General features: G+C 39.3%; 105 protein-coding genes (2 of these 105 running past the window's edge). 42 read left to right on the forward strand and 63 right to left on the reverse strand.

The window, feature by feature from the left end; all coding sequences use genetic code 11:
• Together ppk1 and ACHFIZ_RS05645 are read right to left on the reverse strand one after the other, a co-directional pair.
• Window positions 1–1353, reverse strand: the 5' portion of a protein-coding gene (gene ppk1 / locus ACHFIZ_RS05640) for a polyphosphate kinase 1 (RefSeq protein ID WP_410883719.1). It extends 705 nt beyond the left edge of the window; the window shows 1353 of its 2058 coding nt (coding positions 1–1353); the start codon lies at window positions 1351–1353; its stop codon lies off the left edge, out of view.
• Window positions 1354–1466: 113 nt separating this feature from the next.
• Window positions 1467–2021 carry a hypothetical protein gene (locus ACHFIZ_RS05645; RefSeq protein ID WP_410883721.1) on the reverse strand — a complete coding sequence of 185 codons (555 nt, stop codon included), beginning with the start codon at window positions 2019–2021 and terminating at the stop codon, window positions 1467–1469.
• Between the two features lie 92 nt (window positions 2022–2113).
• On the opposite strand from ACHFIZ_RS05645, the gene ACHFIZ_RS05650 reads away from it, so the two are divergent.
• The gene (locus ACHFIZ_RS05650; RefSeq protein ID WP_410883722.1) at window positions 2114–2605 is read left to right on the forward strand and encodes a YajQ family cyclic di-GMP-binding protein; all 492 of its coding nucleotides are present in this window, start codon (window positions 2114–2116) and stop codon (window positions 2603–2605) included.
• Entirely contained in the window at window positions 2605–2895 is a 291-nt protein-coding gene (locus ACHFIZ_RS05655) for a hypothetical protein (protein WP_410883724.1), read from the forward strand. Before ACHFIZ_RS05650 ends, ACHFIZ_RS05655 begins: the two co-directional genes overlap by 1 nt.
• Here ACHFIZ_RS05655 and ACHFIZ_RS05660 read toward each other — a convergent pair.
• A complete protein-coding gene (locus tag ACHFIZ_RS05660) occupies window positions 2892–4205 on the reverse strand; it encodes a nicotinamide mononucleotide adenylyltransferase (protein WP_410883726.1) in 1314 nt (437 codons plus the stop codon). The genes ACHFIZ_RS05655 and ACHFIZ_RS05660 overlap by 4 nt on opposite strands.
• A 59-nt stretch (window positions 4206–4264) precedes the next feature.
• Between ACHFIZ_RS05660 and ACHFIZ_RS05665 the strand changes: the two genes are divergently transcribed.
• A complete protein-coding gene (locus ACHFIZ_RS05665) occupies window positions 4265–5977 on the forward strand; it encodes an ABC transporter ATP-binding protein (protein WP_410883728.1) in 1713 nt (570 codons plus the stop codon).
• On the opposite strand, the gene ACHFIZ_RS05670 is transcribed toward ACHFIZ_RS05665, so the two are convergent.
• A complete protein-coding gene (locus ACHFIZ_RS05670; protein WP_410883730.1) occupies window positions 5978–6922 on the reverse strand; it encodes a mechanosensitive ion channel family protein in 945 nt (314 codons plus the stop codon).
• Window positions 6923–7033: 111 nt separating this feature from the next.
• Here ACHFIZ_RS05670 and rnr point away from each other — a divergent pair, with 111 nt between their 5' ends.
• Both rnr and ACHFIZ_RS05680 read left to right on the forward strand, forming a co-directional pair.
• Window positions 7034–9166 carry a ribonuclease R gene (gene rnr, locus ACHFIZ_RS05675; RefSeq protein ID WP_410883732.1) on the forward strand — a complete coding sequence of 711 codons (2133 nt, stop codon included), beginning with the start codon at window positions 7034–7036 and terminating at the stop codon, window positions 9164–9166.
• A gap of 11 nt (window positions 9167–9177) precedes the next feature.
• Window positions 9178–10146, forward strand: a complete 969-nt coding sequence (locus ACHFIZ_RS05680; protein WP_410883734.1) for a polyprenyl synthetase family protein — start codon at window positions 9178–9180, stop codon at window positions 10144–10146.
• An 82-nt stretch (window positions 10147–10228) separates the two neighbouring features.
• Here ACHFIZ_RS05680 and rpmA read toward each other — a convergent pair whose 3' ends face one another.
• The 4 genes from rpmA to ACHFIZ_RS05700 all read right to left on the reverse strand — a co-directional run bounded on the left by rpmA (window position 10229) and on the right by ACHFIZ_RS05700 (window position 12993).
• On the reverse strand, window positions 10229–10636 hold the full coding sequence (rpmA, locus tag ACHFIZ_RS05685) for a 50S ribosomal protein L27 (protein WP_410883735.1): 408 nt from the start codon (window positions 10634–10636) through the stop codon (window positions 10229–10231).
• Between the two features lie 52 nt (window positions 10637–10688).
• Window positions 10689–11000 (reverse strand): 50S ribosomal protein L21, encoded by a 312-nt coding sequence (rplU, locus tag ACHFIZ_RS05690; RefSeq protein WP_410883736.1) that lies wholly within the window; start codon window positions 10998–11000, stop codon window positions 10689–10691.
• Between the two features lie 86 nt (window positions 11001–11086).
• Entirely contained in the window at window positions 11087–11593 is a 507-nt protein-coding gene (locus ACHFIZ_RS05695) for a hypothetical protein (RefSeq protein WP_410883737.1), read from the reverse strand.
• Between the two features lie 14 nt (window positions 11594–11607).
• Window positions 11608–12993 (reverse strand): dicarboxylate/amino acid:cation symporter, encoded by a 1386-nt coding sequence (locus ACHFIZ_RS05700; RefSeq protein ID WP_410883738.1) that lies wholly within the window; start codon window positions 12991–12993, stop codon window positions 11608–11610.
• Window positions 12994–13134: 141 nt separating this feature from the next.
• On the opposite strand from ACHFIZ_RS05700, the gene ACHFIZ_RS05705 reads away from it, so the two are divergent.
• Both ACHFIZ_RS05705 and ACHFIZ_RS05710 read left to right on the forward strand, forming a co-directional pair.
• Entirely contained in the window at window positions 13135–13632 is a 498-nt protein-coding gene (locus ACHFIZ_RS05705; protein WP_410883739.1) for an RNA polymerase sigma factor, read from the forward strand.
• Window positions 13619–14218: a hypothetical protein gene (locus ACHFIZ_RS05710; protein WP_410883741.1), complete on the forward strand. Its 600-nt coding sequence runs from the start codon at window positions 13619–13621 to the stop codon at window positions 14216–14218. Before ACHFIZ_RS05705 ends, ACHFIZ_RS05710 begins: the two co-directional genes overlap by 14 nt.
• A 1-nt stretch (window position 14219) precedes the next feature.
• Here the strand turns inward: ACHFIZ_RS05710 and ACHFIZ_RS05715 are convergent, their stop codons facing one another.
• The 6 genes from ACHFIZ_RS05715 to ACHFIZ_RS05740 all read right to left on the reverse strand — a co-directional run bounded on the left by ACHFIZ_RS05715 (window position 14220) and on the right by ACHFIZ_RS05740 (window position 22839).
• Window positions 14220–14831 (reverse strand): hypothetical protein, encoded by a 612-nt coding sequence (locus ACHFIZ_RS05715; RefSeq protein WP_410883743.1) that lies wholly within the window; start codon window positions 14829–14831, stop codon window positions 14220–14222.
• Window positions 14832–14838: 7 nt separating this feature from the next.
• A complete protein-coding gene (locus tag ACHFIZ_RS05720; protein ID WP_410883745.1) occupies window positions 14839–16749 on the reverse strand; it encodes a beta-N-acetylhexosaminidase in 1911 nt (636 codons plus the stop codon).
• A gap of 1 nt (window position 16750) precedes the next feature.
• Window positions 16751–17719, reverse strand: coding sequence for a thioredoxin-disulfide reductase (trxB, locus tag ACHFIZ_RS05725; protein ID WP_410883747.1), 969 nt, complete (start codon window positions 17717–17719; stop codon window positions 16751–16753).
• A 101-nt stretch (window positions 17720–17820) separates the two neighbouring features.
• Window positions 17821–19449, reverse strand: coding sequence for an acyl-CoA carboxylase subunit beta (locus tag ACHFIZ_RS05730; RefSeq protein ID WP_410883749.1), 1629 nt, complete (start codon window positions 19447–19449; stop codon window positions 17821–17823).
• 55 nt (window positions 19450–19504) lie between these two features.
• Entirely contained in the window at window positions 19505–20755 is a 1251-nt protein-coding gene (gene fabF, locus ACHFIZ_RS05735) for a beta-ketoacyl-ACP synthase II (RefSeq protein ID WP_410883751.1), read from the reverse strand.
• A 116-nt stretch (window positions 20756–20871) separates the two neighbouring features.
• The gene (locus tag ACHFIZ_RS05740; protein WP_410883753.1) at window positions 20872–22839 is read right to left on the reverse strand and encodes a family 43 glycosylhydrolase; all 1968 of its coding nucleotides are present in this window, start codon (window positions 22837–22839) and stop codon (window positions 20872–20874) included.
• Window positions 22840–23037: 198 nt separating this feature from the next.
• On the opposite strand from ACHFIZ_RS05740, the gene ACHFIZ_RS05745 reads away from it, so the two are divergent.
• From ACHFIZ_RS05745 to ACHFIZ_RS05785, 9 genes are all read left to right on the forward strand, one after another.
• Window positions 23038–24024 carry a glycoside hydrolase family 43 protein gene (locus tag ACHFIZ_RS05745; RefSeq protein WP_410883755.1) on the forward strand — a complete coding sequence of 329 codons (987 nt, stop codon included), beginning with the start codon at window positions 23038–23040 and terminating at the stop codon, window positions 24022–24024.
• Window positions 24025–24114: 90 nt separating this feature from the next.
• Window positions 24115–26511, forward strand: a complete 2397-nt coding sequence (locus ACHFIZ_RS05750) for a heavy metal translocating P-type ATPase (RefSeq protein WP_410883757.1) — start codon at window positions 24115–24117, stop codon at window positions 26509–26511.
• Entirely contained in the window at window positions 26508–26669 is a 162-nt protein-coding gene (ccoS, locus tag ACHFIZ_RS05755) for a cbb3-type cytochrome oxidase assembly protein CcoS (protein ID WP_410883759.1), read from the forward strand. Before ACHFIZ_RS05750 ends, ccoS begins: the two co-directional genes overlap by 4 nt.
• Window positions 26662–28773, forward strand: coding sequence for a cytochrome-c oxidase, cbb3-type subunit I (ccoN, locus tag ACHFIZ_RS05760; RefSeq protein WP_410883761.1), 2112 nt, complete (start codon window positions 26662–26664; stop codon window positions 28771–28773). The genes ccoS and ccoN overlap by 8 nt, the downstream gene beginning before the upstream one ends.
• Before the next feature lie 17 nt (window positions 28774–28790).
• Complete coding sequence (locus ACHFIZ_RS05765; RefSeq protein WP_410883763.1) at window positions 28791–28967, forward strand: hypothetical protein; 177 nt, start codon at window positions 28791–28793, stop codon at window positions 28965–28967.
• Window positions 28960–29751 (forward strand): cbb3-type cytochrome c oxidase N-terminal domain-containing protein, encoded by a 792-nt coding sequence (locus tag ACHFIZ_RS05770; protein WP_410883764.1) that lies wholly within the window; start codon window positions 28960–28962, stop codon window positions 29749–29751. The genes ACHFIZ_RS05765 and ACHFIZ_RS05770 overlap by 8 nt, the downstream gene beginning before the upstream one ends.
• Before the next feature lie 8 nt (window positions 29752–29759).
• Entirely contained in the window at window positions 29760–31109 is a 1350-nt protein-coding gene (gene ccoG, locus ACHFIZ_RS05775) for a cytochrome c oxidase accessory protein CcoG (protein WP_410883766.1), read from the forward strand.
• A gap of 2 nt (window positions 31110–31111) precedes the next feature.
• The gene (locus ACHFIZ_RS05780) at window positions 31112–31537 is read left to right on the forward strand and encodes a FixH family protein (RefSeq protein WP_410883767.1); all 426 of its coding nucleotides are present in this window, start codon (window positions 31112–31114) and stop codon (window positions 31535–31537) included.
• Complete coding sequence (locus ACHFIZ_RS05785; RefSeq protein WP_410883769.1) at window positions 31534–32220, forward strand: sulfite exporter TauE/SafE family protein; 687 nt, start codon at window positions 31534–31536, stop codon at window positions 32218–32220. The genes ACHFIZ_RS05780 and ACHFIZ_RS05785 overlap by 4 nt, the downstream gene beginning before the upstream one ends.
• Before the next feature lies 1 nt (window position 32221).
• Here the strand turns inward: ACHFIZ_RS05785 and hemN are convergent, their stop codons facing one another.
• From hemN to ACHFIZ_RS05805, 4 genes are all read right to left on the reverse strand, one after another.
• Window positions 32222–33577: an oxygen-independent coproporphyrinogen III oxidase gene (gene hemN / locus ACHFIZ_RS05790; protein ID WP_410883771.1), complete on the reverse strand. Its 1356-nt coding sequence runs from the start codon at window positions 33575–33577 to the stop codon at window positions 32222–32224.
• On the reverse strand, window positions 33567–34025 hold the full coding sequence (locus tag ACHFIZ_RS05795; protein ID WP_410883773.1) for a lactate dehydrogenase: 459 nt from the start codon (window positions 34023–34025) through the stop codon (window positions 33567–33569). The genes hemN and ACHFIZ_RS05795 overlap by 11 nt, the downstream gene beginning before the upstream one ends.
• A gap of 80 nt (window positions 34026–34105) precedes the next feature.
• Window positions 34106–35158: a response regulator gene (locus ACHFIZ_RS05800; RefSeq protein WP_410883775.1), complete on the reverse strand. Its 1053-nt coding sequence runs from the start codon at window positions 35156–35158 to the stop codon at window positions 34106–34108.
• 14 nt (window positions 35159–35172) lie between these two features.
• Complete coding sequence (locus ACHFIZ_RS05805) at window positions 35173–36360, reverse strand: PAS domain S-box protein (RefSeq protein WP_410883777.1); 1188 nt, start codon at window positions 36358–36360, stop codon at window positions 35173–35175.
• 166 nt (window positions 36361–36526) lie between these two features.
• Here ACHFIZ_RS05805 and ACHFIZ_RS05810 point away from each other — a divergent pair, with 166 nt between their 5' ends.
• On the forward strand, window positions 36527–38326 hold the full coding sequence (locus ACHFIZ_RS05810; RefSeq protein ID WP_410883779.1) for a hypothetical protein: 1800 nt from the start codon (window positions 36527–36529) through the stop codon (window positions 38324–38326).
• Here the strand turns inward: ACHFIZ_RS05810 and ACHFIZ_RS05815 are convergent.
• Together ACHFIZ_RS05815 and ACHFIZ_RS05820 are read right to left on the reverse strand one after the other, a co-directional pair.
• Window positions 38323–39582 (reverse strand): NAD(P)-binding domain-containing protein, encoded by a 1260-nt coding sequence (locus ACHFIZ_RS05815; protein ID WP_410883781.1) that lies wholly within the window; start codon window positions 39580–39582, stop codon window positions 38323–38325. The genes ACHFIZ_RS05810 and ACHFIZ_RS05815 overlap by 4 nt on opposite strands.
• Window positions 39583–39677: 95 nt before the next feature.
• A complete protein-coding gene (locus ACHFIZ_RS05820) occupies window positions 39678–40526 on the reverse strand; it encodes a flagellar motor protein MotB (RefSeq protein ID WP_410883783.1) in 849 nt (282 codons plus the stop codon).
• A gap of 284 nt (window positions 40527–40810) precedes the next feature.
• Between ACHFIZ_RS05820 and ACHFIZ_RS05825 the strand changes: the two genes are divergently transcribed.
• Together ACHFIZ_RS05825 and ACHFIZ_RS05830 are read left to right on the forward strand one after the other, a co-directional pair.
• A complete protein-coding gene (locus ACHFIZ_RS05825; protein ID WP_410883785.1) occupies window positions 40811–41125 on the forward strand; it encodes a hypothetical protein in 315 nt (104 codons plus the stop codon).
• Window positions 41126–41364: 239 nt separating this feature from the next.
• Window positions 41365–42072, forward strand: a complete 708-nt coding sequence (locus ACHFIZ_RS05830) for a hypothetical protein (protein ID WP_410883787.1) — start codon at window positions 41365–41367, stop codon at window positions 42070–42072.
• Window positions 42073–42095: 23 nt separating this feature from the next.
• On the opposite strand, the gene ACHFIZ_RS05835 is transcribed toward ACHFIZ_RS05830, so the two are convergent.
• The 4 genes from ACHFIZ_RS05835 to ACHFIZ_RS05850 form a co-directional block, all read right to left on the reverse strand.
• Window positions 42096–42680, reverse strand: coding sequence for a TIGR00730 family Rossman fold protein (locus tag ACHFIZ_RS05835; RefSeq protein ID WP_410883789.1), 585 nt, complete (start codon window positions 42678–42680; stop codon window positions 42096–42098).
• 12 nt (window positions 42681–42692) lie between these two features.
• Window positions 42693–44162, reverse strand: a complete 1470-nt coding sequence (gene guaB, locus ACHFIZ_RS05840) for an IMP dehydrogenase (protein WP_410883791.1) — start codon at window positions 44160–44162, stop codon at window positions 42693–42695.
• Window positions 44163–44303: 141 nt separating this feature from the next.
• A complete protein-coding gene (locus ACHFIZ_RS05845) occupies window positions 44304–45581 on the reverse strand; it encodes a M16 family metallopeptidase (RefSeq protein WP_410883793.1) in 1278 nt (425 codons plus the stop codon).
• Window positions 45574–46818: a M16 family metallopeptidase gene (locus tag ACHFIZ_RS05850; protein WP_410883795.1), complete on the reverse strand. Its 1245-nt coding sequence runs from the start codon at window positions 46816–46818 to the stop codon at window positions 45574–45576. The genes ACHFIZ_RS05845 and ACHFIZ_RS05850 overlap by 8 nt, the downstream gene beginning before the upstream one ends.
• 97 nt (window positions 46819–46915) lie before the next feature.
• Between ACHFIZ_RS05850 and mqnC the strand changes: the two genes are divergently transcribed.
• Window positions 46916–48040 carry a cyclic dehypoxanthinyl futalosine synthase gene (gene mqnC, locus ACHFIZ_RS05855; RefSeq protein ID WP_410883797.1) on the forward strand — a complete coding sequence of 375 codons (1125 nt, stop codon included), beginning with the start codon at window positions 46916–46918 and terminating at the stop codon, window positions 48038–48040.
• A gap of 73 nt (window positions 48041–48113) precedes the next feature.
• Here the strand turns inward: mqnC and ACHFIZ_RS05860 are convergent, their stop codons facing one another.
• Complete coding sequence (locus ACHFIZ_RS05860) at window positions 48114–48968, reverse strand: ferritin-like domain-containing protein (protein ID WP_410883799.1); 855 nt, start codon at window positions 48966–48968, stop codon at window positions 48114–48116.
• A gap of 17 nt (window positions 48969–48985) precedes the next feature.
• Window positions 48986–49705, reverse strand: coding sequence for a ferritin-like domain-containing protein (locus ACHFIZ_RS05865; RefSeq protein WP_410883801.1), 720 nt, complete (start codon window positions 49703–49705; stop codon window positions 48986–48988).
• Window positions 49706–49884: 179 nt separating this feature from the next.
• Between ACHFIZ_RS05865 and ACHFIZ_RS05870 the strand changes: the two genes are divergently transcribed.
• From ACHFIZ_RS05870 to ACHFIZ_RS05885, 4 genes are all read left to right on the forward strand, one after another.
• The gene (locus ACHFIZ_RS05870) at window positions 49885–50667 is read left to right on the forward strand and encodes a LytR/AlgR family response regulator transcription factor (RefSeq protein WP_410883803.1); all 783 of its coding nucleotides are present in this window, start codon (window positions 49885–49887) and stop codon (window positions 50665–50667) included.
• Window positions 50657–53599, forward strand: coding sequence for a two-component regulator propeller domain-containing protein (locus tag ACHFIZ_RS05875; protein ID WP_410883805.1), 2943 nt, complete (start codon window positions 50657–50659; stop codon window positions 53597–53599). The genes ACHFIZ_RS05870 and ACHFIZ_RS05875 overlap by 11 nt, the downstream gene beginning before the upstream one ends.
• 402 nt (window positions 53600–54001) lie before the next feature.
• Window positions 54002–54190, forward strand: a complete 189-nt coding sequence (locus ACHFIZ_RS05880) for a hypothetical protein (protein ID WP_410883807.1) — start codon at window positions 54002–54004, stop codon at window positions 54188–54190.
• A gap of 6 nt (window positions 54191–54196) precedes the next feature.
• Window positions 54197–55315, forward strand: a complete 1119-nt coding sequence (locus ACHFIZ_RS05885; RefSeq protein ID WP_410883809.1) for a GNAT family N-acetyltransferase — start codon at window positions 54197–54199, stop codon at window positions 55313–55315.
• Here the strand turns inward: ACHFIZ_RS05885 and ACHFIZ_RS05890 are convergent.
• The 7 genes from ACHFIZ_RS05890 to mce all read right to left on the reverse strand — a co-directional run bounded on the left by ACHFIZ_RS05890 (window position 55312) and on the right by mce (window position 60928).
• Window positions 55312–55647, reverse strand: a complete 336-nt coding sequence (locus ACHFIZ_RS05890; protein WP_410883811.1) for a helix-turn-helix domain-containing protein — start codon at window positions 55645–55647, stop codon at window positions 55312–55314. The genes ACHFIZ_RS05885 and ACHFIZ_RS05890 overlap by 4 nt on opposite strands.
• Window positions 55648–55680: 33 nt before the next feature.
• On the reverse strand, window positions 55681–57039 hold the full coding sequence (locus ACHFIZ_RS05895; RefSeq protein ID WP_410883813.1) for a UDP-N-acetylmuramate--L-alanine ligase: 1359 nt from the start codon (window positions 57037–57039) through the stop codon (window positions 55681–55683).
• A 3-nt stretch (window positions 57040–57042) separates the two neighbouring features.
• Window positions 57043–57882 (reverse strand): 50S ribosomal protein L11 methyltransferase, encoded by an 840-nt coding sequence (gene prmA / locus ACHFIZ_RS05900; protein WP_410883815.1) that lies wholly within the window; start codon window positions 57880–57882, stop codon window positions 57043–57045.
• A complete protein-coding gene (tpiA, locus tag ACHFIZ_RS05905; protein WP_410883817.1) occupies window positions 57882–58643 on the reverse strand; it encodes a triose-phosphate isomerase in 762 nt (253 codons plus the stop codon). Before tpiA ends, prmA begins: the two co-directional genes overlap by 1 nt.
• 39 nt (window positions 58644–58682) lie before the next feature.
• The gene (locus tag ACHFIZ_RS05910) at window positions 58683–59858 is read right to left on the reverse strand and encodes a GlmU family protein (RefSeq protein WP_410883819.1); all 1176 of its coding nucleotides are present in this window, start codon (window positions 59856–59858) and stop codon (window positions 58683–58685) included.
• A gap of 72 nt (window positions 59859–59930) precedes the next feature.
• A complete protein-coding gene (locus tag ACHFIZ_RS05915) occupies window positions 59931–60179 on the reverse strand; it encodes a type B 50S ribosomal protein L31 (protein ID WP_410883821.1) in 249 nt (82 codons plus the stop codon).
• Between the two features lie 341 nt (window positions 60180–60520).
• Window positions 60521–60928 carry a methylmalonyl-CoA epimerase gene (gene mce / locus ACHFIZ_RS05920; protein ID WP_410883823.1) on the reverse strand — a complete coding sequence of 136 codons (408 nt, stop codon included), beginning with the start codon at window positions 60926–60928 and terminating at the stop codon, window positions 60521–60523.
• Window positions 60929–61051: 123 nt separating this feature from the next.
• Here mce and ACHFIZ_RS05925 point away from each other — a divergent pair, with 123 nt between their 5' ends.
• The 6 genes from ACHFIZ_RS05925 (at window position 61052) to ACHFIZ_RS05950 (ending at window position 67120) form a co-directional block, all read left to right on the forward strand.
• Window positions 61052–62263, forward strand: coding sequence for an IscS subfamily cysteine desulfurase (locus tag ACHFIZ_RS05925; RefSeq protein ID WP_410883825.1), 1212 nt, complete (start codon window positions 61052–61054; stop codon window positions 62261–62263).
• 15 nt (window positions 62264–62278) lie between these two features.
• Window positions 62279–62692, forward strand: a complete 414-nt coding sequence (gene iscU, locus ACHFIZ_RS05930) for a Fe-S cluster assembly scaffold IscU (protein ID WP_410883827.1) — start codon at window positions 62279–62281, stop codon at window positions 62690–62692.
• Between the two features lie 14 nt (window positions 62693–62706).
• Entirely contained in the window at window positions 62707–63033 is a 327-nt protein-coding gene (locus ACHFIZ_RS05935; RefSeq protein ID WP_410883828.1) for a HesB/IscA family protein, read from the forward strand.
• 96 nt (window positions 63034–63129) lie between these two features.
• Complete coding sequence (locus tag ACHFIZ_RS05940) at window positions 63130–65043, forward strand: AMP-dependent synthetase/ligase (RefSeq protein ID WP_410883830.1); 1914 nt, start codon at window positions 63130–63132, stop codon at window positions 65041–65043.
• A gap of 53 nt (window positions 65044–65096) precedes the next feature.
• Window positions 65097–66818, forward strand: coding sequence for a lysine--tRNA ligase (lysS, locus tag ACHFIZ_RS05945; protein WP_410883832.1), 1722 nt, complete (start codon window positions 65097–65099; stop codon window positions 66816–66818).
• Window positions 66819–66904: 86 nt separating this feature from the next.
• Window positions 66905–67120 (forward strand): hypothetical protein, encoded by a 216-nt coding sequence (locus ACHFIZ_RS05950; RefSeq protein WP_410883834.1) that lies wholly within the window; start codon window positions 66905–66907, stop codon window positions 67118–67120.
• 32 nt (window positions 67121–67152) lie between these two features.
• On the opposite strand, the gene ACHFIZ_RS05955 is transcribed toward ACHFIZ_RS05950, so the two are convergent.
• Window positions 67153–67689 (reverse strand): DUF2892 domain-containing protein, encoded by a 537-nt coding sequence (locus ACHFIZ_RS05955; RefSeq protein ID WP_410883836.1) that lies wholly within the window; start codon window positions 67687–67689, stop codon window positions 67153–67155.
• Between the two features lie 385 nt (window positions 67690–68074).
• Between ACHFIZ_RS05955 and ung the strand changes: the two genes are divergently transcribed.
• The gene (gene ung, locus ACHFIZ_RS05960; RefSeq protein WP_410883838.1) at window positions 68075–68752 is read left to right on the forward strand and encodes a uracil-DNA glycosylase; all 678 of its coding nucleotides are present in this window, start codon (window positions 68075–68077) and stop codon (window positions 68750–68752) included.
• On the opposite strand, the gene ACHFIZ_RS05965 is transcribed toward ung, so the two are convergent.
• Window positions 68749–69219 (reverse strand): Lrp/AsnC family transcriptional regulator, encoded by a 471-nt coding sequence (locus ACHFIZ_RS05965; protein WP_108205971.1) that lies wholly within the window; start codon window positions 69217–69219, stop codon window positions 68749–68751. The two genes, ung and ACHFIZ_RS05965, sit on opposite strands and share 4 nt — an antisense overlap.
• A 138-nt stretch (window positions 69220–69357) precedes the next feature.
• On the opposite strand from ACHFIZ_RS05965, the gene ACHFIZ_RS05970 reads away from it, so the two are divergent.
• From ACHFIZ_RS05970 to smpB, 3 genes are read left to right on the forward strand one after another with little or no spacing between them, the layout of a single operon-like run.
• Window positions 69358–70011, forward strand: coding sequence for a metal-dependent transcriptional regulator (locus tag ACHFIZ_RS05970; RefSeq protein WP_410883840.1), 654 nt, complete (start codon window positions 69358–69360; stop codon window positions 70009–70011).
• Window positions 70011–71882: an Nramp family divalent metal transporter gene (locus tag ACHFIZ_RS05975; RefSeq protein WP_410883842.1), complete on the forward strand. Its 1872-nt coding sequence runs from the start codon at window positions 70011–70013 to the stop codon at window positions 71880–71882. Before ACHFIZ_RS05970 ends, ACHFIZ_RS05975 begins: the two co-directional genes overlap by 1 nt.
• Window positions 71883–71906: 24 nt before the next feature.
• The gene (smpB, locus tag ACHFIZ_RS05980; protein WP_410883844.1) at window positions 71907–72356 is read left to right on the forward strand and encodes an SsrA-binding protein SmpB; all 450 of its coding nucleotides are present in this window, start codon (window positions 71907–71909) and stop codon (window positions 72354–72356) included.
• Window position 72357: 1 nt separating this feature from the next.
• On the opposite strand, the gene ACHFIZ_RS05985 is transcribed toward smpB, so the two are convergent.
• The 3 genes from ACHFIZ_RS05985 to ACHFIZ_RS05995 form a co-directional block, all read right to left on the reverse strand.
• Complete coding sequence (locus ACHFIZ_RS05985; protein WP_410883846.1) at window positions 72358–73014, reverse strand: protein-L-isoaspartate(D-aspartate) O-methyltransferase; 657 nt, start codon at window positions 73012–73014, stop codon at window positions 72358–72360.
• A gap of 97 nt (window positions 73015–73111) precedes the next feature.
• On the reverse strand, window positions 73112–75592 hold the full coding sequence (gene priA / locus ACHFIZ_RS05990) for a primosomal protein N' (RefSeq protein ID WP_410883848.1): 2481 nt from the start codon (window positions 75590–75592) through the stop codon (window positions 73112–73114).
• Window positions 75592–75972, reverse strand: coding sequence for a DUF423 domain-containing protein (locus tag ACHFIZ_RS05995; protein ID WP_410883850.1), 381 nt, complete (start codon window positions 75970–75972; stop codon window positions 75592–75594). The genes priA and ACHFIZ_RS05995 overlap by 1 nt, the downstream gene beginning before the upstream one ends.
• Window positions 75973–76065: 93 nt before the next feature.
• On the opposite strand from ACHFIZ_RS05995, the gene ACHFIZ_RS06000 reads away from it, so the two are divergent.
• Window positions 76066–77640: a hypothetical protein gene (locus ACHFIZ_RS06000; protein WP_410883852.1), complete on the forward strand. Its 1575-nt coding sequence runs from the start codon at window positions 76066–76068 to the stop codon at window positions 77638–77640.
• A gap of 41 nt (window positions 77641–77681) precedes the next feature.
• Complete coding sequence (locus ACHFIZ_RS06005; protein WP_410883853.1) at window positions 77682–79100, forward strand: DUF5723 family protein; 1419 nt, start codon at window positions 77682–77684, stop codon at window positions 79098–79100.
• Window positions 79101–79103: 3 nt separating this feature from the next.
• Here ACHFIZ_RS06005 and tsaB read toward each other — a convergent pair whose 3' ends face one another.
• The 5 genes from tsaB to ACHFIZ_RS06030 all read right to left on the reverse strand — a co-directional run bounded on the left by tsaB (window position 79104) and on the right by ACHFIZ_RS06030 (window position 81076).
• A complete protein-coding gene (gene tsaB / locus ACHFIZ_RS06010; protein WP_410883855.1) occupies window positions 79104–79787 on the reverse strand; it encodes a tRNA (adenosine(37)-N6)-threonylcarbamoyltransferase complex dimerization subunit type 1 TsaB in 684 nt (227 codons plus the stop codon).
• Window positions 79788–79809: 22 nt separating this feature from the next.
• Entirely contained in the window at window positions 79810–80061 is a 252-nt protein-coding gene (yidD, locus tag ACHFIZ_RS06015; RefSeq protein ID WP_410883857.1) for a membrane protein insertion efficiency factor YidD, read from the reverse strand.
• Window positions 80036–80443 carry a ribonuclease P protein component gene (locus tag ACHFIZ_RS06020; RefSeq protein WP_410883859.1) on the reverse strand — a complete coding sequence of 136 codons (408 nt, stop codon included), beginning with the start codon at window positions 80441–80443 and terminating at the stop codon, window positions 80036–80038. The genes yidD and ACHFIZ_RS06020 overlap by 26 nt, the downstream gene beginning before the upstream one ends.
• 60 nt (window positions 80444–80503) lie before the next feature.
• Window positions 80504–80662, reverse strand: coding sequence for a 50S ribosomal protein L34 (gene rpmH, locus ACHFIZ_RS06025; RefSeq protein ID WP_015807371.1), 159 nt, complete (start codon window positions 80660–80662; stop codon window positions 80504–80506).
• An 87-nt stretch (window positions 80663–80749) separates the two neighbouring features.
• Window positions 80750–81076 (reverse strand): LytTR family DNA-binding domain-containing protein, encoded by a 327-nt coding sequence (locus ACHFIZ_RS06030; protein ID WP_410883861.1) that lies wholly within the window; start codon window positions 81074–81076, stop codon window positions 80750–80752.
• Window positions 81077–81276: 200 nt separating this feature from the next.
• Here ACHFIZ_RS06030 and ACHFIZ_RS06035 point away from each other — a divergent pair, with 200 nt between their 5' ends.
• Window positions 81277–82140: a ChaN family lipoprotein gene (locus tag ACHFIZ_RS06035; RefSeq protein ID WP_410883863.1), complete on the forward strand. Its 864-nt coding sequence runs from the start codon at window positions 81277–81279 to the stop codon at window positions 82138–82140.
• 1 nt (window position 82141) lies between these two features.
• On the opposite strand, the gene mscL is transcribed toward ACHFIZ_RS06035, so the two are convergent.
• The gene (mscL, locus tag ACHFIZ_RS06040; RefSeq protein ID WP_410883864.1) at window positions 82142–82576 is read right to left on the reverse strand and encodes a large conductance mechanosensitive channel protein MscL; all 435 of its coding nucleotides are present in this window, start codon (window positions 82574–82576) and stop codon (window positions 82142–82144) included.
• Between the two features lie 186 nt (window positions 82577–82762).
• On the opposite strand from mscL, the gene ACHFIZ_RS06045 reads away from it, so the two are divergent.
• From ACHFIZ_RS06045 to ACHFIZ_RS06055, 3 genes are read left to right on the forward strand one after another with little or no spacing between them, the layout of a single operon-like run.
• On the forward strand, window positions 82763–83959 hold the full coding sequence (locus ACHFIZ_RS06045; protein WP_410883866.1) for a metallophosphoesterase: 1197 nt from the start codon (window positions 82763–82765) through the stop codon (window positions 83957–83959).
• Between the two features lie 49 nt (window positions 83960–84008).
• Window positions 84009–84743 carry a CDP-alcohol phosphatidyltransferase family protein gene (locus tag ACHFIZ_RS06050; RefSeq protein WP_410883867.1) on the forward strand — a complete coding sequence of 245 codons (735 nt, stop codon included), beginning with the start codon at window positions 84009–84011 and terminating at the stop codon, window positions 84741–84743.
• Entirely contained in the window at window positions 84743–85153 is a 411-nt protein-coding gene (locus ACHFIZ_RS06055; protein ID WP_410883869.1) for a GtrA family protein, read from the forward strand. Before ACHFIZ_RS06050 ends, ACHFIZ_RS06055 begins: the two co-directional genes overlap by 1 nt.
• A gap of 6 nt (window positions 85154–85159) precedes the next feature.
• Here ACHFIZ_RS06055 and ACHFIZ_RS06060 read toward each other — a convergent pair whose 3' ends face one another.
• From ACHFIZ_RS06060 to ACHFIZ_RS06125, 14 genes are all read right to left on the reverse strand, one after another.
• The gene (locus ACHFIZ_RS06060; protein ID WP_410883871.1) at window positions 85160–87160 is read right to left on the reverse strand and encodes a sialate O-acetylesterase; all 2001 of its coding nucleotides are present in this window, start codon (window positions 87158–87160) and stop codon (window positions 85160–85162) included.
• 29 nt (window positions 87161–87189) lie between these two features.
• On the reverse strand, window positions 87190–89394 hold the full coding sequence (locus tag ACHFIZ_RS06065; RefSeq protein ID WP_410883873.1) for an alpha-galactosidase: 2205 nt from the start codon (window positions 89392–89394) through the stop codon (window positions 87190–87192).
• A 123-nt stretch (window positions 89395–89517) separates the two neighbouring features.
• Complete coding sequence (locus ACHFIZ_RS06070; RefSeq protein ID WP_410883875.1) at window positions 89518–91602, reverse strand: hypothetical protein; 2085 nt, start codon at window positions 91600–91602, stop codon at window positions 89518–89520.
• Window positions 91603–91672: 70 nt separating this feature from the next.
• Window positions 91673–92662 carry a transglutaminase family protein gene (locus tag ACHFIZ_RS06075; protein WP_410883877.1) on the reverse strand — a complete coding sequence of 330 codons (990 nt, stop codon included), beginning with the start codon at window positions 92660–92662 and terminating at the stop codon, window positions 91673–91675.
• Between the two features lie 10 nt (window positions 92663–92672).
• On the reverse strand, window positions 92673–93608 hold the full coding sequence (locus ACHFIZ_RS06080; RefSeq protein ID WP_410883879.1) for an alpha-E domain-containing protein: 936 nt from the start codon (window positions 93606–93608) through the stop codon (window positions 92673–92675).
• 9 nt (window positions 93609–93617) lie between these two features.
• Window positions 93618–95066 (reverse strand): circularly permuted type 2 ATP-grasp protein, encoded by a 1449-nt coding sequence (locus ACHFIZ_RS06085; protein WP_410883881.1) that lies wholly within the window; start codon window positions 95064–95066, stop codon window positions 93618–93620.
• A gap of 145 nt (window positions 95067–95211) precedes the next feature.
• Window positions 95212–95691 carry an FKBP-type peptidyl-prolyl cis-trans isomerase gene (locus ACHFIZ_RS06090; protein WP_410883883.1) on the reverse strand — a complete coding sequence of 160 codons (480 nt, stop codon included), beginning with the start codon at window positions 95689–95691 and terminating at the stop codon, window positions 95212–95214.
• A gap of 40 nt (window positions 95692–95731) precedes the next feature.
• Window positions 95732–96562 (reverse strand): SGNH/GDSL hydrolase family protein, encoded by an 831-nt coding sequence (locus tag ACHFIZ_RS06095; RefSeq protein WP_410883885.1) that lies wholly within the window; start codon window positions 96560–96562, stop codon window positions 95732–95734.
• Window positions 96543–98279 carry an amidohydrolase gene (locus ACHFIZ_RS06100; RefSeq protein ID WP_410883887.1) on the reverse strand — a complete coding sequence of 579 codons (1737 nt, stop codon included), beginning with the start codon at window positions 98277–98279 and terminating at the stop codon, window positions 96543–96545. Before ACHFIZ_RS06100 ends, ACHFIZ_RS06095 begins: the two co-directional genes overlap by 20 nt.
• A gap of 17 nt (window positions 98280–98296) precedes the next feature.
• Window positions 98297–99586, reverse strand: a complete 1290-nt coding sequence (locus tag ACHFIZ_RS06105) for a gluconate:H+ symporter (protein ID WP_410883889.1) — start codon at window positions 99584–99586, stop codon at window positions 98297–98299.
• Between the two features lie 3 nt (window positions 99587–99589).
• Window positions 99590–101071 (reverse strand): gluconokinase, encoded by a 1482-nt coding sequence (locus ACHFIZ_RS06110; RefSeq protein ID WP_410883891.1) that lies wholly within the window; start codon window positions 101069–101071, stop codon window positions 99590–99592.
• Window positions 101072–101112: 41 nt separating this feature from the next.
• Window positions 101113–102411, reverse strand: coding sequence for an alpha-L-fucosidase (locus ACHFIZ_RS06115; protein ID WP_410883893.1), 1299 nt, complete (start codon window positions 102409–102411; stop codon window positions 101113–101115).
• A gap of 234 nt (window positions 102412–102645) precedes the next feature.
• The gene (locus tag ACHFIZ_RS06120; RefSeq protein WP_410883894.1) at window positions 102646–103209 is read right to left on the reverse strand and encodes a hypothetical protein; all 564 of its coding nucleotides are present in this window, start codon (window positions 103207–103209) and stop codon (window positions 102646–102648) included.
• Window positions 103210–103289: 80 nt separating this feature from the next.
• The gene (locus ACHFIZ_RS06125; protein ID WP_410883895.1) at window positions 103290–103832 is read right to left on the reverse strand and encodes a hypothetical protein; all 543 of its coding nucleotides are present in this window, start codon (window positions 103830–103832) and stop codon (window positions 103290–103292) included.
• Window positions 103833–104054: 222 nt separating this feature from the next.
• Between ACHFIZ_RS06125 and ACHFIZ_RS06130 the strand changes: the two genes are divergently transcribed.
• Window positions 104055–104828: a zinc-dependent peptidase gene (locus ACHFIZ_RS06130; RefSeq protein ID WP_410883897.1), complete on the forward strand. Its 774-nt coding sequence runs from the start codon at window positions 104055–104057 to the stop codon at window positions 104826–104828.
• Between the two features lie 147 nt (window positions 104829–104975).
• Window positions 104976–107768: a TonB-dependent receptor gene (locus ACHFIZ_RS06135; protein ID WP_410883899.1), complete on the forward strand. Its 2793-nt coding sequence runs from the start codon at window positions 104976–104978 to the stop codon at window positions 107766–107768.
• On the opposite strand, the gene ACHFIZ_RS06140 is transcribed toward ACHFIZ_RS06135, so the two are convergent.
• From ACHFIZ_RS06140 to ACHFIZ_RS06160, 5 genes are all read right to left on the reverse strand, one after another.
• Window positions 107765–109081, reverse strand: coding sequence for a sensor histidine kinase (locus ACHFIZ_RS06140; protein ID WP_410883901.1), 1317 nt, complete (start codon window positions 109079–109081; stop codon window positions 107765–107767). The two genes, ACHFIZ_RS06135 and ACHFIZ_RS06140, sit on opposite strands and share 4 nt — an antisense overlap.
• A gap of 89 nt (window positions 109082–109170) precedes the next feature.
• Window positions 109171–110763, reverse strand: coding sequence for a glycoside hydrolase (locus ACHFIZ_RS06145; RefSeq protein WP_410883903.1), 1593 nt, complete (start codon window positions 110761–110763; stop codon window positions 109171–109173).
• Window positions 110764–111135: 372 nt separating this feature from the next.
• Window positions 111136–111561 (reverse strand): ubiquinol-cytochrome c reductase iron-sulfur subunit, encoded by a 426-nt coding sequence (locus tag ACHFIZ_RS06150; RefSeq protein WP_410883905.1) that lies wholly within the window; start codon window positions 111559–111561, stop codon window positions 111136–111138.
• A gap of 1204 nt (window positions 111562–112765) precedes the next feature.
• Window positions 112766–113362, reverse strand: coding sequence for an RbsD/FucU domain-containing protein (locus tag ACHFIZ_RS06155; protein ID WP_410883907.1), 597 nt, complete (start codon window positions 113360–113362; stop codon window positions 112766–112768).
• 13 nt (window positions 113363–113375) lie between these two features.
• Window positions 113376–115343: the 3' portion of a GH116 family glycosyl-hydrolase gene (locus tag ACHFIZ_RS06160; RefSeq protein WP_410883909.1), read on the reverse strand. Its footprint extends 753 nt past the window's final position; only the last 1968 of its 2721 coding nucleotides appear in the window; its start codon lies beyond the right edge, outside the window; the stop codon is at window positions 113376–113378.

Below are 115343 nucleotides of genomic sequence, written 5' to 3' on the forward strand. Positions count from 1 at the left end.
ATAATACTTTGGCCTTCCTTTTTCGATTCTTTTTACCAGGCAAATTTTTGAATGTACCTTATAGTCAGTCAGTCCGTAATTTACATGCACCCCTTCCTCCTGAAGTCTACTGGTCCAGAAGATGTTCGCCTGTTCATCAAAACGAGCTTTCAATTCTACCAGGCATTGTACTTTTTTGCCGTTTTTGGCAGCATTAATTAGTGCATTAATTACCCGAGAGTTTTCCGCGAGTCTATATAGGGTGATGTGTATTTCCGTCACCTTGGGATCAATTGCAGCCTCACGAAGAAAGAGTATGATATAATCATAAGATTGGTAGGGTAAATTGATCAGGTAATCACGTTCCTGTAGCTTATTAAAAATGCTCTCGGTACGGTGTAACCCAGAGACTTTTATTGGAATGTTCGCTGCGTATTCGAGTTCCTTTGCACCAACATTGGGAAAGGAGATGAAGTCACCGAACTTATGATATCTATTACCAGGGATCAAGCTTTCTGATTCAATCTTCATTTTTGTGACAAGAACGGTGAGCATTTCAAAGGGCATTTCGGTATCATAAAGCAGCCGCATGGGCTTACCTTTTTTGCGCTTATCCAGACTTGCTTTCAACTCATCGATAAACTTGTCGCTAATATTTTTATCTATATCTAATTCTGCATCTCTGGTAAGTTGAATAGAATACGCATTAATAAGATCATAGTTAAAGACATAAAAGATGTCATCGAGACAATATTTTATAATGTCTTCTGCAAGAATTATAAATTTCAATCCATTCGTTTCTGGTAACACCAAAAAACGTGGGAGATCTGGAGGTAGTTCGATCAGCGCATACTTTTCACTCTTTCTAGCGGTCCTATTAGATAGGCGCACAAAAAAGTACAGATACCGATCCTTTAAATCTGGGAACGGCTTATCGAGGTCGAGCATAATTGGTACAAGATTGGAAAGAATCCGATCTCTAAAATGATTGCGTACGAATTCTCCTCTTGATACATTGAGTTGAGTTTCATTGAGAATAAAGATTCTGTTTTGAGCCAGCTCGTTCATAAGCGTTGCCTGGAACAGTTGCTCAAACTTTCGTTCCTGCTTAACAACTATATTTTTGATTTCATTCAGAACTTTCTTTGGATTGAAACCCAAAAGTTCTTTGGCTTTATCATTAAGATTAGAAAGCCTGCTCATGGTGGCTACCCTTACCCTGTAAAACTCTTCAAGATTGGATGAAAAAATAGACAAAAACTTAATGCGTTCAATTAGCGGGACTGTTTCGTCTGAAGCTTCCTGTAAAACCCTATCGTTGAAGTATAGCCAACTAATTTCACGGTTTAAGAAGGGTCCCTTTTTTTTCGTCATATACTTAATGCAAAAAATCCCTGGTCAAACAGGGATGCACAAAACTGCGGATTCTATTGTTAAATAATTGTTAATTAAACCAGAATAGGTAACATTAGTGCCTTTGATAGAAACTATTTTTTGGCTTCTTCATTTTTGGTTTTCGAAGCAGGCCTGAGTTTTGCTATTGGTTTTGTGGCAGCAGGTTTAACTGATGTATTCAATGCTTTTTCGACTGCCGGCTTCAATATTTCAGCACCGGTTTTAACAGCTTCTTTTAATGGCTTTGCAATCGCTTTAGCTGCCCTTTTCTCTGTTGCAATAGTTGCAACCCTAACACTCTGAGTTACAGGTTTAGCTTTTTTTACTGCTTTTTCTACCGCTTTCTTCACAGTTTTGGAAACTTTTACAGCGTCTTTTTTGACGGCAGTGCTTTTAGTTTCCACAACAGGCTTTGCGGTAGCTTCTTCTATTTTCGCAGCTACAACTGACTTCACATCTTTAAACTTTTTCGACACTTTTTTGACTATAAACTTACTCACCAATTCAATATCCTTACCTACTTTCTCTGCATCTTGCCCGAAGTGTTTCAGGACCTCAAAAATCTTTGAACTTAAGTTATTCTCTAGTTCTTTTTTCGCTGCTTTTTTAGCGTCTTTTTTTTGGGCTTTAGGTTTATTGACTTTCATATTTGTATATTTAAATGTTTATAATAATGGATTAGATATTATATTAATCTATACTATAAATCTAATATAATTTTTACCATAAAGCTATAATCATGCCCACTTTTGATATTGTAAGTAAAGTTGATGCACAAACCTTTGACAATGCGATGAATAACGCGAAGAAAGAGATCTTGAACAGATATGATTTCAACACTTCCAAAAGCACCATAGATCACGACAAAAAAACTAATTTGATCACAGTGGTAACAGAGGATGATATGCGCTTAAGGGCAATTGAAGACGCTATCATATCAAGAATGATCAAACAAGGACTCGATGCTAAAAGTCTTGACTTTGGAAAAGAGCAATATGCTTCTGGAAATATGATCAGAAAAGAAATATCCATTAAAGAAGGAATTGATAAAGAAACGGCTAAAAAAATTGTTGCTAAAATTAAGGCAAGCGGCCTGAAGGTACAGGCATCAATGATGGATGATCAGGTAAGAGTACAGAGTAAAAATATTGATGATCTGCAAGGTGTGATTTTAATGTGTAAAAAGGAAGATTTCGGACAACCTCTGCAATACATAAACATGCGAAACTAATGGAAATTGAGGACCATGGAATAATCTTTTCAGATGACCCACAAAAGCTTGATCCCATAAGTGTTCATCACTACCTGAGCACGCAATCTTACTGGGCACAAAACGTTCCTATGGAGGTTGTAAAAAGCGCTATGAAAAATTCACTCTGCTTTGGCGTGTATAAGGACACGGCCCAAATTGGATTCGCAAGATGGATCACAGATAAAGCAACGTTTGCCTATCTGGGTATATGCTTGCCACGCAGGACGCCTATGGCTATTGTGATTAAGGATTCTTATAAAGACCTTTAAACTGTTTTCACATCCTCTTCGCTGTAATCCTGAATATCAGTGATGTAGCCATTTATTTTGAGAAAATCAAATAACGAACGCGCATCAGGTGTTACGGGCATATTTGCAGTGGTTATAACTTCGTTGGTTTTCTTATCTAAAAATGGATAAGCAAAAAGCTTGACGTTTTTACTGAACATGTCGCTCACATAACTTAGCAACTGACTGGTATAATTGTCACCGAAATTTGAAGAATTAAACACGAACTTCAGGTTGTTAATGTTGGTTGAAATGCCAACACTTTTTGGACGGCAACGATCGAGGTATCTGGCTAATTTATTATGTCTTGCAAAATTGGAAACAATAACCTTATTTCCTGTCTTGCACATTTCTTCTGCACGCTTCGCTACAGCTTCTAAATCAACTTCGGTAGGCACAGCATCTTCACTCGAGAGCAAGTTAGACATCAGTACTTCTATAAGCACGCTTAAGTTTTCTTCTATAACATTTTCCGTTCTTACGAACTGATCTACAGCTTTGTTAAGCATGCTAAAATTAGGGTTAGATTTTTGCAGGTATTTTGTACGCAAAATCATGATGTCTTTCTTGTACAACAAGTCTTTAGCTAGTCTTGGTTTACCTGTTGCATCGAAGATTGCTGCATCAGAAAAATCTTTAGCAATCAGGTACAGGTTTAGCAGAATATTATTGATGTTAGCAAAAGCAGGTCCATTAACAGAGATTAAGTCGATCTCGACTGATCCTATAGTCAGGTTATCTGCTAAAGACTCAATCATAGTTTTCGGATCCTGATAGTGATAGAAAGCTGCATAAACAAGGTTTACCCCTATTATTCCAAGGATATTCTGTTGAAGCGCAGCATCAGTATCTAATAACCTCACATGGAAAACGATGTCATTTGGTTCTCCTTGTGGGTCTACCTGAAAGCGGAGCCCTATCCATCCATGTGGATCATTTGACTTATTATAATTCAAAGTGGTCACTGTATCAGCGAAAGCAAAAAACGTGCGATCACCATATTTTTCGCTACTTAAACGCTCATTTAAAAGACTGTATTCATGCTTAAGCATTTTAAATACCCTAGACTGGGTAACATACCTCCCAGACTCTTCCACACCGTAAATGGCGTCACTAAAGGTCATATCATAGGCCGACATTGTTTTGGCGACGGTACCGGAAGCAGCTCCTGCTGTGAAGAAATTACGTGCTACCTCCTGTCCTGCTCCAATCTCTGCAAAGGTACCGTAAATTTTATGATTCAAATTAATCTTCAGGGCTTTTCGCTTGGTATCAAGGATTTCTCTTTCCATGTTGCAAAAATAGCAAAACTGATGGATAATAGTGTCTGAGATCGTATCTTAGTATCCTAATGCTAAACGTTGAGAACCTCAAAATACAATTTCTAAATAAGGAAGAAAGATCGTGGTCGGCTGCGGTGACCAACATCAGCTTCTGTGTTGAGAAAGGAACAGTGCTAGGAATTGTTGGAGAATCTGGCTCTGGCAAATCAGTCACCTCTCTCTCCATTATGAGGCTTCTCGACCCACATGCAACTAAAATTGATGGCATTATAAATTTTAAGGACGTGGATTTACAATCCTTATCTTCAGAAGAGATCCGAACCTACCGCGGGAATAAGATAGCGATGATTTTTCAGGAGCCTATGACTTCTTTAAACCCTGTATTTACATGCGGCGAGCAAGTCAAGGAAGCGATTACCTTGCATCAAAAATTAAATGCTAAACAGGCAGAAGAGAAGACAATCAGTTTGTTTAGAGAGGTTCAACTTCCAAGACCCGAACATATCTTTGACAGTTATCCTTATCAACTTTCCGGCGGACAAAAACAGCGTGTCATGATCGCTATGGCACTAAGCTGTAATCCTGAACTGTTGATTGCAGATGAGCCCACTACGGCGTTGGATGTCACGGTTCAAAAGACAATACTGGATTTATTGCTTAGATTGAAAAATGAGCGACAAATGGCGATGATCTTCATATCTCATGACCTGGGAGTTATTGCTGAAATTGCTGACAAGGTTGCGGTTATGTATAGAGGAAATATTGTAGAACAAGGGGCAGCCATAGAAGTCTTTAACGATCCAAAACATCCATATACTAAGGGATTACTTGCTTGTCGCCCAGTTCCCGAAAGACGTCTAAAAAAATTACCTGTAGTAGCTGATTTTTTAAATGAAGATAGTGATAAGTCTGTCGCTCATCTTCTTGCAGAAAACACCTATACTGTGTCAGAAATAACCGAAAGAAGAGCTACACTCTATGCCCTAAAGCCTATTTTGACTGTGTCGAACCTTTGCACATGGTATCCTATTAAAAAAGGTCTTTTCGGCAAGACTACAGATTATGTGAAAGCTGTGGACGACGTCAGTTTTGCTGTTTACCCCGGGGAGACTTTGGGTTTAGTAGGAGAATCAGGCTGTGGGAAAACAACTTTAGGAAGAAGTATCATCAGATTAGTAGAACCAACATCTGGCGAGTTACTTTTCGAGAATACAGATCTTTCATCACTCAATAAAACAGGCTTGAAAGCGATGAGAAAAGATGTACAGATCATATTTCAAGATCCCTATTCCTCTCTTAACCCACGTTTAAGTGTTGGTAACACTTTGACCGAACCTTTACAGGTTCATGGTATGTTTAGCAATGATGCGACAAGAAAAAATGTCATTCTGGAATTACTTGAGCGTGTAGGTTTGAGTGCTGAGCACTATGACCGATATCCGCATGAATTTTCGGGAGGTCAAAGACAGCGGATAGTGATTGCTCGGGCTCTTGCGTTACACCCTAAGTTTATTATCTGTGATGAATCTGTCTCCGCGCTAGATGTATCTGTTCAAGCTCAGGTACTCAATTTGCTAAGAGAGTTGCAGCGAGAGATGGGCCTAACCTATATCTTTATTTCTCATGATCTAGCGGTTGTTAAACATATTTCTGATCGAATGATGGTGATGAACAAAGGAAAAATTGAAGAGATTGGCTTCCCTGAAGAGATTTATAATAATCCAAAAGCGGATTATACCAAAAAACTAATAGCGGCAATTCCTGGCTCGCGTATCAATTAGCTATAGTAGTTCTTTTTCCTGCGATGTAGTTTTAGACTTAGAAACATTATCCTCACCATTTGGGCTGGTTGTCTTTTTTAGCGTTGCGGATAATCTGATTAATGCAGTATTGATTGCTCTTCTAATCTCTCTTTCTTTCAGTTTATCATAGAACTTAAGCAAGACCATTGCCTTGAAGATGACTACATCCTTATTTATCTCGAGCGTTTTAACCGTTAAACCTCCAGGTACTACGTTAGCCGAATAATTATCAATAACTTTATTCAGGTAGTTTTCCAAATATTCAGGTGTATATCCGTTCTCCAATGCCATATCAAAATCAATAGAAAGCTTCTTGGTATTTTGCTTGGATTGGTTGATGATCACAGAACTAAAAGCAATAGAGTTCGGTACAATGACCATGTCGCTATCTTCATTTTGAAGGATCATATTGATTAAAGTGATGTCTAAAATTTTTCCTTCATTGTTCCCTATCCTAATGTGATCTCCTAGTGATAATCGATCGGAAAACATGATGATCAGGCCATTGATCATGTTGGTGATGTATTCTTTAAAAGTGACGGCAATTGCGGCAGCAACGATGGAAACACTAAAAATGAAGTCCTTAGGATCAACTTTAAATAATGTAATAAAGGCGATTACGATAAAGACAGTGTTCAATATAGAAACGATCCGGTTAATCCCCAGGATGAAATTATCTTTTATGTTACTTTTAAAGTTGTGTTTACGGATGTACCAATAGATTATCGTTAGCCGAAGCGTAGAAACCACCAAACTTGCCCCAAGAAAAACCAGAACAGCCTTAGCCACGCTTTCTACGCTTGTATTTTCGTTATAGAATTTAGGTTTATTAAAATAAAAATACACCAGCACACTCCAAACTATTGCCCGGAATACAATAATTAATAGTTCTTTTCCAGCTTTTCTTTCTCGGTCTTCAATCATTTTTTATTATCAGAATATAGTAAACTAAACACAGCAAAGTCCATGCTAAGGTACGAAATACAACAATCTATCACTTCAATTTGTTATCTTCACAAGATTCATATTTAACCTATGGCAAAAAAGAAATCAGCTCACTTAGAAGTCGTTTTAACACAATTAATTAGCGACGTTCTGGAAAAAAGCAATAATGAAGCCTTAAATTACAAGCAGGTTTCTGCTAAATTAAACCTAACTGACCCTGAATCCAGGGAAACCATATTAGAAGTGCTTAAAGAGCAAGCGAAGAAAGGAGTTTTCGTTGAACCTGAGAAAGGAAAGTTCAAGTTTAAAGACCTTAAAACATTTGTTACCGGCAAAGTTGACATGACCGCAGATGGTTCTGCGTTTGTGATTCCCGATGAAGAGTTTGAAAAAGACATCTTCGTCTCTTCCCGTAAACTTCACAATGCATTAAACGGGGATAAGGTTAAGGTTTATATTTTCGCTAAAAAAAGTGGAAGGAAAAACGAAGGAGAAGTTATCGAGATTATACAACGTGCGAAAACGGACTTTATTGGCGTGATAAAGATTTCTGATCGATTCGCATTCGTAAACATTGATGATCGTAAGATGCTCCATGATATTTTTGTGCCGCTAACAGACCTTAATGGTGCTAAAAACGGGCAAAAAGTTCAGGTTAGCATTACTGACTGGCCTGATGGTGTTAAAAATCCAATAGGAAAAATCACAACTATCCTTGGTGAACAGGGTGAGAATAATACGGAAATGAATGCTATTCTGGCTCAATACGGGTTCCCTTTAGAATTCCCTAAAGAGGTTGAAAAAGAAGCAAAGGCAATCCAGGAAGGTATTTCTGATGCCGATATGATTGGCAGAAAGGATTTCAGAGACACGATCACTTTTACGATAGATCCGGTTGACGCAAAGGATTTTGACGATGCCATTTCGTTCAAAAAGCTAGATAACGGAAACTATGAGGTTGGCGTTCACATTGCCGATGTATCCCACTATGTTACACCGCACAGTAATTTAGATAAAGAAGCTTATTCTAGAGCTACTTCGGTTTATTTAGTGGACAGGGTTATTCCAATGCTTCCTGAACGACTGAGTAACGGGGTTTGTTCGCTGCGTCCAAATGAAGATAAGCTTTGTTTTGCTGCTGTATTCGAACTGGATGAGCAGGCAAATATTCTGAATGAATGGTTCGGAAGAACAGCAATTCATTCTGACACGCGTTTTAGCTATGAGGATGCCCAGGAAGTTATCGAAAACAAAGCAGGTAAACACGTTGACGAGCTTCTTAAACTGAATGAACTAGCCTACATCTTAAGAGATCGAAAGTTTAAAAATGGTGCAATCAGCTTTGAAAGTACCGAAGTTAAATTTAAACTTGATGACACCGGCAAACCTTTAGGTGTCTACGTTAAAGAGCGTAAGGACGCCCACAAATTAATTGAGGACTTCATGTTACTGGCCAATAGAAGGGTGGCGGAATTTGTCGCTAAAAAGGTAACAGGAAAAAAGAAATTGACATTTGTATACCGCTCTCATGATTCTCCTAACCTGGAAAACCTAGGTAACTTTGCCCTATTTGCAGCTCGCTTCGGTTATAAGATCAACATGAAAACCGACAAGGAGATTGCAAAATCCCTAAACTTCTTAATGGAGGATGTAGAAGGCAAGAAGGAACAAAATGTTCTAACACAGTTGGCCATAAGATCAATGGCCAAAGCGATATATACCACTAAGAAGACAAGCCACTATGGGTTGGCATTCGACTACTATACCCATTTTACCTCCCCTATTCGTCGCTATCCTGACGTTATGGTACACAGGCTTTTAGCTGCTTATTTAAATCATGAGAAATCAGCAGATGAGGACGATTATGAAAATGCAGCTTCGCATTCTTCCGCTATGGAAAAACGCGCAGCAGATGCAGAACGAGCTTCTATAAAATACAAACAAGCAGAGTACCTGGAGGAGAATATTGGAAACGAATTCTTAGGGATAATTTCTGGTGTTACAGAATGGGGTATGTATGTAGAAATCATCGAAAATAAATGTGAAGGAATGATTAGACTTAGGGATATTTCCGATGATTTCTACGTGCTAGATGAAAAGAATTATTGCATAGTCGGTCAGCGCAAAAAGAAAAAATATCAATTAGGTGATGAGGTTAAAGTCAAAGTCAAAAAAGTAGACCTTTCCAAGCGTCAAATAGATTTCACCTTAATCCAAGATTAGTAACAGTAGAAATGCATTCTCCTTCAGAGCTTTTAAAGCGCATAGAACAAGCAATTACAGAAATCCAGTACCCAATATATCCTGGGTCTTTATATGAGCCTATAAGCTACATAATGAGTTTAGGCGGGAAACGCATCAGACCAACGATGTTGTTGATGGCGGTAGATTTATTCGATGGAGATCTATCTGCCGGCATACCCGCAGCATTAGCCATTGAAACCTTCCACAATTTTACGCTTGTGCACGATGATATTATGGACAATGCTCCCTTGAGAAGAGGCCGTAAAACCGTTCATGAGAAATGGGGAACCAATACTGCAATTCTTAGTGGAGATGTGATGATGGTGGAAGCAAATAAGCACTTAACAAATGTCCATGTAAGCGTACTTAAGCCGGCACTGGAGACGTTTAATCTTACCGCTCAGGGTGTGTGCGAAGGCCAGCAACTGGACATGGAGTTTGAAAAGAGAGACGACGTAAGCATCGAGGAGTACATTGATATGATTCGTCTTAAAACAGCAGTACTACTAGGTGGAGCGATGAAACTGGGCGCTATTGTATCAAATGCAACTAAGGAACAGGCAGAATTGATCTATCAATTTGGTGAGAATTTAGGTATAGCTTTTCAACTTCAGGATGATATCTTGGATGTCTATGGGGACCCCGCGAAGTTTGGAAAACAAGTAGGTGGGGATATCATCTCTGATAAGAAAACCTTTTTGCGTCTAAAACTTCAGGAGCTTGCTAGCAAAAATGATCTTGCCTCACTAAAAAATCAAGCCCAGAATGCCGACAATAAAATGAAAATAAAAGCTATAACAGGTTTATATGATCTATACGAAATACGAACCGCTGCAACTGATGTCATGAAACACTACCTTGATCTTGCTTTCCTGGCCCTAACTGAGATTAGTACTCCGATAGAACGCAAAGAAGCGCTGATTAATATCGCAAATCAATTGATGAATAGAGAGAATTAGGGATCAGTTTCCTAAAAAATCGAGTGCAACAGAAAGCCCTTAGCATCAAATGCTAAGGGCTTCTGTATGAGATCGAATCTGATTATTCTGCTGGTGCAGCCTCAGCTTCTTGAACTTCAACTTTGACTGCCTTCTTAGCAGGTGCTTTTTTAACCGGTGCCTCTTCAACAACTGTTGCTTCTGCAGAAGCAGCTATAATAGTAACTGGAGCCTCAGCAACAACCCCTTTAACTACAGCAGTTGGAAGAATAGAAACATATGATTTATTGTCCTGTTTCTTTTTGAAAACGACTGTACCGTCAACCAACGCAAATAAAGTATGGTCTTTTCCAATACCTACACCTTTATCAGGATGATGTTTTGTACCGCGCTGACGTACTAAAATGTTTCCCGCGATAGCATCTTGTCCACCAAAGATTTTGATACCTAAACGTTTACTATGCGACTCGCGTCCGTTTCTGGAACTACCGGCTCCTTTTTTATGTGCCATGTTTTATATTTTATAAATTACCTATAATGGATAATTTGTGTTCAACAACTAATTATAAACTGATACCAGAAATCTGGATTTTAGTGAAATACTGACGGTGTCCGTTTTTCTTTTTGTAACCTTTTCTACGTTTCTTCTTGAAAACGATCACTTTATCACCTTTCAAATGAGACACGATCTTAGCTGAAACAGTTGCGCCGGTTAATGCAGGAGCTCCTACAGAAATTACACCACCATCTTCAACCAACAATACATTGTCAAATTCAATACTAGCGCCTTCATCTCCTTGCAAACGGTGTACAAAAAGGTGCTGGTCTTTTGCAACTTTGAATTGCTGCCCTGCTATATTTACTATTGCGTACATTGTTAATTATTTATTTTTTAAATTGTTTATTTTTAACGAGGTGCAAATATAGAATATATTTTTCTAAATATCCAAGTCAAATCTTATTATTTAGTGTAGCGCTCTTCCGCATCGTTGATACTTTGCGTGATCAGCTTTTGCATCTGGCCAGCCACATCTCTAAGCTTGGACATTTCAGTGTAGTCCGTCATATAAATCACTTTCTTAGACTTCCTCTTATAGTTGAATTGAATCTCGTAACGCAACACTTTGTTAGACTTCAGGTCCTCACCTTCATTCGCAATAACTTCAGGAAAATTCCACAATCCAAGTTCGTTAGCCTTGTTGTGAAGGTAGATGATATCATTTTGTCTTAGCTTCACATTCGTTTTTATCAATGAATCCCTAGTATCAACGTACTGATAATTCCCGGTGGACGAATCATAGGTATTTTGCAATGCAGCACCTACGCCCCACTTAAATTGCAATGATACAAACTCATTTGATCTGTACTTTGCATTCCTCAGCATAGGCGTATAATAGATTACGCAATAGATGATAAATGGAACGACGATAGTAAATGCAAGGAAGATTTTTTTACCCCTAAAAGTCATGTCTTATTTCTAATTTAATCTTGTGCTTGAGTCAGTTCACCTTCCCATTTACTCACCACGGCAGTGGCAAGGCTGTTGCCAATTACATTGGTTGCAGATCTGCCCATATCCAATAATGGATCAATACCTATAAGCAACGCCAGTCCGGCTTCTGGAATATTGAAAGTAGCAATAGTTCCAGCAATAACAACCAAAGAAGCCCTCGGCACGCCAGCAATTCCCTTACTGGTAAGCATAAGTATCAACAACATGGTAATTTGCTGATCAAATGAAAGGTGAATACCATACGCCTGTGCAATAAATAACGAGGCAAAGGTCATATAAAGCATGGAACCATCCAAATTAAAAGAGTACCCCAATGGTAATACGAAACTCACAATTTTATCTTTGCAACCAAACCGTTCCAGTTGCATCATCGTTTTAGGATAAGCAGCTTCACTACTTGCTGTACTGAAAGCGAGCATAACTGGTTGTTTCATTCTGTTCATTAGGTTGAAAACGCGCTTTTTTAGCACAAAGAAGCCAATTAGGATCAACAAAGCCCAGAGAATTAACATCGTAAAATAAAATTCACCAATAAAGAGCGCATAAGTAGAAATCACGCCCAAACCCTGTTTGGCCACAATAGCAGCCATAGCACCAAATACTGCGAATGGGGCGAAGTTCATTACATATCCAGTTACCTTCAAAATAACATGAGCAACACTGTCAAAAAAAGTAATTATTATCTGGCCCTTTTCGCCAATTGCCGCTGTGGCAACCCCAAAGAACAAAGAGAAAACTACAATCTGCAGAATTTCATTTGTTGCCATCGCCTCTACCATACTCTTGGGAAAGATATGTGAGATGAAGTCCTTTAAAGACAAAGCAACCTTCTGAATTCCTGTATCTATATTACTTGGAGGCAAAGGCAAATTCATCGCTTCACCAGGTTTGAAAACATTAACCATGATCATTCCAAGAATTAGCGACAGTAATGAGGCACTTAAAAACCACAACATCGTTTTTCCCCCAATTCTACCTACGGCATTAATGTCCCCAACTTTTGCTACACCAACAACAAGCGTAGTAAAAACTAGTGGCGCCACGATCATCTTGATTAGCCGTAAAAAGATATCGCTTAGAAGCGTCAACGGCTCCAGATTCTTCTCTCTCAATACTTCGTTGTCTTTTCTAACTTTCTCATCAGCTTTTTTCTCCGCGATAAGTGTGCTGTACGCTGTTGAATTACTATCAGTAACTTTGAGCAATTGTCCGTCAACGGCTTTTACCCTTAGTTCTGAACCCGCTATTTTTTCATTATAAACGCGAAACGTCTTTACGTTTAAATAGTATCCCAATGCCACTCCCAGCACCAGCGCGAGGAAGATAAAGAACGTTAACCTGTTATTTTTGGACATTTAAGTTAGTTTAATAATTATCTCCGCTGTAAAACTACAATAATTAAATTATTTTGTAAACTTTGTGGACAAAGCAATTATTTGCACCTTAGATGTAACAAAAAATCCTGAATAGCTTCTAAAAGAAACAAAGCGTACCCAGTGGAAAACAAAGAAAAGCTATTTAAAGAGATTTTTGATACTAATTCTAAGAAGATTTTCCATCTATGCTATGGATATACAGGAGATGAAGACTCGGCTAATGACCTTCTTCAGGAGACCTTTCTTAAAGTCTGGCAGAACCTTGATAAATTCCGAAATAAATCACTAATCTCCACTTGGATTTACAGAATAGCTGTCAATACTTGTCTGACTTACTTGAGATCGGAAAAACGGCAGGCTAAAGATGAGTTAACAGACAATATCATGGAAAACCGACCGGAAGAGCTCTCAGAAAAGAATGAGCAGGTCGCATTGCTTTACAAATCAATTGCGAAACTGGAAGAGAACGACCGCCTGATCATCACTATGGTACTGGACGAATTACCTTACCATGAAATTGCCGAAATATCGGGAATCAGCGAAGGAAACCTCAGAGTGAGAATCCACCGCATTAAATTGAAACTTACCGAATTATACAATCAGCATGCAAGAATTTGATCATATACAATCGCTTTGGCAATCACATTCTATTGAGGTAAAGATCTCATCTGATGAGATGCTGGCACAATCGAAAAAGGAAGTTGCAGGCATGAGGGCAAAATCGCGCCTTAATATTCTTGGAATGATTGTGTCCTTTGCTACTTTGGCGGCGCTATTGCTATTCGCTGAGTTTGAATCCTGGACCACTCTTGCCGGGCTAAGTATCATCGTGGTTTTAGTGGGTATATACACGTTTATCCTTTATAAAGATCATAAACTTATCGCTGAAAACGATTTTACAGAACATCCTAAGGCTTTTCTAGATCAACTTAAAGCCTATCAATTGAACAAATTCACCATTTACAATAAACTTTACTGGCTTTATATGGCCGCGCTGTCTGTGGGTGTGATATTTTACTTTTACGAGAAACTGAACCTCTTGTCGCCTTTCATGCAAATCACTTTAATTTTGTTTACAATTATCTGGATGACACTCTGCGCTACAGTATTTCGTAAAGCCTATTTGAAGGGTGAAAAAGAACGCATAAGCCTCTTGATCGAAAAATTCGAACGCATTAGTACGCAGTTTAAAGAAAGCAACTAGATTATTCTTTAACTTCTGAAGGTGAGAAATTGTTGCCAGACAGCCGGTATTTAATCAGTTTCAAATCACCGGCTTTCTCCGAAGTATCACGCGGATTCACAATCGGAAATGAACGATAAAGTTCACCCTCCTTAATAGTAAACTTATCATTTCCATCGTAAATCTTCTTCATGTTGTTACTAAGACCAGGGAAAGTGATTTTATTAAAACTACCTCCTGAATACTCAAATACATGTAGATCAGATACATTTTTCCGGCTTAATAATTCAATATAAATCTCCGGATTTCCATCATTGTCCATATCCATGTTCCAAGCATCGGTAACAACACCTTCTCTTTCATTGGATAAGGATTTATAATTGCTCTTTAATGAATCGGAAAGCAGTACCAAATAGCCCCCAACAGAATCTACCCCTTTACCCCAGCTTACCACTTCAAAATTAAGTCCCGGACGTATTTGTATCTCCTTATAAAAAGGGAATTGATCCTTTTTGACTGGCGTAACATTCTGCTGAGTAAGATTTACTGAACCCTTATCATCACCACAGGAGGTCATTAGAAACAAAGCAGCAACGAATCCACAAGCACTGAAGATATATTTGATTGATCTCATCTATTTACTATTTAGTTTTTTCATCTGGAGCACCATTGTTCATAATGGTTTCTGTTACAACGCTCGTTCTATTCCCAGGGGTAACTACAATTGTTTTCAACACACGCTTCTGCCCAGTCGGAATAGTTATTTTCAACGGCGTAGTATACAAAGTGGCATTTATTGATGGTCTTGAAAGATCAAGTGTGTAATAAATTCTCGAACCGGGAATTGGTTCCCTAAGTGCAAAATTAAAATTTTCTCCTGTCATCGCCTTTTCAGATTGCCCGATCGGCGTTGGAATCCAATAATTGGTAGTCGTCCTATCCAGTTTTAACAGATGCAAAGGCAGCCGCTCTTCAGCAAAGTTCTTAAGGTCCTTTCTAGCAACCGGACTCCAGGCTATTTCAGACAAAGCAAACATTCTCGGCAATAGCATATATTCTATCTTCTCGGGAGTCCTTATATATTCTGTCCAGACATTTCCCTGCACCCCAATAATATGAGATTGTTGTTCAGGCGTCAGCTCTTTAGGAATAGGGTCATATCCATAGATAATAGAATAAGTAGAAAACCCACCAATATTAGTAGGTTCATCCTTAGAGTTGGATTGCTTGCTGTCAAGGTATAAGCCAATTGGTCCGCTCGGACTCATGATTACATCATGGTTTTGCTTTGCGGCAGCAATACCGCCATCAATGCCTCTCCACGACATCACCGTGGCTTTAGGCGCCAAGCCACCTTCTAAGATCTCGTCCCAACCAATGATCGATCTTCCTTTACTATTAATATACTTTTCTATTCTTTGAATAAAATAGCTCTGCAACTCATGTTCATCTTTTAAATTTAGTTTCTTAATGAGGTCCTGACAAAACTTACTTTCTTTCCAAAATTCTTTGGGACTTTCATCACCTCCTATATGAATATATTTAGATGGAAACAATGCAATAACCTCATCCAATACACCCTCTAAAAAATTGAATGTATTCTCAGATGGCACAAAAACATCCTGATAAACGCCCCAGGTCTGTTGAACCTGTTTACCTTTTCTGGAACCTGCCCAAGTGGTACGATCACCAATAAAAGTATCTCTTTCAGGAAAACAGCTCAGTTCAGGATATGCAGCAATTGCCGCGGAACTATGACCCGGCAATTCAATTTCCGGGATTACGTTGATGAAGCGTTGCGAAGCGTAATCTACAATATCTTTAATTTCATCCTGTGTGTAAAAGCCTTTATAAACAATGTTATCATTGCCTGTTCCTGGATAATTACCTATAATCGTGCCGTTTCTACTAGAACCTACACCGGTTAGCTTCGGATATTTCTTGATCTCAATTCTCCATCCCTGATCCTCCGTCAAATGCCAATGAAAATTGTTTAGTTTATATTGAGACATTAGGTCTATATATTTTTTCACAAAGGCAACCGGGAACATATGTCTACCCACATCGAGATGTAGCCCGCGATACTTAAATCTTGGATAATCGTTGATTTCAACCGCATTGATGACTACACTGCTGCCTTTCTGAATTGGGTCAGGCATCATTTGCATGGCAGATTGCAGACCATAGAACAACCCTGCACCTTTACCAACTATCTTAAACTGTTTATTTGTAATTGTGATTTTGTAACCTTCAGCTGGGAGTTTATCCGCGCCAATAGAAGTGAGTAGAATCGCCTTTGAACCTGGCATTATCGTTTTACCCGCTCTTAATGCAAATCCAGCCTTCGTAACAATAAAGGCGTTTAATAAATCTGCGACCCGCGAATTTGCTGTATCTGCAGAAACCAAAACCACTGTTTTATCGAGACTAAAACTTCCCTGCTTTTTAACAACTGACACTGGAGCAGGAATAATACCCATATTCGAATCTGTCTGAGCGAAGACATTTATCGAAATTAAAGTGACAAACGTGAATAATAGGAGTTTTCTCATACTAACTAATGCTGTTTAGAGTAACCAAATCTTCTCTAGCAGCAAGATAACGTTCCGCATCCAATGCTGCCATACAACCAGAACCCGCAGCCGTTATTGCTTGTCTGTAATAATGATCTTGCACGTCTCCACTTGCAAACACACCTTCGACATTTGTTTTTGTAGAGCCTGGAATAGTCTTTAGATAGCCCGTTTCATCCATATCCAACCATCCCTTAAAGATGTCTGTATTTGGTTTATGACCTATGGCTACAAAAAATCCTTCTACAGGAATGTCAGATTCAGCACCAGTCTTATTATTTAAAACCCTGATCGCAGTTACATTCTTACCATTTCCCAAGATTTCTTTAGTTTCCGTATGATATACAACCTCAATATTAGGAGTATTTAGTACACGATGGACCATTGCTTTGGAAGCTCTAAATTCATCTCTTCTAACCAACATGTAAACTTTCTTACAAAGCTTAGCTAAATAAGTAGCTTCCTCCGCAGCCGTATCTCCCGCACCAACAATCGCTACATCCTGACCTTTAAAAAAGAATCCGTCACATACTGCACAAGCAGATACTCCAAAACCATTGTACTTCTGCTCGCTCGGTAACCCAAGCCACTTGGCCGTAGCACCAGTTGAAATAATCACGGTATCAGCAGTGATCGTCTTAATCTCATCCACCACAACTTTATGCGGAAGTGAAGAGAAATCAACGGAACTTACGTGACCAAAGCGAATATCTGTACCAAATCGTTCCGCTTGTTTCCGGAAGTCTTCCATCATCTCCGGCCCCATTATACCAGAAGGATAACCTGGAAAATTATCTACATCAGTAGTCTGAGTAAGTTGCCCACCAGGTTCCATACCAGTATACATTACTGGTTTGAGATCAGCACGTGCTGCATAGATCGCAGCGGTGTAACCAGCCGGACCGGAACCTATAATTAAACATGGAACGTGTTCTATTTCTTGCGACATATCTTTCATTGTATAAAGTACAAAATTACGTTTTCTCCCATTCCAAATCAAGCGACAAATATCTGCCTCAATGAGAATGTGATAAGCGAATTATAATTGGATCAGGTTTGGATCACTCCAACGTTAAACTTCTTTTTAATCGGCGATTGATTAGCTGCCTCGATACCCATAGAAATCACTTTTCTGGTTTCTAATGGATCAATGATACCATCTACCCATAATCGAGCGGCTGCATAGTAAGGCGTCGTTTGCGAATTGTATTTATCTATTACCTCCTTCAGCATATTTTCTTTATTTTCCGGAGTGATAAGCTCTCCTTTTGCCTTCAAAGAAGCCTCCTGTATTTGCAATAAGACCTTTGCAGCTTGCGCCCCACCCATTACCGCAATTTTAGCAGTCGGCCAGGCGTAAATCAATCTTGGATCATAAGCCTTACCGCACATTGCATAATTACCCGCACCATAAGAATTTCCGATAATAATGGTAAACTTGGGCACGACAGAATTGGAAACTGCATTAACCATTTTTGCACCGTCTTTAATAATACCGCCATGCTCTGATCTCGTACCTACCATAAAACCGGTAACGTCCTGTAAAAACACCAAAGGAATCTTCTTCTGATTACAATTCATGATGAAACGAGTTGCCTTGTCTGCGCTATCTGAATAAATGACGCCACCAAACTGCATTTCGCCTTTTTTGGACTTTACCACTTTACGCTGATTAGCAACAATACCTACCGCCCAGCCATCAATCCTACCCAGACCACAAATAATGCTTTGGCCGTAAAGCTTTTTATATTCTTCAAACTCAGAATTGTCCACCAGCCTGTGAATGACCTCCAGCATATCATAAGGCTTCTCTCTACTATCCGGCAAAAGGCCATAGATTTCTTGCTGATCTGCTTTTGGCAACGCAGCCTTTATACGGTCAAAGCCCGCTATTTCAGGCGCTCCGATCATGCTCATGATTTTTTTTATACTCTCCAGACAAGCCTGATCATTAGGATGTTTATAGTCGGTAACTCCTGATATCTCGCAATGTGTGGTCGCACCACCTAATGTTTCGTTGTCAACCTCCTCACCAATTGCTGATTTAACAAGATAAGACCCGGCTAGGAACACAGATCCTGTGCCTTCTACAATCATTGCCTCGTCGCTCATAATTGGCAAATATGCCCCTCCAGCAACACAAGATCCCATTATTGCAGAGATCTGAACAATTCCTTCGGATGACATGATCGCATTATTTCTGAACATCCGCCCAAAATGCTCTTTATCAGGAAAGATCTCGTCCTGCATTGGAAGATAAACCCCTGCACTATCCACCAGATAAATAACAGGTAATCTGTTCTCCATCGCAATTTCCTGCGCACGAAGGTTCTTTTTAGCGGTCATTGGAAACCAGGCACCCGCTTTAACCGTAGCATCATTCGCTACAATCATGCATTGTCGGCCAGAAACATATCCAATTCCGCAAACTACGCCTGCGGAAGGGCAACCGCCCTGCTCTGCATACATTCCATCTGCGGCGAAAGCACCAACTTCCAGAAAGTCTGTTTCGTCATCAATTAAATAGGCGACACGCTCGCGCGCAAGTAATTTGCCTTTCTCCCTTTGTTTAGCAGCACTTTTCTCTCCTCCCCCTTGGTATATTTTCTTGAGCTTTGTTTTGAGCTCATAAACCGACTGTTTGTTAACATCCTCGTTTTTGTTGAATTCTATATCCATATAGTTTGGCGATCAAAGGTGTTTAGAAAAGTATTTGGCCATTAAAAGCCAGTAATTAACCCTGATACTTTTTGAATATTGATGTAGCAGTATGGCCTCCAAATCCAAAAGTATTATTTAAAACGTAATTCACCTGTTGTTTAAGTGACTTACCAAGTATGATATTTAAACCTTCAGGAATCTCAGGATCAAGTGTTTGAGTATTGATCGTTCCAGGTATAGTGTCATTGACGATTGAAAGGATACTAATTACGCTTTCAATAGCACCAGCCCCGCCTAGCAGATGGCCAGTCATTGATTTTGTAGCACTGATTGCAACCTGCAACTCGCCGAATATTTTCTTGATGCCATTTAGTTCACCAACATCTCCTAAACCAGTTGATGTAGCATGTGCATTTATATAGTCAATTTTATCCGGAGAAATACCTGCATCGGCCAACGCTTTGGAGATTCCTAAAGAAGCACCTAATCCGTCTGGAGGCGTACCTGTTAGATGGTAGGCATCAGCGGCCATACCGCCACCAACCATTTCAGCATATATATGTGCACCTCTGGCAATTGCATGATCAAGATCTTCTAGGATCAATGCTCCAGCACCTTCACCAATTACAAAACCATCTCTATCCACATCGAAAGGACGTGAAGCAGTCTGTGGATCATCATTTCTTTTCGATAGTGCGTGTGCCGAATTAAATCCACCAATAGATGATTCTGTTATTGCAGCTTCAGAACCACCAGCTACCATTATAGTAGCCTTACCTAATCTGATGGTATCAAACGCACTGATAATCGCTGTATTTGAGGACGCACAAGCAGAAACCGTTGCGTAGTTCGGCCCATGTAACTTATGCCGGATGGAAATAACACCAGCAGCAATATCGACAATCATTTTAGGAATGAAATAAGGGCTAAATCTTGGAGTGCCATCACCTAAATGGTATTCCTTCAATTGTTGTTCGAAAGTCCCGATTCCGCCGTTTCCTGATGCCCAAATAACACCAACTTCATAACGATCTACTTCCGGCATCGCTTCGAAATCTAATCCTGCATCTTTAATCGCTTGGTCGCTGGCAGCAATAGCATATTGTGTGTATAAATCGTATTTCTTTAGTTCTTTTTTGTCAATATAAGCCGTAGCATCGAAGTCTTTAACCTCTGCAGCAAATTTGGTTTTAAACTTGGAAGTATCGAATTTGGTTATTGCCGAAACACCACTCTTTCCGGCAACTATGTTTTCCCAAAATTCATTTACAGTATTACCCAAGGGGGTCACGGCACCTAAACCAGTTACTACTACTCTTTTCATATCTACTATTTATCGCTTAAATCTCCCATCGGAGCTTTCCAAATATTTTATAAAATTAAGGCTTTTTAACCGTAAGTAGCAAGAGTTGATTCCAACAATCCTCACAAAGCGTTTGATCAGTTCAGTTTCAGCAATTTAAAACTTGTAGAGTCTACTTCTAAAATGTCATCCCCTTCAGCTACTTTTCTAAACTTGATTCCAATCAGACCTGTCGCCCGCGGAGAAACTTTCACATTTGTATTATGCACATGTAAAACGTACTTCAAAGCACCTTTCTTGTCAGTAAATAAGTCTCCATGTCCGCTCCCATTCAACCCCAGCTTTATCCGTGATATAATCGGATTGCCAGCATATTTTTGCCATGGCCCCATGGGTGACCAGGAAGTCGCATAACCCACGGCATAATCTTTACTTCTAAAATCATTTGCAGAATAGATTAAATAGTAAAGGTTATTGTGCTTTACAACGGTAGGGCCTTCGGTAACCGGCCACCCCGTCCGTTCTGTATTCTCCCAAAAATCGGTACCTGAAATACATTCCTTTTCCGTGCCCAAAATAACATCAGATAAGTCTGCCTTCATTTCAACAACAAAAATCCGATTGCCGGTTTGGAGCTTTACATGGTAGAGATATACTTTTCCATTCCCATCAAAGTAGAGATAAGGATCAATCTGCTTTCCTGTGCCGGATAGCGATTTCAAAACCTTTTGCTTAAATGGTCCCAGCGGACTATTGCTCGTCGCAATAGCAATCTGCTCATCTGCTGTATAGGCCATATAATACAACTCTTTATGCTTAAAGACCTGAGGTGCCCAAAAACCTCCATTGCCAAATGCCTCACCCTTTCTCAATACCATTGCACCATTTAAATCTTTAGGCGCTGACCAGTTGTTCAAATCACTAGAAACATAGGATTGAAATCCTTTGTTACTACTTGTACCATACAAATAATAGATTCCTTTATCCAGAAAAACCGTTGGATCAGCCATCAACAAAATTTTACTGTCATTTTCCTCGTCGGACACCAAACGCCCCTTAATCATCCAAATCTCGCTCCTATCTGAATGAGCATTCGTACTGGTAATCGCGATGATGGTATCATCGTCCAATATTGAAAGGCTATTCCATAGACAAGATTTATCAGCAGGAATAAGAAATGGTACAGACTTAGCTCCAAAATTTCTCGCATATTGATCACCTATTACCACTTTCATATCAGCACGCTGCATCATGTTGATCCTTCCTTCTGTACCTTGATAAGAAAGTATTGTCTCACCACTTTTCAACTGTCGCAGGTAAGGCGCTCCGGCATAAATGTTATTATCAATTTTTTCTGCCAACGCGTAGCTACGATTATCGTTACGGCCATTCACCCGTGTAGACCAATTATCTCGCAAGCTACTCCTAATAATATAAGGCTTGAAGTTTCCAGAGCCATTATCTTCAATTGCAAACACAACCTCCTGTTGGTTATTTAATAATATGGGTACTGGCATGCCATCCCTGAATCCTTTTCTAAAACTTACGACCTCTCGTTCCTTGGTCCAGCTAACACCGTTATCTGCCGACCGCAGCATGGAAATATTCTGCTCATTAGAGTTTCTGTAGTCCGATTCATTTGCAAAGAACAATTGAATCTCTCCATTAGGAAGTTGTACCGCCGAAGGCTCCCAGCATCCATTCTCGAACTGCCAGTCGGCGTCGTAGAGTGATTGTTCGGCCGACCAGTTTTTCCCACCGTCATCGCTCATTTTACATCTAATGCCGAACTTCTTCTCCAAGGATTTTTGACCAGGTCTTGGATTGTAAAAAACAATCAACTTCCCGCTGCGCAATTGAAGAAGGTCTGGAACAGCCATACTTATACCATCATGACGGGCAGCAATCGTTGTTATGGAAGACCAGCTGGCTCCTAGATCGTTACTTGTAACAGCAACGGTACTGCCAGCTGATTCGTAAACGCAAATTAAAGACTTATCAGCTAATTGAATGATCCGGCCATAACCGCTGGATCTCCCAGCCTCAGAGGATGAAACTTTTCGAAGCGTTTGTTGATCCCAAACGATATGTTTGCCTTTTTGCAAAATCTCAACTGAAGTTGATGGTTTGTTTTCAGACCTAAATGAAAGTAAACACAGAAAAAGTAAAACCAGAAAAACCCGAATGATTGTTTTGTAACTCACCTGCCCAATATCGCCAAATTTCTAACGAGGTTAATAAAAACCAATAAATAAAACGATAACTTCGAAGGTGACAATAGTGCTTAAACGCCTACTAAACACATGATGAAAAAAATAATCTTATCCATCTGCATTTCGTCGCTGACATTATCAGGTTTTTCCCAGAAAGTTACAGAACCAAAAACCTCTGGCAACCCTTTATTCGAAGGCTGGTACGCCGATCCTGAAGGTGCAATATTTGGAAAAGAGTACTGGATATATCCAACGTTTTCTGCAAAATATGAGGAACAGATTTTCATGGATGCATTCAGCTCAAAAGACTTGGTAAACTGGACAAAACATGCAAATGTTTTAACTAAGGATAATATCAAATGGGCCAACAAGGCAATGTGGGCTCCTTCTATTACTAAAAAAGGGAACAAATATTATTTGTTCTTCGGTGCCAACGACATTCAGAACAATAAGGAACTCGGAGGTATTGGTGTAGCAGTTTCAAACAAACCAAGCGGCCCCTTTAAAGACCATATCGGCAAACCCCTTATTGACGCATTTCACAATGGTGCACAACCTATTGATCAATATGTATTCAAAGACAAGGACGGACAATACTACCTTTTTTATGGAGGGTGGTCTCACTGTAACGTGGTTAAGTTAAGTGACGACTTCAAAAGTATCCTCCCATTCCCTGATGGAACAACGTACAAAGAGGTGACACCAAAAGGTTATGTAGAAGGTGCTTTCATGTTTATAAGAAAAGGCAAATACTACTTTATGTGGTCTGAAGGTGGATGGACAGGCCCTAATTATTCAGTCGCTTATGCAATGGCTGATTCCCCATTAGGTCCATTCAAGCGTATCGATAGGATTCTGAAACAAGATCCAAGCATCGCTACCGGTGCAGGTCACAATTCTGTGATTCAGAACCCGAAAACTGGCGAATACTATATCATTTATCACCGCAGACCCTTAGGTGAAACCAATGGTAATCACCGCGTTACTTGCATTGAAAAGATGGAATTTGACGAGAACGGATTGATAAAACCTGTAATAATTACCTTCGAAGGGATAGCGGCAAGTCCAATCAAATAACAAATTAAATGACCGGAGTCACTATTTAATGTAACTCATATCATTTCGCAAAGACCCCTTTCCTGCCACTTTTGAATCATAGAAAGTGGCATGTTAAACGAAAGCGAAATCTTAACGAAAGCGCAATGTTTTCACTGTGGTGAGGACATTGTTTCTGACCTTTATAAGTCAGATGAGAAGGGCTTCTGCTGTCTGGGCTGTAAAACTGTTTATCAGGTTTTAAAAAGTCATGACCTTGCAGGATATTATGTATATAATGACATCCCAGGTCAAACTCAGAACAAAGAACAATCGGACTTTACCTACCTCGACGTAGAAGAAATAGTCAATAAACTTGTGGATTATCAAGACGACAAAGTCACGGTAATCACCTTATATATCCCTGCTATCCATTGTAGCTCCTGCATCTGGTTATTAGAAAACCTCCATCAATTGAAACCTGCAATATCAAGGTCAAGGGTTGACTTTCTAAAAAAACAGGTAATCATTAGCTTTAAAAACTCCACCGCATCCTTAAAAGAAATTGTCGAAACACTAGCTGCCATAGGTTATGTGCCAATCATCAGCCTTCAGGATGTTGTCAAGGATAACCAGAACAGCAAACCCGAACGGAAACTGATTATTAAAATCGCTGTCGCAGGATTCTGCTTTGGGAATGTGATGCTATTCAGCTTCCCGGAATACTTTGGCTTAACTGTTTTAGATGCCAACTTTAAACTGTTTTTCGGCTGGCTGAATCTTGCTTTTGCAATCCCTGTTGTGTGTTTCAGCGGGATCGACTATTTCAAATCAGCGTTCAACAACTTAAAGGCGAGACGATTGAACCTAGACTTTCCCCTTGCCCTTGGCATTACCGTAATGTTCGTACGTTCCGTATTTGAAATCCTGCTTCAGACAGGACCAGGCTTTGTTGATACCCTAAGTGGATTAGTATTTTTTCTCCTGATTGGTAAATGGATGCAACAAAGAACTTTTAACCACATCTCCTTCGAAAGGGATTACCGTTCTTACTTTCCTGTAGCCGTAACAACCATCAACAACAATATAGAAAAGCCAATCCCTTTATCCGACTTAAGAAAAGGTGATCGTATTTTAATTAGAAGTCAGGAAATCATACCTGCAGATGCTATTCTTCTAAACGGGGAAGCAGAAATCGATTTTAGTTTCGTAACCGGAGAATCAGTACCAGTAAAAAAAGTATATGGAGAAATCATTTACGCTGGCGGTCGCCAGCTTGGAGGTGTCCTGGAAATGGAGGTTCTAAAACCAGTAGCCCAAAGCTACCTTACACAACTATGGAACAACGATGCTTTTCAACATCCAAAGAATGCCATCAAAACATTCAGTGATACAGCTAGTAAGTACTTCAGTGTTGTTCTACTAATGGTAGCTTTCGGCTCCGCGCTCTTCTGGTCTTTTAGCGATCCGACAAAGGCACTCGCTTCCTTTACTGCCGTACTCATCATTGCCTGCCCTTGTGCACTTGCACTCAGCTCTCCTTTCACGCTTGCAGCTGTAATCAGCGTGTTTGATAAAAATGGCTTTTATCTAAAAAACACTGCTATAGTTGAAGAGCTGGCAAGGATAAATACTTTCGTATTCGATAAGACAGGTACCATTACCAATCCCGATGCCCATGGCCTAACCTTTGTCGGCCACATCAACGATATACAAACACAGCTGGTTAATGATCTTGCCCGCAACTCAGGACACCCCTTGAGCCGTGAGCTGTGCAAATACCTTAATAAACCATTACAGCATCAGGCAGATAACTATACAGAAAAAATTGGCAGGGGCATCAGTGGAACGATCAATGGAAATATTGTGAGATTGGGAAGTTCCGCGTTCCTTGGTCTCCCACTGAAAAACTCGCCAAATAGCACCACCACTCACATCATCATCAACAACGATTACCTTGGTTATTTCCAAATCAAACAACAATGGAGAACAGGATTCAAGGAGGTGATTCTAAAACTCGCTATCTGGGCAAATACCTATCTCCTATCTGGAGATAGCAACCGGGAATCAGAAGCTTTAGCACCCTTTTTCAAAGATCCGGACGCACTGCATTTTAATCAGTCTCCACAAAACAAACTGGACTACGTGACCAAGCTTCAGGATGAAGGAAAAAAGGTGGCAATGATTGGCGATGGACTAAATGATTCAGGAGCGCTAAAGCAAAGCAATATCGGGATAGCAGTCACAGACAACATCAATAACTTTTCACCCAGTTGTGATGCAGTGCTTGATGGCAAAGCTTTTCAAAAAATACCACAATTTATTCAGCTTGCGAAAGACGCGGTTAAAGTGATCTATGTGTCATTCGCGATATCACTCACTTATAATATTACTGGACTATTCTTCGCCGTTCAGGGAATGCTATCTCCACTGATTGCTGCTATACTAATGCCTTTAAGCACCGTAACTATCATATTGTTCACCACAATTGCAGCGCGCGCGTATGCACACAAAAACAAGCTTATATGAACATGATCTTCATACTAATCGGATGCAGCATCCTTCTGGCACTGATCTTCCTCGCCGCATTCATTTGGGCATCAAGGACAGGACAAAATGATGACACCTACACACCCGCTGTAAGAATCCTATTTGACGACGAATTAAAAGAAGAAAACAATGACTGAGAAATTCTATTACGACAATAAAACCGTCAGGAACTTTGCCATAGCTACCATCGTTTGGGGAATTATCGGCATGACGGTGGGTTTGCTGATTGCCCTACAGCTGGTAAAACCAGCGATGAATCTAGGCTCACAGTATACCACCTTCGGCAGGATCAGACCACTGCACACCAACGCAGTGATCTTTGCCTTCGTGGGTAATGCCATTTTTATGGGGGTATATTATTCGCTTCAGCGCCTGCTTAAAGCTAGAATGTTCAGCGATGTATTGAGCAAAATCCACTTTTGGGGATGGCAGCTGATCATCGTCTCTGCGGTCATCACCCTGCCTATGGGATTTACCTCCTCTCATGAATATGCAGAACTTGAATGGCCGATAGATATTGCCATCACTATAATTTGGGTAGTGTTCGGAGTGAACATGTTCGGTACCATTATAAAAAGACGGGAGCAGCATATGTATGTAGCCATCTGGTTCTACATCGCAACGTTTGTAACGGTCGCCGTTCTCCATATTGTGAACTCTTTTCAGCTGCCTATTTCAGCTTTCAAAAGCTATTATATTTATGCTGGAGTTCAAGATGCACTCGTGCAATGGTGGTATGGCCACAATGCGGTAGCGTTTTTCTTAACCACCCCATATTTAGGAATGATGTACTATTTTCTACCTAAAATGGCGAATAGACCTGTTTACTCCTATAAACTGAGTATTCTTCACTTTTGGTCACTGATCTTCATTTACATCTGGGCTGGGCCACACCATTTGCTTTACACTTCCCTCCCTTCCTGGGCACAGTCGCTCGGAGTAGCTTTCTCTATTATGCTTATCGCACCAAGCTGGGGTGGTATGATTAATGGTTTGCTTACATTGAGAGGTGCATGGGATAAAGTTAGAGAGGAAGCCACTTTGAAATTTATGGTCGTTGCTTTAACTTCATACGGTATGGCAACTTTCGAAGGGCCGATGCTAGCTCTGAAACAGATTAATGCAATCGCACACTATACCGATTGGATAGTTGCTCACGTGCATGTCGGCGCGCTTGGGTGGAACGGATTTTTAACCTTCGCTGTGCTTTACTGGCTCATTCCAAGAATCTATAAAACAGAATTATATTCTAAAAAGCTAGCCAATTTCCATTTCTGGATTGGTACCCTTGGAATCATATTCTATGCCGTACCACTCTATTTCGCAGGGTTCACACAAGGATTAATGTGGAAAGAGTTTACAGAAGAAGGCATGCTTAAATACCCCAACTTCTTAGAAACAGTAATACAAATCATCCCGATGTATATTCTGAGAGCAGCTGGTGGGGCAATGTACCTGACAGGAGTTCTGGTCATGACCTACAACCTAATCAAGACGGTCAAGAAAGGTAAACTTGTTGCCGACGAGCCTGCCGAAGCACTAGCGCTTCCTCAAGAATATACGCCTCAGGGCACAGATAAAAAATTGCACCGCCTGTTGGAAAGAAAACCAATGGCATTCCTTGTACTTTCTTTGGTGGTTATCCTCATTGGAGGGGTTATCGAGATGATGCCTACTTTTACCATCAAATCGAACATTCCCACTATCAGCAGCGTGAAGCCATATTCTCCACTAGAGTTGCAGGGAAGGGATCTTTACATTAGAGAAGGTTGTGTGAATTGCCATTCTCAGATGATAAGACCATTCAGATCTGAAACAGAACGTTATGGCGAGTACAGCAAGGCTGGTGAGTTTGTGTATGACCATCCATTCCTTTGGGGATCAAAACGTACCGGTCCTGATGTGGCTAGAGTTGGAGGTAAATACTCGAATTCGTGGCACTTCAATCACCTGCTTGATCCGCAAACCATGTCGCCAGGCAGCATCATGCCTCCATATGAATGGCTGATTAATCAACAGCTTGACACCACAACAACTATTGCCAAAATAAATGCAATGCGTACGCTAGGGGTTCCTTATGAACTAGGTTATGAGCATCAGGCAAATGCCGACCTGGCTGAACAGGCTAAGGCGATTGGCGACGACTTAAAAAAGAGCGATGTGCGCGTGAAAAGTGATCGAGAAATCATCGCCGTTATCGCTTATTTACAAAGGCTTGGAACAGATATTAGAACAAAATAGCATTAAAACTGAACATTATGTTTAAACAATTTTTAACTCAGGTAACAGATAGCCAGGTATATCTTATCACCTCACTAGGCATATTTATGCTGTTTTTCCTATTGGTTGCTCTGCTGCTCATATTTATGAAAAAGGAACAAATTGACTACATGAGCTCACTTCCTTTAAACGACAACGAAAATGACAATGACTGATATTTTAATTTGCTTTCTACTGGCAACAGCAGTACTGCTGTTGTTGGTGTCGCTCTTGGTTCTACGTGTGATAAAGGTTTACGCAGAGGAAGCCATTAGCCCGATTCGCTTTGCAACACCAGAAGAGAAAAAACAAAGAGCTTTATTATTAGAACAGCAAGTAATAGTTAAAGTAGCTAAGCCCTCTATATGGCTGAAGCTGATGAGCTTAAGACCTATCTCAGATGAAAAGGAGCTGATAATGGAACATACTTTCGATGGTATTGAAGAACTGGACAACCCAACTCCTGCATGGTTTATGGTTCTCTTTTACGGAAGTATCGTTTTCGCAATAGGGTATATGCTAACCTATCACGTGTTCGACTATGGAAAGTCACAAGAACAAGAATATGCCATAGAGCTGCAACAAGCTGAGGAAGCAAAAACTGCTATGCTGCTTAAGCCAGGAAACGCAGCCAATCAAGTAAATGAAAATAATGTTGTCGTCTCTACAGACAAAGGAGAACTTGCCGATGCAGCATTGCTTTTCAAAAATGCTTGTGGGCCTTGTCACGGAGAACACGCCGAGGGAATAGTTGGCCCTAACCTAACAGATCAATTCTGGCTTCATGGTGGTGCAGTGAAAGATATTTTTAAAACCATCAAATACGGCGTTCCTGAAAAAGGAATGATCGCCTGGGAAAAAACAATGAGGCCTAAACAAATTGCTGCAATGGCGAGCTACATCTTGTCCTTGCAGGGAACTAATCCTGCCGGAGCAAAAGCGGCTCAGGGTAAAAAATAAAAGCAAAAATGTCACAGCCAAAAAGAACTTGGATCTACCCTAAAATCATCAAGGGTAAGCTATACAAATACCGGACTCTACTCAGTTACTTTCTATTAGCGCTGTTGTTTTTAGCGCCATTCCTAAAAGTTAATGGTGAGCAGCTTATCCTTTTAAACGTCTTACAAAGAAAGTTCGTTTTCTTTGGAGTGGTATTCTGGCCTCAGGATTTTTACCTCTTCGTTTTGGCACTGTTGACATTTATTGTATTTATAGTTCTATTTACCGTCGTATTCGGACGGGTGTTCTGCGGCTGGGTGTGTCCACAAACGATCTTTCTGGAAATGGTTTTCCGGAAAATTGAAAACTGGATAGAGGGAGACCGAAACCAACAACAAAAGCTTGATCAGTCACCTTTGACAGCTGATAAATTCCTTAAAAAAACTTTAAAACATAGCATCTTTTTGGTCCTCTCCTTTTTGATAGCGAACACTTTTCTCGCATACCTCATCGGATCAGATACCCTCATAACTATCATCACTGAGCCCGTAAAAATGCACCTTTCCGGCTTCATCTCTATCGGCATTTTCTCCCTGGTATTCTACCTTGTATTTTCAAGAATGAGAGAACTGGTCTGTACCGTAGCTTGTCCGTACGGTAGACTTCAAGGTGTATTGTTAGATAATCAAAGCACTATTGTCGCCTATGATTACGTTAGAGGAGAACCAAGGGAGAAGATTAAAAGAGGATCAAAAAATGAACATGGCGATTGTATAGACTGCAATCTTTGTGTTCAAGTTTGTCCTACAGGTATAGACATCCGCAACGGAACCCAAATGGAATGTGTCAACTGTACCGCGTGTATAGATGCCTGCGATATGGTGATGGAGAAGGTCAATCGTCCAACAAGGCTGATAGGATTTATGTCGGAGACCCAGATCAAGACTAAAGCTCCATTTAAAGTAAGCGCTAGAATTTACGGTTATTCGGGCGTTTTTTTAGCATTAGTTTCCGTTCTATTGTTCCTGATTACTACCCGTTCTCCTGTGAAAACAACCATTCTACGAGCCAGCGGAACTTTATACCAATTGAACGATGAGAATCGTACAGTTAGTAACCTATACACCGCGGAAATAGTAAATAAAACCAGCAGAACAATCAAGCTCGAAATTGTACCAACGGAAAAATATGCAAAAATACGGTATATTGAAAAGCCCGACAGCATAGTCTACGGAGGAAGTACTAAAACTACTTTCTTTTTAATCATGCCACAAGCATCGATAGAAAAGTATAAAACAGAGGTATCCTTTAGTATTCTATCCGACAATATAATATTAGACCGCTTCGAAACAACTTTTATTGCACCACCAAAAGAATAGCCATGAATTGGGGAACAAAAATTATTATAGGAATGCTAACTTTTATGACTTTTATTGTTGTGCTTGGCGTGCTAATGTTCAGAAGCCATGAAGACGCATTGGTAGAAACCAACTACTACGAAAAAGGCCTAAACTATGATGAGGAATATGCTGCGAAAACACAGGTAGGTAAAGACCAGGCCAGTCCTGAGTTGACCATCAGCAAAGGTAACATCAACATCCTCTTCAAAACTACCGCAAAAGGTAAAATAAGACTAACAAGAACGGACAGCAAAGTTTTAGACACTACCATTCAGTTCTACACCCCTACTCGTAAACTAACAATAAAAACTATTAGGCTTCCAAAAGGAAGATGGCATTTGATCAACTCCTGGGAAAACGCAGAAGGCACGAAATACTTGAGAGATGAGGAGGTCGACTTACCATGAGTAATGACCGCCTAGCCTTTTTCATCGGCCTTTTAGGCTCATTACACTGCATTGGAATGTGCGGACCGCTAGCATTTGCCGTGCCTGTTCGTCAATCAGGATGGTTCAGCGTTGTATGGAATAAGTTGCTGTATCAACTTGGCCGCACAGCATCTTATACAATTTTAGGTGCTTTAGTAGGTTTATTAGGACGCCAAATATGGCAGGCAGGATTTCAGCAAGGCGTAAGCATCATTACCGGCCTACTGATTCTGATTGCCGCGCTTTCTAAAATATTAAAATTAAGCTTTCTCAAAAGAAGCCCCGATTTTTTGATAAAACCCATAAATAGGCTTTTCACATATGCGTTTAACCACAAAGCGAATCATTTAATTATTGGAATGATCAATGGAATCCTCCCCTGCGGCTTTGTTTACCTGGCTTTGGCGGGCGCAATAAACGCGGGTGATATCCCGAAGAGTATGAGCTATATGTTTTGGTTTGGAGTAGGTACCACACCATTAATGTTCGCGGCAACTTTAATAGTCGGCTTTTCAGGGATGCCCTTTAGAAAAAGGTTAAATAGATTTGTACCCTATATGATGTTGCTGCTTGGGGTTTGGTTTATGATGAGGGGGATGGAACTCAACATCCCATACTTAAGTCCACAACGCCCCCTCTCTTCAGTCGCAGAGTGCAAATAACCTAATCAGCCATGCTAAACACCTGATTATCAGATTTCTTATCCCACAATCTCGCGTCAAAAGCCATGCAGATGTTTCTTAAAAAACGCTTCCCATTTGGACTTACCTGCAGACTTTCATCAGAAAGCATCAGCAACCCGTCGTCGGCAAGAACCTGCAACTTTGAAACGGCTTCCGCAACCTCTGGAGGAATCTCTGTGGCCGACCATTCCGTGCTTCCTTTACACATGATGTTCAGGATGTGCTGGCGCATCATCAAATCCGTAGCAGTAAGGATATGGCCTTTGAAAACAGGTAGCTTTCCCTCATTAACAACACGGATATAATCTTCTACGTTCTTCTCGTTCTGCGCAAAGCCGGTCCGGCAGTCGCTAATTGCGGATACACCCAGACCAATTAGGATCTTACTAGGTTGCTCAGTGTAACCCATGAAGTTGCGGTGTAACCTGCCCTGTACTTCAGCCAAATACAAACTATCGGTAGGTAGCGTAAAGTGATCCATACCAATTTCCTGATAGCCAGCTTTACTTAGCATTTTCCTACCTAATTCATACAAGTTTTTCTTTAATTCTGCATCAGGAAGGTGTTCCTCGGTGTATCGACGCTGACCAGGTTTTAGCCATGGAGTATGGGCGTAACTATAAAAAGCGATACGATCTGGTTTCAGCCTGATTACCTCATCTATGGTATGGTATAGGCCTTCCATCGTTTGCAATGGCAATCCATATATCAGATCATAATTGATGGAATTGTATCCCATTTCCCTGGCCAGAACAGTCGTATGCTCTACTGATTCTACAGATTGTATCCTGTTGATAATTTGTTGAACTAAAGGATCAAAATCCTGTATGCCCAAACTTAATCTTCTAAATCCTAAATTGAACAATGTACTCAAATGAGCTTTGGTAGTATTGCCGGGATGTGCCTCAAAACTAAATTTAGCTTCCGCATGTAGTTCTGACTTATCCAAGATGCCACAGATGAGCATTTCCAGATTCTCAGGACTAAAAAACGTGGGTGTTCCACCGCCCAGATGAATCTCCATGATAATAGGTACTGATCCCAACTTAGCTAGATAGAGCGACCACTCTTTGAGTACTGCCTTAATATACGGGATTTCTACCCCGTGATTTTTAGTGATACGGGTATTACATCCGCAATACGTACATAAGCTTTCACAAAATGGAAGGTGGATATACAAACTAATCCCTTCAGGAAACTCCTGAAAGGAATGTAATAAGACATCGCTCCAGCGCTCGTCGTCAAAAGTACTTTGCTCCCAGTAGGGTACTGTTGGATAACTGGTATACCGAGGTGCGGCGACCCTATATTTTTCTACCAGCTGATCAATGTTCATGATGTTCGGTGTTAACTTTGACCGAATCGCAAGCCTTAGAGCATACACATGCATCACCAAGACATTTCTTACCCTGCCATTTGTCTAAATTATTAATTGTTTCTACGGCTAAAGCCATCGGGATTTCCGCCGAAGATAAACCAGCAATAGTCATTTGTGGTACGTTGGCAATCTTTATATTACAAATACCTGCTGCTACAGCATCGATATGCGACACGTCATTAGACCGAGTAGCTATATATTTGATACCCAGATCTGACAACTTATGGATAACTTCTGCAGACACATCGTCTTCCGTAAATACGATAGCGGCTTCTTTTCCCTCTGCGAAAGACGCGGTCTCGGTAGACAATGAATTTGAAATTAGTGTAATTTCATGTTTCTTATGGTTCGCAATGGCCAGGGGTTCCTTTTCGGCAGTCTTAATACTGTACGCTACAACTTTCATTCTTCTAATTTGATTATCAAAAGTAGCTGCAAACCCATTGCTAAAGCATGAGTGTCATCACCGTCAAATAGTGATCTTCATCAGTTTTTCATATTTTTAAGACGATCAGGGTCAAGAATTACTATTTTTCCGCCATTACGCTTAATCATTCCCTCATCATTGAAGTCGCTAAGTATCCTACTCACGGTCTCTGTTGCGATCCCGGCCATAGCGGCCAAATTATCACGAGAAACATTTAAAAAAAGTGCTTCTCTATTACTATTATACAGACGTAAGATTACTTCTGACATGCGCTTGCGCACAGAATGGTAGGCCAGTTCGAGCAACTGCTGCTCATTTTGCAGCACATTGTTTGCCAGCAACTTAATGAAGCTGGAAGAAACATCGGGATATTTGTTTAACAACTGCTCCATCAAATCTCTAGGAATCAAGCAAAGCGAAGTATTCTCTACTGCTTCTGCTGTTTCCATATAACTTTCTCCCGCCAGCAATGCCGCAGTTCCGAAGTATTCTTCTAATCCGTATAAACCAGTCAGCAACTCTCGACCATCCTGTGCCACTTTAAAAGTCTTCACTTTACCAGAAACGATTAGATAGAGGCCGTTCGCCGTATCACCCTCATAATAAATAACCTGCTTTTTCTTAATGTGTCTTACTTTACGCTCTTTGATGTGTTTTTTAAGTTCTTCAAGTCCATTCTTCCCGCCAATAAGGTTGCTCAGGTTATCGAGCGAAGTACTATTTAATGCCTTATGACTTTGGTATTTCTTCAACCTGATTTCAATGGCATTGAACAATTCCACATCGTCAAATGGCTTGGTCAGGTAATCATCCGCACCCATCTCCATACCCTTACGCATATCCTGACGGTCAGTTTTTGCAGTAAGAAAAATAAAAGGGATCACAGCTGTTTCCGGCTTTTTACCCAGAAGATGCAAGACGCTATAACCATCCATTTCGGGCATCATGATGTCGCAAAGAATCAATTCAGGTAAGAAAGCACCCGCTATAGCGACTCCCTCTTTCCCGTTAGTTGCTTGCAAGACCTCGTAATTAGCGAGCTCTAGAATCTCTGCAGTACTCCCCCGGATGTCGTCATTATCCTCAATGATTAAAACCTTTATTTTTCCCATGTGCTGATCTTCACTTATTGCTTATTAAATGACAATATAAATTTAGCGCCTTTATTCACTTCACTTTTAAACTCTACGCTTCCGTTCATAAGTCTGACATACCTCAACACAATGTTCAGACCCAAGCCTGTTCCAGGAATATTTCCAGTGTTGTTGGCCCTAAAGAATGGCTGAAACAAATTCTTTTGATCCAAATCTGGAATACCGATGCCATTATCACTCACCGTAACGGTATACAAAGAGTCTTTGATCTCCGTATTGAACTCGATAAATGTACCGTCACCAGAATATTTTATCGCATTGGAGATGAGGTTTATCATGCAGTTCCGCAACAGATTTTGATCCAAATTGACCAAACTTTCCACTCCAGTATGCTGATAAATGATGTTTTGCTCTTGCTTGGCGATCATCTGCATCTCTTCTGTAACCTCTTCAGCCAGCTTTACCAGATCAAACGGCTCCAAAGTAGATTGCACATTGCCAGCTTCTAAACGTTCCAGCGAAAGAAAATCGTTAAGTATCGTTGTTAAATTATTAACAGCGCTTTTGATTTTATTAACATGTTTCTTGATGTTGTCGTTTTCAAAGGGTGCGGCGTACTTCTCAATCAACACGGAAGACAGCTGTACCGAACTTAGGGGTGTTCTAAATTCATGAGATGCCATAGAAACAAATCGGCTCTTCATCTGGTTCAATTCCTTCTCTTTGAGCAGTGATAAGCTCACCTCTTCTTTAGCTTCCGACAAAGCACTAACCGTTTTCTTAAGTGACCTGGTTCGCTCTTCTACCAGTCCCTCCAATTCTGCAGCATACTCTATTAACCTTCGTTCAGCCTCTTTCTCCTTAGAAAGGTCATGAATAAAACCGGTATATATAATGCGCTCATCGTACTTGACCTCACTTACTGCCAGCCTGAACGGAAATGTAGTACCGTCTTTTCTCAGACCCATTACTTCTCTTCCTTTACCGATAATACGCTTCTCGCCTGTATGTTGGTAACGCTTGAGATAACCATCATGCCCAGTCCTGTCGGGCTCAGGCATCAACATCGAAATGTTCCGACCAATTACTTCATCTAGTGAGTAGCCAAATAGACTTTGTGCCGCCGGATTTAAACTTTCTACCAAGCCCTTGTTGTCTATAGTGATGATGCCATCTATTGCCGTCTCAATAATTGCTTTCAGAAGTTTTCCGCTTTCCATACCGTCATTTTAGCAAATATAGTTAAATAGGAACTATTGATGTGCTGCTCTTGCGTGATACAAATCAAGTAAAATCCGGATATAGATCATATGGAAATAGTGACCCAAATCACATTTTAACGTAACTTTTTTCTACTACTTTGCCAACGAAAGCAAAATCATTTATATGACTCATACATTTCACATCCCTGTATTAGGTTTAGGTTACTCGATAGATACGCCTTTAAAAGTTGCACGATATGGTATCTCCTCTGTAGTGTCAATAGTGGATGATGAATTGATCGAAAGAATGAGAGCTCACATTTCAGGAACGCACAAGGAACCGTATCAACCCATTTTAAAAACAGATGCAGATGCCAGAGCCAAGAGAATCACCGCCTATTTAAACCTCCTTAATAAACTGGTAACCGAGCAGATTTCTGCATTGAAACTTCAGGATTTTGATAAAGAAAGCGATCTCTGCAAATATTTTGCACTGCTTCCTGAAGACAACGAATGGAAATACAGCTACAACCTTCTTCTAAAAACGTGTCCTGGATATGAGAAAACAGCGCTGGAAGAAAAGCTAAAAAACAGCATCAAACCGGGGAGGATAGATGTAAATATTATGTCTAAGGTAGATAAGGCAAACTATCTTAAGGGAACTTACCTTGGGAACGAAAATACAGACGCTTTAGCGGCATTGAGAGGTTTTGCGAAAAGCAACCTTAGCTCTTCTGTAGTGATTTCCGCCGGATTAAACCCAAGACTATTCTCCTACTTGGAAGAATTTCATGACTTTCAACCATTAGCAGATGGAATTTTTCCAAAACAAATTATCCTGAAAGTGAGTGATTACCGTTCTGCACTTATTCAGGCCAAAGTGTTGGCTAAAAAGGGACTTTGGGTATCTGAATTTAGAGTTGAATCCGGTTTAAATTGCGGAGGACATGCTTTTGCTACGGATGGATTTCTATTAGGACCAATATTACAGGAATTTAAAGACAACAAACTGGCAATGTACAATGAACTTTTTCAATTGTATAGTCAAGCGTATTTAAATAAAACATCAACCCAGCCGCCACCAATACCCGCTCACAAGATTACAGCTCAAGGTGGAATCGGCACCGCTGAGGAACACCAGTTTCTATTGAATTACTATGAATTAGACGCTGCAGGCTGGGGAAGTCCCTTTCTATTGGTTCCGGAAGCTACCTGTGTTGATGAAAAGACCCTTAACGACTTGGAAACTTCTACTGAGCAAGATTACTATATCAGCAATGCTTCTCCACTTGGTATACTCTTCAACAACTTTAAGAAGAGTTCGGCAGAAATACAGCGGCAAGAGCGTGTTGATAGTGGTAAGCCAGGTAGCCCATGCACCAAGAAATACCTTTGCACAAACACAGAATTCACAACTGAACCAATTTGCACAGCTTCGATAAAATATCAGCACCTAAAAATCAAACAACTGGAAGGAGCCGGACTAAGCCCTACCATGCTAAAAAGCAAAATAGCGCTAGTAACAGAAAAACTGTGTCTATGTGTTGGTCTTTGTACCTCTGCCTACAAAAAGTATGACCTCTTGAAATCAAAGGAAAATCACGCAGTAAGCATTTGTCCCGGGCCAAACCTAGCTTACTTCGATCAGCAATACACCTTGAAACAAATGATTGACCACATTTACGGCCGGAGTAACATTCTGAACGGAAAAGACAGGCCTAACTTGTTCAACAAGGAGTTCGCACTATATGTCGATTACCTAAAGAAAGAAATGGACGGCCTAGTGCTAGAGTTCAGCGAAAAGAAAGCCAAATACGTCAACAAGTTTCAAAACCAGCTCAACAATGGAATTGAATACTACAAAACACTAATGGCCAATGTAGATCCCATGCTAACCTTGTGGAATAAAGAGCAAATAAATAAGTTCGAAGTCATTGCCGAGGGGTTGAAGCAACTGGTAAAAAACACAACTGTAACTAGCTAAGCGAGGTCTAACCTTCTAATCAGCTCTGTACTCTGTAATTTACCGTGGTTAAGCTTGTCTTTAAAAAAAAGCTTAGTGGCATCAAAATGTTGCTTATAGCCGTTCATATCGCCATAACTAATCAATGAAGACCACTCTCTAACCGCAGAGTGAAACTCCAGATCGTCTGCCCTGATGCTCTTGTCAAAAAGCGCAGTTTCAATGGATTCTTCCAGGAGTTCTTCGTTTTGAAATAAAAGTTCAGCTATACCAAGCCTCAGTTTAAAGGGAGGCGTTTCGCAAATTAAATTATGGTAAGGATTGATTCCTAAATTACACCAGGCATCGACCATACTAAGCAGACTCAGGTGAGAGTTTGGCTTTCTTAAATTATTACCTTCTGCTAGTGAAAACTCCTGTATGATCTCACTGCTCAGCATGATTTGCTTGTTTTTCTTATCAAAAACGAAATCTCGAGCCTTATATAAACGAGCCCTGAATTCTGCGGCCTCCTCTTTAATCATCAGTTTAAATAGTTCAGACTCAGATTGTGCGTATTGTTTTACTTGGGCAGAAGCATAAGGGTTCAAAATGGCAAGTCCTCCATAAATGTGCGCTTTGCTGCTAAATATCCTTAATGTTGTCAGGATCTTAATATTGTCGATACCGCCGTTATAAGAATCATTCTCCCATGGAAAAAATCCTGCTTCTTTCCAGGCAGTACCCATGCTTTCAAAACCGAAATGAGTGACCACTTGAGTATCAGCAACAATCTTATCGTGGTAATGGTAATCGGAAATTTCTACAATTTCTGATTTCAGCGTAGCGAGTACGTCTAGCATCCTTTGATAAGCCTCATCAGAAGTACGGTGGGGAATGACGATCAGCTTCTGACCCTTGGTGTCTATCACGGGACCGTGCAAAGAGTGACATGGAATGATATGCACATCCTTTGGAAGGTACTTTTCCATCGCTTCTATTTCAGGATGTTTCACAGACGTTTGGCCAGATACGATTGCTCCATATTTAGTGGAAGAACCGTATAGCCTTACTACATCTGCAATTTTCTCCGCCTCTACGGAATAAAAAATTACATCGCATTGGCGGGAAACTTCCTTTCCATCGGCCATTAATTCAATATCATAAGGCGCTAGTTTCTCCCGCAACGTGTCTAATTGAATGGGTAAATCACACCCGAAGACCTGGTAGCCTGCTTTTGCAAAGGATATGGCGTATAAGCAGCCCATATCCCCCAAACCAATCATTCCAATTTTCATATTTTAAAGGTAACAGATTTTTCTTATCAAAGGCCAGAGAACGTGGCATAAAGAAGCCGTTACACCAATTGGAGCAACGGCCACAAAAATCTATCCTATTTTTTAGGAGTCTCCAATAACTTAAAGAACTGATCTAATTGCGGTAAGATCACTATTCTTGTTCTACGGTTAGCAGATTTTCCAGCTTCAGAATCATTGTCTGCAACAGGAACATATTCTCCCCTACCTGCCGCGGTCATTCTAACCGGAGGAATGTTGTACTCGTTCTGTAAGATACGAACAACAGCCGTAGCGCGTTTCACACTTAAGTCCCAATTGTCCAACAAAACTCCTTGTTGGTATGGCACATTATCTGTATGCCCTTCCACTAAGAACTCAATGTCAGGTTGTTTCAAAAGCACTTTAGCTACCTTTCCGAGTACTTCTTTAGCACTTAAAGTTACTTCATACTTGCCAGTGGTAAACAATAACTTATCAGAAATGTCGATATAAACCACTCCTTTATCCACTTTGATATTGATGTCTTTATCATCAAGATTACCAATTGCTCCTTTGAGGTTCATTACTAAATTCATGGTAAGCGAATCCTTACGTGAAATGGCCGATTGCAGGTTTTGTATATAGGCGTCTTTAGAACCTATGTTGTCTAATGATTTTTTGATACTTTCTGCTTGTGATCCTGAGATTACAGATAAGTCTTTAAGCTGGTTCACCATCTGATCATTAGAGCTTCGTTGTTGTTTCAGCTGATCTTCCAGCTGCCTACTATAAGATTTGTATTTAGATGTTGAATCTTTGCTACTTGCTAAATCAGTTTGAAGCAACTGGTAAGTGCTATCCAATCTGTTGTATTTGTTACTTGCTTCTGCAAGTTTCTTAGAACTACCGCAAGATGCGAGAATTAGAGAGAACGCCGCTAATGTTAAAAATCTGAAATGTATCATAATTTTAAAGTGATTAGGGTTAAACTAAATTTTGTCAGCACCAGAGATCCCATCCCGAAGGAAGAGGGTATTAACTCATTGGGTTTTGCAATTATCAAGCCATAAAAGATGCTTCCTTAAGCAACAGATTGTAGCGTTTCTCCTCAACATATTTAATCCATTATTAATATAATACTCTATATATCAATGCAATGCCAAAATAAAATTCAAGTGGCACAATTATGAATCATTGTCTAACCGTAATTGAAATCAATTATTTAATTTATTAACCCTAAATAAAAATTATGAAAAAGATCATTTTATCAGCAGCATTTTTAGCATTAGCAGGATTCACTACAGTAAGCGCAAACGAGATAAAAAACTACAGTCACACTGTTGCTGTAAGACAAGATAGTACTACAAAAACACCTGTTGAATTGAAAGATTTACCGGATTCTGTAAAAGCAACATTGGCGTCAGAGCCGGTTAAATTGTGGACACCAGTTGCGGCATTCCTGATTACTAATGCTGACAAAACTTCATACTATCTGATCAATGTTAAGAAAGAAGCCGAAGAAGGCTCATTGAAAATTGATAAAGACGGTAAAATTATTCAATAATCCCTATTGATATATACCCCAGAGGACCGGATTGCTCCGGCCCTCCTTTTTGCAAAATTTTCTGATGTTCGCTTATAATTCATTTAATCAATTTGTCAAATAAAGGCCAAGTAATAGGCAATTAATACCTAATTCAGTACTGATAATTTAGAGCATTAATAATTTAGGTATGCCTCTCCAATAAATAAAACCAGTTTCAGAACACTTTTTAATTCCGATCTGCGTTGATTAGAATATCTATGAAAATAATCCCACTTCTTACTTTACTACTTTTCTCTAAATTATCATCGGCCCAATCTTTTAAATACCCTGAACTAACCCAAAAAGGCAGGACATTAAATTCCTTATTGCCGCCCCAATGGAAAGTCATTGATTCGGCAAGTGGGGATCTAAACAATGATAAAACTGAAGATCTGGCGCTAGTTTTAGAATTCTATGCAGCGGTTAAAGAAAGTCGTGCTTATGGAGATAATGATACTGAAATCATTACCGAAATACAAAAACCAAGGATGCTTGCTATCTATTTCAAACAAGGAAGAAATTACAAGCTGGCTTTACAAAATAACGATTTCATTCTAAGATCAGAAGAAGGTGGCGCTATGGGTGACCCGCTCCGTCCGATGAATATTCAGACTAATACACTGGTTTTAAATTATGAGGGCGGTGCAGGTTGGAAGTGGCAATTAAACTACACTTTTAAACATACTAGCAATACCTGGCAGCTTATTAATGCAGAAAACTGCTCTTTTCATGGGGCATCCGGGGAGATGACTAGAAAGGAGTATGATTTTGTAAAAAGGAAGAGAACAGTTACCACTGGGAAAATGACAAATAAAATCGATGCGAATCAAAGTCAACAAAATATTTTAATAGGACTGAAAGCCAAAACGTTTACTACGTTTAAGAAACCCTGGACATGGGAAATAAACCCGGGAGAGTTTTTATAAACCAGTTATCATACAGATTTATTCTAGGTAAGGTTTCTATCTTTAAACCAAACTTCATCAGGTATCGCATCGAATTTGCTCATCTTGTCTATAAGTCCAAATGCATTTGATTCATTGAATACCAGAGCACGGTTAGCTGGTTTTAAGAACCTATGTTCTACCATGAGGTCCATCTGAGCAAATAGTGGGTCATAAAAACCACCCACATTTAAAACACCTATAGCTTTTCCATGGAGGCCAAGTTGTAACCAAGTGAGCACTTCAAAAAACTCTTCCAACGTTCCAAAACCGCCAGGCAATACAATAAAACCGTCGGATAAATCCGCCATCTTTTGCTTGCGCTCATGCATGTTTTCTGTAACTATCATCTCAGTAAGTTTTTGATGGCCAACTTCCTTATCCATCAAAAACTGAGGAATCACACCAATCACCCTTCCATTACGTTTCAATACTTCATCGGCAATGACACCCATAACGCCGACGCTTCCGCCCCCATATATTAAAGTGATATTCTGATCAGTCAAGGCTTGAGCTAAACTTTCAATTGCAGCCCTTACTATAGGATCACCATTGAAATTAGACCCGCAATAAACACATATTGATTTCATGATTATCGTATATTAACGTGAATAATTTGGAGCTTCCTTAGTTATAGAAATATCATGCGGATGACTCTCTCTCATACCTGCGGCTGTTATGCGAACAAATTTGGCTTTTTGAAGGTCTTCAATGCTGCCTGCTCCGCAATAGTGCATTCCAGCCCTTAGACCACCAATATATTGATAAATGACTTCTGCCAATGTCCCTTTGTAAGGTACCCGGCCCACGATTCCTTCAGGTACAAGTTTGGTGACCACGTCTTCTTCATCTTGGAAATAACGGTCTTTAGAACCCAATTGCATGGCTTCCACAGAACCCATACCGCGGTAAGACTTAAACTTACGTCCTTCATAAATAATGGTCTCACCTGGCGACTCTTCCACTCCTGCGAATAACGATCCTGCCATAATACAACTTGCTCCTGCAGCAATCGCTTTTACAATATCACCTGTTTGTTTGATACCTCCATCTGCAATCACGGGTATTCCTGTGCCGATTAGAGCTTGAGCACATTCGAAGACCGCATACAATTGCGGAACACCTACGCCGGCAATAATCCTTGTGGTACAAATGGAACCTGGACCGATACCAACTTTTACAGCATCAGCTCCCGCAGCAGCTAAAGCTCTCGCCGCATCCGCCGTAGCGATATTACCAGCAATTACTTGCAAATCAGGGAATCTAGCCTTGATAGCTTTCACCATATCAATAACCCCCTTAGAGTGACCATGAGCAGTATCAACGGTAACTACATCAACTCCTGCCTGCACCAATGCAGCGACGCGATCAATGTTGTCAGCAGCAACACCAACGGCCGCGCCAACACGTAATCTGCCTCGCTCATCTTTACAAGCATTAGGGTAGTTTTTATATTTTTGAATGTCTTTGAATGTGATTAAGCCAGCTAAACGTCCGTCTTTGTCAACTATAGGCAGTTTCTCGATTTTGTAGTCCTGCAAGATTTCCTCTGCTTGTAAGAGCGTAGTACCTTCCGCAGCGGTGACAAGATTATCTTTTGTCATTACTTCAGAAACAGCACGCTGCATATCTTTTTGGAAACGAAGATCTCTATTGGTGATGATACCTACCAATTTACCATCTGCATCGATTATCGGAATACCGCCTATTTTGAATTCCTTCATGATCTGAGAAGCATCTGCAACTTTGGCCGTAGCGCTTAGCGTTACCGGGTCTTGGATCATACCACTTTCAGAGCGCTTTACTTTGCGTACTTCTTCAGCCTGGCGCTCGATAGTCATATTTTTGTGCAGCATACCAATACCACCCGCCTGAGCAATAGCTATGGCTAAGCCAGCTTCAGTTACGGTATCCATCGCAGCAGAAACTATTGGAACATTGATGCGAATTTTCTTGGTTAGGTAGCTACCGGTATCAACATCACGCGGTAAAACTTCAGAATAGGCTGGTACTAATAATACGTCATCGTAAGTTAGTCCTTCGGCAATAAATTTATTGGGATCAAGTTGCATAGCAAATAATTTAGGAGTTACTATTTGCGAGGCAAAGGTACAATTCTCATTGTAATTACACAATAAGGATTTAAATATTGGCCTCTAGAGCAGAAAAATTACAATAAGATTAATTGCCTGTACACAGAAAGGCAATTAATCTTAGTACTTTTTGCCAGCTACAACCTTAGTAAAGTCACTCGAAATCAGGTATTTATGAGCCAATATTCTTAAAGATTGAGAATCGATAGTTTTCACAGTATGGATATAGCGGTCATAGTAGCTATAATCTAAGCCAGAAAAGTACAAGTTCTTGAACTTATCAGCATGTGAGAATGCATTTTCAAGGCTCCCCAATAAAGAACCCAGCATGTAACTGCGTACTAGATCCAACTCTTCTTCTGGAATAATGTCGTTTTTTAACAAGTCTATCTCTTTCTCGATTTCAGTGACTGCACTCTGGCATACATCAGCTCCAACCTCCGTTGCAATGAAGAAGTATCCAGTATCCTGCAGAGAAACAACTCCTGAACCGATACCATAAGTGTAACCTTTTTCTTCCCTGATATTAGACATTAACCTAGAACCAAAGTAACCTCCCAAAACACAGTTTAAGACTTGAAAGCCGGCAAAGTCTTCATGAGTTCTGTTGATTGTTATCATTCCCATTCTAATAGCGGATTGCAAAGCCTCAGGCATTTCTATTAGAATTTCGGATCCAATTGGAGAAGAAAAACTGAAATGATTATCCTTTGAATCGCCGTTATTCGCCCAGTCTTTACCTACAACGGCATTCAAAATAGAGAACTCGTTTTCTTCAAATTTACCGGCAACGAAGATCGTACAGTTCTCCGGCTTATATGCAGCTTGAAAATAGTCTAAAAGATCCTGTCTTTTTATAGCATCGTAATTTACTGCAGAAATATTAGAACCATATGGAGTGTCACCAAAAAGCGCATTTGCAAACTGCTTTCTTGCTAAGAAATCATTCTTTTGAAGGCTCACAGAAAGGGATTGCTTTTGATTCTGAACAAATATGGAAAGCTCCTTTTCCGGAAAAACACTTGCATTTAAAATGGAATATAGTATTGGTAATACTTCCGCAAGATGCTTATTCAAACTATAAAGTTTAACGCTACACTGGTCGGCGCCGTATTCCGTTTGTAAAAACGCACCGTAAAAATCTACCTTTTCAGCAATTTCTTTGGCAGAAAGTTCTGTTGTGCCGTTATTTATAAGGTGGCTCGCCGTAAGTGCCTGTAGCGGCTTACCTTCATCCCAGTTTACATTTTTAAAGATAAATTCTATGCGAACTAGCTCCTGCCGACCGGCATTTATAGTAAATACAGGAATTCCATTGTCCAGGTGTTGGGCTAAGGGCTTTTTGAAATTGATCTCTGAAATCTGCTTGGATTCTGGGGCTAGGATACGATTAAGCATCTGGAGTAGTTAAATAGTAAAGGGTGGATGATTTTTTTTTCTGGAAAGTTTCCTTAGCCACATTAAGAATGCGCTGTGGAGTAACGGCTAAGTACTTGTCAATCTCGGTATTTAAAGTTGCAGCATCCCCGAGAAGTTCATAGTAAGCAAGATTCATAGCCTTATCTAAAAGACTCATCTCCGCGAAGACCATAATGGATTCAGATTTATTCTTCACTTTTGTTAGCTCAGCATCTGTCACTTCATCTTGCGTCAATTGAAATAATTGGTCCCACACTGCAGCTTCGGCTGCATCAACCGATACACCTTCCACGAGTTTACCCTCTACAATGAACAAACCTTCATCAATACTACTGGTGATGTAGGCATGGATGTCACTAAATAGCTGCTTTTCTTTAAGCAGACTGGTATATAATCTTGAAGATTGACCCTGAGAAAGGATATCAGCCATTAAATCATAACAAGGATATTCAGAATCAGCCCTTTCAGGCATTTTAAACGCTACATAAAGGGCGTTCAAGGGTACAGCCGAGTGTACTGTTTCAAGTCGGGCTTCTGTCTGTGTTTCTTCTTTTGGAAGATCTCTATGGTACTTTTCTCCCGAAGGGATTGGCTCAAACCATTTCTCTGCCAATAATTTTACATCCTCTGTCTTTACGTTTCCGCCGACTACCATGATCGCATTCTGCGGATTGTAGTGCTTATGAAAAAAAGCTTTAACATCATCCATTTTTGCTTCTTCAATCTGCCTGAGATCCTGGCCAATAGTTGCCCATTGATAGGGGTGATTTTTATAAGCTAGCGGACGCAATTTCAACCAAACGTCTCCATATGGTTGATTCAGGTAGCGCTGTTTAAACTCTTCACAAACTACACTACGTTGCGTTTCCAAGCTTTTTTCTGAAAAAGCGAGGTTAAGCATTCTATCGCTTTCCAACCAGAAAGCAGTCTCCAGATTTACAGAAGGAAGCGTGATGTAGTAGTTGGTAATGTCATTACTGGTAAAAGCATTATTTTCACCTCCTACCCTTTGCAATGGCTCATCGTAGCTTGGAATGTTGATAGAACCGCCAAACATTAAGTGTTCAAACAAGTGAGCGAAACCAGTTTTACCGGCTTCCTCATCACGGGCACCAACATCATATAAAATATTTAACACTGCCATTGGTGTTGTATCGTCTTCGTGAACTAAAACACGAAGCCCGTTGGCCAGTATAAAACGATTAAAATCTACCATATTTTGAAATAATTGCGCTAAGATAGGAAATTAAGGCAAGGTCAATTGTGATAATACTGTGAAATAAAAAGAAAAGAAGTAATGGTATATTTGCAGTATGGAAACTGCCGAACTATTAAAAAGGGCCTTACAATTCGACTTTTTAACTAAAGAAGAGGGTGTTTTTTTATACCATAACGCATCAACAGCTGAGCTGGCTTTTGTTGCCAATGAGCTACGTAAAAAACAAGTTCCCAGTGGCAAGGTTACCTGGCAGATTGACAGGAATGTAAATACGACTAATGTTTGCATTGCAAATTGCAAATTCTGCAACTTCTTTAGGAGACCTGGTCATGATGAAAGTTATATCACTGATATAGAAACCTATAAGATTAAGATAGAAGAAACTTTTAAATTAGGCGGTGATCAATTGCTGCTGCAGGGCGGTCACCACCCTGATCTTGGTCTAGAATTCTATGCGGATCTTTTTCGTAAGCTAAAAGCGCTTTACCCGGATTTAAAGTTACACGCATTAGGTCCTCCCGAGATCGCACACGTAGCGAAGCTAGATAAGCTTTCACATAAAGAAGTTTTGGCTACTTTGAAAGCTGCCGGGATGGATTCCTTACCAGGTGCGGGAGCTGAAATTCTAAATGATAGAGTGAGAAGGTTAATTTCTAAAGGGAAATGTGGCGGTCAGGAGTGGCTTGACGTTATGCGGGCTGCACACCAACTTGATATTACCACCTCGGCGACCATGATGTTTGGTCATGTTGAGACAATTGAGGAGCGTTTTGAGCACTTGGTTTGGATTAGGGAAGTTCAGAGTGAGAAACCCGAGAATGCTAAAGGATTTCTGGCATTTATTCCATGGCCATTCCAGGATGACGGAACTTTATTGAAAAGATTAAGAGGTATTAGCAATAATGTTTCTGGAGATGAATACATCAGAATGCTAGCTTTAAGTAGAATTATGCTACCAAACATAATAAATATTCAGGCGTCATGGCTTACAGTTGGGAAAAATGTTGCAGAGCTTTGTTTACATGCTGGCGCCAATGACTTTGGTTCCATCATGATCGAAGAGAATGTAGTATCGGCTGCTGGTGCTCCTCACCGTTTTACAGCAAAGGGTATCCAGGATGCGATCAAAGAAGCGGGATTTGAGCCACAATTGCGGGGTCAACAATATAATTATAGAGAAATGCCTGCTGAGTTAGAAGAACAGGTAATCACTTATTAAGTTTTTCGCGAGCTATCCAATTAAAAAAGGGAGGAAGCTTTTCAGCCCCTCCCCCATCTAAAATCAAACAAACTTACGATAATTTAAATCCGTCTTTTAAGAATAAATTAGCAATAACAGCTACGTTCGCTTTTGCTAATGGCTCATCGAAACATTCTGCTGCTGCTGCTGCAGTAACTTGTGAAGCGATACCAGCAATATTAATTCCTGCTTGAGTAGTATTTTCCTCACCTGCGTATACAGCATTTACTGCTGCTACACCTGTATCGTTTCCAATGTTACCTGGACCTAACGTAATCCATGGTTTTAATCCTGTTGCACCTGCTGCATTGAGCATGGTACGGATATGAGCAGCATGACGTGCTTCAACCGAATGGATTTGCAATGCTGTTGTCAAAACTGGATTTCCTAAAAGATTACCCGCCTGACCTTTATAAGCTCTTACACCTGTATCTTCAAAACCTAGTGCTACTTTTAAGAAAGTTACGTAGTCCGAATATACTGTTGGGAAGGTATTACCCGCTGTATAGTCAGTCATTGCATAAGTGATCTCAGCCCTTGCGGATGCTCCAAGAGCACCTTTTAACAAGTTAACGTGAGCCATTTCATGATCACGAATAACTGTAATTTCAGTTCTTTGCTGCGCAGTAAAAGTCAAACTTGGTGCAGCTACTAAAGCATGGTTATAAAAATGGTATTCCAGATACTCTAATGCAAGAGCAAAATTTAAAACGTCTGTTACTACTGAAGGAGTAGTTTGACCGTACGCTTTTTGAAACATTGAACCCATTGCCAAAGGCATTGCAGCTAGTGAAATCTTTTTTCCCATGTTGGCAAAACTTTTCATTGCCGCTCTTCTTGGGTTTAACCTTTCATAGATCTCACCGTCAACTTTTTCTATTTCTTCTAATATATTTACGATATTCATGATTTCTGATTTAAAGATTAAAGATTGATTACATTAATTTTTGTTTTGATAAAAGTAGCCGCAATTGGTAGCACCTTATCCGGAGTTAGAGAAGCATCTAAAGCGCCAGAAACGCTTGCTCCTGAACCAGTAAGCTCATTTAAATTAGCAAAACTTCCAGCGGAGATTAAATCTCTGATGTAAGCAGCATGACGTGCTTCTACGGAAACGATTTTACCTGCCAACAATAAATAATTAACATCTTTTATGCGAACACCTGCTCCATTGTAAGCAGCAACACCTAAATCTTCAAATGCTTTTGCAGCTCCAAGAACGCTTGCTTTGTCAGAAAAGTTGATTGAAGAAAAGTTAACTTCTAAGCTTCCGATAGCAGCAGATCCCAATGCTTTTTTAAAGAATTCTCTGTGTGCTATTTCGTGGAACTGAATGTCCTGGAAATAAGCTTTTTCTGCTTGTGTAAATGCTGCTGGTGGCGCAGAAGCTACCTGAATATAAAAAGCTGCTTCTAATTGCTCTAATGCGTAAGCATAGTTCAATACACCGAAATCATCTTTAAAATCTAAGGTTGCACCTGTAGATGGTGGAGCTACGATACCGCGATCTTTAGTACACCCTGCTGCTAATAAAGCTGCGCCCGCCATGCCCGCTCCTGCAAACTGCAAGAAAGAGCGGCGTTGTAGTGGAGCAGTTAGGATGCTCCTTTCTTCTTGCTCTTCTAATTGTTGTAAGTTTTTCATAGTAATTGAGTTTTTGATTTTAAGTGGTTATTAACTTGACCCAGCAAGCTGTATTCTTTAAAAATTAATGTCTTTGTATTGTCACATACGAAGGAGCAATTCTTTCGGTTTTTATAATTTCGAAGAAACATTATTAAAGGATTCCTATTTTTTGATAAATTCACCGTACAAAACACGCTATGACACATAATGCAATCATTGTTGACGATGAAGAATTCGCACGTTCTTCTCTATACTTTCTGCTTCAGGAAAATTGTGAGAATATCAATATTTCAGGGATTGCAAAGTCTGTGGCTGAAGCTAGAAATCTACTCTCACAGCATCCAATCGATCTTATCTTCTTAGATATTGCAATGCCCGGAGAAAATGGTTTTGAACTAATAAAAGACGCAAAGGAAAGTAACGCCCATGTTATTTTTATTACCGCCTACGACCAGTACGCTCTTAAAGCAATAAAAGCAAATGCGCTGGATTATCTATTAAAACCAATTGATATTGATGAACTAAAACTTGCCGTCGAAAAAGCAAATGATTACATATCTTTAAAAAAGAACGGCCTTGACCGCAATGATAATCTTCAGAATTTAGCGCAGCAATTACACGAAAGGACAGAAATTCGCAAAATCAGCTTACCCAATGGACAAGGCTATAGCTTAACCAGCATCTCCGATATCGTACACATTGCAGCAGACAGTAATTATTCTATATTTTACCTTGTGAATGGAGAAAGGATCACGGTATCAAAAGTTTTAAAGGAATATGAAGAGATCCTTCCTGAAAATCAGTTTATAAGGGTGCACAAATCAAGTATAATTAACCTCGACTATGTATCTGAATACAACTCCAAAAACGGCTTAGAGGTAACGCTAAAAAATGGAGACAGAATTGCTGTGTCAAGAAGACGCGCAAGTGACTTCCTTGAAAAAGTAAAATCCTATACCAGCTTCGAAAGTGAAAAGTAGAACTCAACGTTTCCTATTTCTCTACCTATTGTTTTTGCTTAGCCTTGCTAACAGCAATTCTTTTTCGCAGTCGATTTTTCTACAGCACTTCAGTACTAAAAATGGTCTCCCAAGTAACAATTGCTATTACTCCCTACAAGATTCTAAAGGATACATTTGGGTTGCAACTGATGCGGGCGTTAGTAGATTTGATGGTCATATTTTCGAAAACTTTTCGATTGATGACGGCCTTCCTGACAATCAAATCCTTCAATTAAAGGAAGACCGAAGTGGGAAGATCTGGTTCTTGGCACTAAATGGCCAAATCAGCTACTTTTTTAATGGTAAGATTTACAATCAAGGTAATAGCGAACTACTAAGACTTCTTAAATTTAACTCCATTGTGGTTTCCTTTTTTCAAGATAGTAAAGGGAGAATATGGTTTGGAACCAATAAGAATCTTCTGGTGATGTGGGATGGAAAAACTATCATTAAATATATCTCGGCTAATGATGACCGGCAATTCATCAACTCTTTTATTCATGAGGATGCCCAAGGTAAGATTTGGGCTTACAGCAATACGAGCGTTAGGGTTTTAGAAGGCAAAAAATTCAGGATTGTTCCCCGTCGTTCGCTTCCGATTTCTTACAAAACAGCAATCAACCTGCCCGATAAGAGCCTAGCCTTTATTGACAAGGCAGGCCTCAATATTCGTTATGGGAACACTGAGACATTCGAGCGTAAAGTTGAAGCGCAGGTACTAATGGGAGATTTGGGTTACTTCTATCTGGATGAGGAAGATGGAATATGGATCAGCAATAACTCCGGGGTACACTATATCGAAAAAAATGGTTTAACGTATAATTATGTACCTAATATTGCCGCGAGCCAGGTAATCAAGGATGCGAAGAACAACATGTGGTTCACTACCGCTAATGGGATTTATATGCTTCCCCGTCCAGATGAGCGGATGTATGTTATTGATCATAACGAAGGCTTATCGAGAGATGCGGTAAAAAGCATTGCAAGAGATAGAGACAAGTTCTGGCTTGGGATGGATGAAGGAACAATAAATGTTCTTAGTCTTCCTGAGCCCAAGATCAATAAAATAGTTTTGCCTAATAAACAGAAATTCAATGTGATTAAGCAGATTAACTATGACACCCTTAATAATGCCATATACTTCTCAAGTGACTACGGATTGGGAAGAATCAATAATGCCGACAATTTAAAATCTAGCATTGATTACCTAAAGGAAAGTAACAACTCGATGTTTGTAATTAAAAGTTTCAGCATTGCTAAAGAGAAAAGCTTGTCGCTCGCGCTGTCTTCCGGCGTGGTGGTACTGCCCGACAGAGATGCAAAACTAGAGTTCAATTCCTTTACCTTCAAAAAGGGCAATGACTTTTTCCCTGGGAGGGCATATTGTGTATTCTATGACAGCAAACAAAACCTATGGCTTTCAAGCATCAATGGTTTATCTGAGCTTGCAGATGGCAGTATTTACAATTATGCTCAAACGAGTTCCCTCCTTACCCGAAGAATTAATGATATCCAGCAGCTGGAAGATGGCACCATCATTCTGGCCACAGACGGGTACGGCATAGTTTGTATGAAAAACGACCGTATAACAAGGGTAATAACTCAGAAGGATGGACTGGCAGATAACATTTGTAAAAAGCTCTTTGTAAAAAACGGTAAAATCTGGGTAGTTACTAACGCAGGTATAAATAAGGTCTCAATCAGCCCCAAAGGACTGAGCATTGAAGCATTTGAGTATACAAATTTACTTCTTAAGGACGATGTTAATGGTCTTTATATAGAAGACCATTATGCTTATTTTGCAACCAACAGCGGAGTCGTCTATTTTCAGATAGCCCCGGTAAAGACATATATTGAGGCTCCAAAAGCATACATCACTGCTATTACTAATAATCAAACCAAGCTAGATATTGACAATCCCAACTATGTGCTGAATCCTTCAAACAACAGTATTACTTTCTACTACAGTGCAGTAGAGTTTCAGAACAGAAGTATTACCTACAGATACCGTTTAAAAGAAGATGGCAATTGGACCGAGACAAAAACAAGAAGATTAGAATTCAGCTCCCTTGAGCCAGGCAAATACATTTTTGAGCTTAGTGCGAAGAGCAATGACAGCGGCTGGAGTGAACCCGCAATCGTGATCTTTGAACTGGAGAAACATTTTTGGCAATCATTTTGGTTCATAGCGATCTTATTTTTGATTGGAGGCCTGATCCTTTTTAAAGCCGCGGTCACGGTAACGCGTAGACAAAAGAATAAAGAGCAGGAGCAATTACTACTAAAGAACAAAATCTTAATGCTTGAACAACGGGCATTGCAGGCAATGATGAATCCACACTTTGTATTTAATGTAATGAACTCAATTCAACACTATATAAATACCAAAGATACCGGATCGGCAAATAAAGTTTTAACTGGTTTTGCCCGCCTGATCAGGAAGAACTTGGAGATCTGTACTAAAAGCTATATTAGTGTAGAAGAGGAAATTGAATATTTGGAGCTGTATCTGAGCCTTGAGAAAAAGAGATTTGGCGGAAAACTGAACTACCAGATCAGTGTTGACCCGGGTATTGACCGCGAAGAGACACTTATTCCTTCCATGATTTTGCAGCCATACATCGAAAATGCCATATGGCATGGAATAATGCCCAAAGACGATGGCGGAACTATAAATGTCATCATTACATTAAGCGCAAAAGATAGGCTTTTGATCCAGGTAAAAGATGATGGTGTGGGTATAGACAATTCTCTTAGAGAAAAAAAGGGTGAACATATAAGCAAAGGAATGAGCTTAACCAAGGAACGTATTAATTTACTAAATCAAGTCGAATCAAATCCTATAAAAATCGATATAAAGCAGGACGGGAATTCGGGTACTTTTGTGTCAATTGAGGTCCCTTTTTCATAGTAGATACCGTTAACTCAATTTTCTATACCACTTACTAACTATTAATAAATCGTTTTAATATTTGCATTACACTTGTTGTAGATATTAAAACAAACAGTGTGTTTGTAAGAACGTTCTTAGAGAATTGATCAAAGATATTTTACCTAACCTAAAACTATATCTCAATTCAGGTTTCATTTGTGTGTTAAAAAATGGTAAAGTTCAAAGCTTTACCATTTTTTTTGCCTATCCCTGTCTATCACGTTTCGAAGTGATATTATTATAAATAAAGTCGTCCAACAAATTGATTTTTATTTTATTTTTGAGCTAACGAAAATCATTATCGTTGATCCATGGATCCAAGAGATTTTTTGTAATTTTAAACCATAAGTAAAACCTTAGGAAACTATATTTTTTTTGCAAATGAAAACTCCAAAGAAACCGATTACGAAAAGTCCATCTGAAGATCTGGAAGATGAGATGGAAGATTCTATTGAAGAAACGACGAGAGGCAAGTTTGATGACGAGGATGATGACTTCGACGCTCCTTTAGATGACCTGGAAACATTTGATAGCTACGGTGCCGATGATGAGGATGATGAGGATTATTAATCTTGCATGACGATCAAACCCATTGACGGTAATAAAAGCAAAAAGCAATTTTTAGACCTGCCCCGTTTCCTTTACAAAGACGATGAAAACTGGATCTCTCCGCTAGACACTGATATAGAAAACATTTTTAACCCTGATAAAAACACATTTTTTCAGCATGGTAAATGTACAAGATGGATATTAGAGGATGATAATGGACAAGCGATCGGTAGAATTGCGGCCTTTATTAACAACAAAAAAGCTCATCTGTACGATCTTCCCACTGGAGGTATAGGTTTTTTTGAATGTATAAACGACATACAAGCAGCTAATTTGCTATTTAATGAGGCAAAGACATGGCTGCAAAACCAAGGTATGGAGGCAATGGACGGTCCTATCAATTTTGGGGAGAATGACTCGTACTGGGGCTTGCTTGTTGAGGGCTTCACGCCGCCTTCTTACGGTATGAATTATAACTTCCCCTATTATCTGGATCTATTTAAGGGGTACGGCTTTGAAAAAGCATATGAGCAAATCACTAATCACCTGGCTGTACGCAAACCCTTCCCAGAGCGCTTTACAAAAATAGCTACCTGGGTAGCTAACAAGCCGGGCTATACGTTCGAGCACTTCTCTAAGAAGAATGCCGACAAATACGTTAACGACCTAATGGAGATCTATAACGATGCCTGGAAAGACTTCGACAACTTCGTTCCTGTAAAGAAAGAAACACTCTTAGAAAGCTTTAAAAAGATGGAGTTGATCATGGACGAGCAGCTGATCTGGTTTGCTTACCTGAATGGAGAACCGGCATCTTTCGTCGTTGTTATACCTGACGCCAACCAAATGATCAAAGATTTTAATGGCAAGCTCGGTATAATAGAAAAATTGAAATTTGTGTACAAACGTTGGGTTGGTGTCAATAGAATGCGTGCGATAGTGATGGGTACAAAAGCGGCTTATCAAAAACACGGCCTTGAATCTGCACTGTTTATAAAATTAAAGGAATATGTTTTGCCTAAAAACCAGTATGATGAATTGGAGCTCTCTTGGGTAGGAGATTTTAACGATAAGATGTTGGCACTTCATGAAGCGACAGGTGCCACTTTCGGTAAGCGGCACTTCACTATGAGAAAGTTATTTTAAAGACTTTTTTCTCTAATTTCTTCGTAAAGATCAATGACTTTTTTCTGAAGTTTAATAATTTCCTCTTCCCTTAAAGAAAGTCTATCTTTCAGTTTATTGATTTCCTCAAAGTTTAAGGAATGCGGATTTTCTCCTTCTTTGGAGATGATGTCCATAGTTGAGACTTCGAATAAAGTAGCTATTTGATCTAATCTTGATATATTTATATCGGTAATGCCGGTTTCTATCTTTGAGAAGGCAGGTATAGAAATATTAAGACGTTTTGCTACTTCTCCCTGGCTCCAACTTTTCCTCTGACGCAATTGCCTAATGTTTTTACCTATGGTGTTCATAATTTAAGTTTAAAGTGATACTTTATATTTGTGCTACATAAAGGTATTCAACTCACGTGCCAAATTGACGAGATCAAGCCCACTGTAATTACCAGAACTCATCATTAGCAAGTTGGTATCACGGAAGTTCATGTTTGTTAAGTAAGTTTCTAATAAAGAAATATCATCAAAAAACACTATTCTAATATCTTTAAAGGCAGATTGAACGTCCATTTCGTTAAAAGGTTCCATTTTCTTATGTATGAATGTTTTCTTATCTATAAAAACTATAGCCACATCTGCTTTTGACATACTGCTGTCATACTGACTAAGAAAATCTTTGTTCAAGCTGCTGAATGTATGCAACTCTATACAAGCAACAAGTTTCCTTGTTGGAAATTGCATTTTAACCGCTTCAATCGTCGCTTTTAGCTTCGAAGGAGAGTGGGCAAAGTCTTTGTAAACATTGGTATTATCCATAATGCTCACTATTTCAAGACGCTTAGAGGCACCCGAAAAAGATGAGATCGCAGTATTAAATTGCTGCTCTGTGATGTATAGTTGCTGGCAAACCAATTTTGCCGCATTCAAGTTCATCAAATTGTGATCCCCAAATACTTCGAGTGGCACTTCACCTGGAAGAAGGTAAGTGATTCCATTATCGATTCGATGATCTGGAATATTATAAGGAATCTTATTAACCAGGGCCTTTGAAGCGTTAACAATTTCATTCAAGTCATGATCTGCTTCACAGTAAATCAAAGTGCCGTTTGTTTGAATTGTATCTATGAAGAGTTCAAACTGTCTGGTATAGTCGGCGTATGTAGGGAATACATTGATGTGATCCCAGGCTATCCCACTGATCACCGCAATATTCGCTTTATACAAATGAAACTTGGGTCGCCTATCTATCGGCGACGCCAGGTATTCATCACCTTCAATAATGATAACAGGCGCACTTTCTGTGATTTTAACCATGGTATCAAACCCCGCCAGCTGTGCCCCTACCAGATAATCAATGTCTTTCCCATAATAGTTCAGCACATGAAGTATCATTGAAGTAATGGTAGTTTTACCATGACTACCTCCAATCACAACCCTTAGCTTCTCCTTAGTTTGCTCATAAATATATTCTGGATAGGAATATATTTTTAGCCCAAGTTCCTGAGCTATTAGTAATTCCGGATTATCAGTCAGCGCATGCATACCCAGGATAACAGCATCAAGATCTTCTGTAATATTGTTCTCAAACCAGCCCATTTTTTCTGGCAGTAAGCCATAATTGGCAAGCCGGGTGCTCGAAGGCTCAAAGATTGCATCATCAGAACCGGTTACCTGATATCCTTTTTTATGTAAAGCGATAGCTAGGTTATGCATTGCACTCCCTCCTATCGCGATAAAATGTATGCGCATATGTTAATTTTTAGTAAAGCGGGCAGCTACCCAGTCACCTATTTTCTTATGGTCATTGTAGTGGATAGAGAAGGTTGAACATGCCTCCTTGATCATCTCCAGATCTGGCGATTCATAAAATCCACTAAAGTAAATTGTCCCCCCTGGTTTAAGTACCCTTGCGTAATCAGGAATTTGATCCAGCAAAATGTTTCTGTTGATATTTGCAAGTATGGTATCAAACTGCTGTTGCGGAATCACTTCCTTTCCACCACATATGGCTTCAATATTTGTGATGTTGTTCAAGGCAGAGTTCTCCAAAGTACTCATATAACAGACGTCGTCATTATCTATCGCTACCAGGTCTTTAGCGCCAAGTTTTGCAGCCAGAATAGCAAGAATGCCTGTACCACAACCCATGTCCAGGATTGATTTTCCATAAACATTAGCTGTTAAAAGGTATTGCATCATCATGGTTGTTGTTTGATGATGTCCAGTACCAAATGCCATCTTCGGATCAATAACGATCTCGTAAGGGTATTGCGGTTGTGGCTTATGGAAGGTGGCTCTAACATAGCATTGGTCATCTATTACCAATGGCTCAAAGTTTTTCTCCCATTCTTCATTCCAGTTTTCAGCAGCGATCTCAGTAACCGTTGTGATACAGTTCAAGTTTGAATCAAGCGCTGATGTAACACCTTCCAATTGATTAGCATCGTAAGAATCCAGGTCAATAAAAGCGGCAAAGCCATCGGTTACATCTTCAAAAGTATTGTATCCGATGCTACCCAGCTCATCGATCAAAAGGTCTTTTTGGTACTCTTCGATAGTTCTGAACTGAAAGGTTACTTGAATGTATTGCATTAAGAATTGAAAGCTTTAATGATATCAAGAAAATCCCTAGATTTTAAAGATGCACCACCAATCAACCCACCATCAATATCCTCTTGAGCGAATAGTTCAGCAGCATTTTTGGGGTTACAACTTCCACCATAAAGAATGCTGGTTTCTTCTGCAATAGCCGTATCATATTTTGCCGCAATTTCTTTACGAATGAAGGCATGAACTTCCTGTGCTTGTGCTGATGAAGCAGTTAAACCAGTTCCTATTGCCCAAACAGGCTCATAAGCGATAACTACTTTGGAGAAATCTGCATTCGAGAGTCCGAATACACCATTAACTAATTGCGATTTTAACACGTCAAAATAGCTTCCGTTGTTGCGCTCATCAAGCGTCTCGCCAATACAGAAAAGCGGAGTAAGCCCATTCGCTAAAGCAATCACTGTTTTTTCAGCTAAAAGCTCATCAGATTCTGCAAAATACTGGCGCCTTTCGGAGTGACCAATGATCACATATTCACAACCTACCGATTTAATCATCTTAGCAGAGATTTCACCTGTATAAGCACCGCTTTCTTTTTGGTGACAGTTTTGAGCACCAATGCTTATAGCATTACCACCTAGTTTAGCCAGACTGTGTAAATGAATATATGGAGCGCAGATAATCGCTAGCTGATCTCCTTTTTTTTCATCCTTTACCATGTTGACGATTTCCGAAAACAACGATATGCCTTCTGAGTATTCAAGGTTCATTTTCCAGTTTCCTGCTACTATTTTCTTTCTCATAAAATGTTTGGTTGGATTTATAATAACTTATAAATCGTGTTAAAAGTGTCTATGTATTTTTGTTTCTGTAAAAATATGCGTTAAAATATCTTTCTCCACCTGGTCGAACTCAAGGTTTCTGCGCGCACAAACTTTAGTTGCGGTTTCGAACATTTTATCGAGGCTGTAGACTTCAAATCCATGTGCACCACCCCAGGCAAAATCAGGGATAAAGTTTCTAGGGAAACCAGCACCGAAAATATTAGCGCTTACCCCAGCTACTGTCCCGGTGTTGAACATGGTGTTGATGGCACATTTTGAATGATCCGCCATGACTAATCCACAGAACTGTAAGCCCGTTTTACGGAAACTTTTAGACGTATAATCCCAAAGGCGAACCTCTGCATAGTTGTTTTTTAAATTCGAATTATTGCTATCAGCCCCAATATTACACCATTGGCCCATGACCGAGTTACCTAAATAGCCTTCGTGCCCCTTAGAAGAGTATCCCCAAATTACCGCATTATTGATCTCACCGCCAACTCTACTGAAAGGTCCTATAGTGGTTTGTCCGTAAATTTTAGCCCCCATTTTTACCTGAGAATCATGGCATAAAGCGAAAGAGCCACGGATATTGCATCCTTCCCAAACCTGTGAGTTGGCACCGATATATATCGGTCCGCCTAAACTATTGAATGTTGAACATTCCGCCTTAGCACCCTCTTCCGCGAAGATTTCATCGCCAAGAAAATTGTTTGTACTACTTAGCGTTACGGAAGTTTTCCCGGCAGTAAGCAGTTTAAAATCTTTGCGCAACTCGAGGTCATTAAATTTAAAGATATCCTCTGGATAGGTGATTCTAATACAGTCTTTTGAATGAATCAGTTGTTTAAAATCGCCGCTACGGAAAGCCCTGTGCTCAGCACCCGTGTCTGTTTTGTAGGCGAGAAGCAGTTCTCCAGTATAAAGTGCAGCCCCTGTTTCCAGGGTATTTATTGCATCAAGCAAGTCTTGATCCGGACAAACAGAGCCATTTATGAACAAGTTTGCCTGACTTGCAGTTGGGTATTTCAGCTGTAAATATGGGGCGGTGACGAATCCTGCCTCCGCTTTAAGGTGGTGCTCCCACTTCTGGGAGATAGTTAAAATGCCGATACGTAAATCTGCGACCGGTCTGGTGAAGGTGAGCGGAAGGAGCGTATGCCATGCAGCATCATCAAACAGATTGATTGTCATAAGCAACAAAAATAGAAAAAGTCCCGATGCAACAGCAAGAGGACTTTAAAAATAATTTGTAAAATGGTAGAATTACTTCTTAGCGTAACGAGTTTTAAATTTATCGATACGACCTGCTGTATCCACCAATTTCATTTTACCAGTATAAAAAGGATGTGAAGTATGAGAAATCTCTAATTTATAAAGAGGATATTCTTTACCATCTTCCCACTGAACAGTCTCTTTAGTATCTACACAAGATTTAGTTAAAAATTGATATTCGTTAGACATATCTTTAAATACTACAAATCTATAGTTTGATGGATGCAGATCTTTTTTCATATTGTTATATACTTATTTGTCGCTTATTTTTAAGGATGCAAATATCATGAATTTATTTCTCATTTACAACAATGTGTTGAAAAAATGTTCGTAATATGCGACAATCCCAATCTTACTTTAAATAATATCTAAAGGTAATCTTAATTTATCGATTTGAAATGTAATCGTTAAGAGTGAAAGGATTAAGGATAGGCAAAGCCTTAAAGTTAGCTCGGGTTGTGCTTTGAGTGAGGCCGCCCTCTTGCCGCAGTGAGGCCGCGGTGAGGCCGCCTTTTGTTAAAGAAAAGGCGGCCTCACCGCGGCAGGAGTGTTACTTTACCGCGCCAACAGGCAGAGCATGCCTACACCCCGCCTATTTCCTGGCAAATCTCGATTAATACCCCATTTGTTCCTTTTGGATGAACAAAACATACCATTTTATTGTCTGCTCCTCTTTTGGGTTGATTACTCAGAATAGTAAATCCTTCTTGCTTTAATCGTTCCATTTCTGCGTAAATATCGTCTACATCGAATGCAATGTGATGAATCCCCTCCCCTTTCTTTTCCAGAAACTTGAAAATCACACTGTCTTGGTCGGTTGGCATAAGCAATTCAATTTTATTACCGCCCAGCTTGAAAAATGCGGTCTCCACAGCCTCAGAGGCAATACATTCCTTTTTATAAAAAGGTACGCCAAGCAGGCTTTCGTAAAGCTTGCAGGATTGCTCCATGTTCTTGACTGCGATACCAATGTGTTCAACTTTATTCATATGCCTTAGAACCGTTATTTGAATGTAAAAATGCGGGTTTTACCTATACGCTCATAGGTATAATTTATACTTAGTGGGATACTTTTTTCGTATCTTTGTGTATTATTAAGATATATAAAAATAATGGAACTTCCTATTTACTTAGATAACAATGCGACTACACCTTTAGATCCTAGGGTTTTAGAAGCTATGCTACCCTATTTCACAAATAAGTTCGGTAATGCGGCCAGCCGTAACCATGCCTTTGGCTGGGTTGCCGAAGAAGCAGTCGATTATGCACGTGAACAGGTTGCAAAATTGATTGGATGTACTGAAAAAGAGATCATTTTTACCTCTGGTGCAACAGAGGGGGACAACCTTGGAATTAAAGGTGTTTTTGAAATGTATGCAGATAAAGGCAATCATATTATTACCGCAACTACAGAACATAAGGCGGTTCTGGATACTTGTAAGCATTTAGAAAAATTAGGCGCAAAAGTTACTTATCTTAAAGTAAAAGAAGATGGCTTAATTGACCTTCAAGAATTAGAAGCGGCAATGACTGAGCAAACGATCTTAGTAACCATTATGTATGGTAATAATGAGATAGGGGTAATACAGCCTATAAAAGAGATTGCGGCAATTGCACACAAATACGGCGCTTTATTTATGTCTGATGCTACACAGGCGGTAGGTAAAATTCCAGTTGATGTGATTGCAGATGGCATTGACTTGCTTGCTTTTACAGCGCATAAAATGTACGGTCCAAAAGGAGTTGGAGCATTGTATGTGAGACGTAAAAACCCAAGAGTTAAGGTTACCGCTCAAATGGATGGTGGCGGTCATGAACGTGGTATGCGTTCAGGAACGTTAAATGTACCTGGAATAGTTGGACTGGGTAAGGCCTGTGAACTTTGCCGTTTAGAAATGGACAGCGAAGCCAAGCGTTTATCTGGATTGAGGGATAAGTTAGAAAGTGCGTTAACAGTTTTGGAAGAAAGTTACGTAAATGGTAACGTAGAGCATCGTTTACCACACGTTGCAAATATCTCCTTTAAGTATGTTGAAGGTGAAGGTTTGATGATGGCAATGAAAGATTTAGCAGTTTCTTCTGGTTCTGCATGTACATCAGCTTCACTAGAACCATCTTACGTTTTGAAAAGTCTGGGATTATCAGATGATTTGGCACACTCTTCGATACGTTTTGGTTTAGGCCGATTTACAACGGAGGAGGAAGTTGATTATGCGATTGAGAACACGAAGAAAGCAGTAAACCACCTTAGAGATCTTTCTCCACTTTGGGAAATGTTCAAAGAAGGAATTGATTTAAGTAAAATAGAGTGGGCAGAACACTAATTAAAAAAAGATAACATGGCGTATTCAGAGAAAGTAATGGAACATTATACCAACCCAAGAAACGTTGGTACTTTAAATAAAGATAGCAAATCAGTAGGAACAGGATTAGTTGGCGCACCGGAGTGTGGTGATGTAATGCGTCTTCAGATTGAGGTGGATGAAAACAATGTGATCACTGATGCCAAATTCAAAACATTTGGTTGTGGATCGGCAATTGCTTCATCTTCGTTAGCTACAGAATGGTTGAAAGGTAAAACTGTTGATGAGGCTATGGAAATCGACAACATGGACATCGTGGAAGAGTTGGCATTGCCTCCTGTTAAGATTCACTGCTCTGTATTGGCTGAAGATGCTATTAAATCGGCAATAAACGACTTCCGTGTTAAAAACGGTTTAGCGCCAATTGAGTTGGCGAAGTCACATCATTAATTAATACCAATACTATGATCACGATAACTGATAAGGCGAAAAGCAAAATTGACCACTTGATGCAGGATGCAGCAATGGATGAAAACTATTTTTTGCGTGTTTCTGTTAAGGGTGGTGGCTGTTCTGGTCTTTCTTACAACCTTGATTTTGACAATGAAGAACAAAAAGGAGATCAGTTTTTTGAAGACAGAGGAATAAGGATCGCATTAGATATGAAGTCCTTTCTTTATTTAGCCGGCACTGAACTTGATTTCTCAGATGGATTGAACGGAAAAGGATTCAATTTCCACAATCCAAATGCTAGCCGCTCTTGCGGTTGCGGCGAGAGTTTCTCAGTTTAATATTCAATTACTATATTTGAAAGGGCGCTTCGGTGCCCTTTTTTTTGTTATATCAATATACTGTACTAAACACTAACCGAGCTAACTCATTTTTATATGGTATCATTTAATGAATTTTCTACCATTCCAAGCTTATTAAGGAATGTTGTTGAAAATATTCATAAACCTGAGGACACATTTTTAATTCATAAAAAAGGAGATAACTGGGAAGAGATTTCCTACATCTCGACACTCGATGCAGCTGATGCTGTGTCTGCTTTCTGCCTTGATCATGGAATTACCAAAGGCGATAGAATGGGCCTGATGATCGAAAACTCACCTGAGTACGTTTATTATGATCAGGGTGTTCAGCAAATCGGCGCCATTAATGTGTCCATATACCCCACGCTATCAGAGCATGAAGTAGAATATATCATTAATGATTCTGGAATTAAGGCGTTATTAATAGGCAACACTTTCCTGTTTAAGAAAGTGTTGAAGATCGCAAATAATTGTAAAAATTTACTTTATATCATCCCCTCGTTCGAAGAGTATACAAAAGTAGTGCTTTCACCGGATCTACGTGCAAAGGTGCTTTATTTTGAAGATATCCTGGCAAAGAAAGGAAAGTTGGAAACTGGAGTTGTTCAACAAATAACGAACATTAGAGAATCTTTAAGACCAGCAGACACTTCTGCACTTATTTATACTTCAGGCACCACAGGTACGCCTAAAGGCGTGATGCTATCGCACAATAACTTCGTTAGGAATGTTGAGGTTTGCTTACAGCAGATCCCGGTGATAGACAAAACAGAGACTTTCCTTTCCTTTTTACCGCTTTCGCATGTTTTTGAGCGCACGGCGACTTACCACGTATGTTGTGCTCAGGGTTGCAAGATTGCTTTTGCCCAAAGCCTTGAGCTGTTGGCCAAGAACATGGGAGAAGTTAGGCCAACTGTAATGAGTTGCGTACCAAGGCTATTGGAAAAGATTCACGACAAGGCGATCAAAAGTGGCACTTCGGCAGGTGGAACCAAGGCTAAAATTTTCCTATGGGCTTTAGATATTGGACAAGCTTATCGCCAGAAGAAAGAGGCTGACCAGAATCCTGGATTGTTACTCTCACTTAAAAAAGCAATTGCTGAGAAGTTGGTTTTTAGCAAAATAAAGGAGAAAACAGGTGGTAGGTTAAAATTTATGATTTCTGGCGGTGCTGCCTTGCCAAAGAATGTTGGAGAGTTTTTCGGAAATCTGGGTATTAAGATATTGGAAGGCTTTGGCTTAACAGAAACCTCGCCGGTAATGTCGGTTACAGAATTCCATAGACAGGTTTACGGCACAGTTGGACGAGTGATTCCCGGCATTGAAATTGGCATTCAGGACATTGATACCAAGCATATGGTAAATGTTCAGACCCATGATACCTTTAAGGAAGATTTTACCTGTGAAGAGGGAGAGATTTTAGTAAGAGGACATTGTGTGATGCAGGGCTATTTCAACAAGCCTGCGGAAACCGCAGAAGCGATAGACAAAGATGGCTGGTTCCATACCGGTGATATCGGCCGGTTCTTCAAAGGAAATTTACAGATCACCGATCGATTGAAGAACATGATTGTAAATGCCTACGGGAAAAATGTATATCCTACTCCTGTAGAAAATATCTATTTGAAGAGCTTAAAAATTGATCAGCTATTTTTAATTGGAGATAAAAGAGAATATTTAACAGCTATCATCATTCCTAATCAGGAAAATCTACAGGAAGCCTTTAATTTACCCCTTTCCTTTTTTGCGAAACCAGATCTCTTTATTGAAGAAAAGGAAATTCTTGATTGGATTGGGAAAGACATTAAAAAGTATGCGGCAGACTTGGCAAAGTTTGAGCGCATCAAAAATTTCAAGATTAAGAGGCATCCTTTTAGTATGGAGGAAGGGGAAATTACCCCAACTATGAAACCGAAAAGAAAAGTTATTGAAAAAAAATATGCAAAGATAATAAATGACATGTATACAGAATCTGTCGAAGCAGATTAAATAAATGTCTATTTTTGCAGGAAATATGGCTATAAGCCCTTCACATTACATATATGAGTACAGGACTATCAGAACAAGAAGTATTACGCCGTAGCTCGCTTACACAATTGCGCGAGCTAGGGATCAATCCATATCCTGCTGAAGCATTCGAGATCAATGCAAATGCAGCAGACATATTAGCAAACTACGATTTAGATAAGTCAGCATATAAGAATATCAGTATTGCAGGAAGAATTATGACCCGTCGCATTATGGGCCCTGCTTCATTTGTTGAATTACAGGATTCCACTGGTAGAATTCAAGTTTACTTGAAAAGAGATGAGCTTTGTCCGGGTGAAGATAAAACGCTTTACAACACCGTGTTTAAAAAGCTACTGGATCTGGGAGATTTTATTGGGGTAAAAGGATACGTTTTTACTACTCAAACAGGCGAGATATCGATCCACGTTACTGAATTTACTTTACTGTCTAAATCATTAAAACCACTACCTATCGTTAAAAGGGATGAGGAAGGAAACATCTATGATGGTTTTACCGACCCTGAATTGCGCTACAGACAACGTTACGTTGACCTGACTGTGAACCCTGATTTTAAGCAGATTTTCATCAACCGCTCTAAAGTGATTAACACGATGAGGGCTTATTTTGACAACCAAGGATGGATGGAAGTGGAGACTCCGATCTTACAACCGATCCATGGTGGTGCAGCGGCACGTCCGTTCAACACCCATCACAATACATTGGACATGCCATTATACCTCCGCATAGCTAACGAATTGTACTTGAAAAGGCTGATAGTCGCGGGTTTTGATGGAGTATATGAATTCGGTAAGATGTTCAGAAATGAAGGTATGGACCGTACGCATAATCCGGAGTATACCTCTATGGAGATATATGTTGCCTACAAAGATTATATCTGGATGATGGGAATGGTGGAAGAATGCTTCGAGCAAATAGCTGTAGCAATTCATGGATCAGCAATTGTTCCTGTTGCTGAGCATCAAATTAACTTTAAAGGCCCATACGAAAAACTTACAATGTATGAGTCTATCGAGAAATATACGGGTATCAACGTCTCGAATATGACTGAAGAACAATTACAGGGGACTTGTAAAAGCCTTGGCATTGAGATAGACGCGAGTATGGGCAGAGGAAAGTTGGTTGATGAGATTTTCAGCGAAAAGGTAGAAGCGAATCTTATTCAGCCTACTTATATTACCGATTATCCCTTGGAGATGACTCCCTTGGCTAAAAAACACCGTAGCAAAGATGGCCTGGTAGAAAGGTTCGAATTGTTTGTGATGGGCAAGGAGATCGGAAATGCGTATTCAGAATTGAATGACCCCATTGACCAGCGTGAACGCTTTGAAGATCAATTAAAGCTTGCAGCCAGAGGTGATGCTGAAGCAATGGCAATGGATGAAGATTTCATCAGAGCGCTGGAGTATGGAATGCCTCCTACTTCCGGCTTGGGGATAGGAATTGACCGTTTGGTGATGTTGATGACTAACCAATCAACCATTCAGGAGGTTCTTTTCTTCCCTCAAATGAGACCTGAGAAAAAAGCAAAAGTAACCACAGATGAAGACTTCGTTGATGCTGGAGTAACCTCAGAGTGGGTTCAGGTGATTAGGAAGATGGGAATCAATACCATTGACGAGTTGAAAGCTGCTAACCCAAATAAGGTGTTTAACGACCTTGGAGGGATGCGTAAAAAGTTAAAATTAGACCTTGTGATGCCTTCTAAAGAAGAAGTAACTGCCTGGTTCTCTTAACATAAAAATAACGAAACGTTAAAGCTCCACTGCATCTATTGTAGCGGAGCTTTCTTACTTTTAAGGCCTAAATAATTTATATTATCATGAATATATCAAGCCTAGAAATAACTGACAACGAATATTGTATCAAATTGAGTAAAGACTCTTTTGACCTAACCCTAATTAGACAGCTGATTAAAAGAATTCAATCTGAACAGTTGTTCTTCAGTAAAAGAAATGATTACATGGAGGATGACCTGATTAGCAGATCATCAGATTTTACCGCAGAAGAGAACTTTGACAGACTTAGCGAAAAGTAAAAAGCCACACCGTATTGGTGTGGCCTAAGTATTTATCTATATCTGATTTGCTGTCTGTCCATCAAAACCATCTGATCTTTCATCTGCTTTATTTGATCCGCTAAAAGCTTGTTTTTATCGGCTTTTTTTGCTTCAGACAAGTACATCGTAGCCTCTCTTTTATTTCTTTTTCCCATTGCAATTCCCGCTAGGCTGAGCTTGGCCAGGGCAATGTTGTGGTCCATATGTAAACCAAGGGATATTGCTTTCTTGAAATACTTTTCTGATTGCATTGGTGCTTTTCTGGATTCAATTAAACCAATCAAAAGGTTGTAATAACCGTGTTGTACACGAATTAATTGCTTTTCATAGTTAGTGATTCTCTTTAAAAAACGCTCAGCTTTTACCATATCGTCCTTCCTTAGAAACCATTGTGCCAATAGCATGTTTTCGTTGAAAAAGAACGTAACGAAAACGAGTATACTTAAAAATACACCTAAAATACCCCATCCCCATAAACCGAAGATCATTAAGGCAACAGAAGCTCCCAATAAGACAAAACCTAAAATAAGACGAACTATATTTGGCATAACCTGTTATAATTTTTGTGCAAATATCGTGTTTAAATACTAAATAATAGATTTAATATTATAATTTCAGCAAATAATTAGTTGTTGTGAACATCTGCCAGACTGTAAATGATAAGTTGCTATTAATCGACAAATGTACTCGAAAGAGGGCTGTTCGTTTTTCTGAATTTAAGGTCTATTACGATTTGGAATACTCCCCCTGTGAGCCCGATACTATTGTAATTTCATCATTAAAAACTGTGGTTGAAAATGTTCATATAATGGTAATACTTGGCGCCTGGTGTGGAGACAGTCAAAGCCAGGTGGGCGGAACTTGGTTGTATAGCAGAAAGTCCGATAGAACCTGTTGAAAAAGATATCCAATACATTTTAATTAATAAACAATATGTCGGTTACACTCACAAAGAGTTGGTTAGATGTTTTAGAAGGAGAATTTGAAAAAGGATACATGGTTAGCCTAAAAGCCTTTCTACTGGAGGAAAAACAAAGTGGAGTTACCGTTTATCCGAAAGGATCGGATATTTTCAATGCGCTAAATCATACACCATTTGATAATGTTAAAGTAGTTATCTTGGGTCAGGATCCATACCATGGTCAGGGACAAGCACATGGGTTATCTTTTTCGGTACAAAAGGGACTAGCGGTGCCTCCATCTTTAAGAAACATTTATAAAGAGCTGGCTGAGGACTTTCCTGGATACATAATACCTCATCACGGAGAGCTGACCAAATGGGCTGATCAGGGCGTATTGTTATTAAACGCCACCTTAACAGTGAGGGCACAGCAAGCGGGGTCACACCAAGGCAAGGGCTGGGAGATATTTACTGATCGGATCATCACCGAGCTATCTGAGAAACGGGAAGGAATCGTATTTATGCTTTGGGGCAAGTATGCTCAAAACAAATCTGCCTTGATCGATGGAAATAAACATTTTATCCTTACGGCTCCCCATCCCTCACCTTTTTCTGCCTATACTGGATTCTTTGGCTGTAAACACTTTTCTAAAGCCAATGAAATTTTAGAAAAAGCAGGTAGGAAACAGATCGACTGGCAGATCGATTAGTACTCTAAAGGAACAATAGGTTCTTTTTTGGTAGTCGACATAATCATCATGGTCTGAAAAGTTTTTACTACAGAAATCTTACTGATCTTATCCATAATTAAGCGCTCATAAGCTTTGATATCATTAACATAAACTTTAAGAAGAAAATCTGCCTGTCCGGTTACGTGATGACATTCGGTAATCTCTTTGATCTGATTTACCTCATCAAGAAAAATCTGGATGGTATTGTTTTTATGGAAATCTAATTGAACCTGGATGAAAGTCTTGATTCCCAAACCAAGTTTTTCTTCATCAACTAACGCATGATAACTTTTAATATAACCTGACATCTCTAACTTACGCACTCGTTCAAGAGTGGGTGCAGGCGATAATCCTATTTCCTGAGACAATAATAGGTTCGTAATACGTCCGTTTTCCTGAAGAAGTTTAAGTATTTTAAAATCGGTTTTATCTAGTTCTGCTGCCATCTCGTTTAAATTGTCTTCAAATATAACCTATAGACAGCAATGCTACCAAATTTTATTCTACAAATTGAATTAATAAATATCTTTAATTTGTTAACAATTTTTTTAGATTTGTCTAAATATTATGTTAGATATACTTCGATGCAATCATATACTGAAGAGAACTATTTAAAAGTTATATATCATTTATCACTTTCAAATGATGGGCTGATTACGACCAATGCGATAGCTGAAAGAGTTCAGACTAAGGCTGCCTCTGTGACGGATATGATGAGAAAATTAGCAGAGAAGCAACTCGTGAGTTATCAAAAGTATCAGGGTGTAAAATTAACTGATACGGGTAAAGCTATTGCGATTAAAATTGTAAGGAAGCACCGTTTGTGGGAAGTCTTTCTTGTAGATAAACTTCATTTCAAATGGGATGAGGTTCACGATATTGCCGAAGAATTAGAACATATCAATTCTTCAGAATTAGTTGAGCGGCTAAACGAATACCTTAAGTTCCCGACAAATGATCCTCATGGAGATCCTATTCCTGATAAGAACGGGAAGTTTGGAAATGAAGTATTCATAAAACTGAGCAAGCTTAAATCAGAACAAACAGGAATTCTAATGGGTGTGAGTGAGCATTCATCCCCATTTTTAAGACATCTTGAAAAACTTGAACTTACCCTGGGAAAGCGTATTCAAATACTAGACATCATCAGCTTTGACGGTTCTGTTGAACTGCTTTTAGACAATAAAAAGATAAACGTAAGTCGTGATGTTGCTAAACATCTTTTGGTAAAAATATAATGGCAAATAAAGACAAACATTCTGATTCACTAAGTGAAGTACATAACAGCGTTGACACAAGTAAAAGAACGGGTTGGAAACGTATATTATCATTCCTTGGTCCAGCTTACCTGGTAAGTGTAGGCTATATGGATCCCGGCAACTGGGCTACAGATATTGCCGGAGGTAGTAAGTTTGGTTATCAGCTAATCTGGATATTATTGATGTCTAACTTAATTGCCCTCCTATTACAATCGTTAAGTGCGCGATTAGGAATTGTTAGGGGCTTGGATTTAGCACAAGCGTCGAGACATGCTTATCCTAAATGGGTTAATATTCCTTTATTTGGGTTGGCACAAACCGCGATTGTTGCCTGTGACCTTGCAGAGGTAATCGGCATGGCCATTGGTCTAAATCTTTTATTTGGCCTGCCTTTAATCTGGGGAATCAGTGTTACTATTTTTGATACCGTGCTGCTATTATTTCTTTTAAACAAGGGAATGCGGAAGATGGAAGCGTTTATTGTATCAATGGTGTTCATAGTCGGACTCTCCTTTCTCGTAGAAATGTTCATTGTCGAACCTTCGTTTTTAGACATAGCGAAAGGATTTGAGCCTTCTATGTTATCAGGTGATGCTTTATACATTGCCATAGGGATCATTGGGGCTACTGTTATGCCGCATAATCTATATCTTCATTCCTCGCTGGTGCAGACCAGAAAGTTTGAACGTGATGACAAAAGCATCAAAGAAGCTATTAAATTTAACTTCATTGACACAGCTATCGCTCTAAATCTTGCCTTCTTTGTAAATGCGGCGATCTTAATTCTAGCGGCAGCAGCATTTTACACCAATGGACTTCATGAGGTTGCCGAAATTCAAGATGCACATATGCTGCTCCAAAATATTTTTGGCAATGTAGCTCCAGCGTTGTTTGCGATTGCGCTGATAGCGGCAGGTCAAAGTTCCACCATTACCGGAACCTTGGCTGGGCAGATTGTAATGGAAGGTCACCTAAAACTAAGGATTCAACCTTGGTTGAGAAGATTGATCACCAGACTCCTCGCTATTATACCTGCTTTTTTCACTATTCTTTATTTTGGCGATGACGCCTTAGGTGGGTTATTGATTTTAAGTCAGGTAGTGTTAAGTTTGCAACTCGGTTTTGCGGTGATTCCTTTGATACATTTCACATCTGACAAGAAGTTAATGAAAGGCTTTGCAATTAAACCATGGGTAAAAATATTAGCCTGGGTAAGTTCAGTAGTCATTGTTTCTTTGAATGTCAAACTGGTTATTGAAGAGATTTCTAGTTGGGGTGCAACAGGTGGATGGTATGTTTATTACCTAATAGTTCCTGCCGCAATTCTCATCGGACTCTTACTGATCTACATTTTTGTATATCCCCTACTGTGGAAAGCAAGAGCTGAACAGATTATAGCGCCTCATGGCAATGCGCTGAATATTAATGAGATTGAGAAGGTAAACTACAGAAGAATAGGTATTACCGTGGACTTCTCTAAAAATGATCGAAACACCATCAGGCATGCTTTGATACAAGGGGGAAAAGATGCGGACTATTATCTTATTCATGTAGTTGAAACAGCCGTTGCTCGCTATCATGGTAAATCGGCAATGGATCACGAAACCAAAAGCGATGAGGAAAACCTGGAAAAATACAAAGTTAATCTAAAGGAACTCGGCTATACTTCTACTACCCACATAGGATATGGTGGCACGGTGCAAGCAATTGTTGAAATAAGCAACAAAAATCACCTCGAGTTGTTAGTTATGGGCGCTCACGGTCATAAAGGCTTGAAAGACATTATTCTAGGCACAACTCTTAATTCGGTACGCCATAGGGTGAGCATCCCTGTCCTTATTGTGAGATAAAAACCCGACATTAGCGCCATTGCTATGAAAAACGATATACAGATAAAGAATAAAAGAGCATACTTCGATTACACTATAATTGAGAAATACAACGCAGGTTTAGCATTGCTAGGCACTGAAATAAAAGCCATTAGACAGGGGAAAGCCAACATGACTGATGCTTTCTGTATGTTCATAGGTAATACGTTATATGTCCGAAACCTACATATCTCTGAATACAGTCACAGCTCCTTTCATCATCATGACATAAAAAGAGATAGGATACTTCTATTACAAAAGAAGGAATTGAGGAAATTAAAGGTGAAGGGTGAAGAAAAAGGTTACACTATTGTGCCCTTGCGCATTTTTACTAATGAGCGCGGTTTTGCTAAAATTGAAATTGCATTGGCGACAGGTAAAAAAGAATTTGACAAACGAGATAGCATTAAAGATAGAGAGTCGAAAAGAGAAATGGATCGAGCAATGAAAGTCTAATTTACCAAGCTTGATCACCAACTAATGGTACGAACCTAAAGGTGTCTAGTTCTATTCTATCAAAGTCTGATTCACTTATACGAATTACAGTAACCATTTTCTGCGAACGTTCATCACCGACAGGTATAACGAGAACACCGCCAATTTTCAACTGCTTTAAAAGAATTTCGGGAACGAATGGAGCGCCTGCTGTGACAATTATTTTATCGTAGGGAGCTTGATCAGCTATCCCCCGAGAGCCATCACCAAAAAAGAAGTGTGCATTGTAACCCATTCCAGGTAGAACTTTAATGGTATGTTTATAAATGCTTTCTTGTCTTTCTATAGTATATACGTTTGCTCCAAGCTCCATAAGGACACAGGTCTGGTAACCTGATCCAGTACCAATTTCCAGAACTTTATCACCTCTTTTAATATGAAGCAATTCGCTTTGGTAAGCCACTGTATAGGGCTGTGAGATGGTTTGACCATCGCCGATAGGAAATGCAATATCTCGATAAGCCTGATTCCAGAATGTTTCGTCAAAAAAGAAGTGCCTTGGGATCTTTCCTATCGCCTTTAGTACATTTTTGTCTTCAATACCTCTAGAGGCCAGGTGTAATACCAACTTCTTTCTTGCACCCTGCTCTCTGTAATTGTCAACAAATTTGTATGCCATCGCAATCAAAAATAGTTTTTAGAAATCTAATACGAGCACCTGATATGCTTTAAAAGGATAATAAAAATCTAATTCACACAGAATCAATCCTAATAAATTAATATGGATCAACATCAACCTGGAAGTTTACACCACGGTACTCTTTGTCGGATTGAAATTGAAGTATGACCTTTTTCAAGACAGATTTAACCTTGGTTACTGAAGTATTTTTATCAATTTTAATGATCACTTGTTTGATGTAATAATTTCTGATCCTGGAAACCAACGGTTGTTCGGGTCCTAAAACCCTGGATCCTAGTTGTACTCGAAGTACAGTTGCAAACTTCTGTGCGGCCAGGTTAAGCAAGTCTGCATCCTTATGTCTGATGTTGATAAAAATGAGCTTTGTAAATGGGGGGTAATTGAACCTCTTCCTTTCTTCCAGCTCCTCGTGATACATCTCCAGATATTTATTATCTATCACTTGATTGATGATCCTATGGTTCTGATCGTAGGCCTGAATAATTACTTTACCCTGCTTGTCCCTCCGACCTGCACGCCCAGCAACCTGGGCCAGCAATTGGTAGCTCCGTTCAAAGGCTCTAAAATCAGGAAAATTAAGAAGCGTATCAGCATTGATGACACCTATCAGGGTTACGTTATCAAAATCCAACCCCTTAGCCACCATCTGGGTGCCTATTAAAATATCTGTCTTCTTCTCTTGAAATTCTGAAATGATCTGTTGGAGACCGTTCTTAGTACGCGTGCTGTCTACATCCAGCCTGGCAATCTTAACATCTGGAAAGATTAGGCTAAGCTCCTCTTCCACCCTTTCTGTACCGAAGCCCTTTTGTTCAATGTGAACGGATCCACAAGCAGGACAGAGGTTTATGCTACTTTGATGGTAGCCACAATAGTGGCAGTGGAGTTTTCCGCTAGTTTTGTGGTAGGTTAAGCTTACATCGCAGTTCACGCATTTTGGTGCGTAGCCGCAGGTTGCACAAATGAGGATGGTTGCATAGCCTCTTCTATTTTGAAAGAGAATTACCTGTTCCTTGTTCTCCAGAGTCAATGTAATCTCGTCAATGAGCTTACTTGAAAAGTAGGAAACCATCTTTTTTTTCTTGCTTTCTTCTGCAATGCTAATTACCTCCTGAACAGGCAGTTCTACGCCACCAAATCGCTGTTTTAAAGTAACGAGGCCATATTTGCCTGTGGCTGCATTGTAGTAACTTTCTATCGATGGCGTTGCTGAGCCTAAAACAATCTTCGCTCCGTGCAGATGGGCGATATACACTGCGGCATCCCGCGCCTGATAACGTGGTGAAGGATCATGTTGTTTATAGGAAGATTCGTGTTCTTCATCTACAACGATTAGCTTTAATTCTTTAAAAGGAAGAAAGACCGCTGACCTTGCGCCAAGGACTACCCGGTATTGACCGTTTAAGACTTTGTTCCAGATCTCAACCCGCTCATTATTGTTGAACTTAGAGTGATATACGCCTATAGCGTCACCAAAATATCGTTGTATACGCTCCACGATTTGAGTGGTGAGGGCAATTTCTGGAAGTAGGAATAATACTTGTCCCCCATTTTCAATTGCTTTCTCAATCAGTTTAATATAGATCTGTGTTTTACCAGATGCGGTTACCCCATGTAGCAATACAACATCTTTATTCAGGAAATTTTGTTCAATTTCCTGAAGTGCAGTATTTTGCGCGTCACTTAACGTAAAATTCATGATGAAATCATCGGAATTATCCTGCAGCCTGCTTACAGGCCGCTTAGTTACCGCGAAGATCTCTTTATCCTGTAATGCTTTAAATGCTGAAGCTCCACAATTGCTTTCCTCCAGTAATTCTTGTTTAGAGATCTGAGGTTGTCTTTTCGATAATTTTAAATAAACTAGGAAGGCATCTAGTTGCTTAGGTGTCCGTTCTAAAACACTGAACAACTGCTTTAAGTTGGCTTCGTCTTTATAGAAAGGATTTAAAGTGACAAACGATTTAAGTAAAGGCCTATATTTTTCCAGCACTTCCTCCGCAATGTAAATCATACCCTTTCCGAGCAAGGAATTTATGATCGGATAGACTGTTTTTTGTCCGAGCAATGCAGATACATCGTCGATGGTTAATCTTGGCCGACTTCTAAAGGCATCAAGAATAGTTTGTTCCTTTTCTGTGAACACGATTTCATCTGGAAAGGCATCCTCTTTCAATACGATGATAGTTTCACTAGCGAGCTTTAAGCCAGTGGGTAAAGCGGCTGACATCACATCACCTTCATTACATAGGTAGTAATTGGTCATCCAATCCCATAACCTGAGTTGGCTTTCAGTTATAATAGGATGAACATCAATTACATCAATGATATACTTTGCTTCGTACACATCAGGTGCCTGAGTACTTATCGCTTTTATTAGTGCAGTATATATTTTGTTTTTACCGAACTGAACTACCACCCTTTTACCTACAGCAACCTCGTCATTAAGTTCAAATGGTACCCGGTATACATAGTTCATTGCCAATGACAGTGGTAAAACCACCTCTATGAATAGAGTTTCCCGCTCTATGAAGTCCGGCTCATGAAGATCCAACATTACTTCCTTTTTAGAGCAGACAATAATAACATTCCCCAGCCAATTATTAATAACAAACCTCCAATTGGTGTTATTGGCCCTATGTAATTTACAAATGAAATTTCGGTAATGGATCTCGTGGCTAGCAGGTATAAAGAAAAGCTAAAGAAGACGATTCCAAAGGAAAAAAAGCCATAAGCGAGTCTAGTCCACTTACTCTCTATGAGTTGAGATAAGAATAAAAGCGCAAAGGTATGGTAGAACTGATATTCCACTCCTTTCGACCAAATTGCCAAAGCATCCTGACTAATCAAGTTTTTTAACCCGTGGGCACCGAAAGCACCAAGAATTACAGCAATAGCCCCAAACAAAGACGCGGTAATTAAAATCTTTTTACTCATAATAACCAGCTTTTTAGAAAGCAAACTTATATAAAATTGTCTTCTAACACCTACTAAAGACAAACAATTTCTCTAAGTTTGCTTACACAGCACATGAAAAAGATCGTATTTATAATCGTCGCGTTATTAATTGCCATCGTCACCATGGCCTACTTGTACTTTTCAGGCTTAAACTTTGAGCAAAAAAGCAATAAGCATAGTTTGTATGTTGCAGCTGCCAACTCGTCTATAATCTTTTCTTTTGAGAACGATCAAAGTGTCATCGATATATTGAAGGGTCAGAATTTATTGCAGGAACTTATTGGGGAAGAAAAATTTAGTCAATTGGTGGCTCTTAACGAGGAGCTGCTAAGTATCCCGGGACTACGTAGGATTATTGACCATCAAAGCATTTATTTAGGTTTAAACCCCGGTCATGACCAATCCATTGATTTTGTTTACAGCACCCAAATCGGTCCTGATTTTAAAGCAGATCAACTATTGCAAACATTAAAAACCGGCAAAGCCACTTTAGACTTCTCAAAAGAAATCATCACCATTTCCTTAAAAGACAGCACCATCTTTTTCGCTGGCATAAAAGATAATTTGCTAGTGCTTTCAACCTCAATGGATCTTGTAAAAAAGGCACTAACAACGTCAACAGAAAAAACCAACAATTTTGCTGAATTCATTAAGACAAACAGCAGAATAGCTAAAAATAGTTTGGCAGAAGTATATGTGAATTTTGAATCATTGCCAACCCTCCTTAAGGTCACAATGCCTGGAAAGTTATCGGGAGAATTGACACCTTTAAATAACCAACATGCATACTCGGCCCTCATTTATAACTATAGCAAAGAGAAGATTTTGCTAACTGGGACAACGACCCTTCAGAATAATAATTACTACAAGCTATTTGTGAACTCCCCAGCTACGAAGATTGACATTTCCAATATTTTACCAGAAAATACCGCAAACTATACTGCTTATGGTATCGCGGATTATCCTAGGTTCAGAAAGTCATTAACTCAGTGGTTGAAAAACAATAAGGAAGATCAAAAAATAGACGAGGTTATCAAAGGTATTAATAAAACCTATCGAATAGATTCAGAGAAGTTATTACCAGCCTTTTTTAATGATCAAATCATTACCTTCCAACTGAGTACCTCGGAGAAGATAGGTGCAATTAACCTGACGAACGGAGATAAGCTCGAACAGCTTCTTTTAGAATTGAGCACGACTTACAATGAAGATATTAAATCTCTAAAGGTCAGTGGCTTGTTGTATGCATTTTACGGTGCAGCATTCAGTAATTTCAAAAGACCATACTACGCTATATTCGACAATTATATGGTTTTCGCCAACAATGCGAGTACATTGGAAGATTTTTTAAATAGTTATAAAAACAATAGGCTACTTATAAGTAGTGCCAGTTACGGCAACGCTATGGAACAATTACCCGTAACCTCTAACATCCACTTCTTCATTAATCTGGAAAACTCCTCGCGCATCATTCAACAGAATTTATACCTTCCGTTCTTTAGACATATATATTCTGATAAAGGGCTCAAAAGTTATTCTTCGCTTTCCTTACAATTGAGTAGCGATAACTACAAGTTCTTAAGCAACCTGTTAATGGTTAAGAAACCAATTATTAAAGCAACAGATTCTTCATCGATCTCCCCGTAACACAAGAATTAAACATTAACTTTATTGCAATACCCGAAAATATGTTGAGAAGAAACGCAATACTCCTGCTTTTATGTCTTTCTTTTAACCGTCTGGAGGCACAACAGTTTGGCTTGTTTAATACACAAACAATATTCGACGGCTTTGAGAACCCTGCGCAAAAAACGTTTATGCTGGATTATTCCAGAAAGTTTAGCTCAAATTTTTTTTTACCAAACTTTGGTATTACAATTTCAAACAAAGGCAATAACGACTTCGTTCGCACACTGGTTAATGAAAGGAAGTATGAAGTGGGGAATCTTCCTTTGGGTTCAAATCATTACAACACACTCTCGGTAACTTCAAATGTATATCTAGCCACACTAAGAATATTCCATTCCTACAAGTATCAAAAAGAAATTGGACTTTCCTGGCAAGTTAAATCTGAAGGTAGGGTTGATTATACAAATGAAACAGTCGCTCTAATACAGTCTTTTAAGAGATTGGAAGAAAGCGGTCTAACAAACTTTGACGAAGCATTTAACAATAAGGGTTTGGCTCAAAGCTATCATCAATTTAGTTTAAGTTATCGTGAAAACTATAATAAGAAGCTTGCTTTTGGTGCTAAGCTCAGCTTGCTGAGTGGCATTACTTACAATAGACTTAATATCACAGAATCAAACTTTACGCAGCAAGGTTTGGAAAAAGATATTCTTGTAAAACTTCAAGGTTACTACAAAGCCAGTTTTTTATACGGTGATGAACTACGAAAAAGAGATCTGGTCCCATCATTCAAAAACCCAGGTGTTTCAGTGACTTTGGGAACGACCTACACCGCAAAAAACGGGCTATTTATTATGGCAAACCTGAAAGACCTTGGTGTTATTCGATGGGGAAAAGGCTCCGCTATCGCAAACTTCGACCGTACCACCCTCATTGCGAATCCCGACACCTTAACTTCTGATGAAGTTGGCAATAAAATCACGGATATAGTTCTGGAAAATTCTTCAAGAAAGGCATTTTATGCGTTCACAAATGCAAAAATTGATTTCCTGATTTCTAAGACTTTCAATTATTATACACCTAGTCTAATTCTTTCTAAAAACGTGTTTTATAAAGGTGGGGAAGTAGCATTCGTAAATAAGTTTAGTTACAACGAGTTTTCCCTAAGTGCAATTCCTAACTATAATATAGATGGACTATTGCTTTTTGGATTACAGGGAATGTATAAGACACCCAATTTCGAAGTATATCTCGGTTCGGATAATATATTTAAATCAGTTTCACAATTTAATGGTGTCTCTGCTCGGGACGCGAAGGTAGGAACAGGTTACAATAGTGCTTCATTTTATATGGGAGTTGGTTTTAAGTTTGGAAGAATTGTAGAGCATCCTCAGAATAGTAGTACGATGCCAGGAATAAATGACAACGAGTCTAGCTTCTTTAGGCGTCTTTTTAGTGTCTTTTCAAGAAAAAAGTAGAGGTCACTTAGTCTTCGGAGTAGTTAATAAAAATTCCTTTAGATAGAATGGCTCAAAGTAGGCCAAGTCTTCGAACCTTGTGTTTAAGAAAGCGTCGAATGACAGCTCGCTCATATTTACTGCTGAATTAAAGTTCTCAGTGGAGAAAGCAGCATTGGGGTGGGTTATAGCTGCTTTACATTTCTCAGCACCATCACCGATAAACATTATTTGACCCTGGCCTAATTCGCTTAGAAAACTCTGCTCATCAATTATTTTAGCAGACACATCCTGAACCACTGTAAGCGTGCAATCAAATACTGAGGTAAAAACTTCCATCCTTCTAGCATCAATCATTGAACAAATCAAACCATCGAAATCAGGATTATCTCTAAGAAAGCCTTTTGCCATCATACCAAGTGTACCTATTGCGATCAATGGCTTATCTAAAGCAAAGCATAAGCCTTTAGCCGTAGACACCCCAATTCTCAATCCCGTGTAAGATCCAGGTCCTTTACTCACCGCTATAGCATCCAAATCAGAATAAGAGAATCCAGCAACTTCCATAACTTCTTTTATGAACAGCGTTAAACTGCCAGCGTGAATATTATTCGCCTGAAGCTCCTTTACGGCGATTGTATTACCGTTTTGCGATAATGCAGCTGAGCATACCTGAGTTGCGGTTTCTAATTGAAGTATAAGTGCCATGATACAAAATTAAGAGTTTTATTTAAGGAACAGGGTCATGGCCGTGACCGCCCCACGGGTGACAGCGACCAATGCGCTTCAAAGTAAGCCAACCTCCTTTAAAAGGTCCATACTTTTTAATCGCTTCAAGACCATATTGTGAGCAAGTAGGATGATATCGACAATTGGCGCCAAGTAATGGAGATAATAGCCATTGATAAAGCTTTATAACCCCCAAAAGAAGCCAACCAATCAAGTTAAGTAAGCCTTTATAGATTTGCTGAAGGCGAGTCATCGACTGTTAAATTATTAAGTAGCTTTTTGAAAACTCCAGATAGCTTTTTTTCGAAAAAAGCGTAATCATAGATCCGTTTTCCAACAAATTGAACCGACAATAATAACAATTTATCAGATTTGGGAATTGAATCGTACAGTTGCGCTTGCTTTTGAAGGCGATAAGCCTCGCGTGTTCTACGCTTGATCAAATTGCGGTCTACCGCCCTTTTATACCGCTTCTTTGAAGCGTTAATGACAACCTGAACTTGAAACTCATGGGGAGTTTCGATTAAAAGGTAAGACACCCGGAAAGGGTATAACAAAAAAGAAGAACCGTTCTTAAATAGCAGATCGATTGACTTTCTGCTACATAACCGTTCTTCTTTAGTGAGTGTATTCATATTTTGATGCAACCTTGCAGATGTTCTGATCTGCTAACACCTAAGTGCTGCAATCAAAAATTATGCTTTATGACGGCCTTCGCTTGAAACCGTTAATCTTTTTCTTCCTTTTGCACGACGTGAAGCTAATACTCTTCTACCGTTTGCTGTAGCCATTCTTTCGCGGAAGCCATGCTTGTTTCTTCTCTTTCTTTGCGAAGGTTGGAATGTTCTTTTCATAACTGTATTATATCTTAACTGTTTTTTTAAATAAGAGGTGCAAATATAGTTTGATTATTTTCTAATTGCAAATAGAATTTCGATTTTCTATATACCTAGTGCGGCCTTTAATTTGGCATATCCCGTTTTACTCACAGGCAGCCAAATATCTGATTTTAGTAGCACAATGTAGCTATCCTTTTCTTTAAGCTCTATCTTAGTAACCTGTGCCAGGTTAATGATATATGAACGATGAATCCTCGTAAATTGCCCAACATCGAGGGTTCTCTCAAAAAAACTCATGGTCTTTGGCCAACTAATGATCCATCCGGGTATATCCAACCCTTGATTCCTTAGAAAAAGCACTAGTCCAATGACCATTATGACTACCCCTGTCCATACTCTACTTGAGTTATTATTTGTGAACTTATCCATATTCTTGTGCTCTAAATATATTCCTTTATCCTTAATAATTCAATTAGCCGACCTAATTGATTATCGGGTTTACTATTTCGTTTTGCTGATTCAAATGTAGGCAGCAGAATAAACGCCAGCAATGCCCAAAATTTCTACCGCTGATAATCATCGGTGAAGCTCACTATTTAATCGGTGAAAAAAATCCGTTTATTTGTACCATGAGAAAGCTTTTCGTTCTGATCATTACTTGCTTGCCTTTTATGCTCATTGCGCAAAGCAATGATTATAAGATTTACGATGTTAAAAATAGTAGGATCATCACTTCCCAAGAACTTGTGATGAGTCTGAGGGATGTTGACGTCATTTTTTTTGGTGAGGAGCACAATGATTCAGTTGGCCATTGGCTGGAAGCCGACCTTTTCAAACAACTATTTTCATCCTACCCAAAAACAGCACTCAGTTTGGAGATGTTTCACACTGATGTGCAGGTAATACTTGACGAATACCTAAGTGGCAACATTTCTGAGAGAAACTTCATTAAAGAATCCCGAGCTTGGAACAACTATAAGGACTACAAGCCCCTTATCGAATTCGCTAAAGAAAAGGGCTTAGACGTTACCGCAGCGAATGCGGCAACAAGATATAGCAATCTGGTTACGAAATCTGGATTGGCTGGCTTGAAGTTACTATCCAAAAGCTCGAGAACATTTCTCCCACCATTACCAATAGATACAGCCGGAGGAAAATACTATTCTAAATTTATTGAAATGATGGGAGCCCACCGAATGGGACAGATGAAAATATATCAAACGCAGAACCTCTGGGATGCTACAATGGCATGGTCAATAACAAAATATATCAAGAAGCACAAGGGCACAAAAATATTACAGATTAACGGTCGCTTTCATAGTGACGACCAACTCGGCACTTTCGCCAAGTTTAAAAAGCAGCGAGCAGACTTAAGCCTATCCAATATATCATGTTTCTATGCTGATGATTTCTCCAATCCTAATTGGGAAAAATACAAGCATTTGGGCGATTATATTGTGGTAACCGATCCGAAGATAAAAAGGTCTTATTAGACTATTTCGTTTTCAACAAATCTCTAATTTCAGTCAAAAGGACCTCTTCTTTCGAAGGTGCTGGAGCAGGAGCTGGAGCCGCAGCAGCTTCTTTTCGTTTAAGCGAATTTATTCCCTTAACAAGTAGAAAAACTGCAAGTGCTAAAAGAAAAAAGTTTATAGCTACGGTGATGAAATTACCGTAAGCAAATACCACTACATTTTCTACCTTTCGTGCCTCTTCCAGCGAAATACCATCTGGCACAAGACCCTTTAATACAAGATACATGTTACTGAAGTCTACAGAACCAATAATAGACGATACTAAGGGCATGATTAAATCTTTAACAACACTCTCAATAATTTTACCAAAGGCGCCACCGATGATGACACCTACAGCGAGGTCCATTACGCTTCCTTTGACAGCAAATTCTTTAAATTCTTTAACAAAACTCATAGTTACAATATTATGTAATTATAAAACTATAAAAAACTGCCTGTAAAACAAATTCTCATTTAGGCATAACTTATCCAAGGGTTGTTTATTAAATTCATATTTATCAATATTGAACTATTGTAAAATTATGTTAGGTTGAGCAGTCTTTAACTACTAAGGGGTAATTTTGCTAGCTTTAATTTGATCATGAAAAGAAAACTAAACGTAATTCCTTTACTTGTAATCGCTATACTATTCTTTTTACTAAACTGGTATGTTCTTTCGGGTCTAATGGTTGCTTTCACTCATCCATCAGTCCCATTGTTCTTCTGGACATTTGTCGCTGTTTCAACCGCCATGCTAGCGTATTCTATCTCAAAAATTCAGACTCTGGGAATGGGCGTTCTGTTCAAAATTGCTACACATCTATTTTTAGTGCTATTTGCCGCCGAGGTTCTATTTATGGTTCTACTGCTTGCTGGAGATGCCTATTACCTTATTGCTCGTGTGCCAAGGAGTGTCACATGGATTAAATTTGATCTTATTGTTGCCGGGTTTTTGATTTTGATTTTTATCTACGGTATAGTTCGGGGAAAGTATGCCTATCGTGTTTTGCGGCACACGCTTTATTTCGATGATTTGCCACAAAGCTTCGACGGATTTACCATTACGCAGATTTCTGATGTGCATTCAGGGAGTTTTAGCAATGTAAATGCTGTACAAAGAGGAATTGATATGATTAAAGCACAAAAATCCGATGTTTTTGTGTTCACTGGCGACCTCGTTAATAATAAAGCTGATGAGATTAAACCCTGGATAGAACGCTTCAGCCAAATAAAAGCGCCTTTTGGACAGTTTTCCATATTAGGAAACCATGACTACGGTGATTACGTTAAGTGGGAATCTGAACATAGCAAGAAAGAAAACCTACAGCGGTTAAAGTCTTATCATAAAGAGCTAGGATATAAATTGTTGCTCGATGAACATGTCGAACTGCATAAAGGAAATGATAAATTAACTCTAGCAGGAGTAGAAAATTGGGGTATCGGTTTTGGTGAACGGGGTGACCTAAGGAAAGCACTTTCTGGAACCTTACCAAATGATTTCAAGATCTTACTGTCTCACGATCCATCACATTGGGAAGCAGAGGTAATTAAATATAGTTCAAAAGTTCATCTCACCCTTTCCGGCCATACTCATGGCATGCAATTTGGCATAGAAGCGTTAGGTGTAAAATGGAGTCCGGTGAAATACCGATATAAACATTGGGCTGGAATAAAACATATTAATGGAATGTATTTAAATGTAAACCGAGGGTTCGGATTCATAGGATTCTCTGGGCGTGTAGGTATCTGGCCGGAAATAACGGTTATTGAGTTGAAAAGAAAAGACGGTACAAGTTAAATTATATACTTTTGTACTGCAATAAAAAAAGCAGAACTACAAGATCCGAATGGAAAACAGCAAAGTAAAAGATATAGATGCAACTCCCGATCCTGAAACCGGCACCTTAAAAAGAATATTTCAGGATAGAAAAAGGACAAATTTATTAAGCAAGCCGGAGCAAGCAACGATATCATACCTTGTAAAGCGAGTTCCAGATTTTGTCACTTCTAATATGCTTACGGTTATTGGTACCGCAGGATCCGTACTTGTTTTGCTAGGGTTTGTTTTGGCGACTTACCTCGACCGTCCTTACATGCTTTTGGGTATACTTGGTCTAACTATCAATTGGCTTGGAGATTCCCTTGACGGGCGTATCGCTTATTATCGCAATATTCCAAGAAAATGGTTTGGTTTCTCACTTGATATCATCATGGACTGGGTGGGCACAGTGCTTATTGGTTTAGGTTACATGGTTTATGCACGAAATCAATTTGAACTAATTGCATTTGTCTTCGTTGTGCTGTATGGGTGGGCTATGATCATTTCACAACTTCGATACAAGATCACAGATGTCTACAGTATTGATTCAGGAATCGTCGGCCCTACTGAAGTTCGAGTAATTCTTGCTATTATTTTAGTTGTGGAAGTCGTACAACCGCATCTGATTGAATATTTTGCTACAGGAATGTGTATAGCTCTTTTCATTATCAATATCCTTGATACCAGAAAGCTCTTAAAACTTGGTGATATTCGTGATAATGCTGAGCGATTGGAAAAACTTCCAAAGAAGAATAGTGCCTAATGAATAAAAACAATGCTGTCTTTGTCTTCGCTAAAGCTCAACTTTCCGCTTTTTTAGGGGGACTTATCGATTATGGGGTGATGATATTCTGCACAGAAGTGCTGGGTGTATACTATCCTATTTCTATAGCTATAAGCGGCGTTGTAGGAGCTATATTCAACTTCTTAGTAAATCGGTATTGGACCTTTAAAGCTGGCAAAACAAGCTGGACTCCCGTAGGAGACCAACTTGTTAGATTTATCTTCGTTGTTGCCGGAAGTATCTTTCTGAAAAGCACCGGCACTTATTTGTTTACAAATTGGCTAAAGATTAACTACAAATTCAGCCGTATCATTGTTGACATTATTGTTTCGCTGGGATTCAATTATCTGCTGCAAACCTACTGGGTTTTTAGAAAAAAGCCGATCTAATGAAAGCTATTTTTTACCCAGAGTCATATCCGGCCAATTATCTGTCTTGAATGGTGATGCAGGTAGGCCTGATCCATCTACCAGATTACAGATTGGGTTGTTGGCCCATGCATATCTAACCGAAACCGGATTTGGTACCTCAGTACTACTTACTATAATTCGGTTTCCCTCAATTTTCGCATCTGCCCAATGAAATTTCTTGTCTGCACCCGCAACAGCGAAGCCCTCAACTTTTCCACCATCCTTTGTTTTCAAACCGCTTTCAATTCCAGTGAAACTTAGTTTGACAGAGTTGCCATTCGTCTGTTGTGACTTATAAACAGGACCAGTAAAAGGTATTTTAATTCCATAATCTTTAGCCAGTGCAATTAGTGCCAGTCTTTTGCCGACATCTTGCTTATTCTTGGGATGAATGTCTGCTGCATTCCCAATGTCAATCGCCACGGCCATGCCGGTGTTTGGCAGAGACAATGCTTGCCTTTGAGCATCTCTTAACTCCGCCCAGGCGGAAGGAACGGGCTCAGAATCTACCTTCATGAAATTAGCAAGTTGAACAAAGTAGAAAGGAAAGTTAGGCTGTTTCCAGCTTTTTCTCCAATCTTCAATCATTGCTGGAAATAAGACGCGGTACTGATTAGCCCTATCTGCATTACTTTCACCTTGATACCAGATTGCTCCTTTAATTGGAAATTGTAAATATGGATTAATCATTGCATTGTATAGTACAGTGGTTCTGTTGGGACCATCACTATTTACCGGCATTGGAGCTATAGTTTTGAAATCCAATCCTAGCTTAAATTTCCATTCCCCGTTAAGCGAAATCGTTTCGCCGTTTGAAGAAGAAATTGCAAGTATATTTTTTCCTCCATAGATGCCTCCTCCGCCACCAGTATCGGTAACTCTAACTGAGATGACCAATGAACCAGACTTAACTTGCTCAGCCGGTATATTGTATACTCTGTTATTGTTATAACCAACGGTTTCGCCTACCTTAAGTCCGTTAACAAATGTTACGTCATTGTCGTCAATAGGCCCCAGACTTATTCTAACCTCTTTACCCACCCATGTTTCCGGGACATTGATTGTTTTTCTAAACCAAACGACTCCATCCACATTATCCATTCCACTAGTTTCCCAGCTTGCTGGTAGGGTTATCGATTTCCATGAGGTGGCGTCAAATGAAGCAGAGTGCCAACCAGCATCACCGCCCTTAAGGCCTGCGTCATTAATTAAAACCAGCTTACTCCAAGTTACTAACTGTTCTTCCACTGAAGGAGTTTTGCCTTTCTGCGTTGAGGATTCAATCTTCTGTACTGCTGAAACAAAATCCGGAATTGTCTTTAGCGTTGCCCCACTCGTCCAGGCCTCAGCAATTGTCCCTCCCCAACTGGTATGAATTAAACCGATCGGAATACCAGTTTTTTTAAACACTTCCCTGGCGAAAAAATAGGCTACGGAAGAAAATTCAGGGATATTCTTTGAATTACAGGTTTTCCATCCACCCTCCCATACCTTTGCATCGGCTAGTGGTGAATTACTAGTCACGTGATTTGCCTGTAGCAATCTTATTTTTGGATAGTTCGCATCCTTAATCTCCTGCTCATAATTATCAATCTTTCCCCAACCGGCCACTGGCATTTCCATGTTTGACTGTCCTGAGCAAACCCAAATATCACCAATCAACACATCGTTAAGTACGGTCTTTTCACCATCATCTACAGTGACTGTATATGGTCCCCCAAACGACGGAGTTGTTATCCCGATTTTAAAATCACCATTTTTATCTGCAACTACTGATGTTGGCGCCTTGGCCCAAGTTGCGCTAACAATTACAATCTTACCAGCATCCGTTTTACCCCATATCCAAGCTTTAGTTTTTTGCTGAAACACCATGTTGTTTCCAAAAACAGAAGGTAATTTTACCTTAGCCTGGGTAGTTTCGTACGTGAGAAATATCGAGGAGAACAACAGTCCAGTTCGAAGAATTTTAAAGAAATTGATGCTCATATATATAAAGTTTTATAATTATTAACTTACTACTTTATTTCATCTATTTGTAGTATCACACTTGTTCTACCAGAGTTGACATTTGGGTTGAAACCAATATTCATCAAAAAATCTCCTGTATAAGATTTTTTCGAATCAATTGTTGAATTAGTTCCAGGGTAAATATTCAATTCTTTGATATTGTATTTCTTAGCAGCATCGAGACCTTTTAATTTAACAGGCATTTTACTGCCTTCATCGTATCTATTATTTACAAGATAACTGAACATGACACCGGAAGTCTTTGTCCCATTTAGATATAACATAGACGCCACGCTTCCTTCTCTTGGGTTTGCCAGGCGATATTGATCACCGTGCCAGATAATAGGCTTTACTATATTATACGTTTTGATGGCCTCCTGGCAGTATTTTAAGTCGTTGTCTTTAAGATGGCTTACCACAATATCGAATCCGAGCTTGCCCATCATGGCCACGTCAGTGCGAAACTTAATCGATTGTTTACCCCAGTCGGTGACGTGGTTTGATGATGTAATAGCCGGATAAAAATAGGAGTACTCCCATTGAATGAAGATGCGTTCCAATGGATCCGTATTATCACTTGGCCAAAACTCAGTAAAATATTTCAATGCAGCATAGTCAACGCGTCCGCCTCCACCAGAACACAACATCATTGGCACAGTGGGATATTTTGCACGGACTCGCTCTAATACCTTATAAAGGCCTCGCATGTATTCAATATAGAAGTGATTTTGGTTACCCAATGTTGCTGAATATGCATTATATATCACTGCGTTGCAATCCCATTTAATAAATGCAAGTTCAGGATTTTTGATGAATAGATCATTGACCACCCCAAATACAAAATCTTGCACTTTTGGATTGGTTAAATCCAATACCAACTGATTTCTGTAATAGTACTCCTCACGTTTAGGTTGTTTTACCACCCAATCAGGATGTTGCTCATATAGCTGGCTTTTAGGGTTTACCATTTCAGGTTCAATCCAGATGCCGAATTTTACATTATTACTTTTAGCCTCTTTAACCAAAGAAGAAACTCCGTTTGGCAGTTTTGTTTTATTTTCTTCCCAATCTCCCAAGCCTGCCCCATCGCCGTTGCGTGGATACTTGTTAGCAAACCATCCATCATCCAGCAGAAAAAGATCTACTCCCAACTTTTTAGTATCCTTTAACAGGTCAAAAAGTTTAGCTTCATTAAAATCAAAATATGTTGATTCCCAGTTATTTAATAGAGTCAGCCTATCCCCTTTTCCATCTAAAACTCTATAATTTCTTGCCCAATTGTGCATGTTTCGGCTAGCTACACCTTTCCCAGTAGTAGAAAACGTATAAAGGAATGCAGGGGTGGTAAATTCTTCATTCGGCTTAAGGGTATAGGGGGAAGCATAGTTGTTTATACCCGAAATGATTTTTAAGTTGTTCAAGTAATCAAGTTCAATATCTGTTTTGAAGTTTCCACTATACTCGAGCGCACCAAAAAGGACGGTACCTTCATCTTCAGTAGCTGGTTTATCCATTGAAATCATAAATACAGATGGCTGAAATATATTTGCACGTGTGCCTAATTTCGTATCTAAAGTTTTTATACCATGAGTAATTTTGGACTCTTCAGGTTGCATTTCCTTTGCCCAGTCGCCATGATATTGATTCAGCCAAAAGCCGCCTGCTTTCAGATATAGATTTGCTGAGGCATATTTTTGAAGAAGAACATTTCCTTTTTCTTTATGCTTAATCACACTCCACTGTTCTAACACATCATCTTTGTAGTAAGATTTGTAGTATAGGGTTACCTGGAAGTCGTAAATCGGATCTTTCAGAATAATACTTAACAGTGATACGTCATCGCTCTCCTTTTTGATACTATGGCTTACATATCGAAGGTCCAGTGAGTTATTTCCATCTGAATGGGTTACGGTAATGGCTGGTTCCATTAAACTCCTAGAACCCGATGAGGTATAAGCGGAATTCAAAACACCTGTATATTCTGCCGATTGCTTAAACTGAGATGGGATAAGCTCATACTCAGTGGGGCTGCTGAGCTTTTTACCGAAATATATGGTATTTAAATTTTTCTTATCGTCTGCTTGCAAAACAAGAGCATTACTCTTAGTCTCTAATGTAATGTTTACTTTCTGGGCATTTACCTGGCTCGCAAATAGCAAGAGGGCAATTACAGGACCATTCAGGTTTCTGAAAAATGGTTTTTTGAATTTCATTGTGTGAGTATTCTTTGGCTGTGTATTTCAAATTTAGTCTTCTGTACCCAATTTTTATGTATCAAATTAGCATATTGATATGAATTTTTGCCGTCAATTGAGGAAGATTGAAAAGGAAAAACACTAATTATCAATATAAAACGTTTGAGAAAATGCACCGTTTGCCGCAATATCCCAAGCTTCAACTCTCACCCATTTACATCCCGTAAGTTTAGTTTTGAATTGGAACAACCTATCGCCAAACGCTTTAGTATCCGACAAATCGATTTTATCACGATAAATCTTTGTTCCGTCACCCGAAATTATTTCAATAAAATTCATCGGGAATGTCCAATTTAACTTCAGTTTAATATTTGCAATTCCCGTTTTACCCAATGTAATGGTTTCTCCAGAAATTTCGCCATTTATACTTAATTGCGGAATCAACACTTCACCTGTGCTGGAAAAAAATTTCCCTTTTTGCATTGCAGTCAAAACAGGTTGCCAACCCTCGGAATATGATGGCATTTTTTCCATCATCAAATAGTTAACATTTAAATGAGCATACATCTCATTTTCTGGCGTGATCGTAAATAGGTCTGCCTCCGTAATTACCGTTTTCCTTTCCCCCCAATTGTTCATATCGTCAAGCAAATCTAGCACTCGTTTTCCAAGCTTTGGCTCTGAAAGATCTGCAGGCATAGCTTTCCATGCCGCACCCATAAATTGATCAGATTTAAAGAAAGCCTCATCCTTATAAACATCTGGTGCGTTTACAGACCCTTTTGTACGTGCGTGAGCAGTCCAGGCCAGCCCGTTTTCCATTTCGAGAAGTTTCAACATATCGTTCTTATCTCCAATATGATATATCCTACCATAAACTGGATGGTTCTCGAACAATGATTGCCCCTTTTTACGAGACATAATCCAATAAACCTCCTTTGGAAAAAACTCTAGCCAGTGACCTCCAAAAAATTCATTCGGTTCTTCTCCTGGTAATAAAAGCAATTTATCGTCAGAATACTTTTTGCACATGTCAAACAACATCTTCAACTCAAGCAGTCTGAGTTCGTCAGGACCTTGCGGATGCGCTGTATAATGAAATTCTGCAAGATGGACGATGTCAATTCCTGTCTTTTTAAAGACTTTAACAAAGTCAGGTACTTGCGGCATTTCCTTATTTGCCATCATTACTTTCATAACAAACTCATTGTGAAAATGACTAGACATGGTTTTAAATCCGGGTAATTTTACATAAGTATCTTCATGAGTAAACTTTTTGATTTCGGTAAATGCAGACGGTTCATCCTTCTCACTTAGATAGCAGAAAAAATTTAGCCGTTGCTTAGTTAACGGTGGTGCGTTAAACCATGGAACAAACCGATTATCTCCCTTTAAATCCTGCCTGATCCCCATACCGAAACCATCGACAACATTTCTGTAATCATCACCGTACCAGGTAAACTTGAGATTAAAGGCTTCGTCGAGTGGATAAAAATATTGGTGTGGCGCAGGAAAAATTGCAATAGCTCCATTTTGGCCCTTTGCCGCAATTGCTCGATATTTTACTGCAAGATTTTTAGCAGTATCAGTTGGCTTTACTCTGCAAGTCATGAATTCATCACTCGTATTAGTCCATGATATATTTTTCCAGCCAGATTTTTTGTCAATCAGTCCAGCATCGTAAACAATTGCAGTTGCATCATCGATAGTACTTACAACCGCAGCAATGTTGAACATCGAACTACCGTTATAAAAAGTAATTTCTAAATCTCCATTAAATTTGTCTGCACTGAGCGCAGATATTTTAATCACAGTTCTATTACCGACTGTGATAATCTCAGCACTGGTCTTTTTTAATTTTATGGGATAGGTTTTATAAGGTTTTAGAGGAACTTTGTCAAAAAATATATTCCATCCATTCTGAGATAACAGATCCCTTCTACCGATACTTAACAGAAAGACTGGATCAAGATCGCTTGAAATTACTTTTGCAGCTCCTTTCGTGATAATGCTTAGGCTTTTGAAAAGTGGTTCCGTAGGAAGCATATTTAAGACAACCTCGGCAAAACGCTGGTTTTCCGTAGGCCATTTAAAACGAAGCAAATTTCCGCTTACATCAAAAACAGTCTCACTTTTGCGATTGAACTTTATTGTATTGACTTTTACCTGAGCTTTTAGGCCTTCAGGCAGTAAAAAACACAAGATTAAAAATAGCTTAAGCTTCATATTTGGTTGTTAAGAATCCCTAAAATACGGTTTTTTAAGGATTCCTAAAAAGTTGCTAGACGATGCATTATTACTGTTGCTGCTGTTGTTGCTGCTCTGAAACAGCATCCATATAACGTTGATAACTGTTTTTGACTGGCATATTTACGCTTGGTTTATTATAATTTACTTCTTTGGGCTGAAAGTAAGTATCTGCTTCGAAGTCATCATCCTCATGCCCATACCCAACTGACACATTCACTTCAAGAATGTGACTCAGACCACCTTTGTAAACACCTTTTACAGGGGAACAATCACTGAAGTCACGACCAACAGCTAACCTAACATGCTTTTCATTTGCGATGCAGTTATTTGTAGGATCTAGCCCCAGCCAGCCATAATCAGGCAAATATGCCTCTGCCCATGCATGTGTAGCACCTTCACCTCGCATCCCATCTTTATTAGGACAAATATAGCCGCTAACGTATCTCGCAGGTATACCCGCAAAACGCAACATTGTGGTTAACAAATGTGCGAAATCCTGACAAACGCCAGCCTTTAATCCAATAATCTCGTCAATTGTTGAATCCACAGTGGTAACACCTTTAATATAGTCGAAATTTGAAAACACATAAGTGCAAAACTTCACCGCCAGCTTATATGGTGTATCTTCTTTGCTGTGCATATTACTACACGCAGTGAGCAGCATATCAGCACTTTCAAAGTGGCTCTGTTTTAAATAATCAATAAACTCGACATCATTTTTTACGTTAGCAAGCATCCCCCATTGCTCTTTTAAGAAGATATCATCCTGTGGAAGAGGTCTTTCTATAGTCTCTACGTAAATCTTTGAATATATTTTCAACTGGGTATGAGGCTCTGTTTGAGTAAAAACTCCAACCTCATTACCATAATAATCTAGAAATATGTCCACATCAGGAGTATTTGAGATGTTAAGATCATGTAGAATTACCTTTTGAAATTCATCCTTAATAGGAAAAAGGATTATCTGATTTGCACTATCACGAATAGGTGTTTCATACTTATAATTTGTAATGTGCTTTATTTTAAATACTGGCATCGTCTAGTGATTAAGATTTGGCAAAATAATATTCATCAAGCAGATTGGCTATTCCATACAATTCGTTTCTAATCTTCAAAAGATAATTGTGCAAGCCTTCTGACTTCATTGAATTAACAGAATTGTATGTTACGGTACTAGTTAATCTACCAATATTGAAAGAAAGATTATTATAATGTTGAATGTTTTTGTCACTTTTTAAACGGACAAAATATCGTTGTATATTATTAACAGAATAAATTGCTGACCGGGGGAAATCTCGATTTAACATTACAAGTTCTAGGATGTTATCAGCTGTGAACCCTTCTCTATAAGATTTTAAATACAACTCGTAGCCTCCAAGAGAAAGCAGCAAATGTTTCCAATAAGAGGTATCTGTAAGCAGATCTGGATCTGAGCTAATTGAATTAAATTTTGTGTCCAAAATATCAATCGATTGTATACTACGCTCGAGGTATTTTCCTATGCTCATAAAACTCCTGATCTCACCACGCTCCATAGTACTATCTGCGGTTCCATAATAGAGCATGACTTGCTTGACAAGGATATCCAGAGCTGTGAGCGGATCATCCTTCTGTACATACCAAAGTAGCTTTGGATCTTTAACTGTATGATAATAATCATTCAAACACTGCCATAGATCTTTTGCTATGTGCTCTTGAACACTTCTTGCATTTTCCCTGGCCAGTGTTATAATATTTAGTATAGAATTGGGATTATTTCTATTAAACAGCAGGTACTCGATTACAGACCTACTATCTGTCCTTATTCGGGATATATCTTCTTCATCACCGCCACTATAAAGGCGGAGAACTGGATTCCAGGTAAATTCCTGAATGGTATCCTGTGAAGAAGCATAGTTAATTTTAATCATCCTTAAAATACCATCACTACGTTCTACGTAACGACTCAACCAATATAAACTTGAGGCAACTCTACTTAACATATTTTTATTTTAAGATGATAAAACCCAGGTATCTTTACTTCCACCACCCTGTGAGCTATTGACTACTAGTGACCCTTCCTTTAGGGCAACCCGGGTCAAGCCGCCCGGAACAATGGAAATGCCATCAGGGCCATATAGTGCATAAGGCCTTAAATCCACTCTTCTAGGATGAAGCATACCATCAATGTAGCATGGAGCACTTGATAAACTAATAGTCGGTTGAGCGATGAAGTTTCTTGGATCTTTCAAAATTTCTATTTTATATTCGTCGATTTCAGATTCCGTCGCAGCATGGCCCATTAACATACCATATCCGCCACTTCCATTAGTCTTTTTTATAACCATTTTATTGATATTCTCGAAAACGTACGCCTGTTCATCGGGTTTATCCAGTCCATAAGTTGGTACGTTTTTAAGCAAAGGCTCTTCATTCAGGTAATATTTGATCATATCTGGAACATAACTGTAAACAGCTTTATCATCAGCCACCCCGTTTCCAACAGCATTTATGATAGCGACGTTTCCCTTTCTGTATGCACTCATCAATCCTGCCACACCTAACACACTCGATGGATTAAAGACTAACGGGTCAATGAAGTCATCGTCTACCCTCCGGTAAATAACATCAACCTGCTGTAGTCCAGTAGTGGTCTTCATGAATACCTTATGATCACGAACTAATAAATCTCTTCCTTCTACAAGCTCTACGCCCATTAATCGTGCTAGTGTAGTATGCTCATAATAGGCGGAGTTGTACATTCCAGGACTAAGCAACACAATCGTAGGATTGGAAACGGCTCTAGGAGAAAGAGAGAGTAGATTTTTATAAAGTATCGAAGGATACTCTGTCACGCTTCTGACCTTACATTGTGGAATAAGATCAGGAAATAATCGTTTGGTGATTTCCCTGTTCTCCAGCATGTAACTAACACCAGAAGGTGTCCTTAAATTATCTTCAAGCACGTAAAAAGTTCCATCAAAATCCCTGATAAGATCTATCCCGGCTATATGTGTGTAAATATCATGTGGCACCTTGAGCTGATACATTTCCCTTAAAAAATGGGGACAGGAATAAATTAAAGTGGCCGGTATCACGCCGTCTTTGATAATGAACTGTGTACTGTAAACGTCCTTAAGAAAAAGATTAAGAGCCTTTAATCTCTGTTTAATTCCCTTTTCAATAAACGACCACTCACTAGAAGTAATAACCCGTGGGATAATATCAAATGGAAAAATCTTCTCGATACCCTCACCACTGTCATAAACAGTGAAAGTAATGCCCTGGCTCATGAAAAGGCTTTTAGCTAGCTCCTCTTTTTTATTTAAATCATTTGCAGATTCCCTTTCAAGATAATTGATGATTTTATGGTACTGTTCCCTAAGATTATTGTCAGAAATATACATTTCATCCCAAGTATTAGGAACATTTTGGTAATTATTCAACTTAATTGTACTCATAAACCTAAAATATTTCTAATTATAAGACATTTTAAGCGAAAAATATAAAAAGGTTCGGAATTTATTGTTTCAATATCCCCTAATTCAACAATATTTGCAATTTATTGGATAAACACTAGTCGGGAAAATTAATTACTAGTCGCTCTCACTTCACATCGCTGAGCTCTACCGTAAAATCCAACACTGAATTTGCAGGAATTTTTGGGTAAACTTGATTGCCGTATCCGTAAAAAGATGGAAGCAATAATCTAATCTTTCCTCCCTTTCTAATCAAAGGAATACCAGCCTGCCATCCTGTGATCGCGTTGCTCAATGGAAAGGTCGCTGGAGTGGTTGTAGAATCAAAAACTGTTCCGTCCAATAGTCTCCCAGTATAAATTACCGAAATGGTACTGAGGCTATTAAGTTTCTCTCCAGCACCAGGAGCAATGATCTGGTAGAAAATGTTATACATAGAATCTTTAATAATAGGAATATTATTCGCAATGGCAAAAGCACGAATAGCAGTAGTATCTTTTTTAAACTGCCCTTCAACATCAAAATTCTCTATACCAAGGTTCTTCTTACAGGCGGTTAAACCAACACCTAAGCAAATCAATAGTAGTAAATACTTTGTCTTTTTCATAGTCTTACAAAGATAAACTTTAAAAAGCATCTTGAAAATATTATAACGGTTTTAACACTTTGATAAGCTCTTGAGAAATTATTTGATAACCTCGATCAGATGGATGTAAGCCGTCATAAGTTACGTTTATAGCTGATTCCGGATAAGGATACTCATCAGACGGAGAAAAAGGGATTTTAGTATATTCCGGATAAGGGTAGTTTTGGTATACGCCTGTTAGAGGGTCTTTTAAGCGTTTGTAAGCAACAAGATTCTTGATAGCCATCCCTTTTCTATGAAAAAGATCGATAACCTTAATCTTTTCTTTCCTGCCAATCTCATTAATCGCGTTGGCAAAACTCTCTAATAATTGGCCATTTTTTTCATGGTATGATCCCCATGCATTATTGTTCTTATCTAACAGATAAACAAAATCTGTGCGCTGCATAGGTGTAATCAAAATGATCTTTGCATCTGGATTTAACATTCTGATTTTATTAATAATAATGCGGAAAGACCCGTAAAGTGTGTTATTCCCTGTATCCTTCTCATAATCGGAAAGCTTACCTATCGGAATTCCAGACCACCAGTCGTTAGTTCCCAGGAAAACTGAATATATATCTGCTTTTACGATTCCGAGCTTATCTATCTCCCTAGCTATACCGGACGAGGTCCATCCGTTATGTCCTTGGTTAATAAAATTTATATGAGGAAGGGCTTCCTGAACTCTAGTCATGTAACCCTTTGTAACTCTATTGCCTGTTTCATTAATATGATCATTTAGGTAAGTGATGGAATCGCCTATTGCCACCCATGTAACTTCTTTCTTTTTAAACGAGATAGAAGCAAATACGACGATAATTAAAGTAATATCAATAATTCTTTTTCTCATATACTTTATCTCCGTTTAAATATGTCTTAATAACTTTTACTTTTAATACTTTTTCACGAGACACCTTCATAATGTCCTCATCGAGAATCACAAAATCTGCAAATTTGCCCTTTTCAATACTTCCCTTTTCATTTTCTTCAAAACTACCTCTCGCTGCCCAAATGGTCATCCCTCTTAAAGCTTCTTCTCTGGTGAGTGCATTTTCCATTTGGAAACCATTATTAGGATAACCCTTTTTATCTTTACGAAATACTGCACTGTTAAAAGTTAAGACAGGATCAATTTCCTCCACCGGAAAATCAGTTCCAAGTACCAACCAGCCATTTTGCTTCATCAATTGCTTATTGGCGTAGGCACCCTTAATTCGCTCCTTGCCTAGCCTTTCACCAGCCCAGTACATATCTGAAGTCGCGTGTGTCGACTGAACAGAAGGGATAATGGAAAATTTACCAAACTGAGCGAAATCTTGTGGGGAGATTACCTGCGCATGTTCGATACGCCATCTTCTGTCATTCCTTCCCCTCAAAACTTTTGCGTAAATATTTAGAATTTCTCGATTTGCAGAATCACCGATCGCATGGGTACACATCTGAAATCCCTTATTGAAGATTTTCTCTGCTACCTCCTGAAAATGCTTTTTATCATTCAACAGGAAGCCACGGTGATTATCCCTATCAGAATAAGGTTGCAACAAGCAGGCACCCCTGGAGCCCAACGCCCCATCCGCATAAACTTTGAAAGAACGTACGTTCAATCTATCAGTTTTGATTGCGCCTTTCGCAAAAAGATAATCATAGTTGACCGGCTTATCTGAAAGCATCACATACATCCGCATTTTTAGTTCCTTCTGTTTCTGTAAACTATCAATAAAATCTACTGCTTCATGATCCAGACCGCAATCAGTAACGCTTGTCAAGCCAACAGCAAAACAATTTTGCTGCGCAGCAAGTACTGCTGCTTTCACTTGGATAGCGGTACCTGATGGGATCTTTTCAGACACAAGATCAACTGCGTTATCTACCAGTAGCCCCGTTAGTTTTCCATCGAAAGTAACAATATCTCCACCTGTTAACTGCTGACCAGCTTTTAGATCGGCAGTTTTTATAGCTGCAGTGTTAGCGATTGCGGCGTGACCATCAATTCTGGTTAAAAACACGGGTCTTCCAGGGAATAAGCTGTCTAATGCAGAATTGGTCGGAAACTGCTTTTCAGTCCAATCATTTTGATCCCAACCTCTGCCTATAAGCCAGCCACCTTCATTAGTTTTCGAAAATTCAATCAATCTTTGCAAAACCTCTTGCCAACTTGCAGTACCGGTGAGATCGACCTGCTGCAATGTTACACCATACTGAAAGAAATGTGAATGGCCATCTATAAATCCTGGGTAAACAGCTTTGCCACCAACATCGAGCACCTCTTTCCCATTATAAGCCGCCTGTATATCAGTGGATGATCCGGTCTGTAAAATTTTTCCATCTTTAACAGCAAACGCCTCGACAACAGAAAAGGATCCATCTACTGTATACACTTTAGCATTATAGACCACAAGATCAGCCTGCTTCTTAGCCGAGCAGGCGCATAAAAGCGTAACAATAGGCAAATAAAAAAAAATTAGCTTCATATATTTATATTTTTTAGTCCACATCCCGATCAAAATGATTTCGATATCGAAGCTATCCTGAATATATCCGTAACTGATATTTGAGGCTACTGGCATAAGGCAAGATAAATAGATTACAAAAACTGATTTAATAATAAAACTCCTAGAAGGCCTAGAACCGATACGATAGTTTCCATTACTGACCAGGTGCTGAATGTCTCTCTAAGCGTTAGGTTAAAATATTCTTTAAACATCCAGAATCCGGTATCATTTACGTGAGAAAACAACAGACTTCCTGCACCCACAGATAATACCATCAATTCAGGAGAGGCACCAAATCCAATTAACGGCAAAACGATCCCAGAAGCGGTTAGAGCGGCAACAGTGGCAGAACCTAAAGTAACCCTCAGTGCTCCGGTAATTAGCCAGGCCAATAACAAGGGTGACAAGTTTAAAGTAGATGTTAGATCCTTAACGGTATTACCAACACCACTGTCAACTAAAATTTGTTTAAAACCACCACCAGCTGCAATGATTAAGATGATCATCGCGATACTTTTAACACCTGCCGTGCATGATTCCATTGCTACTGTTATTTTTATCTTTTGGATGAAAATAGTAAATACAATTGCTGTAAGCAAAGCAACAGTGGGATCTGCAAGAAAAACAAACAAACTTTTGAACGAATAATCATAGGATACCCCTGAGCCAATTGTGCCCACAATTATGATAAATACAGGTAATAATGCAGAAGTAAAACTACTTAATGTTGAGGGCAATGAACTCTCGTCAGGGATCATAAAGGGCGTATCAAATACTTTCTTGTCTCTTTTTATGATCATTCTCGGGAATAGCACACCGGCAACTACGGCAATTGGTACACTCAACATCAAGCCATAAAGCAAGGTCTTTCCCATATCTGCATGGAAGATCGCAGCTAAAGCAACTGGCCCCGGATGAGGGGGTAAAAAGCCGTGCGTAACAGATAATGCAGCAGCCATCGGTAGGCCGACATAAAGCTTCGGAAGCTTCGTGGTCGCGGCTATTGCGAACACCAGAGGTATCAAAACCACAAAACCCGCATTATAAAACAACGGAATACCAACTAGAAAACCAGTAAGCAAAATAGCCCATTGAATATTTCGCTGACCGAAAGCACCAATTAAAATAAAAACAATCTTCTTTGCTGCGCCACTATCCTCAATAAGCTTTCCCATCATAGCTCCGAGTGCCAATACCAACACCATACTTCCAAGAGTACTTCCCACACCTGCGCTAATCGAAAGCATTACCTTATTTGCTGGCATCCCTAGCAGTAAACCCGTTACGATGGCCACAATTACCAACGCTATCATAGGGTTTAACTTCCGTATAATCAGCAACAGCAGCAATAGTATTCCAAATAGCACTATAAATAAAGACATCTGTTAATGATTAAGTTGCTGCAGCTGTTTCATAAGCGGTTTTAGAGAAAGATAAAGCGCTTTAAATATGGGAAATATTTTCTGGTAAGTTTCATGATTTGCTATGTTAGGCAATATTGAATGGAGATTTTTATCGTTCAGCGAAAGGTTGAGCTTCAATGTTTTGGCTGCAAGAATTACCGCTCCGATTGCAGATGCATCCTCTTCTTGAATAAGTACTAATTTCTTACCGGTTATATCTGCCAATATTTGCATCCAAACTTCAGACTGAACAAAGCCACCGCTTACATTCAATTGGGTAATTGCTTCACCATTACTTTCCACCACCTGCAACACCTCATACAAGGTAAAGCATATGCCTTCCAGAACAGCTCTCGCGAGCTGAGGTCTGCTGTGATGAAGTCTTAGTCCAAAAAATGTTCCGCAACTGTCCGAATCCCACAATGGAGCACGTTCCCCTGACAAGTAAGGTAAAAACAATAAACTATCGCTACCTGCTTCAACTTGACTAATGCGCTTAAATAGTTGCGTGTAGACGATCTCAGTCAGCTCCGATTCCCCGAAAATATTCTTTAACAACCATTGAACAGCAGACCCACCATTGTTAACAGCTCCACCACAAATGAAAAATTCATTATCCAAAACATAATTAAAGGTCATAGCAGGATAATTAATAATAGGAATTCTACTCGCCACTCTTACAGCCCCGCTGGTGCCAATTGTCAAAGCAGCTATGCCAGGCTCGATTGCAAGACTTCCTAGGTTTGCCAGACAGCCATCACTTGCACCAATTACAAATTGAGTAGAGGCAAAAGCACTAAGACTTTGATCTCTCAATTCAAGTCCAGAACGCGTATAATCGGTCTGCACAAGCGTAGAAAGTTGTTCTTTAAATATTCCAGCCAATTCAAGAGCTTGACTATCCCATTCCAGACTATGAATATTGAAGAGGCCTGTGGAGGAGGCAATGGAATGGTCAACAGCAAATTCAGCAAAAAGCTTGTACCAGATATATTCTTTGATAGAAAAAACCCTGTGCAATTTTTCAAATAAAGCAGGTTGATTTTCTCTAAACCAAATGATCTTACAAAGGGGCGACATGGCATGAATAGGAGTTCCGGTACGTTCGTAAAGCCATTTCCCGGCTTCAGAATCTTTAATGCGTGCCGCAATAGCTGCACTTCTTGAATCCGCCCAGGTAATCATCGGAGAGAGCAATTCATTATGCTCATCGGCCAAGATCAAACCATGCATGGCACTGCTTAATGAAATTGCGAGAGGCTGGATGCTGAGCTTATCATAAAATGTTAGCAAGCAGGTCTTGAAGGCAATCCAGATCGCTTCTGGATCCTGCTCTGCAAAACCACCCTGCGTTGATTTGGTATCATTGTAAACCTGATGAACTGATAGTGTCTCACCTCCTAAACCGACTGCAACGGCCTTTGTGCTTCCTGTTCCAATATCAATACCGAGTAAGTATTCCATCGGCTAAATTTAATATTTAAAGGCAAGCATTAGCGAAAAATCTAAAAAGTCAACTTTACCACAGTATCTAGGCTCTCTGCCGATGCAGTTTCAAGATTTATAGTTAAATCACCCTTATCCTGCTTGAACTTGAGTTTTCTATTACCATCCAGCAAAGTTGCCGACCTGACTTTTTTATTCCCCACTGGAACAGTCACAGTTTTATTGTCTGGTAAAGTAAGCACATGTGTATACCAAATTTTCTCTTTTGCTGTAACCACACCCCAAAGTTGTGCAGCCACGACATTACCTCGCGTACCATAAATGCTCTCACTGTTTACCTTCATCCAATCCCCAATCTTTAAAAGGGTATCGGAAAACTCTGGTTGGATTTTTCCATTGGGCATTGGACCTACATTCAAAAGAAAATTTGCATCTCTACCAGCTGCATTTACGAGGTAATGTACAAGTTGCTTAACAGACTTGTAGCTGCGGTCATTAATATTGAAACCCCAGCTGCCGTTCATCGTTTCACAAGTCTCTAATGGAATAGTACCAATTTTCGCTCCAGCACTAAATCCTGCAGTATTATTACCCGGAAGATCCTTTTCGAACAATTGAAAATCCTCACCAGCTTTCGGCGCCAGATGATGGTTGTTCCCAATCATGATTTCCGGATTCAATTTATGGATTAATGCATAGATCTCATCATAGTGCCAATTGACGTCTTTACGTTCCCAGTCGCCGTCAAACCAAATTCCTTTAATACTTGGATAATTTGTGATCAATTCCGTCAACTGCGTTTTCATAAAATTTATATAGCTATCCCAGTCTCCTTTTACAGGCTTACCATTAACTATTTTACTACCAAAAGAATAATCTTCTCTGCCCCAGTCTAATAGCGAATAATAAAACCTAAGTTCAATTCCTTCTTTAACACATTCATCAGCAAGCTCTTTTAAGGGATCCTTTTTGTAGGGTGTTGCATCTACGATGTTATAAGGCGAGGCTTTTGTATTGAACATACTAAAACCGTCATGGTGCCTCGAGGTAATAGTAATGTATTTCATACCTGAGTTTTTTGCTAAAGCGACCCACTCCTTCGCATTAAATTCTTGTGGATTAAAGAAATCAGCTAACCTTTTATAATTGTAATATGGTATTTTTCGAGTATGCATGATCCACTCTCCATCGCCTAGAACGCTATATATGCCCCAATGAATGAACAAGCCAAACTTCATATCCATAAATTTTTCTCTTGCTTTTAAGTTGGAGGGAGATGGAACATAACTTGAAGATTGCTGGGCATTTGCTTTGAATACAAATAGCAACAGCACAATGATTAGAACATTACGTTTCATAAATATGTTTATTTACAGGTTTATTTATATTTTATTCTGGCAAATTAGCATTTTACAAATCCTATATCTTATCTACTTTTACCAATTATGTAAACGATATTGGCTCAAAGGTGCCCACTGATGAAAAACTGCAGATTATGGCATGGTCACTTATGTAGCTTTTGATCTACTTGCAATCAAGGACGGATACACGAAAAAAAGCGTTGCAGACATTGATTCTTTGACCTAGCAATTCTAAAATACCTCAGTAATACCTAAAAAGAAACCTCTGGCGCCATATTTACCAAAAGCGTAATCCAGGCATAAGTTAGTTCGCGTTTCTTTATTAAAAAGCACCCTTAAGCCTGCTCCCCCGCCAGGTTGCCACCTTTCGAACAGTTTAGTGCCCTGCATGTCATTAGCAGTCTGAATATTAAAAAAGGTGACACCGCTTAAAAAGTTATTTCGAGTAATTGGAAAACGATGTTCAAGTTCTGAATAAAAATATTGTGGCGCTTTAAAATATCCCACTGTATATCCTCTGCCACTCCGGAAGTAGGCATCTTTTCCTGTTCCTGTTAATTCCAGATAAGGCAGAACGCCACTCAACAGGTAAGAACCCCAGTTCCAAAAAGCAATAACATGTTTAGGATTTCCGGATGATAAACTCCAGTACTTCCTAAAATCAGTGATAATCTGGACCGCATTTTTCGAACTATCCAACCACGTTTGATTGATACGAATACCAGCATCTGCATAGATTCCCTTATAAGCTCTGTTCTGATTGTCTCTGGTGGTATACTGAAAGTTAAATAACAAACCATTAGAATATCAAAAGAAGCTCCCGCGCCAACAAAGAGATTTTCATAAACTTGCTTGTAAATTTTCTCTTTAAAACTCTAATACTCTGCATGAAGAACGTAGCCCTTTCGATCAGGATTACTTAGCGCTAAATCTGCGGCGCTTCCGTTTCCTGCTTTCCCTATTCCCAACCCGAAATCAGGTGTTACAGTCTTAGCAGCAATTAAACTACCTTGTAAATTGTAAGTGTTAGCTGGCGTGTAAATATTGTGGTTAAGGTAAAAATATAAGATGCCCTTCGTGGTGATGGAGGCTGAAGCAGCGACAGACATTAACGTATTTGGTTCATCTCCAAGAATTTTGCCAACAATAGCTTTAATACCAATTTGTGCACCAATACTTGGGTTATAAGCCACATTAGGAATGATAATAATGCCTGAAGACTTTCGATTTGGATCGACAGTTTTATTGGGATGAAAGATCTCTGTAAACAAATCGGCAATATCGTATTGGGTCGCAATCGTATCATTTTTCGCCGAATCAGTGCTCCTTGGCATGAATGATTGAGCGTAGCCTAAAGAATGGCCTGCAAAAAAGGTTGTGGTCAACAATAGGAACGATTTAATAAAACCTCTTTTCAATGATGTAAATATAAACTTAAATTTTCAGCAGATAAATTGCTTATTTACGCCATCTCAAAAAGGGAACAGGTAGAAAATATCCAGGTATTCTTCCAGAATATTTAATCGTTTGTATAATCTCTCGGTACAAAAATATTTATTAAAATAGAAATTGTATACATTGCTAACAAACATTACGACAACCTTTTCGTTGTCCGATATAGATTTTTAACGCCCATAACTATGACAATACTCTTCATTAGTATAGCAATCATGATCATAGCAGGCTGCCTTCTTTTGGGCAAAAGAAAAAATTCAATAGATAAGTCCTCAAATACTGTAATAGATTATGCTAAGATTTTAAATCGTGAAGTTCTATTTTATCAAAACCTTGATACCGTTGGTAAATCTAGATTTATGCGCTTGGTTATTGCTTTCCTGGAAGAAATACGCATTGAAGGTGTTGGCACAGAAATTACCGACCTTGATCGGATGCTGATTGCCTCAAGTGCTGTCATTCCAATATTTGGCTTTCCAGACTGGAAATATAAAAACTTAAGTAACATCGTTCTTTATCCTGATACTTTTAACACTGACTTCCAATTTGAAGGTGAGAGTCGAAATATACTGGGCATGGTAGGTTCCGGATTCATGAATGGCCAGATGCTATTATCAAGACTCGCTTTACTCAGAGGTTTTTCCAGCACTTCGGGAAAGGAAAATACCGCGATACATGAATTTGTGCACTTACTAGATAAATCTGATGGTGCTACTGATGGTATTCCAGAAAATCTCTTACCACATCAATACGCTACTCCATGGCTAAAAATGATGCACAAAGAAATGAATGCCATTGAAGCTGGGCATTCGGACATTAATCCCTACGCCATAACTAGCGAAGCAGAATTTCTTGCAGTCGCTTCGGAATACTTTTTCGAAAAGCCTAAAAAGTTTCAGAAGATGCATCCTGAACTTTACGAGATGTTAAGTCGCATCTTTGCCCAGGTTCCCGGTTAAATTAGCAAGATAATTATCATTTTACAGAGGCGCCAATAAGAAGTGAGACAAGGCTGGCATGAGTAAAAATAAAGATTTAAGTTTGTATATAAACACCTAACGTTGAAAAAGATTAGCGCACTCACTCTCTTAATCATATTTTGCTGTATGCTACAAGTTTTCGGGCAAGCTAAGCACAAGGTATCCGGCTCAGTAACCGATTCGACGAATAAGGCAATATCCAATTCCAAAGTAATGATTATCCTATTAAAAGATACAGTTACCACTCAAACAGACGAGCACGGTAATTTTAGCTTTTCAAGAATTAACCCAGAAAACTTCAGGTTGGAGATCTCTCACATCGGCTACATGACTTTCAAAGCCCAATATTCCTTCACTGAAAAAGAAAAACACAAAAAGTTAAATGAGTTGATTTTGAAGCCCTCTAATCAAATGCTGGATGAGGTAGTTATAAACGCGAAGCCCAACCCAGTGAGGTTCATGCAGGATACAGTTGAATACAACGCTGCGGCCTTTAGGGTGAATGAAGGTGATAATGTTGCGGATTTGATCAAGCAGTTTCCGGGAATGGATGTAGATGATCAATATGGAGTAAAAACTATGGGTAAAGAGATGGTCAAGCTTCGGGTGAATGGCGAAGATTTTTTTACAAGCGACATAAAGGAATTTATTGGAAAACTACCTGCTGGAATAGTTTCTAAGATCCAGGTGATCGATGATTTTGGTGACGAAGCAAATTTCACTGGCATTAAGATAGGCGAGCCAAAGAAGATGCTAAATATCGTCACCAAAGCAGACATGAATAAGGGGGGATTTGGAGGGATGTCGGGAAATGCCGGTACAAATGAAATGATTGGAAGTGGAGCGCAGTTCAACCTATGGGATGGGGCAAAGCAAAGCTCAGCAAATATTAATGCCAATACATCAAACAATGGAGTTGGAACCAATAGATTTATAAGTTTGGGATTGAATCACAACAATAAGATTGGCGAAAATATGAGGGCTGGAGTCGGCTATAATTTTAACAACAATAGCAATGCATTCTCCAACGAACAAGTTATTGAGTCAGTAAATCCAGAGGGAAATTTCATCAATAATTCTCAAAACCAGGGAGGTAACGGTGGTAACAACCACGGTCTTAACTCAGACATAAACTTCAACAATAAAAAGATCTTTTTTAATGGATTCCTAAATGCCAATTATAACAATTCCACTAACCAAAACCTATCATCTAACCGCCAGTCTGGAGTTATTCTTCAGGATTTAACGAACAGCAACAGCGCTCGCAGTATTTCCCCCAACATAAACACAGGAATGAACTTCTCTAAAAAACTGATAAACTCAAACAACTCTTTCTCTGGTAGATTTTCATTCTCGACCTCTAAAAAAAACAGCGACCAGAATATTAGAACGAATACTCTTTACTATGACAAAAGGACCGGCATCCTGCAAAAAGATTCATTACTAAACAGGGAACTAAATAGCAGGAATGGCCAAGAGAATTTTCTTATTAGTTTCAGTTACAGTATTGGGTTGAAGAAACTTAAAGATACGTTGGCTAAACAGAGCATAAATATTGGCTACAATGCCTCAGCATCAAAATCTAGAAATCTAGTATCTACATTTGCGTTCAATAATACCAGTGGCAAAGTTTTTTTTGTCGACTCCCTAAGTACTTCCTTCAATAGCACCTCATTAAATCAAGTAGCAAGTTTAAATTATAATTACAGTTCAAAGCAAAAGAGATATAATTTTGGTTTAAATGCCAGTCCAAATATACTTTCTAATCGCGATCTGAAATTAAAGCAGACTACATACAATAATACGTTTAACTACGCTCCAACATTAAACTTCAGTAAAACACTTAGCGAGGGCAAGATGATTTCCATGAACTATCAAGGCTCAAATAGAAACCCAACGATTAATCAGATACAACCTATTCGTAATGCCCAGAGCCTGCAAAACATAGTGGTTGGCAATCCTGACTTGAAACCTTCATTCAGTCATAATCTGAATGCAAACTTCAATTATTCCCACATTAAAACAGGCAGATCTTTGCAAGTAAGCATTGACGGATCTGCAGTACAAAGAGAGATCGTAGAAAACGTGACATTAATACCGGATACGCTGAACAGTTTTAAGCAGATTACCCGATACGAAAATGTGAATGGGAACTATCAGGTTAACAGCAATTATAACCTCCATATCCCCATTTCAAAAAACAAAAGCGCAATTCACTATTCAGGTTCCGTGGGGTTCTCAAACAGAGCAATAATTTTCAATAATCAAAAAGCTTTCGGAAAGGGTCTGAATTTTTCTCAAAGATTGGGCAGTAACCTCACGTACAATAAAATGTCGGTTAACGCTGAAGTTAACTATTCAGTAAATAGTAATAACAATGCAAATAACTTATACAGATATTCAGAATATCAACCTATCGGAATCGGCCAGATTGGGGCGCCAGCGTTTTTTAGAACAAAAACCTTTGGAGGATCTTTAGATAGCCGACTTCAACTCAAAGCGCTAAACCTTAATGGTGGGATAAATTATAATACAAATCATAATGATGGTACTGGAGCACAATCGATTCAAGATGTTACCAATGTCAACCTTAAGTTTTCTGGTCGAATAACGATCAGGAAATCTTATTATATTAACTTCTATGGTAGCAAAAGAATGAACTACGGTTATTCTCTTCCTAATGCAAATCCCTTTATTTTAAGTGGAGGCCTGGAAAAAGGTTTTTTAAAGTCAAAATCGCTGAGGTTGAGCATCAATGCCAATGATATTCTTGGGCAGGGTAACAACCTTTCAAGAACGGTATCAGGAAACACTATTATAGACAGTAGGAATAGGCAACAGACCCGGGTTTTCACGTTGAATCTCAATTATAATCTTTCCAAATTTGGTGGAAGAAATTTCCGTGTTGATGTAGATTAGGATTTTAAAGGTAAAAAAACGAAGAAATTTGAACCCTTTCCTTGCTGACTCTCAAAGCTTATTCTTCCCTTCTGGCGTTCTATAAACTCCTTGCATAATACTAAACCTAAACCGACGCCTCTTTCGTTATTAGTTCCTAACGAAGGCTCAGCATTCATAGAAAAAATTATTCCCTGCTTTTCTTCAGAAATTCCATTTCCATTGTCGGCAATAGTGATTTTACATTCATCCTTCACTTTTGCAGCATCTATGGTGATCACTCCGCCTTCTGCTGTGAATTTAACTGCGTTATTAATTAGGTTACGTACCACTATTTGTAGCATATCAAGATCAGCAACAATGACAATTTCTCTTGGAATATTGCAGGCAAGTGAAATACCTTTTTTCAATGCATTTGCCTGCTCCATTTCTATGGTACTAAATAAAGAATCTGCCAGATTCAACTCTAAAAGATAAACGTTAGCGCCTTCCATTTGAGATTTAGACCAATGAAGCAAATTGGAGAGCATTTCCATGGCGTTGTTTGTTGATGTTAGCAGAGCCTTTTGCATCATAATCCTTTCTGATTCTTCCAAATCATTTCCATTAAGTAATTGAAGATATCCTTGAACATTCATTAACGGGCTACGAAGATCATGCGAAATAATAGACATCATGCGGTTTTTTTCAATGCTGCTCTGTTCCAATGCCACGGCCCTCTCATCCGCAGCATTACGCTCCTTATCGTAACTCTTTCTAAGAAATTTAATGATGATGTAAATTGAAATGGCTGGAATTGGAAAAGCAGTGACGCGGTCGATGAACTGCCCTTTTCCTGCTTCAAAAGGATGTTGTACTAAAGAGGGATAGTAAAACTCTACAAGGTGTAATATGAAAAAGGTTAGCAGATAAATCGCCAGCCACAACAGGTGCTGACGATATGGCGTAATTGCAAAGACAAGTAACAGATAGGTGGGCCAAATCAAATCAGTCGAGCCGTCTATACCAGAGTTGCTGAAGTAATTGAGACCAAAAATAAGTAAACCCGCCAGACCGAAGACGATGTTGTTGTGAGCTCTTGCCCGATACCTGGATTGGTAATATTGGTGTAAAAACAATAAGCTGAATAGAAAACCAGAAAGCGAACCTACATATAGCCCGGCATATAAGTTATACAGCGTGTAGAACCAACTCAGAAAAACTAAACTAACACTGATAGAATGAAAGATTCGACTTTCCAACGAAAACGCTGCCGGACTTCCAATTAGGCCAAACCAAAAGCTCTCTTTTTTTACAGGTGGATTTTCAATAGTTGGTAAAGCAGGTTTTGGCATTAATATATCGAATTCAATGTTATATTGTAACGGCAGGCATGTAAGTTAGCAATCCTTGCTGAAGTTTTGTAATTGAGTTTTTAATATCACTACTCCATCACTATTGTAGAGATGGAACGAGCAGGTAGTGATATCACATTTTTCAACTCTTTTAAGAACTCGGGCTTCATATTTATATCCTCGTCAGCTGTGGTCAGGTATCTGGACAATCTACTGTATTTTTTCTTTGCATTTTTTAGCTTCAATTGCAGGTCTATCCCGGCTGGTCCATAATTAATAGCAACTAACACTAATTTATTGTCCCTGTCTAAGTAGGAAGACACCATTAAGTTTTTAACCCTATTGGAAGTCTTGTCACCCTCTGATTCAGTAAAAATTCTAATCATTCCGGGTCGGATAAACCTACTATAATGCCCAAGCGCCCATAGATTTTTAGTAACACTAAAATTCCCGTTTTTAAAATCTGCTTCGGGCTGAAGGGCGATCAAATAATACCTTGTGTTAAAATTAGCAGGCCCAGGTTCATAAGCATTCCAGAACTGCCATGCAGTAGCATTACCTATAGCTAGATCGTTGTGAATAACCTTAGATAAAAACAAGGCGCAATCCATAGTTGTTCTCGGCCCTTTCTGGCCATCCTTGAAACCATCTGCCAACATTGAATATTCCGATTGCCAATAAGCTAGGCCGAACGCCTTAACTGTATCTGCCAATTGTTTCCTGGTTTCCACCAAAATATGGTCGTTTGATTCTGTAAAGTAGCTGTGCCCGGCAATGATCCTTGGGACATGAGCAAATTCACCAATGTACATTTTACTCTTAGGATCGAAGAAGTTTTGAATTTGCCTTGAAGACCCGCCAGAACCTCCATACAAATAATTTAAAGCTCCGGCTTCTGAGACCAAAATTTTACTACTTAGTTTTCTGTCCTTCAAAGTTGAATTTAAGGCCTTCACAACATTATAAATCTCTTCATTTCTCCAAGGACTTCCCTCCTGATCAGCCTTCATATATTTTCTAGACCAATCCCATTGAGGCTCATTAACAGGACTCACATACTTGAAATGCAGACCCTGCTGATCAAAATGCTTTATCACGGTGCTTAAAAAATTTGCATATGCTAAATAGGAATCCTCACGAAGATTTGATCTATAATCCCTTTCCGTCTTAAATCCTAACCCATTCTTTGTAAACTGAACCGGAGGTGAATTTGAAAAAGCGATTAGGTTTTCTACGCCATAGTCTTTAGCCTTTTTTAAAAAAAAACGATGGCCTGCCTGTTTATTCCAGTCGTAAGTACCATCAGCATTCAAAAACGAATCAGATCTTTTTCTAAAATCTTTGATGCCGCTGCTATCGCCCTGCTCCATCGTGCCAGCACCTATATTGAATCGCCAGGCAGATAAGCCAATTCCCTGAGGTTGGCCCGCGGCGTCCAATTTCTTACTAAAAAGTAATTCAGCAATTTTCTCTCTTTTTTCCTTAGGCCAATATTTACCTATTCCTTCTGAGAACCAGCAACCTGAAGAACCAAAATTATCAATAACCTGAGCCTTCCTTTTCAAATCTATCTGGACGGTTATTGTGGTATCTCTTACAGGTAAGGCCTTGGTAAACAACGAGGATAAGCATAGAGATAATAGCGTGACAGAAGTCTTAATTCTAGTATGAATATAGGTCATAAACTTTGAGAATAAATAATTTTGCTTAGCATCATTTTTCTGTCCCACAATTATTGTCAACGAAAAACCATAAGCTTCGGAAGCAAAGCGAGCAACTCAGCCAGACGGCTACTTCCTAAGAACCCTTCCTCCTCTTTACCGCCTATTTTATCATCGTTATGAAAACTTTGTTAGCTCAAACAAATTGGCTTGGCAATACTTGGCTTAAAGCTGGGATTGCCCTAGGTGATGTCAAAATAAATTTATCCTACGTTTTGTCTGGAATATTCAGTCATGTTTCTAGGTATGGGGTTTATAAAGCGCCGTTTTTCCTTTGTTAGAGTTAGAGCGAAAAGAATACTAATCAGGATGATAAATAGTATTTTCGTTTTGTTAAGAATAAATTCTAAGTGAAGTGCCTGTTAGGCTTGTATTGTACACAGTAAGCGACCGCGATGCGGGACCATTGGTTACCGTGCCGCCCTCAGAGAAGGTTGAGCCATGGTTCGGACAATAAAACCTGCTATCGACGGATTGATAGGTCAGTGTATAGCTTTCGTGCGTACAAGAACGCTGAACAGCGATGTAGTTACCTGTTTTAGTCCTCGCAACAATTACTCCATTAGAAACCAACGAACCACCGTTAGTTAGCAAAGCTGCATTGGCTGCTAAGCTTAAATCAAGCGTGAAGTTAAGGCCCGTAGAGTCTTTGGTATCGGGAGAAGGTGAGTTATCACTTTTCTTACAACCTATGCAGTTTATAAGTGCAAATGCCCCGGCACTCATGCCCATGCTGTTTAAAAAATCTTTTCTGTCCATGTTATGTTGGTTTAACTAAAATTAACATTGCTAACACTTTTAAGTTTAAACCCCAGTCAAGAAAACTATGCGTTCATTAATGGCCAAACCTAACGTTTTGTAAAATTCTATCAATAAAAAAGTTCGTGTTGGCTGAATGTAGTTACTATTTTTGGTTTACCCTAATATTAATTCAAATCCAAAACTCCTTGTCATAAATTAAGTGATAAACATTGAAGATATTCCGAAGTTTTGGTGCAAATTCAAACTAATTTTACAATTAAAAACATTTCCAGATAAGAGCCAATCTATGCACCGAGTATTTCTTGCTCTCTTGCGGACCAAATAGTTAGAGCCGCGATTAAGAAAATGAACTGTCCTAATCAGGATAACATAAAGCCGCTTTTAATTAAACAAATTTAAAAATTATTTGGAATTCAACACAGAATCTGTGTGCAACCTACTTGTGGCGACTACAACTAAACCACAATACAACTCATATAGGCAACCTAATTGATCCGGCATTCCGGTAATTTAATTTTAGACCTTTCCAACTTTGTCTTTTGATGAAACGTTCTGGTTGATATGTGGTTGGTACGGAAGCTTTTCGGATACCGCTTTGCTATGTGTTTTATGGCTGTTTCCTTCGGGCCGAGCCGAAGCAGACACGAAGCAGACCCGAAGCAGACACGAAGCCGAGACATAGCAGAGGCAACTAGTAATGAACCACTGAGGCTCTTCTTTGTAGTCCTGAAATAGGGAAATGTAGTAGTATTTAGTAGCATGATTAGAAGCAGCATTGGTTGATTGCTGAAACGAACCTACAATACTGATATTAAAAAAAAGAAGGTTTTACACCTAAAATGAGTTAACTGAACACCTAAACTGGTAAGTGTGCACATAAATCCTTAAGTGTACACTTAAAATGCTGACTGCGCACAAAGAATTTAAGTGTGCTTCACTTAAATCATAAAAATTGATTCCTTCTCAAGTAATTCCTCACGTAATTTTTAGCTATAATTTTAAGACAAGTAGGACCGCAGTCCTTGCTGTCGAGTTGATGATAATTTGAAAATGATGTAAACACATGAATCCATCTGGGTCACCGAAATTATAAGTCCTATTTTTTTTGGAAATTCTGTTCTTTTGTCACAGAGGCCAAATGCTTCCAATTCCTATAAAAGCGTTTTCTGGCAATGAGTGTAACCAACTTTAGACATCATAATTATTGGACATTCATTGCATCCCTCAATTGCTTTTCTTTATCGCCATTCCAGTAAGCACAATCCAACTGTAAAAAGACCGAAGTGTAGGGAATGGTCTCATTTGTTTTAATGACCAGAACTTTGAACAATTTCGACTCCGTATCCAGTTTCCTGAATACTGAATCGTGAAGCATCGTTTGAACAGTTTGATGGCCAAAGATCATTTTTGATTCCTTGACAAACTGTTTAACCCCCTTAGCCTGATTTTCTGTAATAAAACCTAACTCCTTATCCTGATAGATAATGGGTTTAACATGACTAGACAAATTGATTTGCGTAAGTACCTGCTTTAACACAGGCAATAGACCTTCATTAACATAAATGTATTCCATTCCCGGAGCATTTTGCTCTGGGAAGGCTTTATCAACAACAAGAATCCAATTCCTGTGGCCGAGCATTTGCAATTTCTGATTAAGTTTTTCTTTCCAGTTCTGATCTTTATACAGAGTGGCTCCATTCGTTTTGCTTGTAGGTTCCTGGCAACCAAACAAGGCTACTGAAGCAATAAACAGTAAAACTGTCAACAGTTTCTTATACATATCCTTTAATTTTCTCATGCTACTTATCTATTTATGAAAAAGTAATATCTAAATGCTCATTTGTTTTAACGCTGATCTTCTTATTGCTGGTAATCCGCAATTCGGGACCGTTCTGTAAGAATTGAACAGGAATATTTTGAGCGCCCAGCATTACTGAAACAGATTTTATACTACCTGGACCTATTTTGTTAAATGCCAATTCCTGTAACTGCAATTCACCATATTTTAAATTTATGGTGTGAAGCTGTTTAGCTCCTGTTTTTTTCTGTGTGTAACTGCCCCATCCATTAGCTGAAGTAAAAGGCGCTTTAAAGTTCTCTGCATTCCAGGCCGGAGAAAATTTGATATAGCCTTTGGGACCATGGTATTCAAATCCACACGCGTTAATAAAGGTTCCATAACTTGCCATTGCCCTTGCATAATGATCGCTGCACTCAATCTCGTTAAATGGGTTTCTTTTAGCCGCATGATACCTATCATGAATAAATCGGGTAAGGATCAAACTTTCCTCAACCATGCCTTCGGCCATGAGGTGTGCTGCAACCTGATGCTCAAACCCACTCATGCATTCGTGAAAGTATCCCAGTTGCCAGGTTACATTCTCTCCAAATGGTTTAGCTTCGTTATACGGATTGGTGTTCATTACCATTCCACCTTCTCCTGGCAAGGCATATGGCCTGCCACCCACATGGGTTTTGATGTATGGCCCAACATCGGTAGTAAAGTTATATTTCCACAAGGCTTTTAGTGCGGCGACAGCTTTATGTTTACTCAACACCCGTGGCAGTCCTACCTGAAATGCCCAGCTTTGACCGTATACCTGATCAATATGACAGGTATTATAAGAGCCCAGTTTCTTACGTCCCTGAACCTTATCTGGCCGATGGATAAAGTATTCGCCATTAAAAAGTTCCTGTTCCATGTTCTTACGACCATTGGTTACATAGGTTTGACAGGTTTTGGCAAATGCAGTATCGTTCATTTCCTCTGCCATGGCCTGGCCTGCTCTCGCTGCAGCAATACAAAGACCAACAATCCACGCAATTTCACCTTCCCATACCGCATCCAAGGTGTTCTCCATTGGTGTATCCGTCATACCGTCGCCATTCTTATCCTGATCCAGCATGAACTGAGTTGCCTTTTTGATTTTGGGCCAGTTGGTTTGCAGAAAAGTATCGTCGCCACTCATTTGATGTTCACGGTAAAACCTAAGAACAGTACCTGCTTGTCCGTCAATTGCCGGTCTGCTTTCGTTTTCTGCACGGAATATAATGGCACCACTATCTTCCTTAAACCCAATACCTAAATCTACACGATGTCTCAGGTCACGCTCCAGTTCGGGAAATATTCTGGCTACCGCTTGTGCATATTGCCATACATGCGTACAGGTTCCGGCACAAGCGCCCACTCCTTCCCAGCTCCAGAATCTGCCATCAGCAAAACGATAAGTATTTGCTGTCGCCAGTGTATCAATATTAATGAAGGTTCGCTCCAGAAACCAGTGTGGAAGTGTAGCGTCATTCCATGTTGAACTCCACAACTCTGTTGTTTTTGTTAGCTTTTCAAAATTTGACTGCAGGTATGCACCCACAGCTCCGGCATCTTTAAATCGGGTGGCATAATGAAACCCATGTTCTGCATCCTTAACTATTTTCTTGAGGTTAACATTTGCATTATTGAAGTGCCAGCTGATTGAATAATCGGCAGTAACTGATTTTCCAGGGTTAAGGTCTGCAGTAACTTCAATTCCACCGACCAGTTTTGCAGGGGCATCTGCGGATGCTGAACTGGTGACCACAGCATTAAAATGCTTGTCCGTAATCGGCCAGGGCTCAATAGCAGCATGTGTTTTACCTTTTGCCTTATGGAGGATGAAACACATAGTGCCGCTGTCTTGTGCATTTTTTAAATCATCGGTAACAGCTTCAAACGAAGATAGGATGCTGCTTGAGTTTTGAGCTGTTACAACCTCATTTTTCCTTTTTCCGGTATTTAGCTT

The organism is Pedobacter sp. JCM 36344, assembly GCF_046546555.1.
Classification (GTDB): Bacteria; Bacteroidota; Bacteroidia; order Sphingobacteriales; family Sphingobacteriaceae; genus Pedobacter.

Bases quoted from the DNA above. Each gene is read 5' to 3' on its own strand.
- ACHFIZ_RS05645 (WP_410883721.1), bottom strand. From the start codon at position 2,021: ATGAAAGTCAATAAACCTAAAGCCCAAAAAAAAGACGCTAAAAAAGCA.
- ACHFIZ_RS05650 (WP_410883722.1), top strand. From the start codon at position 2,114: ATGCCCACTTTTGATATTGTAAGTAAAGTTGATGCACAAACCTTTGAC.
- ACHFIZ_RS05655 (WP_410883724.1), top strand. From the start codon at position 2,605: ATGGAAATTGAGGACCATGGAATAATCTTTTCAGATGACCCACAAAAG.
- ACHFIZ_RS05660 (WP_410883726.1), bottom strand. From the start codon at position 4,205: ATGGAAAGAGAAATCCTTGATACCAAGCGAAAAGCCCTGAAGATTAAT.
- ACHFIZ_RS05665 (WP_410883728.1), top strand. From the start codon at position 4,265: ATGCTAAACGTTGAGAACCTCAAAATACAATTTCTAAATAAGGAAGAA.
- ACHFIZ_RS05670 (WP_410883730.1), bottom strand. From the start codon at position 6,922: ATGATTGAAGACCGAGAAAGAAAAGCTGGAAAAGAACTATTAATTATT.
- rnr (WP_410883732.1), top strand. From the start codon at position 7,034: ATGGCAAAAAAGAAATCAGCTCACTTAGAAGTCGTTTTAACACAATTA.
- ACHFIZ_RS05680 (WP_410883734.1), top strand. From the start codon at position 9,178: ATGCATTCTCCTTCAGAGCTTTTAAAGCGCATAGAACAAGCAATTACA.
- rpmA (WP_410883735.1), bottom strand. From the start codon at position 10,636: ATGGCACATAAAAAAGGAGCCGGTAGTTCCAGAAACGGACGCGAGTCG.
- rplU (WP_410883736.1), bottom strand. From the start codon at position 11,000: ATGTACGCAATAGTAAATATAGCAGGGCAGCAATTCAAAGTTGCAAAA.
- ACHFIZ_RS05695 (WP_410883737.1), bottom strand. From the start codon at position 11,593: ATGACTTTTAGGGGTAAAAAAATCTTCCTTGCATTTACTATCGTCGTT.
- ACHFIZ_RS05700 (WP_410883738.1), bottom strand. From the start codon at position 12,993: ATGTCCAAAAATAACAGGTTAACGTTCTTTATCTTCCTCGCGCTGGTG.
- ACHFIZ_RS05710 (WP_410883741.1), top strand. From the start codon at position 13,619: ATGCAAGAATTTGATCATATACAATCGCTTTGGCAATCACATTCTATT.
- ACHFIZ_RS05715 (WP_410883743.1), bottom strand. From the start codon at position 14,831: ATGAGATCAATCAAATATATCTTCAGTGCTTGTGGATTCGTTGCTGCT.
- ACHFIZ_RS05720 (WP_410883745.1), bottom strand. From the start codon at position 16,749: ATGAGAAAACTCCTATTATTCACGTTTGTCACTTTAATTTCGATAAAT.
- trxB (WP_410883747.1), bottom strand. From the start codon at position 17,719: ATGTCGCAAGAAATAGAACACGTTCCATGTTTAATTATAGGTTCCGGT.
- ACHFIZ_RS05730 (WP_410883749.1), bottom strand. From the start codon at position 19,449: ATGGATATAGAATTCAACAAAAACGAGGATGTTAACAAACAGTCGGTT.
- fabF (WP_410883751.1), bottom strand. From the start codon at position 20,755: ATGAAAAGAGTAGTAGTAACTGGTTTAGGTGCCGTGACCCCCTTGGGT.
- ACHFIZ_RS05745 (WP_410883755.1), top strand. From the start codon at position 23,038: ATGATGAAAAAAATAATCTTATCCATCTGCATTTCGTCGCTGACATTA.
- ACHFIZ_RS05750 (WP_410883757.1), top strand. From the start codon at position 24,115: ATGTTAAACGAAAGCGAAATCTTAACGAAAGCGCAATGTTTTCACTGT.
- ccoS (WP_410883759.1), top strand. From the start codon at position 26,508: ATGAACATGATCTTCATACTAATCGGATGCAGCATCCTTCTGGCACTG.
- ccoN (WP_410883761.1), top strand. From the start codon at position 26,662: ATGACTGAGAAATTCTATTACGACAATAAAACCGTCAGGAACTTTGCC.
- ACHFIZ_RS05765 (WP_410883763.1), top strand. From the start codon at position 28,791: ATGTTTAAACAATTTTTAACTCAGGTAACAGATAGCCAGGTATATCTT.
- ACHFIZ_RS05770 (WP_410883764.1), top strand. From the start codon at position 28,960: ATGACTGATATTTTAATTTGCTTTCTACTGGCAACAGCAGTACTGCTG.
- ccoG (WP_410883766.1), top strand. From the start codon at position 29,760: ATGTCACAGCCAAAAAGAACTTGGATCTACCCTAAAATCATCAAGGGT.
- ACHFIZ_RS05780 (WP_410883767.1), top strand. From the start codon at position 31,112: ATGAATTGGGGAACAAAAATTATTATAGGAATGCTAACTTTTATGACT.
- ACHFIZ_RS05785 (WP_410883769.1), top strand. From the start codon at position 31,534: ATGAGTAATGACCGCCTAGCCTTTTTCATCGGCCTTTTAGGCTCATTA.
- hemN (WP_410883771.1), bottom strand. From the start codon at position 33,577: ATGAACATTGATCAGCTGGTAGAAAAATATAGGGTCGCCGCACCTCGG.
- ACHFIZ_RS05795 (WP_410883773.1), bottom strand. From the start codon at position 34,025: ATGAAAGTTGTAGCGTACAGTATTAAGACTGCCGAAAAGGAACCCCTG.
- ACHFIZ_RS05800 (WP_410883775.1), bottom strand. From the start codon at position 35,158: ATGGGAAAAATAAAGGTTTTAATCATTGAGGATAATGACGACATCCGG.
- ACHFIZ_RS05805 (WP_410883777.1), bottom strand. From the start codon at position 36,360: ATGGAAAGCGGAAAACTTCTGAAAGCAATTATTGAGACGGCAATAGAT.
- ACHFIZ_RS05810 (WP_410883779.1), top strand. From the start codon at position 36,527: ATGACTCATACATTTCACATCCCTGTATTAGGTTTAGGTTACTCGATA.
- ACHFIZ_RS05815 (WP_410883781.1), bottom strand. From the start codon at position 39,582: ATGAAAATTGGAATGATTGGTTTGGGGGATATGGGCTGCTTATACGCC.
- ACHFIZ_RS05820 (WP_410883783.1), bottom strand. From the start codon at position 40,526: ATGATACATTTCAGATTTTTAACATTAGCGGCGTTCTCTCTAATTCTC.
- ACHFIZ_RS05825 (WP_410883785.1), top strand. From the start codon at position 40,811: ATGAAAAAGATCATTTTATCAGCAGCATTTTTAGCATTAGCAGGATTC.
- ACHFIZ_RS05830 (WP_410883787.1), top strand. From the start codon at position 41,365: ATGAAAATAATCCCACTTCTTACTTTACTACTTTTCTCTAAATTATCA.
- ACHFIZ_RS05835 (WP_410883789.1), bottom strand. From the start codon at position 42,680: ATGAAATCAATATGTGTTTATTGCGGGTCTAATTTCAATGGTGATCCT.
- guaB (WP_410883791.1), bottom strand. From the start codon at position 44,162: ATGCAACTTGATCCCAATAAATTTATTGCCGAAGGACTAACTTACGAT.
- ACHFIZ_RS05845 (WP_410883793.1), bottom strand. From the start codon at position 45,581: ATGCTTAATCGTATCCTAGCCCCAGAATCCAAGCAGATTTCAGAGATC.
- ACHFIZ_RS05850 (WP_410883795.1), bottom strand. From the start codon at position 46,818: ATGGTAGATTTTAATCGTTTTATACTGGCCAACGGGCTTCGTGTTTTA.
- mqnC (WP_410883797.1), top strand. From the start codon at position 46,916: ATGGAAACTGCCGAACTATTAAAAAGGGCCTTACAATTCGACTTTTTA.
- ACHFIZ_RS05860 (WP_410883799.1), bottom strand. From the start codon at position 48,968: ATGAATATCGTAAATATATTAGAAGAAATAGAAAAAGTTGACGGTGAG.
- ACHFIZ_RS05865 (WP_410883801.1), bottom strand. From the start codon at position 49,705: ATGAAAAACTTACAACAATTAGAAGAGCAAGAAGAAAGGAGCATCCTA.
- ACHFIZ_RS05870 (WP_410883803.1), top strand. From the start codon at position 49,885: ATGACACATAATGCAATCATTGTTGACGATGAAGAATTCGCACGTTCT.
- ACHFIZ_RS05880 (WP_410883807.1), top strand. From the start codon at position 54,002: ATGAAAACTCCAAAGAAACCGATTACGAAAAGTCCATCTGAAGATCTG.
- ACHFIZ_RS05885 (WP_410883809.1), top strand. From the start codon at position 54,197: ATGACGATCAAACCCATTGACGGTAATAAAAGCAAAAAGCAATTTTTA.
- ACHFIZ_RS05890 (WP_410883811.1), bottom strand. From the start codon at position 55,647: ATGAACACCATAGGTAAAAACATTAGGCAATTGCGTCAGAGGAAAAGT.
- ACHFIZ_RS05895 (WP_410883813.1), bottom strand. From the start codon at position 57,039: ATGCGCATACATTTTATCGCGATAGGAGGGAGTGCAATGCATAACCTA.
- prmA (WP_410883815.1), bottom strand. From the start codon at position 57,882: ATGCAATACATTCAAGTAACCTTTCAGTTCAGAACTATCGAAGAGTAC.
- tpiA (WP_410883817.1), bottom strand. From the start codon at position 58,643: ATGAGAAAGAAAATAGTAGCAGGAAACTGGAAAATGAACCTTGAATAC.
- ACHFIZ_RS05910 (WP_410883819.1), bottom strand. From the start codon at position 59,858: ATGACAATCAATCTGTTTGATGATGCTGCATGGCATACGCTCCTTCCG.
- ACHFIZ_RS05915 (WP_410883821.1), bottom strand. From the start codon at position 60,179: ATGAAAAAAGATCTGCATCCATCAAACTATAGATTTGTAGTATTTAAA.
- mce (WP_410883823.1), bottom strand. From the start codon at position 60,928: ATGAATAAAGTTGAACACATTGGTATCGCAGTCAAGAACATGGAGCAA.
- ACHFIZ_RS05925 (WP_410883825.1), top strand. From the start codon at position 61,052: ATGGAACTTCCTATTTACTTAGATAACAATGCGACTACACCTTTAGAT.
- iscU (WP_410883827.1), top strand. From the start codon at position 62,279: ATGGCGTATTCAGAGAAAGTAATGGAACATTATACCAACCCAAGAAAC.
- ACHFIZ_RS05935 (WP_410883828.1), top strand. From the start codon at position 62,707: ATGATCACGATAACTGATAAGGCGAAAAGCAAAATTGACCACTTGATG.
- ACHFIZ_RS05940 (WP_410883830.1), top strand. From the start codon at position 63,130: ATGGTATCATTTAATGAATTTTCTACCATTCCAAGCTTATTAAGGAAT.
- lysS (WP_410883832.1), top strand. From the start codon at position 65,097: ATGAGTACAGGACTATCAGAACAAGAAGTATTACGCCGTAGCTCGCTT.
- ACHFIZ_RS05950 (WP_410883834.1), top strand. From the start codon at position 66,905: ATGAATATATCAAGCCTAGAAATAACTGACAACGAATATTGTATCAAA.
- ACHFIZ_RS05955 (WP_410883836.1), bottom strand. From the start codon at position 67,689: ATGCCAAATATAGTTCGTCTTATTTTAGGTTTTGTCTTATTGGGAGCT.
- ung (WP_410883838.1), top strand. From the start codon at position 68,075: ATGTCGGTTACACTCACAAAGAGTTGGTTAGATGTTTTAGAAGGAGAA.
- ACHFIZ_RS05965 (WP_108205971.1), bottom strand. From the start codon at position 69,219: ATGGCAGCAGAACTAGATAAAACCGATTTTAAAATACTTAAACTTCTT.
- ACHFIZ_RS05970 (WP_410883840.1), top strand. From the start codon at position 69,358: ATGCAATCATATACTGAAGAGAACTATTTAAAAGTTATATATCATTTA.
- ACHFIZ_RS05975 (WP_410883842.1), top strand. From the start codon at position 70,011: ATGGCAAATAAAGACAAACATTCTGATTCACTAAGTGAAGTACATAAC.
- smpB (WP_410883844.1), top strand. From the start codon at position 71,907: ATGAAAAACGATATACAGATAAAGAATAAAAGAGCATACTTCGATTAC.
- ACHFIZ_RS05985 (WP_410883846.1), bottom strand. From the start codon at position 73,014: ATGGCATACAAATTTGTTGACAATTACAGAGAGCAGGGTGCAAGAAAG.
- priA (WP_410883848.1), bottom strand. From the start codon at position 75,592: ATGTTGGATCTTCATGAGCCGGACTTCATAGAGCGGGAAACTCTATTC.
- ACHFIZ_RS05995 (WP_410883850.1), bottom strand. From the start codon at position 75,972: ATGAGTAAAAAGATTTTAATTACCGCGTCTTTGTTTGGGGCTATTGCT.
- ACHFIZ_RS06000 (WP_410883852.1), top strand. From the start codon at position 76,066: ATGAAAAAGATCGTATTTATAATCGTCGCGTTATTAATTGCCATCGTC.
- ACHFIZ_RS06005 (WP_410883853.1), top strand. From the start codon at position 77,682: ATGTTGAGAAGAAACGCAATACTCCTGCTTTTATGTCTTTCTTTTAAC.
- tsaB (WP_410883855.1), bottom strand. From the start codon at position 79,787: ATGGCACTTATACTTCAATTAGAAACCGCAACTCAGGTATGCTCAGCT.
- yidD (WP_410883857.1), bottom strand. From the start codon at position 80,061: ATGACTCGCCTTCAGCAAATCTATAAAGGCTTACTTAACTTGATTGGT.
- ACHFIZ_RS06020 (WP_410883859.1), bottom strand. From the start codon at position 80,443: ATGAATACACTCACTAAAGAAGAACGGTTATGTAGCAGAAAGTCAATC.
- rpmH (WP_015807371.1), bottom strand. From the start codon at position 80,662: ATGAAAAGAACATTCCAACCTTCGCAAAGAAAGAGAAGAAACAAGCAT.
- ACHFIZ_RS06030 (WP_410883861.1), bottom strand. From the start codon at position 81,076: ATGGATAAGTTCACAAATAATAACTCAAGTAGAGTATGGACAGGGGTA.
- ACHFIZ_RS06035 (WP_410883863.1), top strand. From the start codon at position 81,277: ATGAGAAAGCTTTTCGTTCTGATCATTACTTGCTTGCCTTTTATGCTC.
- mscL (WP_410883864.1), bottom strand. From the start codon at position 82,576: ATGAGTTTTGTTAAAGAATTTAAAGAATTTGCTGTCAAAGGAAGCGTA.
- ACHFIZ_RS06045 (WP_410883866.1), top strand. From the start codon at position 82,763: ATGAAAAGAAAACTAAACGTAATTCCTTTACTTGTAATCGCTATACTA.
- ACHFIZ_RS06050 (WP_410883867.1), top strand. From the start codon at position 84,009: ATGGAAAACAGCAAAGTAAAAGATATAGATGCAACTCCCGATCCTGAA.
- ACHFIZ_RS06055 (WP_410883869.1), top strand. From the start codon at position 84,743: ATGAATAAAAACAATGCTGTCTTTGTCTTCGCTAAAGCTCAACTTTCC.
- ACHFIZ_RS06060 (WP_410883871.1), bottom strand. From the start codon at position 87,160: ATGAGCATCAATTTCTTTAAAATTCTTCGAACTGGACTGTTGTTCTCC.
- ACHFIZ_RS06065 (WP_410883873.1), bottom strand. From the start codon at position 89,394: ATGAAATTCAAAAAACCATTTTTCAGAAACCTGAATGGTCCTGTAATT.
- ACHFIZ_RS06070 (WP_410883875.1), bottom strand. From the start codon at position 91,602: ATGAAGCTTAAGCTATTTTTAATCTTGTGTTTTTTACTGCCTGAAGGC.
- ACHFIZ_RS06075 (WP_410883877.1), bottom strand. From the start codon at position 92,662: ATGCCAGTATTTAAAATAAAGCACATTACAAATTATAAGTATGAAACA.
- ACHFIZ_RS06080 (WP_410883879.1), bottom strand. From the start codon at position 93,608: ATGTTAAGTAGAGTTGCCTCAAGTTTATATTGGTTGAGTCGTTACGTA.
- ACHFIZ_RS06085 (WP_410883881.1), bottom strand. From the start codon at position 95,066: ATGAGTACAATTAAGTTGAATAATTACCAAAATGTTCCTAATACTTGG.
- ACHFIZ_RS06090 (WP_410883883.1), bottom strand. From the start codon at position 95,691: ATGAAAAAGACAAAGTATTTACTACTATTGATTTGCTTAGGTGTTGGT.
- ACHFIZ_RS06095 (WP_410883885.1), bottom strand. From the start codon at position 96,562: ATGAGAAAAAGAATTATTGATATTACTTTAATTATCGTCGTATTTGCT.
- ACHFIZ_RS06100 (WP_410883887.1), bottom strand. From the start codon at position 98,279: ATGCCAGTAGCCTCAAATATCAGTTACGGATATATTCAGGATAGCTTC.
- ACHFIZ_RS06105 (WP_410883889.1), bottom strand. From the start codon at position 99,586: ATGTCTTTATTTATAGTGCTATTTGGAATACTATTGCTGCTGTTGCTG.
- ACHFIZ_RS06110 (WP_410883891.1), bottom strand. From the start codon at position 101,071: ATGGAATACTTACTCGGTATTGATATTGGAACAGGAAGCACAAAGGCC.
- ACHFIZ_RS06115 (WP_410883893.1), bottom strand. From the start codon at position 102,411: ATGAAACGTAATGTTCTAATCATTGTGCTGTTGCTATTTGTATTCAAA.
- ACHFIZ_RS06130 (WP_410883897.1), top strand. From the start codon at position 104,055: ATGACAATACTCTTCATTAGTATAGCAATCATGATCATAGCAGGCTGC.
- ACHFIZ_RS06135 (WP_410883899.1), top strand. From the start codon at position 104,976: ATGCTACAAGTTTTCGGGCAAGCTAAGCACAAGGTATCCGGCTCAGTA.
- ACHFIZ_RS06140 (WP_410883901.1), bottom strand. From the start codon at position 109,081: ATGCCAAAACCTGCTTTACCAACTATTGAAAATCCACCTGTAAAAAAA.
- ACHFIZ_RS06145 (WP_410883903.1), bottom strand. From the start codon at position 110,763: ATGACCTATATTCATACTAGAATTAAGACTTCTGTCACGCTATTATCT.
- ACHFIZ_RS06150 (WP_410883905.1), bottom strand. From the start codon at position 111,561: ATGGACAGAAAAGATTTTTTAAACAGCATGGGCATGAGTGCCGGGGCA.
- ACHFIZ_RS06155 (WP_410883907.1), bottom strand. From the start codon at position 113,362: ATGAGAAAATTAAAGGATATGTATAAGAAACTGTTGACAGTTTTACTG.